The organism is Leifsonia sp. SIMBA_070 (genome assembly GCF_046534635.1).
Classification (GTDB): Bacteria; Actinomycetota; Actinomycetes; order Actinomycetales; family Microbacteriaceae; genus Leifsonia.
On sequence record NZ_JAWRYK010000001.1, the window covers coordinates 1644838 to 1759494 of the forward strand.

Sequence of the window (114657 nt, forward strand, 5' to 3'; positions counted from 1 at the left end):
AAGACGTTCGAGCGCAGGTCGACATCCCGGCTGGCGTGGCGCGCTGAGACGAACGCGATCCTCCGGCCGTCCGGCGAGAACGAAATCGATCCGTCGTCGTACGGGCCGTCCGTGAGCTGCCGCGGCTCCGCGACAGCGGGTGCCGGGGCGCTGGACCCGTCGGGCAGAGGAACAGGGGCCGGGATCGGCGCGGACCACACGTCGGGCGCCGGCACGACGAAGACGTGCGAACGCCGGTCGACCGTGTAGCCGAGCCCGTTCGCCTGATATTTCAGCGTGTCGATGCGGCGGGCGGGCTCGGCGTTCGGCTCGATCCCCTCGACCGTCCCATACCGGCCCTGCTCGGGCTCACGGCTCACGAAGGCCAGAGTCCGGCCGTCCGGCGACCAGGCGAACTCGGAGACGCCGAGCTTCCTGTCGGTGACGGCGACCGGCTCTCCCCCGGCCGCGTCGACGACGTGCAGTTGCGGCGGACGCTTCGGCTCGGCACGCAGGAAGGCCAGCAGCCGCCCGTCCGGCGAGAACTGCGGGTCGGTGTCACGGAAGCCGCGGGTCAGAAGTCTCGGCGCGGCATGCCCGCTGAGCGGGACCGTCCAGAGCTGGCCGACCGTGGCATCGGCCGCGAGCGACGGATGCATGATCGAGACCACTGCGCGGACGCCGCCCGGGTGCACCGTCGGCGTGGAGAGGCCGACGAGCAGGTCGAGATCGGTGGCCTTCACTCGGCGATCCCGGATTCGACGATCGGGGTGAAGCTCGACACGTCGCCGACGAGGCGCGTGTGATCGGCGGGGATCGGGTCGATGGCGGCGGCGGCGACCTCGGCGGCGAACTCGCTCACGTTGTAGAGCCGGCCCGCGGCCTCCTTGCGCGCGTCGATGGCGCCAGGATTGAGACGGTTCAGGAGGGTCGCTGTGATGGTCCCCTCGATCATGTCTCCCGAGACGACGACGAACTCGACGCCCTTCTCTGCGAGGGTCGGGAGGAGGGCGCGCAGCGCGTCCTCTCCGGCCCGCTTGCTGAGTGCGACCGCCTCGTACTCGGGCATGGTCGGCGTGGTCTGGATGAAGTGCGCCTGGTGACTGGTGACGAAGACGACCCGAGAGCCCGGCCTGAGCAGCGGAAGCGCCGCCGTCAGGGTGTCGACCTGCGCGTCGCGGTTGAGCTGCATGGCGTAGTCCTCGGCCATGCCGGACTCCATCCCGCCCGACGCATTGAGGACGAGGATGTCGAGTCCGCCCCACGCGTCCGCCACTGACCGGAACATGGCCTCGATGGACGCGCGGTCGGTCAGATCGGCGCCGATCGCCATCGCCGTTCCGCCCTCGTCGACGATGGCGTCGACGAGCTTCGCCGCGCGCGCCTCCTTGTTGCGGTAGTTGATCACCACGCGGGCGCCGGCCTCAGCGAGGTACCGGGCGGTGTCCGCGCCGATACCGCGCGACGAACCGGTGACGAGCGCGCGCTTGCCCGTCAGCGAACCAGGGGGAAGGGGGTTTGCCACGAAAACTCCTCGGCGTCGATGTCTGCATCCTGAGACTACCAAGTGGGCTCGGACCGGCGTCGTTCCAGGCTGGTACCGTCATATCAAGAGAAGTGAAAGGGGGACGTCATGGACATCACGTCCTTCGCCTGGATCGCCTGGCTCGTCCTCATCCTGGTCTTCGTGATCATCGAAATGCTGACGCTCGACTTCGTCTTCCTGATGATCGCCGTCGGCAGCCTGGGAGGCCTCCTCTCCGGCTTGTTCGGAGCGCCCTGGTGGCTGCAGCTCATCATCGCGGCCGTCCTCTCGGTCGTCCTGATCTTCTTCATCCGCCCGCCGCTCCTCCACGCGCTGAAGCGCGGCGGCGACCCGGCGAAGAGCAACGTCGACCGGCTGATCGGAATGGGCGGCGTCGTCGTCTCGACCGTGAGCCGCACATCCGGCCTGGTCAAACTGCAGGTCGGCGAGACCTGGACCGCCCGCCTCGCCTCCCCCTCCGACTCTCCCCCGGAACTCGTTCCGGGCGAGCACGTCGTCGTCGTCTCGATCGAGGGGGCGACCGCCGTCGTGGCCCCCGCACCGGTCTCCGCAGGTACCGACGGCCTCAGCGAGAGGATCGTTCCGTGAACGACGCCACCCAGCTCATCGTCACCATCGTGGTGACGGTGATCATCCTGATCATCGTCATCTTCGTGCTGGTGACGCTGTTCCGATCGATCCGTATCATCCCGCAGGCGCGCGCCGGCGTGGTGGAGCGACTGGGCCGGTATCACAAGACCCTCAACCCGGGTCTGAACGTCGTGGTGCCGTTCATCGACAAGGTGCGGCCTCTCATCGACATGCGCGAGCAGGTGGTCTCCTTCCCGCCCCAGCCCGTCATCACCGAGGACAACCTGGTCGTCTCGATCGACACGGTCGTCTACTTCCAGGTGACGGATGCGCGTGCTGCCACGTACGAGATCGCCAACTACCTCGGCGCGGTCGAGCAGCTGACCACCACCACGCTGCGCAACGTGGTCGGCGGCCTCAACCTGGAGCAGGCGCTGACCAGCCGCGACAACATCAACGGCCAGCTCCGGCTCGTCCTCGACGAGGCGACCGGCAAGTGGGGCATCCGCGTCTCGCGGGTCGAGCTCAAGGCCATCGAGCCGCCCGTGTCCATCCAGGACTCGATGGAGAAGCAGATGCGCGCGGAGCGCGACCGGCGCGCGCTGATCCTGACCGCAGAGGGCACGAAGCAGTCCGAGATCCTCAACGCGGAAGGCTCTCGGCAGGCCGCGATCCTCCGGGCCGAGGGCGAGGCCAAGGCCGCGGTGCTTCGCGCCGACGGAGAGGCGAAGGCCATCGCGACCGTCTTCGGCGCCATCCACGAGGGCCAGCCCGACAACCTCCTGCTCGCCTACCAGTACCTGCAGACGCTGCCGAAGCTCGCCGATGGTGCGTCGAACAAGCTGTGGATCATCCCGAGCGAGCTCACCGAGGCCCTCAAGGGCCTCGGATCGGCGTTCGGTCCGGCCGGCGCCGCTGCTGCGGCTGCGGCAGCGGCGACCGCGGCGGGTGGCACAGCGGCGACCGCCCCGGGTGGCACAGGGGCGACCGCCCCGGGTGGCACAGCGGCGACCGCCGCCGACACAGGGTCGGCCACTCCCGCGTCGTGACGTTCCTCGACGGCCCGCGGCCGCGCATCTTCGCGCACCGCGGGCTGGCCCTGGACGCGCCCGAGAACACGCTCCTGGCCTTCCTGCGGGCGTTGTCGGCGGGTGCGACGCACCTCGAGACGGACATCCACGCCACCGCCGACGGTGTGGCCGTCATCGCGCACGATCCTGACCTGACGCGCGTCGTCGCCCGGGAAGCTCCGCTGTCCCAGTTGACGATGGCCGAGCTCCGTCGCATCGACCTCGGCCACGGCCAGGGGTTCTGTTCGCTGGCGGACGCTCTCGACGCGTTCCCACAGGCGCGGTTCAACATCGACGTGAAAGACGGCCGGGCGGCTGCCCCTGCCGTGCAGGCGATCCGCGCGGCACGCGCCGCCGACCGCGTCCTCATCACCAGTTTCTCGACGGCACGCCGCACCGCCGTCACGGAGGAGCTGCCCGGGGTGGCCTCCTCCCCCGCCGTCCCGGAATTCGTCCCCGTCCTCGTCGGCGCGAAGCTCGGTCTGCAGCCGCTCGTCCGGCGCTCGCTCCGCGGGTTCGCCGCCGTGCAGATCCCGGAGCGTCGCGGGCCGGTGCGGATCGTCACCCGCCGGACGGTGGACCGCATCCACGCCGCCGGCAGCGAGGTGCACGTCTGGACCGTGAACGACCCCGAGGCGATGACGCGGCTGCTCGACCTGGGGGTCGACGCGATCGTCACCGACCGCTGCGACCTGCTCGCCACTCTGGTCCGCTCCCGGCGCTGATCCGCACCGTGGCGCGCCGCCACTCTGTGACTCCACTGGGAGAAAGGCTGCGCCGGAAAGAGAATCCCCAGCTTGACGGTTTATAACTGTGAGGATTCGCGCGCACAGAGGAGAACCACACAATGGCAGATCGCAGCTTGCGCGGAATGAGACTCGGCGCTCAAAGCCTACAGAGCGAAGAAGGCGTCGTCTACTCTCCGCGTTCCCGTTACACATACCTGTGCCCCGTCTGCGGCAAGGACACCGAAGTGGTGTTCTCGGCCGAGGCAGAGGCCCCCGACACCTGGGAGTGCAAGCACTGCGGCCAGGAGGCGCGCCTGCTCATCGGCGACACTCCCGTCGAAGTCGACCACTCCGACGTCAAGACTCCGCGCAGCCACTGGGACATGCTGCTGGAGCGTCGCTCGCGCGCCGAGCTGGAGGAGCTCCTGGAGGAGCGCCTGCAGTACCTGCGGGCCCGTCGCGGCACCAGCGAGCGCAAGCACAGCGCCTGATCGCCATTCGGGCCGAGGCCGTTCTCACCGCACCGGTGGGAGCGGCCTTCTCGCGTCTCCTGGCGCATTCCGGCGGCCGAGGGCCGCAGCGAGCAGGCCGAACAGCCCGAGCCCGGCGACCAGGAACTCGATCCCGCGGCTGAGCAGGGTGGCCGGCGTGGTCGTCGTCCCGAGCGGCACATTCGCGACCATGTGACCGGGCTTGAACGGGGCGATCGAGCTGATCGTGCTCCCGTCCGGTCCGATGATCTGGCTGCTGCCGACGGTCGAGATATTGACCAGCGACCGGCCCGACTCGATCGCCCGCAGCCGCGCGATCGCCAGCTGCTGCTGGTTCTCGTCCGTCTCGCCGAAGTCGGCGTTGTTGGTCTGCGCCAGGATGACCTGCGCTCCCCCGCGCATCATGTCGGTCAGGAGCTGGTCGTCGACGATGTCGAAGCAGATCGAGATGCCCGCGCGCACGCCACCGACGTCCATCACGTTGTCACGCGTCCCCGGCGTGTAGTCACGGCCGATGAGGTCGATCAGGCTCGGCGCGAAGGGGCGCCAGAAGGACCGGTCCGGGACGTACTCGCCGAACGGCACCGGGTGCTTCTTGTCGTAGTAGTCGACGGCGCCCTTTCCAGCCTCCCACTGCAGCGACGTGTTGTAGAGCTTGTCGTCCCGCTGCGTGATCGTCCCGACGATGAAGGGGGCGCCGAACAGCCGGCTCAGCGAGTCGAGCGCACCGGCGGTCTCCGGGTCCCTGGTCGGGTCGGGCAGCGCCGCCCCCTCCGGCCAGACCACCATGTCGACCGTGTTGGCGCCCGTCCGCTGTGCGCGCGGGATCCGCAGCGTCTCGGTGTACTGGGTGTCGAAGACGGCTCCCTCCGGGGCGTTGTCGAAGTACCCGGCGGGACCGTTTCCCTGCACGGCTGCGATCCGCGTGGTCCCGTGCGTCGTCGCCGGCCAGGCCGGGATGGCGAGGACCAGCGCGACGGCGGTGGCGCCCAGGAGCGCACGCGACGCTGCGCGGACGTCGATGGCGAACGGGAGCTCGACGAGGAGCGCCACCAGCCATACCATGACGAAGCCGACCCCGGAGATGCCGAACCAGGCCACGAGCGGCGCGAGCGGACTCGTCGACTGCGACTCGGCGACGCGGCCCCAGGAGAAGCCGCCGTACGGCCAGGTGCCTGTGATGAACTCCCGCAGCACCCAGAGCCCGGCGAGGACCACCGGGAGCAGCCCGAGGCGTCCGAGCAGCGTCGGGAACGCCCGCGGAACCCACCGGTAGGCGAGAGTGAGCAGGATGCCCCCGACGCCCCAGAACAGGGACTCCAGCGTCGAGAGGGCGATCCACGGTACGGGGCCGAGGTACAGCGCGGTCCAGGCGATGTGGACAAGGTAGAACGACTCCCCCGCGATGAAGCCGACGAGGAACGCCGAGCCCGCGCGCCGGCCCCGCTGGGCCAGCAGCACCATGGCGATGCCGACGAAGGTCAACGGCCAGACGTCGGAGGCCGGGAAGCCCGCATCGAGCACCGGTCCGGCGCCGGCGGCGACCAGCACCGCGAGCCACAGCGGCAGCGGGGCTCTGGGGGGGATGCGCACGAAGGGAGAGCCTAAAGCATCCGCGTGTGGACGCCGCTCAGGATGCCCTCCGTGCCGTCAAGCGCGCCCACTTGCTTCCCCCGATTCGTGACGAATCTGCCTTTTGGCGCCTCCGGAGCCCCGATTCGTCACGAATCTGCCTTCGGCTTCTGCGCCCAGATTCGTCACGAATGTGCGCTATTGAGCTCGCGGAGCCCCGATTCGTCACGAATCTCGGCCCGGCCCACGGACTGCGCCGGCCCCGCACCTGGCGATACGGCGGCGCTAGGCGACGGACGAGTACGCGACGATGCCGCGGCGGATCGACTCCAGTGCCTGCCGGGCGACCCGGCCGACGTTGCCCTGTGCGACGAGCGACAGCTGGTCGAGCAGGTCGATCGTCTGCTTGGTCCAGCGGACGAAGTCACCGGCGGCCATGTCGGCCTCGGAGAGCACCGCATCCAGCCCCTGGCCTCGGGACCACATCCACATCGCGAGGGAGATCGCGGTCGACGGCGGCTCGCTCCCGGGGAGGCGGTGGTCCTGCTCGAGGTCGTCGAGCCGGCTCCACAGTTCCACGGTCTTCTCCAGCGCCGGGCGGAAGGCGCCGCGCGGGAGGGTGCGCTCGCTGGCGAGCCCCTCGTCGCGCCGCGGCTCGAAGACGAGGGCGCACGCCATTGCGGCGAGGCCGGGAGCGTCCAGATCCTTCCAGACATTGCGACGCAGGCACTCCGCGACGAGCAGGTCCCGCTCGCCGTAGATCCGCTTGAGCGTGCGGCCGTGCACCGTGAGGGCGGTCTCGCCCTCCTCGTCGGCGAGGTAGCCGAGTTCGAGCAGCACGTCCGAGACGCGGTCGAACACCTTCGCGACCGCGCCCGTGCGCGACTGGATCTGCGACCGCAGCTTGTCGGTGTCGCGCTTCAGCTTCCACCAGCGCTCCGCCCAGCGCGCGTGCTGCTCCCGCTCGGTGCAGCGGTGGCACGGGTGGTCCTTCATCCGCTTGCGGAGCGCGGCGAGCTGACGCTGCCGCTTCTCGCGGTCGCTGTTGGAGGCGGTCTCCATCCGGGAGCCCTTGCGCTCGAGGTCGGTCAGCTCGCGGCGGATCGCGAAGTACTCCCTGAAGTCGCCGAGGTGGCACGTCATGGCCTCCTCGTACCCGGCCAGAGACTGCTCCTGCTGCATGGCCTTGCGGGCGAGGTCGACCACGGCGCGGTCGGCCTGGAACTGCGCGAACGACGACTCCAGGATCTCGCGCGTCCGCGTGCGCCCGAACTGGTCGATCAGGTTGACCGCCATGTTGTACGTCGGGCGGAAGCTCGAATTCAGCGGATAGCTGCGGCGGGAGGCCAGGGATGCCACGGACTGCGGGTCCAGTCCGTCCTCCCACTGGATCACCGAGTGCCCCTCCACGTCGATGCCACGACGCCCGGCCCGCCCGGTCAGCTGGGTGTACTCCCCCGGCGTGATCGGCACGCGCGCCTCGCCGTTGAACTTCTCCAACTTCTCGAGCACCACCGTGCGTGCCGGCATGTTGATGCCCAGCGCGAGCGTCTCGGTCGCGAAGACCGCCTTCACCAGCTTGCGGCGGAACAGCTCCTCCACGACCTCCTTGAAGGCGGGCAGCAGCCCCGCATGGTGAGCGGCGACGCCGCGCTCCAGCCCTTCCAGCCACTCCCAGTAGCCCAGCACCGCGAGGTCCTCGTCGAGGAGGGTGCGGCAGCGCTCCTCCACGATGTTCCGGATCTCGTCGCGCTCGGCTTTGTCGGTCAGCCGCACACCGGCACGAAGCACCTGCTTCACCGCCGCATCGCAGCCGTTGCGGCTGAAGATGAAGAAGATGGCAGGCAGGAGGTTGCGGTCGTCGAGCAGGCCGACCAGCTCGGCGCGGTTCATCCGGAAGCCGTCTGGCCGGCCTCCCTTGGAGTGGTAGCGCCCGACATCCTTCATCTGCCGGCTGCTCAGCACCCGCCCGCCGTAGCGGGCCATCTGCACCAGCTCCGGATTCACCCGGTTGGTCGCCGCCAGCCCCGACGAGTCGAAGAGGTCGATCAGCTTGGAGCGCATCAGGATGTGCTGCTCCAGCGGCACCGGCCGCTCCTCCGACACCACGACGTCCGTGTCTCCCCGAACGGCCTGCAGCCAGTCGCCGAACTCCTCGGCGTTCGAGACGGTGGCGCTCAGGGACACCATCCGCACCTCCGACGGGAGGTGGATGATGACCTCCTCCCACACGGCGCCGCGGAACCGGTCGGCGAGGTAGTGCACCTCGTCCATGACGACGTACGCGAGGTCGGTCAGGAGGTCGGAGTCGGCGTAGAGCATGTTCCGCAGCACCTCGGTCGTCATGACGACGATCCGCGCACGCGAGTTGATGTTCGTGTCGCCGGTGAGCAGGCCGACCGACTCCGGCCCGTACGCCTCGACGAACTCCTGGAACTTCTGGTTGCTCAGCGCCTTCATCGGCGTGGTGTAGAAGACTTTCGCGTTGGCCTCCCGCATCGCCAGGAAGACGGCGAATTCCGCAACGATCGTCTTGCCCGCGCCGGTCGGTGCGGCGACCAGGACGCTGCGGCCGCGCTCCAGCGACGCACACGCCTCGCGCTGGAACGGGTCCAGGTCGAAGCGGAGGCCCTCACGGAAGGTCTCGAGCAGAGGTTGGCGGGCCCGGTCGCGCGAGGCGGCGTAGCGCTCCGCCGGCGAGAGCGTCTGGTCGGTCACCGGTCCAGCCTATGCCCGCACCTGGACACCGCCGGCGGGCTTGCACAACATGCGGGTTGCGTTCAGGCGGCGAGCTCGGCCTCGATGCGCAGCTGGTTCTTCACAGCACGGCGGTCGTGGAGCCAGGCGACCCCGTACGCAGCGAAGTAGAGGGCGACCATCGGGATCGCCAGCAGGAACATCGAGAGCACATCGGCGGCCGGCGTCGCGATCGCCGTGAACAGCGCGATGAGGATGAGCGCCCAGCGCCAGGAGGCGATGATCGACTTCGCGCTCAGCACCCCGACGAAGTTGAGCAGCACCAGGAAAACCGGCAGGACGAAGGCGATCCCGACCGCGATGACCAGCTTGAGGATGAAGTCGAAGTACGTCTTGGCGCCGATGATGGCCGAGTCGGCCTCCGGGGCGAAACTGGTCAGGAGGCTGACGATGTGCGGGACCAGCAGCCAGCCGCACACTCCCCCGGCGATGAACAGCGGCACGGCGGTGAAGAAGAAGCCGAAGCCGTACTTCTTCTCCTTCCGGGTCATGGCCGGGACGAAGAACGCCCAGATCTGATAGAGCCAGACCGGGCTGGAGATGATGGCGCCGATGGTGATCGCGACCTGCATCTTCAGGTCGAACGCGCCGGTGATGCTGTCGTAGTTCAGCATCGCCTCACGGCCCTGGTCTTGAGCGATGGCGGTGATCGGTCCGCGCATCGCGTTCATCACGTAGTCGCTGAGGAACCAGCCGATGACGGAGCCGATCAGGAGGGCCAGAGCCGCTCGGTAGAGGCGTTTGCGAAGCTCGACGAAGTGCTCGGCGAGCGTCATCCGGCCTTCGCGGTTCGTGCCTCGCTTCGTGGAGGCCACCGGTCTAGGACTTCGGCTTGGATTCGGTCGTGGGATCGACCGGGGTGACCGTCGGCGTCGTGGCCGGTTTCGGCGTTGCGGCGTTCTGGGCCGTTCCGTCGGCCTGCTGGTCGGACTTGCCGTCCTTCTTCAGCTCGTCGACCTCGCCCTTGAAGATCCGCATCGACTGGCCGATGCTCTTGGCGAGGGCCGGAAGCTTCGGCGCACCGAAGAGCAGCAGGATCACGGCGAGGATGATGAGCAGATGCCATCCGGTCAGTCCTGCGAACATGAGATCAGGTCCTTCTCAAAAGGTGGGCGAAGCGAGTGGGCACCGTCGACGGGTCCACATCGACCAGTAGTCTACCGCGCCTGACCCGCGCGTCCCTGCGAGCTTGCCGCGCGAACGCCCGCTCGGTCAGGTGCTGCTCCCGTTGCGCCCGCAGTTCGTGGGCGTCGGCGAGCACCGCAGGCTCGAAGCGCTCGTGGAGCTCGTCGGCGCGGCGCGACAACACCTCCGCCTTCTCCATCAGAGCCGCCGCCTCACGCCCGGCGGCGGCCACCTTGCGGAACAGCCACCACGCGAAGAAGGCGAGCATGCCGAGAAGACCGAGCACGAGCACGGTCCAGATCAGCAGCCACGACCACCAGGGCATGCCGACAGCCTAGCCGCCCCGGCCTCCGGCGGGCGGGAGTCAGCGGTAGCGCTCGACGCCGGCGCGCGCCCAGCCGGCGACGACCTGCCGCGCCTCGGGAGGGTCGAGCACGGTCAGCACGCCGGAGAGCCCGGCGACCAGACGCTTCAGCCCGTGGAAGTGCGCGACGCGGACGCTCGTCCGGATGACGCCGTCGCGCTCGGCGCGCTCAGCACCCTCGGGGATGTAGTCCTCGATCAGCGGGATCGCGGACGCCGAGACCTCCACGGTCACCAGCTGGTCCTCCGGCGTGCCCGTGAACAGCGTCTCAGGCAGCTTGACGTCGCCCGGACGGTACGTGATCGGCTCTTCCGTCGCGACGAGGTCGTCGATCCGGTCCAGCCGGAAGGTGCGGATGGCCGTGCGCAGGTGATCCCAGCCGCGCAGGTACCAGTCCTGGTCGACGGACTCGATGCGCAGCGGGTCGACCCGCCTACGTTCGCGCTCCCCGCGCGAGCTCAGGTAGTCGAACTCCACCTGGACGCCGGCGATGACGGCGTCGCGGATCGTGGCGAGCGCCTCGTCGGTCTCCGAGCGCGCAACGGCCAGCTGGCTGGGCGCCGCCGACGCGCCGCGGGCGAGCTTGGCGGTCAGCGAGCCGATCGCATCCCGGTCGGCGTTCTCCGGCAGAGCCGTCAGGTACTGCAGCCCCGCGATCAGGGCCGCGGCCTCTCGGGCGGAGAACCGCGGGGAGTCGTCGATGGCCACCTGGTGGGTGAGGACGATCTGGTCGTTCTCCTCGAAGTCGTCCCAGGCGATGTCGAACAGGTCGCCGGGCTGGTAGGCGTTCGTCTCCCCAGGGATGCCGGACACGGCGATCAGCCGTACGGCGTCGCGCAGCTGCTCCTGCTCGATGCCGAAGTGCTCCGCCGCCTCGGCCACGCTCACCCGGTCGCGATCCATCAGGTACGGCACCAGGGCGAGCAGAAAGGCGAGCTTGTCCTGCGCCTGCATCGGCTTGCGACGCTCAGCCATCGGTCCCCTCCTCTGCCGCGCCGGCATCGCCCTGCCCAGGAGTGCCGCTGTGACCGCGGGCGCTGCTGTGCGCCGCGAGTGTGGCCTCCAACCGCTGGAGCACCTGCTCGCGGAGTTCCTGCGGGGCGATCACCAGCACTTCCGGACCGAACGACGCCAGCTGGTCGGCGAGGATGTTGATGTCGGAGAAGTTGACGGTCAGGCGGAGGGGCTCGCCGTCGGCACCCATGGGGACCGCGTCTCCGTAGCGCTTGCCGAGACGGGTCGCCGCGTCCGTGCCCGCCGTGACCTCGATCTCGGCGACGTTCGACTCCCAGATCCGCTCCAGCTCGAGCAGCGCGCGCTCGGCGAACGCCTCGCCCTCGACGCGGTACTGCTCCGGGTCGAAAGAACGGGAGGTGAGCTTCACCGGCCCGACGATCCGCGAGAGCAGGAAGGTCCGGGACCCCTGAGCGCCGTGGTCGATGCCCTGCAGGTGCCACCGGCCCTGGTGCTGCACCAGCGCGAGCGGAGCGACGGTGCGCTGCCGGGAGGTGCTCTCGCCCGGCTTGAGGTACGGGAACTGGACGATCACGTGCCGCTCGAGCGCCAGGCTCAGCGGCTCGAAGGCCGCCTCGCGCACGCGCAGGCGCGGGGCGTAGCCGACCACCGGGTCGTCGGCCTCGACGCCGAGCGACCGGAGCTTCATCAGTGCCCGGCGGGACTCGCCGGACAGCGAGCCCTCGCGCCAGACGGCGGCGGCGAGCCCGAGCAGCGTCAGCTCCTCCGGCGAGAAGCTGACATCGGCTGGAAGGTCGTATGCCCCTTTGGGAATGCGATAGCGCAGCAGCTGATTGTTGCCGGACGCCTCCGGGGATTCGACCGTCTCCAACGGGACGCCGAGCTCACGGATGTCGTCTTTGTCGCGCTCGAACTGACGCTCCAGGCTGCTGTTGTCGCCGTGCGGCTCGTACCGTTGCCGGTAGCCCTGCACCGTCGAGAGGATCTCGCTCTTGGTCAGGCCGTTCTCGGTCGCGAGCAAGGCCAGCACGAGACTGAACAGACGCTCCTCGACCGGGACGCGCGCGGGCGAGACGGGAGAACGGGACACCCGTCCATCCTAGTCCGAGGCTTAGCGGACTCCCAGGATGTCGACGACCCAGGCGGCCGCGGGCACCTGGCCCTCGGTGGGCGCCTCGATGACCACCTGCGAACCGACCTTCTTGCCGACGAGCTGGTCGAGCACGCCCTGTGGAAGCGCCTGGTTCAGCTGGCTCTGACCGGACTTGATGGACACCAGGTCGGGCGAGCCGGACTGCCAGCTGGAGTAGACGACGTTCTTGTTCTCCCAGCCGACCGCCGTGTAATGGAGGATCGCGATCGAGTCCTTCTTCACGGTCGCGCCGTCACCGGCTTTCAGCTCCTCGGTGCGCACCGACTTCGGCGCGGAACCGGAGGACGGGATGGTGATGCCGGGCTGACCGGTCGGCGCCAGCACCACGGTCGGGAAGCCCGACTGCGACGGACGCACCTCGCCGTTAGCCTGCGAGAGGTAGGCCTTCAGGATGTCGACGACGATGATGCCGGAGCTGGTCGCTCCGGTGCCTCCAGCGTCCTTCGGCGAGATGACGACGGCGACGCGCGAGCCGACGGGCGCGCACTGCAGCCCCTTGCTCAGGGATTCGTTGCCGGAGCCCAGAGCCAGCGGGTAGGTGTCGCCGCTGCCGTAGGAGGTCTGCTGGACCTCGCCGGTCGCTCCGTCGAGGATCGTGTACTGGATCTCGACGACCTGGCCGCGGTGGACCTGCTCACCCGTGCCCTCGGTGATGATGCTGCGCTCCGACTTCGTCGTGTCCAGCGGTGTCGGCACCGTGATCTTCGGCTTGGAGCCGATCTTGCCCGTCGCCTCGACGAGCTGCGACGCCTTGCCGGAGGGCAGCGCCGTTCCGCAGTCCGCATTCGGATTCGAGGAGCATCCGGTGAGGGCGACGGCCACCAGAGCGGCGGCGGCCACGATCGCGGACGTTCTTCCGATGGTCACTCTGCGCACGGGTTCTCTTTCGATCGGGGCTGGAACGGCGAATTCATGCTACTCGACGCCGGCTGTGTCCTCGTCCGCGTCGCGGGCCTTGGCGAGGTCGGCACTGGCGGAGGCTTCGCGCATCCGCTTGCGGAGGCTCTTGGGGCTCGACTCGCGCTCCCCCAGCGCTCCGGGCGTCCAAGCCTCGACGTCCGCGTCCGAGTAGTCGGACTTCGACGGACGGCGCTTCAGCTCGGGGAGCACGGTGCCCGGCGCCAGACGGCGCGCCGTGATCAGGAAGCCGGTGTGCGCGATCATGCGGTGATCCGGCCGGACCGCCAGCCCCTCCACGTGCCAGCCGCGCACCATGGTCTCGCTCGACTGCGGGTGCGTGTAGTGGCCGGAGGCGCGGATCGCCTCGGCGACGCGGGAGAGCTGCGTGACCGTCGCCACGTAGCAGATCACGACGCCGCCCGGCTTGAGGGCGTCCGTGACCACGTCCAGCGTCTCCCACGGGGCGAGCATGTCGAGGACGACGCGGTCCACCGTGCCCGGCTCGACCGCGGAGGGCAGCGCATCCTGCAGGTCGCCGACCGTCAGGGTCCAGTTCTGCGGGTCGTCGCCGAGGAACGTCGCCGCGTTGCCGCGGGCGACATCGGCGAACTCGTCACGCCGCTCGAACGAGAACAGGTGCCCCTCCGGACCGATGGCGCGGAGCAGCCAGAGCGACAGCGCGCCGGAGCCGACCCCGGCCTCCACCACCGTCGCGCCGGGGAAGATGTCGGCCAGCGCCAGGATCTGCGCGGCGTCCTTCGGGTAGACGATCGCCGCACCGCGCGGCATCGACATCACGAAGTCGGTGAGCAGCGGACGGAGCGCCAGGTGCTCGACGCCGGCGTTGTTGGCGACGACGGAGCCGTCCGGGAGGCCGATGATCGCGTCGTGCTCCAGGACACCGCGGTGACTGTGGAACAGCTTGCCCGGTTCGAGCGTGATGGTGTTCATGCGGCCCTTCGGGCCGGTCAGCTGCACGCGGTCGCCTGCGCGGAAGGGGCCGGAGCTGCGGCGCGTCTCGTTCATCGGGCGGTCGCCTCTCGACGTGCGGCGACGACGGCGATCAGGTCGTCGGCCGTTCGGCCCTCCAGCGACTCCCAGAGGGTGTGCTGGTCCGACTCCGGGAGCGGGACGATGTGCGGGACGCCGATGGTCGCCGCCCCGGACGACACGGCGGAAGCGAGCCCGACCAGCGAGTCCTCGATCGCGACGGCGTCGGTGATCTCGACGCCGAGCAGCCGTGCGGCCCGCAGGTACGGCTCGGGGGCCGGCTTCGGCTCCTCCACCTCATCTCCGCTCACGATGACGTCGAACCCGTCGAACGGGATGTGCGCGACGATCTGCTCGGCCATCCGGCGCACCGACATGGTGACCAGTGCCGTGGGGATGCCGCGCTCGCGCACGGACCGCAGGAGTTCTTTCGCCCCGGGGCGCCACGGGACGCCCTGCTCGTCCAGCTTCTGCTGCACGCGGTCGGTCAACCAGTGCACGATCTCGTCGGCCTCCATCGCCACGCCGCGCGAGCGGAGGATCTCGGCCGAGTTCCACAGGCCGAGTCCCACGAGCAGCAACCCGTCGTCGTGACTCCAGGTTCCGCCGAACGATCCGACGAGCTCCTGCTCGGACGCCATCCAGTACGGCTCGGTGTCGACGAGGGTGCCGTCCATGTCCCACAGCACAGCGGCGGGCAGCCGGGCCTCGTCGTGGTCGAGAGGGGGCTGTTCGGGGGCGGTCTGTTCGCTGCGGGGAGAAGACGCGGTCACAACGGGCAAGTCTATCGGGAGAGGCCCGGGCCTATCCTTGAGGGATGGCGCCCCGACCGGACGCCGGGAAGGACGAGGGACGACTTCGTGACTGACGGACAGAACATCCTCGGAGGCCGCATCCTCGTGGTGGCGTTCGAAGGCTGGAACGACGCCGGCGAGGCCGCCAGCGGCGCGGTGAAGACGCTCAAGGAGCAGTTGGACGTCGTCCCCCTCGCCGAGGTCGACCCGGAGCTCTACTTCGACTTCCAGTTCAACCGGCCCGTCGTGACCGACGACGACGGCCGCCGACGCCTGATCTGGCCGTCCGCGGTCGTGTACGGTCCATCGCTGCCCGGCCGCGTCCCAGAAGACCTGGCGGGCGACGCCGAGCTGACGGTGACCGGCGACAACGCGGGCAACATCTTCCTGCTGCTCGGCACCGAGCCGTCCCGCAGCTGGCGCAGCTTCACCGCCGAGATCATGGATGTGGCGCTCGCCGCCGACATCGGCGCGGTGGTGTTCCTCGGCGCCATGCTCGCCGACGTGCCGCACACGCGGCCGATCTCCGTCTTCGCCTCCAGCGACAACGCGGCGGTGCGTGCCGAGCTGGGCCTCGAGCGGTCGACGTACGAGGGGCCGGTCGGCATCCTCAGCGCTCTGGCCGAAGGGGCCGAAGACGTCGGCATCCCGACCATCATGATCTGGGCGTCCGTCCCCCACTACGTGCACAACGCTCCCAGCCCGAAAGCCGTGCTCGCGCTCATCGACAAGCTGGAGGAGCTCGTCGACGTGACCATCCCGCGCGGGACCCTCGTCGACGAAGCCGCCGCCTGGGAGGCCGGGATCGACGCTCTGGCGTCCGACGACGAAGAGATGGCCTCCTACATCCAGCAGCTGGAGCAGGCGCGCGACACCGTCGACTCGCCGGAGGCGAGCGGCGAGGCGATCGCGCAGGAGTTCGAGCGCTACCTCCGCCGCCGCGGCGACGGCCGCGACGGCGGCACCGCCGGCCGCGCGCCGGACGACCCGCGCCGCGGCTGACGCGACCCCGCCGCGCGAACGAGTGGTCCCGACACGCCGCTACGGCAGGGACCGTGACGGCATGTCGGGACGAGCAGATGGCGTCAGAGGCGGATGCCGAGCAGCGCATCGATCGCCGCCGGGACGACGGACGTGACGGCCGTGGGCCGTCCGGCCGCCCACTGGTCGACCGAGCGCAGGGCGGACGGCGTGTCCAGGTCGTTGCGGACGGCTGCGCGGAGGCGCGCGACCAGCGCTGCCTCCTCGAGCGCGGCGTCGGCATCCACCGACTCGACGAGCTCTGACGTCGCCTCCCGCCACGCACTCAGACGCAGCTCCGCCTCCTCCAGCGCGTCGTCGAACCACTCCCAGTCGCTGCGGTAGTGGTGCGCGAGCAGCGAGAGTCGGATCGCCTGCGGGTCCGCGCCACCCTCCCGCAGGCGGGAGACGAGCACCAGGTTGCCGAGCGACTTGCTCATCTTCTCGCCGTCGTAAGCGACCATTCCGGCGTGGCTGTAGACCTTCGCGAGCGGATGCCCGCTGAGCGCCGCGGCGTGGCCCGCGCTCAGCTCGTGGTGCGGGAAGACCAGGTCGGACCCTCCACCCTGGACCGTGAAGTCGCGCCCCAGGTGCATCAGCGCGATGACCGAGCACTCGATGTGCCATCCCGGCCGCCCCTCCCCCGCCTCGGACGCCCAGCTCGGCTCGCCGGGGCGCGGCGCACGCCACAGCATCGGGTCCAGCGGATCCCGTTTGCCGGGGCGGTCAGGGTCGCCACCGCGCTCGGCGGACAGCGCCAGCATGGTGCCCCGGTCGAGTCCGCTCTCTTCTCCGAGCAGCCACGGCGCGGCCTCCTGAGCGGCGGCCACATCGAAGTACACGTCCTCATCGACGCGGTACGCCAGCTCGCGGTCGAGCAGGATGCGCGTCGCACGACCGATCTGCTCGATCACCTCGGTCACGGCGACGTAGTCGTCCGGAGGGAGGATGCGCAGCGACGCCATGTCGTGGCGGAACACCTCGACCTGCTCGTCGGCCAGCACCCGCCAGTCGACACCGGTCGCTGCGGCCCGCTCGAGCAGCGGGTCGTCGACGTCGGTGATGTTCTGCGCGTAGTGGACGCGGTACCCGGCGTCCCGCCACACGCGCTGCAGAGTGTCGAACGCCAGGTAGGTCGCCGCATGCCCCAGATGGGTCGCGTCGTACGGCGTGATCCCGCAGACGTAGAGGCGGGCGACGTCGTCGGGACGCGCCTCCACCAGCTGCTGCGTGGCCGTGTCGAACAGCAGCGGCAGCTTCTCGGCGGAGTCGTGCGGCAGTGCGATCCGCGGAACCTCGACAGCCTCCCAGGCGCGCATCCCTCGAGCTCCTCGCGCTTCTTACGCCTGGAGGACGCCCGTGGCCAGCAGCACCATCAGCAAGATGCCCAGGGCGATGCGGTAGATCACGAACGGCAGGAAGCTCCGGCGGGAGATGTAGCCCATGAAGAACGCGATCACCAGGAGGCCGACCACGAAGGCGACGACGGTGGCCGCCGCCGTCTCGAGCGGTCCGAACACCTCCGGCGTGCAGGTGCCGGCGCTCGCGAGCGCCTGCGTGCACGGCTCCTTGACCGCCTTGTAGAGCTGGTAGAAGCCGCTCCCGAACACAGCGGGGAGCGCGAGCAGGAACGAGTAGCGTGCGGCCGCGCGGCGCTGGTAGCCCATGAACAGTCCGGCGGTAATGGTGCCGCCCGAGCGGGAGACGCCCGGGATCAGCGCCAGCGACTGCGCGAGGCCGAAGATGATCCCGTCGACCCAGGTCAGTTCGCGCAGCCGCTTCGTCTTCGCGCCCACCCGGTCGGCGATGCCGAGCAGGATGCCGAACACGATGAGCGTCGTGGCCACGATCCACAGGGAGCGGAACACGGTCTCGATCTGATTCTGGAAGAACAGCCCGAGGACCACGATCGGGATGCTGCCCACGATGATGAGCCAGCCCATCCGGGCGTCCGGGTCGTTGCGCGGGATACGTCCGAAGAGCGCACGGAACCACTGGGCGACGATCCGGGCGATGTCGCGCCAGAAGTAGAGAAGAACTGCCGCCTCTGTGCCGAGCTGGATGATCGCAGTGAAGCGGGCACCGGGGTCCGCTCCCGTCCCGAGCAGCTCGCCGACGATGCGGATGTGGGCCGACGAGGAGATCGGGAGGAACTCCGTGAGCCCCTGCACGAGGCCGAGGATCAGCGCGTTGATGAAGTCCAAGGGTGTGAGTCCTGATTCGAGAGGGTCGGCTCAGTACGAGCGCAACAGGTCGCGGAGCACGGTCCTCCCGAACACTAGCGCGTCGAGCGGGACCCGCTCGTCGACGCCGTGGAACATGCCGGGGAAATCGAGGTCGGCCGGGAGCCGCAGCGGGGCGAAGCCGTAGCCGGTGATGCCGAGCCTGCTGAGCGCCTTATTGTCGGTGCCGCCGGAGAGGAGGTACGGGAGCACGGGCGCCTCGGGATCGTGGCGCTGCAGCGTCCCGGTGATCGCGTCGACGAGCCCCCCGCCGAACTCCGCCTCCAGGCCGATGTCGCGGTGCATCACCTCGATCTCGACGTCGTCGCCGATCAGCTCGCGGACGCGGGCGAGCACCTCGTCCTCCTGACCGGGAAGCGTCCGGATGTCGATCAGCGCCTCCGCCGTGTCGGGGATGACGTTGTGCTTGTAGCCCGCCTCCAGCAGCGTCGGGTTCGTCGTGGTGCGGAGGGTGGCGAGGATGAAACCGGCCGCTGTCCCCGTGCGGATGACCACCTCGTCCGGGCCGATGCGCTGCGGGTCGACGTCGAGAAGCCGGCCGAGCTCTCCGATCAGGCGGGAGGTCGTGGCGGTCAGCTGGACCGGCCAGTCCTCGCGGCCGAGGGCGACAACGGCCTCCGCCAGCCTGGTGATGGCGTTCTCGCGGATGAGCCGTGAACCGTGAGCCGCGCGCCCGCGGGCGATCAGCTTGATCCAGACCAGGGACTTCTCACCGGTCTGCAGCAGGTAGGCGCGACGACCGGCGAGATCGATGGAGTAGCCTCCCACCTCGCTGATCGCCTCCGTGGCGCCGTCGAACAGCTCGGGGTGCGCGTCGACGAGGTGGTGCGACCCGCGCCGACCGCCGTCCTCCTCGTCGGCGAAGAAGGCGACGACGAGGTCGCGCTCAGGCCTCTCCCCCGCCGACAGGATGTCGCCGAGCGCGGTGAGGATCATCGCGTCCATGTTCTTCATGTCGACCGCACCGCGGCCCCAGAGCAGGCCGTCTTTGATCTCGCCGCCGAACGGGTCGACCGTCCAGTTGCGCGGGTCGGCGGGCACCACATCGAGGTGGCCGTGGACGACGAGCCCCGGCTTCGTGCGGTCGGCTCCCTCGACCCGTGCGACGACGCTGACCCGGCCGGGATCGGACTCGAACGACTGGGGCGCCAGCCCGAGCTCCGCGAGCTTCGCCTCCACGTACCCGGCAGCGTCGGCCTCCCCGTTGGAGCGCCCCTCGCCGTAGTTCGTGGTGTCGAAACGAATGAGGTCCCTGGCGATGATCGCGGTCTCGTCGAGTGCGGCCTCGGAGGCTCGGAGTTCGTCGGTCATCCCATAACGCTACCCGGCCCCGACGACGCCCGCGCCGCCACGCCCGGGGTGAGTGGACGAGTGCTGCCGGCGGGGAAAACCATGCTAATGTCTTTCTTCGGCAGCCGGACGAGTCCGGGTGCCTGCCACCTCTCCCGGTGGCGCACACCCGTCCGGGTGGCGGAAATGGCAGACGCGCTAGCTTGAGGTGCTAGTGCCCGTATAGGGCGTGGGGGTTCAAGTCCCCCCTCGGACACAACTCGAAGGCCCCGGTCGCTGCGACCGGGGTCTTCCGCGTTCGCCCAGCCGGACTATGGTGTCGCTGTGCCCCGCAGGAAACGGTCCTCCTCGAGCCTCTTCACGGTTCTGCTCGCCTTCGCCGCCAACATCCTGGTCGCCCTCGCCAAGACGGTGGCCGCAGCACTGACCGGTTCCGCCTCCCTCGTCGCCGAGGCGGCGCACTCCTGGGCCGACGCCGGGAACGAGATCTTCCTCATCCAGGCCGAGCGCTCGGCGGCGAAACCGCGGGATGCCGCACATCCGGGAGGCTATGGCCGCGAGTCCTACGTCTGGAGCCTCTTCGCCGCCGTGGGGCTGTTCACGGCGGGCGCGGTCGTCTCGATCATGCACGGTGTCTCGGCCCTCTCCTCCGACGAGAAGGACAGCGACTACCTCGTCGGATACATCGTGCTCGCGGCCGCGGCCGTCTTCGAAGGGATCTCGTTCCTGCAGTCGTACCGCCAGGCGCACGCCAAGGCGACCTCGAGCGGCACGGGCACGCTCGAGCACGTACTGCGGACCTCCAACCCCACTCTGCGCGCCGTCTTCGCGGAGGACTCGGCGGCCCTGGTGGGGCTGGTCATCGCCTTCCTCGGGCTGCTGCTGCACCAGCTGACCGGCAACGCCTTCTGGGATGCGCTCGGCTCGATCCTCGTCGGCGTCCTGCTTGCGGTCGTCGCCGTCGTCCTGATCGACCGGAACCGGCGGTTCCTGCTGGGCGAGCCCGGGTCGGACCGCGCCTGGCAGATCGCCCTCGCCACTCTGCTGCAGCACCCGGAAGTCGAGAAGGTGACCTACCTGCACATCGAGTACGTCGGCCCGGAGCAGTTCTACCTCGTGGCCGCGGTCGACCTGCACGGGAACGACCGCGAGTCCGATGTCGCTGCGGACCTCGAACAGATCGAGGCCGAGCTGGAGCGGTCGTCCTGGATCACCGAGGCCGTGCTGACACTCTCGCGTCCCGGCGCTGCGTCGCTCATCCCGGACGCGGCACCCACACCGTCCTGATTGCGGCCATTGGGGACAGACTCTGACCGCTTCGACGAGACAATGGATCCATGGCAAGCACCGGATCCCGAGCGCTGCAGCTCCTCTCGCTGCTCCAGACCAACCGCTACTGGCCCGGGCAGGAGCTCGCGCAACGCCTCGGCGTGTCCGCGCGCACCCTCCGTCGCGACGTGGAGCGCCTGCGCGACCTCGGCTATCCCGTCGACGCGACGCGCGGCGTCGCCGGCGGCTATCAGCTGGCCGCCGGCGCGTCCCTCCCCCCACTCGTCGTGGACGACGACGAAGCGGTCGCCCTGGCGGTCGGGCTGCGGACGGCCGCCCAGAGCGGCATCGCCGGCGTCGACGAGGCCTCCGTCCGCGCACTGGCAAAAATCGTGCAGGTCATGCCTCCCCGGCTACGGCGTCGCGTGGATGCGCTCCGCACGACCACCCTTTCGACCGCGCTCGGCCCGGCGCCGTCCACCGACCCCGGGATCCTGACGACGCTGGCCCAGGCGTGCAGGGACGAGGTCCGTATCGAATTCGCCTACGTGGCGCGCGACGGGCAGACCTCCGCCCGGGCGGTGGAGCCTCACCGGCTGGTCTCCATCGAGCGCCGCTGGTACCTGGTCGCCTACGACCTCACCCGGTTCGACTGGCGCAGCTTCCGCCTCGACCGCATCGCCGAGCCGCGGCCGACCGGCACACGTTTCCGCCCCCGCGTCCTCCCGGCGGAGGACGCTGCCGAGTACGTCCGCGAGTCGCTGCACAGCCACGTCGAGCCGACCGTGGTGGAGGCGATCGTCGAGGCGGCGCACGATCGCGTCGTCGAGGTGCTGGGCCGCTGGTCGACCGTCGAGGAGACGAACCAGGGCGTCTGCTCGGTCAGAATCACCGCCGACAGTGCTGAATGGGCCCTGTTCGGCCTCGCGTCGCTCGACGCGCCGTTCCGGATCATCGGGCCGGAGGAGGCGGTCCACGCCGCAGCCGACTGGGGGCGGCGCTTCACCCGGTCCGCGACCGCGATGGCGATCGAGGAGCGACCGTGAGCATCGGAACCCCCGCTCGTCTGACGGAGCGCTCACCGGACGGCCCGCTCGTCGGCGGCCCGCTCATCTAAACTGGACGGGATGACGACCGCAGCACGCACCCCGAGCCCCGCCGACATCAAGAGGTGGCGACGCTACCTGGCCGACGAACGCGCGGAGGCCTCCGTCTACCGCGACCTCGCCAGCCGCCGCGACGGCGAGGAGCGCGAGATCCTGCTCGCCCTCGCCGAGGCCGAAGGCCGCCACGAGCAGCACTGGGTCGAGCTGCTCGGCGAACAGGCCGGCCGACCGCTTCGTGGGGACGTGCGCACGCGGATGCTCGGCTGGCTGGCGCGGCGCTTCGGCTCCGTCTTCGTGCTCGCCCTCGCGCAGCGGGCGGAGGCCCGCTCACCCTATGCGTCCGACAGCGACGCGACGCCGCAGATGGCGGCAGACGAGCAGGTGCACGAGGAGGTCGTCCGCGCCCTCGCGTCCCGGGGGCGGCAGCGACTGTCCGGCACCTTCCGCGCCGCCGTCTTCGGGGCGAACGACGGCCTGGTCAGCAACCTCGCTCTCGTGCTCGGAGTCAGCGCGAGCGGTGTGGCGACGCACGTCGTCCTCCTGACCGGCATCTCCGGGCTCCTCGCCGGCGCCCTCTCGATGGGCGCGGGCGAGTACGTCAGCGTGCGGTCGCAGCGCGAACTGCTGGAGGCGTCGAGCCCGAACCCGGCGACCGGGTCGGCCCTCCCGCATCTCGACGTCGATGCGAACGAGCTGACCCTGGTCTACCGCGCACGAGGGATGGCGCCGGACGAAGCGGCCGGCCACGCCCGCGAGGTGCTCTCCAGCCTGCAGCCCGTGACCTCCCCCATCCCGCTTCCGGCGATGGACGTCGAGGACGAGCACGAGGCGATCGGGACAGGATGGAACGCCGCGCTCTCGAGCTTCTGCTTCTTCGCCTCGGGCGCGCTCATCCCGATCCTGCCGTTCCTGTTCGGCCTGACCGGGACCGCGGCGATCGTCGTCTCGGCGCTGCTCGTCGGCATCGTGCTCCTGGGCACGGGTGCCGTCGTCGGTCTGCTCTCCGGCGCGTCGCCGCTCCGGCGGGCGGTCCGGCAGCTGCTGATCGGCTACGGAGCGGCGGCCGCCACCTACGTGCTCGGACTGCTGTTCGGCGCGACGGTCGGCTGACGCCGCACCGCCCCCGGCCTCATCTGCGGCGGCCGGCGTCCGTGCCGTACGTGACCGCCCCCACCAGCGGGATGAGCAGGAACCAGAGCCAGCTGTACTGGTAGCCCCACACCATCCCGGTGATGAAGAAGAGGATCAGCGACACGAACGGGATGATGGAGACGGCGAGCAGTCCCCAGCGGCTCGACGGCTCGCGGCTCGACGGCTCGCGGCTGGAGGGTTCGCGGTAGCTGGAGCCGTTGCCTCCCGGCTGTGCGGTGTAGGGCTGCTGCGGCGCGGGGTGCGGGTCGAGCTGAAGGCCTCCCGGGAGATCCGCGAAGAGCGGAGCGAGGTCGCCGCGGGTCACCGCCGAGCGGGCCGACGCGGAACGCGTCTGCACCTCCACGTCGGTCAGCCTGCCCTGGGCGGCGTGCGCCTGGAGCGCCGCCACCGCCCGCTCGCGCTCATCGTTGCTGAGGCGCAGCGACGCGCCCGACGGGTCCGTGATGTCGGCCATGACGTCAGTATGCCAGCGAACATGCGGGTGCGCCGAGAGGCGGACCTCTATGCCCGGCTTTGCCTTCGTGACCACGCCCGCTTCGTCAGAGTGCGGCCCCGATCGAGTCCTCAGAGATGAAGAGAGATCGCCGGCCACGCGGCAGACAAGGAGCGCTTCATGTCACGTCTGAGGCACCGTTCTCGGATAGTCGGCGCCCACGCCCTGGTCGTCCTCCTGGTCAGCTCCGTGACAGCCGGTACCGCCGTGGCCGCCTGGGCGTCGCCGCACGTTCGGTCGAGCGCGGCGACGACGGAACGCAGCGCGAGCCCGCCGACGTCCGCGGTGACGACCACGGGCGTGAACCGCGCGAACGGCTCGACAGCACCAACGGACGGCGTCCCCGGGAAGGCGCTCTCGGGCGACACACTCGACTGGGTCACGGACTATGAGAACCGCACGGGTGCCGGCGCTGCCGTCGCCGTCATGGATGACATCAGCAGGGCCGGCTCGTACGTTCCCGGGTCGTTGCGGTTGCCTCCATCGGCGGATCCGCTCGGCGCAGTCGCACCGCAGTTCACCACAGGTGCCGGCTGGACGACGGGTGCGCCGCCGGCAGACTCGACGGGCATCGGTTTCACCGCCTCCGCCCTCCCGTCGGGAACCGCGCAGCTGTCGGGCACATTCACACTGCCGGCAGCCGACCCGATCACCATGAAGGGCGCCGACTCCTACGATGTCGTCGTCCGAGACCATCTGGTGTACGCCGTTGCGCATCACAGCACCGGTGAAGTGGTGTACTGCGGCCGGCTGGACGGGACGACCTGTCCCGGCTGGCCCGCGGGGAGCAACGCTCAAGGGTGGTCGGCCGCGGTCGGGACTCCGATCGGCAGCGGCCCGTTCTTCGCCGGGAAGACCGCACTCCAAGCCGGTCCCTGGCTGATGGGCGACCGCTTGTACTGGCACACCGGTGCGATCACCAACGTCAGCTCGGGGATGGCGTGCCTCGACCTCTCGACAACGCCGCCCGTCAGCTGCGGCTACTGGGACCGCACCGGCCCGGTGGTGGACAACAACGGCTATGGCGCCCAGATCAGCGGCACCGGGCTGCCGACAGCGAACGGCAACGTCTATGCCGCGGTGGTCAGCCGCGGCCAGGCGGCCCTCATCTGCACAACCCCCGCCGCCGCGATCTGCCCAGGGGTCACCCTCTACGGCAGCGGAGTGACGACCAACGCCGTCTATATGACCGCCACCTACGGCGATCACGTCTTCGCCAGCGTCCAGCTGACCGCGGCGAGCGCCTGGCAGACCTTCTGTTTCGACTCCTCGTCGTCCACCCTGTGCCAGGGGTCGTGGCCACTCACCACATCCCCCGCATCGTTCAAGGCGGGAAACACCTTCGCGCCGCTGCTCTCGACGACGGGGCGGCTGACCGGCGTGTGCACCATCACGTACGGTGGCGGTTCTTCCTCGGGGTGCTGGAGTCTCGGCGGAGTCGCGGTACCGGAGAACCCGTACGCCGGCACAGGCGCCGACTACAACACAGGAAGCATCGGCACCGGCGACGTGTTCGTGTCCGGCACGAAGGTCTACCCGTCGCGAGGAGACGAGGTGATGTGCAGGGATTTCGGAGAATACTCGGGCTTCGGTCCCGTCCCCGCCTGCGACGGCTTCACGACGGTGAGGAACGGGAGGAACTACACCGTCCGCGACGCGGCGGACATCGCACCGAACTGCCTGGTCGCGGCCGGCGATGCCGGTGAGGTGACGTTCTTCGACGCGACGACGGGCCGTACGTGCACCGGACCGTCGGAGCCGCAGACCGTCGCCGTGGACCCCTCTCAGTACTACTGCGGCAGCGGCGCCTCTGCGATGACGGGATGGGATGCGCTCTCCGTGACGGGCGCAGACGCGGCCGCGTACGCGAGCTTCACCATCACTCTCCGGGATCAGAACGACGACATCATCCCCGGATTCGACGGCATCACCGTGGACGCCGGAGCGAGAGCGTCCCTGACATCGGTGCCGGTCACCGTCACGTCGATGACGGCGACGGTGGTCCTCACCGGGGTGAGCGATTCCTCTGCGATCGCCCGGGGCCGGATCAGAATCGACTGGGCCGGGGCTCCCGTTCAGATGTGCTTCCAGACGACGGCGCCGCCCGCGTGCGATGCTGTGACACTCTCCAACTCCGCAGTCGCCGTGACGACGCCGACCACGGGCGGTAGACCGGGAATCAGCAGGTCGGGTGTCGCCTCCTTCATCGCGCAGTCGGACGAGTCCCGGTGTTCATTGACGATGAAGAAGTCGGCATCACGCAGATCGGTGGTACCTGGCGACACCATCGAGTACACGATCACGATCGAGAACACCGGCTCGGCGCCGTACGGCAGCGCGTCGTTCGTTGACGATCTCAGCGAGGTCCTCTCCTCCACCGACTTCGGCGCCGATCAGCGCGCCTCGATCGGAGCGCTCACCTACTCGGCGCCCGTCCTGTCCTGGTCGGGGAGTTTGGAGCCAGGAGGTGTGGCGACGATCACCTATTCCGTGACGGTGAAGAGTCCGGCCGGTGATGCTCGCGTGATCGCGAACACGATCGTGTCGCACTCCCCCGGCGCGAACTGCCCGCCGATGACCGGGTTTCCGTGCACGGTGGAAGTCCGCCTCCGCGCAGCAGAGGTGCTGTGGCGCAAGGTCGATGCCAGCCCGGCGGCCAACGTCCTCGCCGGATCCGAGTGGTCGCTGACCCGGGTAGACGCCTCCGGCAGGGCCGTTGGCCCCGTGACCTCCTTCGTCGATTGCACTGCCGGCTCGTCGACCTCGTGCGCGGGCCTCGACATCGACCCGATGCCCGGGGAGTTCCGAGTGGCCGGCGTCGCCCCTGGCACATATCACCTGACTGAGACCAGGGCGCCCGCCGGATTCCTCGTCGTCTCCGCACCCCACGCCGTCACCGTCGAGCAGGAATCGACGACAGTCAGGCTGCCGGATGTCGTCAACAGACAGGCGCCCGTTCCGGCTTTGCCGTTCACCGGCGGCGTCAGTGCCGAAATCCTGACCGTCACTGGACGCGGTCTCCTCGCGGCGGCCCTCGGGCTCGCCGGATGGCTGCTCGCCCGACACCCCCTACCCGGCCGTCGGAGGCGCCGGGGAGCGACGACGACCCGCTAAGTGTTCGTTGCTGTCATTAGTGCGGCGTTGTCGTGCAGAACACGTCCCTCGTTCGTCCTCATTTATGGGGACATTCCGCTCCCCGGGAATTGTCTCGCGTGCGCGTAAGGACGAAGGAGAACTGATTGTGAATCGAGGTTGGGAGACCCGCTCTCGGCGACTTCGTCGTTGGAACCTGGCTATCCGAATCGCCGCTTGCGTGGCGATCGGAGGTGTCGCTGCTGCTCTGGTGCTACCTCAGCTCTTCTCGGACGCCGCAGCGACCGCGGTCTCCACCATCGCGACGACGGGAACGAACCCTGCCAACGGCTCCACCTCGGCGTCCGACGCGACGGGCGGCCCCAAACCGGGATCGGCGAAGCCTGGAGACACCATCGACTGGGCCACCAGCTACAAGAACAACACCGCCGCCACCGCAACAGTCGACCTCAAAGACACCATCAGCGCGGCGGGAACCTATGTCGCGGGGTCGTTGACGCTGCCGCCCCTTCAGAATCCGCTCGGGTCCATCGCACCGCAATACACCACGGGCTCAACCTGGGTCGCCGGCACACCGCCGGCAAACGCGACCGGAATCGGTTTCACTGCGACCGACATCCCTCAGGGGACTCACCAATTGTCGCCCGGCTTCTCTGCACCGTCGTCCATCGAACTCAACCTCAGCGGTGGAGACGCATACAACGCGGTCGTGCGCAATCGCCTGGTCTATGCCGTCTATCACCATTCCACCGGCGCAGTCGTGTACTGCGGACAAGCGGACGGAAAGACCTGCCCCGGGTGGCCGACGAACAGCAACGTCCAGCCGTGGTCGGCAACCGTCGGTGCAGCGATCGGGACGGGGGTCTCCTTCGCAGGCAAGACGTCGGTGCAGGCGGCGGCCTTCGTGTTCAACAACAAGCTGTACTGGTACGCAGGTGTGACCGACAATTCCAGCGCAGGTTTGGCATGCCTCGATCTCTCGACCACGACGCCGAAAAGCTGCGGGTACTGGGCTCGCACCGGCAATGTCTCGGACAACAACACCCGCGCCGCACAGATCAACGGCACCGGCGTGACTGCCTCGAACGGATACACATACAGCGTCGCCGTGCACGTCGGCCAGGCCGCCCTCCTCTGCACCACACCCAATATGGATGTGTGCGGCGGTGCGTATCTGTACACGTCGGGCGTGAACACACCGGCAGCGTTCACGTCGGCCGCTTTCGGTGCCTACGTCTTCGCGAGCGTACAGCAGACGCAATCCAGTTCGTGGCAGACCTTCTGCTGGGACACGACGCGCACCGCGTTGTGCACCGGAAGCTGGCCGAAGACCACCGCACCTGCGACCTTCCCTCTTGGTCCACTGTGGATCGGGAACACGTATGCACCCGTCCTGTCCACAGCCGGCGCCCTGACCGGAGTGTGCACGATCACCTACGCCGAAGGGACGTCCTCCGCGTGCTGGAACCTCAGCGGAACGGCTCTCGCGAGCAACCCCTACGCCGGCACCGGCGCGAATTACATCGCAGGGGGAATCGGCACGGGCGATCCGTACATCATCGGCACCAAGGTCTACCTCTCCAACGGCAACGAAGTCATGTGCCGCGACTTCAAGACGTACACCGGCACGGGTACGGTACCTGCCTGCACGGGATTCACCAACGTGATGAACAAGAGCAACTACACGGTCAGAGACGCCTCAGACAACGGTCTCGTTCCCGGTTGCCTCATCGCTTCGGGCGACGGGAGCCAGATCACACTTTTCGACGCGACCACCGGCAAGGCATGCACGGCTCCCTCTGCTCCTCAATCCGTGACCGCGAAACCGGCGAGCTACTACTGCGCGGCGGGCGCTTCCGGATTCACCGGGTGGGACGTGCTCTCCATCGTCGGAGCAGCCCCCAATTCATACTCGACCTGGACGGTCACGCTCCGGGACCAGAACAACAGCATCATCTCGTCCTTCAACAACGTGACGTTCACCTCGTCTCAAGCTGCGAACTTGAAAGGCATCGCCACGACCGTGACGTCGATCACGGCGACCGTGACACTGAACGGGGTGAGCAACGCAGCGGGGGTCGCCACCGCGCAGATCAGGCTGACGTGGCAGGGCGCCCCCGTACAGATGTGCTTCAAGACGAAGGCGCCGGCGGTCGCGTGCGACGCTGCGACGCCGTTGACGTTGTCGAATTCGGCCGTCGTCGTGACGACCTCGACGGGCGCCAGCGATTCCCCTGGGGGCAACTCATCGGGAGCGGCATCGTTCGCTGTCCAAGCGGACGCGTCCCAGTGCGGATTGAAGATCAGCAAAACCTCCCCTCAACAACAGGCGCGACCTGGGGACACCATCGCCTACACGATCACTGTGCTCAACACAGGTACTCAGGCCTACGTCGGGGCCGCCTTCACCGATGACCTCACCGAGGTGCTGAAGGACGCCACCTTCACGGGCAACCAGAAAGCGACGGTCGGCACGGTCTCGTATGCAGCGCCGATCCTGTCCTGGTCTGGCAGTCTCGCCCCGGCAGCAACGGCGACGATCACGTACTCGGTCACCGTGAAGAGTCCGGACACGGGACCGCATTCGTTGCGGAACACGGTCGTGTCCTCCACGCGCGGAAGCAACTGTGCCAAAGGCTCATCCGATCCGTTGTGCACGGTGGTGGTGAGCGTGACCGTGACGGACGTGTTGTGGCACAAAGTGGATGCCACCGCGGCGAAGAACATCCTGGCGGGCGCGGAGTGGACTCTGACACCGGTGAACGCATCGGGCACGCCGACAGGACCGGCCATCGTCGTCACGGACTGCGTCGCAGAATCGGCATCCTCCTGTCCAAGTGCCGACATCGACCCTGTGGGCGGGCTGTTCCGTGTCACGAACCTGGGCCCGGGCACCTATCGCCTGGTAGAGACCCGCGCGCCCGTGGGATTCAAGGTCGACCCGACCCCGATCACGGTCACCGTGGCGCAGGCGGCAACGACCGTTTCGCTGGCCGACGTCGTGAACAACCAGCTTCCGGTCCCGACCCTCCCGTTCACCGGTGGGCTGGGCAGCGACACGCTGACGATCACCGGCGGAGGCCTCTTGGCCGTGATGATCGGGCTCGCCTCGTGGCATCTGATTCGTCGGCGTCGAACGGCATGAGAGGCTCACGCGGGATGCGATGTCATCGGTCGGCGGTTACACTCGTTCTCGAACATATGTTCGACAGACGAGGTGGGCAGCATGACCGAGATCGACGAGGCGGTCGCCGTGTGGACGACCGAAGACGGAGTCCCGACCCGGCTGGTGTGGCGGTCCACACGGTACCGCGTCTCCGACACGCCGACCGTCTGGGCAGAGGTGTGCGCGTGGTGGCGTCCCTTCGGTGAGCACCGCTACACCGTCGGCACGCTTCCCCGGGAGATCGGCGGCTGGCGATTCCAGGGCACCAGCGAGGAGGGCGAGGCGCACGTGTTCGACGTCCGCCACGACGCCGTGGACCGCTCCTGGCGCCTGGTGCGCGTGTTCGACTGAGGCGGGCGTGGCTCCCCCGCGTCCGGCCTCCGGTCGCATAGCCTCCATCGGGTGATGGACGACCGCTACGGAACGGATGTGCTGGCCGGCGACTGGAAGAACGCCGGGCGGAAGCCCGTGCCGACCGCAGAGGCGGTCACCGCCCTCGTCGTCGAGGAGGCGGGGACCGGCTTCTGCGGGGCGATCACCCGCGTGGAGGCGCAGACCGTCGAGCTCGAGGACTACTTCGGCAAGAAGCGGGTGTTCCCGCTGAGCGGATCCTTCCTCATCGAGGGCGAACCGGTCCGGCTCGTCGCCCCCTCACGAGCGCCGGCCGGCCGCACGCGTACCGCCTCGGGGTCCTTCTCGGTCGGTGAGCAGAAGGCGCGGGTCGCACGCGCCAGCCGCATCTTCGTGGAAGGGCGCCACGACGCAGAACTGGTCGAGCGCGTCTGGGGAGACGACCTGCGCGTCGAAGGAGTCGTCGTCGAATACCTGGAAGGGGTCGACGACCTGGACGCGATCGTGAAAGAGTTCCGTCCGGACCGCAGCCGCAGGATCGGCGTGCTGGTCGACCACCTGGTGACCGGCTCGAAAGAGAGCCGCATCGCCGAGCAGGTCGCCCGTGGGCCGTACGGCGCGCACGTGCTCGTGGTCGGGCATCCCTTCGTCGACATCTGGCAGGCCGTGAAGCCGGCGCGGGTGGGGCTGGAGGCGTGGCCCACCATCCCCCGATCGGTCCCCTGGAAGCACGGCATCTGCGCCGCCCTCGGGTTGCCGCACGAGACGCAGGTCGACGTCGCGCGGGCGTGGAAGCGCATCCTGGGTCAGGTGCGGTCGTTCTCCGACCTCGAGCCGGAACTGCTCGGCCGCGTCGAGCAGCTGATCGACTTCGTCACCGAGCCGTAGACTCCCGGTCCGCCCACCCAGCAGAACGAGTGCGGCCCTCCGGAACGAGTGCGGTGCGGCGCGCGGCCGCATACGTGACAGGGCGCAGCAGTCGCCGCCGCCCGCGGCGGATGAGTGGCTGATAGGTGGCGCGCCTGTCGGCCGTCCGGCGTACAGTTCGACGCAGGTATATCGAGGCAACAAGACCTAAAAATACATTTGCGACTTTCGAACATGTGTTCGAAAATGGGAGGGTGTCCCTCGTAGCCCCGCACCCCAGCGAACCGGTTGCCGACCGGTCGCAGGTGCACGACCGGGCGCAGGTGCACGAGCTGCAGACCCGCATCCGGCAGATGCAGGCCACCAAGCTCGAGAGCCGGACGCTGCAGACGCATCCCGCGCTCGGCCCGCTGCTGCCGGGCGGCGCGCTCAAGGCGGGGGCCGCCTACTCGGTGCGGGGGTCCACCACGCTGCTGATGGCGATGCTGGCCGGCCCGAGCGCCGCTGGCGCCTGGTGCGGCGTGGTCGGCATGCCCGACTTCGGCGCGGAGGCGGCCGGGAGGTTCGGCATCGACCTGGAGCGGCTCGTCCTGGTGCCGCATCCCGGCGACGACTGGCTGACCGTGACCGCAGCCGTCGTCGACGTGCTCAGCGTGGTCGTCGTCGCGCCGCCCTCCCGTGCGACCGGTGGCGACGTCGCCCGGCTCAGCGCCCGGCTGCGGCAGCGGGAGGCGACCCTCATCGTCGCCGGCGACTGGCCGCAGGTGGAGGCGACGCTCACGGTCGCGCGCAGCGGCTGGGACGGGCTCGGCGCGGGCCACGGCTACCTCTCATCGCGCCGGGTGACGGTCGAGTCGGCGCCGCGCGGCGGTTCCGGCCCGCGCCACACCGCCGACCTGTGGCTGCCCGCCGTCGATGAGAGCTTCCGCGCATCGGCTCCCACCCGGCTGGAGGCGGTGAGCTAGGTGGCCGCGAATCGTGGGTACGAGGCGGCCGTCACCCGCGCCATCGTGGTGTGGTGCCCCGACTGGCCGGTGATCGCGGCCCGGCAGGCGCTCGACCTGCCGGCCGACCTGCCGCTGGCGCTGGTCGAGAAGGGCGTGGTGTTCGCCTGCTCCGACGCCGCACGGGCCGACGGCGTGAAGCGCGGGCTGCGGATGCGCGAGGCGCAGGCCCGGTGCCCCCAGCTGGAGGTCGTCCCCTACGACCCCGGGCAGGATGCCCGCGCCTTCGAGCCGGTGCTCGCCCGGGTGGAGGAGATCACGCCAGGGGTGCAGCCGGTCCGGCCGGGCACGTTCGTGCTGCGGGCGCGCGGCCCCGCCCGCTACTACGGCGGAGAGGAGGAGGCGGCGGCCGAGCTGCTGCGCTGCCTGGAGGGGCTGGGGCTGCCGGATGCGCGCGTCGGTGTCGCCGACGGACCGTTCGCCGCCGAGCAGGCCGCCCGGTCCACAGGGCTGACCGGGGCGACGGGAGCGCGGGTGCGCGTCATCCCGGACGGCGGCTCCCCCGCGTTCCTGGCGCCGCTCCCGGTCGCCCAGCTCGGTCTCGCCGACCTCACCCCGCTGCTCCGCCGGCTGGGCCTGCACACCCTCGGCGACATCGCCGCGCTCTCCCGGGTGGACATGCGGGAGCGGTTCGGCGAGCGGGGCGAGCAGGCGCACACCCTCGCCAGCGGCCTCGACGGCACGGCGGTGGTGCCGCGCACCCCGCCGAAGCAGCTCGACCGTGCCATCGAGTTCGAGCCTCCCCTCGACCGGGTCGACCAGGTCACCTTCGCGGTGCGCGGCGCCGCGGAGCAGTTCGTCGCCGGCCTCACCAAGGCCGGGCTGGTGTGCACGTCGCTGCGGGTCGAGGTGACCGACGAGTCCGGCCGGGTCAGCGAGCGCACCTGGCTGCACCCGCGGCTGTTCTCCGCCGCGGACGTGGTGGACCGGGTGCGCTGGCAGCTGCAGGGCGCAGGCGCCATCGACTCCGGGCTGTCGTCGCCGATCGCCCGGGTCGCGCTGGAGCCCGAGTCGGTCGACGACATCGGCCACCACGAGGACGGCCTGTGGGGAGGCGGCGCGGACGAGCGCATCCACCACGGCCTCACCCGCGTGCAGAGCATGCTCGGGCACGAGGCGGTGGTGACGGCGACGATCGCGGGAGGCCGGGCGCCGGCCGAACGGCAGGTGCTGGTGCCGTGGGGCGACCGGCCGGTGGGGGTCGCCCGCGCGGACCGGCCGTGGCCGGGGTCGCTGCCTGCGCCCGCGCCGTCGACGGTGTTCGAGGTGCCGCGTCCTGTCGCAGTGCTGACCGAGGAGGGCCGGCCGGTCGAGGTGACCGACCGCGGTGACGTGACCGCGCCGCTCGCCCTGTTCTCGCCCACCGGGCAGCCGCGGGATGCGCGGCCGGTGGACTCCTGGGCGGGTCCGTGGCCGGTGCGCGAGCGGTGGTGGGATGCGTCGCTCTCCCGCGCGATGCACCGCTTCCAGCTGGTCGACGCCGACGGGACGGCGTGGCTGCTCTCCCTCGCAGGCTCCGGCTGGTTCGCGGAAGCGCGGTACGACTGATGGGTTTCGACAACCCGCCCATCCCGTGGGCCGAGTTCGAGCGCAGGCTGTCCGGCCGGCGCACCGGGCAGCAGCCCGACGAGCGGCCGTCGTCGCGGAAACGGCAGAAGTACGTCCCGCAGCCGATCCCGGAGGCGCCGGAGGGAGCCGTCCGCTACGCCGAGCTGCACGCGCACAGCAACTTCAGCTTCCTCGACGGCGCCTCCTCCCCCGAGGAGCTGCTGGAGGAGGCCACTCGGCTGAACCTGCACGCGCTGGCCCTCACCGACCACGACGGCCTGTACGGCGTCGTGCATCTGGCCGAGGCGGCGGAGGCGTACGACCGGGTGAAGACGGTGTTCGGCGCCGAGCTGTCCCTGTCGCTGACCCGGCCGCAGAACGGCGAGCCCGACCCGGAGGGCAGCCACCTGGTGGTGCTCGCCCGGCGGCAGGAGGGGTACCACCGGCTCGCCGCCGCGATCACCGCCGGCCAGCTCGCCGGCGAGGAGAAGGGCCGCCCGGTGTACCGCCTCGACGAGCTGGCCGAGCAGGCGAGCGGCGAGTGGATGGTCCTCACCGGCTGCCGGAAGGGCGACGTCCGGCTCGCGCTCGCCGAGCACGGCGAACAGGCGGCCGAGCGCGAGGTCGCGCGGCTGACCGAGCTGTTCGGCCGGGACAACGTGCTGGTGGAGCTGATCGACCAGGGCGGCCCGCGCGACTCCACCGAGAACGACGTCCTCACCAGGATCGCCGGACGGCTGGGCCTGCCCACGGTCGCGACCAACAACGTCCACTACGCGAGCCCGGCGCAGTACCCGCTGGCGACCGCCGTCTCGGCCGTGCGCGCCCGGCGCAGCCTCGACGAGCTGGACGGCTGGCTCCCCGCGTCCGGCGCCGCGCACCTCCGCAGCGGCGCCGAGATGGCCCGCCGCTTCGCCCGCTACCCCGGCGCCGTCGAGCGGACGGTCGACATCGCCGACGACCTGGCCTTCCGGCTGCGGAGCGCGCGGCCGCGGCTGCCGAAGCAGGAGGTGCCCGAGGGGCACACGCCGATGAGCTGGCTGCGCGAGCTCACCTGGCGCGGCGCCGTGGAGCGCTACCCCGACCTCGACCGCAACCCTGCCAAGCGGGAACGCATCGAACGCGAGCTGGACGTGATCGAGGCGAAGGACTTCCCGGGGTACTTCCTCATCGTCCACGACATCGTGCAGTTCGCCCGCAGCCGCGGCATCCTCTGCCAGGGCCGCGGGTCGGCGGCGAACTCGGCGGTCGTCTACCTGCTCGGCATCACGGCCGTCGACTCGATCAAGTACGACCTCCCGTTCGAGCGCTTCCTCTCCAGCATGCGCGAGGAGGAGCCCGACATCGACGTCGACTTCGACTCGGATCGGCGCGAGGAGGTCATCCAGTACGTCTACGCCAAGTACGGCAGGCACAACGCCGCGCAGGTCGCCAACGTGATCACGTACCGGCCGAAGAACGCGGTGCGCGACATGGCGAAGGCGCTCGGCTACTCCACCGGCCAGCAGGACGCCTGGAGCAAGCAGATCGACTCCTGGGGCAGCGTGCAGACCAGCGACGACCACGACATCCCGGAAGACGTGGTGGGGATGGCGCAGCAGGTGCTGAAGTTCCCGCGCCACCTGGGTATCCATTCGGGCGGCATGGTGCTCACCGACCGCCCGGTCGGCGAGGTGTGCCCGATCGAGCACGCCCGCATGGAGGGCCGGACGGTGCTGCAGTGGGACAAGGACGACTGCGCGTGGATGGGCCTGGTCAAGTTCGACCTGCTGGGCCTCGGGATGCTGTCGGCGCTCGACTACTCGATGCGGACGATCGAGGCGTCTCTGGGCGAGAAGTGGACGCTGGAGACCATCCCGAAAGAGGAGGCCGGTGTCTACGACATGCTCTGCCGGGCCGACTCGATCGGCGTGTTCCAGGTGGAGAGCCGCGCCCAGATCGGCACGCTGCCGCGCCTCCGGCCGCGCAGCTTCTACGACCTCGTGATCGAGATCGCGCTGATCCGGCCGGGCCCCATCCAGGGCGGTGCGGTGCATCCGTACATCCGCCGCAAGCTGGGCAAGGAGCCGGTCACCTACCTGCACCCGTCCCTCGTGCCGGTGCTGGAGCGGACGCTCGGCGTCCCGCTGTTCCAGGAGCAGCTGATGCAGATGGCCGTCGCGGTCGGCGACTGCACCGCCGAGGACGCCGACCAGCTGCGGCGGGCGATGGGCTCCAAGCGCGGGGTCGAGAAGATCGACGCGCTGAAGGCGAAGCTGTACGCGGGGATGGAGCACAACGGCATCGTGGGAGCCGACGCCGACGCGATCTACGAGAAGATCGAGGCGTTCGCCAACTTCGGCTTCGCCGAGAGCCACGCGATCAGTTTCGCCCTGCTCGTCTACGTGAGCTCGTGGATGAAGCTGCACTACCCCGGCGCGTTCCTGGCCGGGCTGCTGCGGGCGCAGCCGATGGGCTTCTATTCGCCGCGCACCCTCACCGCCGACGCGCGCAGGCACGGCGTGGTCGTGCAGCGGCCGGACATCCAGCGGTCGGGTGTGTTCCCGCTGCTGGAGCCGCTGGACGCCGCGCGGCCCGGACCCACCGGCTCCGACCCGTGCCGGGAGCCGGACCAGCCGCCGATCGGGCCGTTCGACCCGGCAGTGCCGCTCGATTACGGGTCGCATCGGCTGGATGCCGGCCACGCCGTCCGGCTGGGGCTCGCTTCCGTCACCTCCATCGGCGAGAAGGTCGCCGAGCGGATCGTCGCAGAGCGGGAGGCGTACGGTCCGTACCGCGACCTCGCCGACCTCGCCCGACGCACCGGCCTCAACACCGGGCAGCTGGAGGCGCTGGCGGCCGCCGGGGCGTTCGAGGGCTTCGACCTGAGCAGGCGGCAGGCGATCTGGGAGGCCGGCAACGCCGCGCAGGAGCGCCCCGAGTTCCTGGCGGGGACCGCGATCACGGTGCAGCCTCCGCTCCTCCCGCTGCTCTCCCCCGCCGAACAGCTCGCCAGCGACCTGTGGTCGACCGGGATCTCGACGGACGACCATCCGATCCGGTTCCTGCGGCCGGCCCTGGCCGCGCGTGGCGTCCGCACGGCCGACGCGCTCGCCGCGGGCGAGTCGGGGCGGCGCATCGAGGTCGGCGGCGTGGTCACCCATCGGCAGCGACCGGCGACGGCCGCGGGGGTGACCTTCCTCAACATCGAGGACGAGACCGGGATGGTCAACGTAGTCTGCCCGGTCGGGGTGTGGAACCGCTACCGCCGGGTGGCCCGGCAGGCTCCGGCGATGATCGTCCGGGGCATCCTGGAGCGCAGCGAGGAGGGCGTCGTCAACATCGTCGCCGACCGCCTGGAGGCCCTCGACACGGGCATCCGCACCACCTCCCGCGACTTCCGCTGACCCGCGCTCCACTTCGACGACAGGGACGGGGAACGCTGGTCAGTCGTCTTCGAAGCGGAGGTGGCGCACGCTGCGGCCGTTGCGGCGCACCAGACGCAGCGCCTCCACGCCGATCCGGATGTGGTGCTCCACGAAGTCGCGCGTGACACCGAGGTCGCTCTGCGCGGTCTTCACGCCCTCCGGCGTCATCGGCTGGTCGGAGACGAGCAGAAGCGCGCCGCTCGGGATGCGGTTGGCGAACCCGGCCGCGAACACCGTCGCCGTCTCCATGTCGACCGCCATGCAGCGGGTGCGCTTCAGGTACTCCTTGAAGGTGTCGTCGTGCTCCCACACGCGCCGGTTGGTCGTGTAGACGGTGCCCGTCCAGTAGTCCTGCTTGAAGTCGCGGATGGTCGACGACACCGCCCGCTGAAGCTGGAACGCGGGAAGCGCCGGGACCTCCGGCGGCAGGTAGTCGTTGGACGTGCCCTCGCCGCGGATGGCCGCGATCGGCAGTACCAGGTCGCCCAGCCGACTCTTGCGTTTCACCCCGCCGCACTTGCCGAGGAACAGCGCCGCTTTCGGGCAGATGGCCGAGAGGAGGTCCATCACCGTCGCCGCGTTCGGGCTGCCCATGCCGAAGTCGACCATGGTGATGCCGTCCGCCGTCGCGTTCGGCATCGACCGGTCGAGCCCGCGCACCTCGGCGCCGTACCATTCGGCGAACCGCTCCACATAGTCGCCGAAGTTGGTGAGCAGGATGTACTCGCCGAACTCCTCCAACGGCGTCCCGGTGTAGCGGGGCAGCCAGTCGCGGACGATGTCTGCCTTGTCCTTCATCGAGGAGGGCGGGGGCACGACGGACGTCGTGTCCACCGTGTTCTCAGCGTCGACCATGATCCGCAGTCTGTCCTGACTGTGCCGTTCCCGCTAGCCCGCGACCGTCGTCCCGAGCAGCGAGCCGATCGCGAACGTCGCGGCCAGCGCCAGGGCGCCACCGATGACTACGCGGACGATGGCCCGCCCGCGGGCGCTCCCGCCGATCCACGAAGCGACGTAGCCGGTCACCGCCAGGGCCACCAGCACGGCGACGAACGTGACCGGGATGCGGATCTCCGGCGGCAGCAGGATGGTGAGCATCGGCAGCACCGCGCCGCACGTGAACGCGACGGCCGAGGCGAGCGCGGCGTGCCACGGGCTCACGACGTCGTCCTGGTCGATGCCGAGCTCGGCGGAGAGATGCGCCGCTAGCGCGTCGTGCGCTGTCAGCTCCACGGCCACCTGCCGGGCGGTCGCCGGAGACAAGCCGCGCTGCTCGTAGAGGCCGGTCAGCTCCTCCAGCTCCTCCTCCGGCATCTCGGCGAGCTCGCGGCGCTCCTTGGCGATCAGGGCGCGCTCACTGTCGCGCTGGCTGCTGACCGAGACGTACTCCCCCAGCGCCATCGAGATCGCACCGCCGACCAGTGCGGCGAGTCCGGCCGTGACGATCGCCGGGACGGAGCTGGTCGCTCCCGCCACACCGACGACGACAGCGGCGACGGAGACGATGCCGTCGTTCGCGCCGAGCACGCCCGCCCGCAGCCAGTTCAGCCGTTGCGCAAGGCCGCCGCGGTGCGGTTCGTCCGGATGCTGCTCAGGGATGGAGTCCGCTCCCCCGGTGATGTCGCTCATGTCCCCAGCCTAGGAACGCCCCGACCGCGGCGCCAGGAAGGTTCGGCGACCCTAATGCGCGCCGAGTCGCTTGCGCAGGTAGTCGATCCGCGCCTGCAGCTGTGTCACGCTCGCCTGTGCGACCGCCGGGCCGCCGCACACTCGGCGGAGTTCGGCGTGGATGAGACCGTGCGCCTCCCCCGTGTTCTTCGCATACAACCCGACCAGACTGTTCAGCAGCTGCCGCTGCTCCTTCAGTGTCCGGTGCAGCGGCGCGGGCGGGTGCCCCTCCGCGGTCGGCGGACGCGACGAGTGGCGCCGCGCCTGGCGCTGCTGGCGCTGCAGCAGCAATTCGTGCACCTGCTCGGGTTCCAGGATGCCGGGGAGGCCGATGAAGTCGTGCTCCTCGTCCGTGCCAGGGACGGCGAAGCTGCCGAACTCCTTGCCGTCGTAGAGCACGCGGTCGAAGTTGGCCTCGGACCCGAGCGCCTCGAACGCGAACTCCTCCGTCAGCGCCTCGGAGGCCCGCTCCTCGCGGTTCGCCTCGGCGACCATCGCGTCCTCCGGGTTCCACAGGTCGCCTTCGGCGTTCTCGTCGGTCACCCGGTCGAGCGCGTGGTCGCGCTCCAGCTCCATCGCGTTCGCCAGCGCCATCAGGGCCGGGACGTTGGGCAGGAACACCGACGCCGTCTCGCCGCGCCGGCGTGCGCGCACGAAGCGGCCGATCGCCTGCGCGAAGAACAGCGGCGTGGAGGCGCTGGTCGCGTACACGCCGACGGCGAGCCGTGGGACGTCGACGCCCTCCGACACCATCCGCACCGCGACCATCCACCGGGAGTCGCCCTTCGCGAACTCCTCGATCCGGTCGCTCGCCTCCTTCTCGTCCGACAGCACGACCGTGACCGGCTCTCCGCTGATCTGGTGCAGGATGTCGGCGTAGGCGCGCGCGGCGTAGTGATCGGTGGCGATGACGAGGCCGCCCGCGTCCGGGATGGAGTTGCGCACCTCGGTCAGGCGGCGGTCGGCCGCCGACAGCACGGCAGGGATCCACTCGCCGCGCGGATCGAGCGCGGTCCGCCAGGCCTGCGAGGTGATGTCCTTCGTGTTGCCCTCGCCGAGCCGAGCCTCCATCTCGTCGCCGGTCTTCGTCCGCCACCGCATGTGACCGGCGTAGACCATGAAGATGACAGGGCGGACGACGCCGTCCTCCAGCGCCCGGCCGTAGCCGTAGTTGTAGTCGGTGACCGACGTGCGGATGCCCTGCCGGTCCGGGAGGTAGGTCACGAACGGGATCGGCGCGGTGTCGGAGCGGAACGGCGTCCCCGTCAGCGAGAGCCGCCGGGTGGCGCGCTCGAACGCATCCCGGATGCCGTCGCCCCAGCTGAGCGCGTCGCCGCCGTGGTGCACCTCGTCGAGGATCACCAGCGTCTTGTGGGCCTCCGTGATGTCCTTGTGCAGGGAGCGTCGCATCGCGACCTGCGCATACGTGACGGCGACGCCGCGGTAGTGGCGCGCGTACCGCCCGTCCGAGTTCTTGAAGTCCGGATCGAGGTGGAGGCCGACACGGGAGGCCGCCTCCGCCCACTGCCGCTTCAGGTGCTCGGTCGGCGCAACCACCGTGACGCGCTCGATGATGCGGCGCGACATCAGCTCGGTCGCGAGCCGCAGAGCGAACGTCGTCTTGCCCGCGCCCGGCGTCGCCGCCGCGAGGAAGTCGCGCGGCTCGTGCACGAAGTAGGCGTCGAGGGCCTCCGCCTGCCAGGCGCGGAGCTTGCCCGCCGTGCCCCAGGCGGCACGCTCCGGGAAGGACGGCGAGAGGTGCTCGGCGGCGAAGCTTCCGGCGTGTACGCCGGGTCGCTCTGTGCCGTCGTCCGGCTCGATCGGCTCGGGTGCTGCTGTCGTCTCCACTTGGATCAAATCTACCCGAGAGCACCGACAGCGTCGTCCGTTGCAGAATGGAGCAATGGCCGAAGCACAGCATCCCTGGTCCCGCTACGTCGCCCTCGGGGACTCGTTCACCGAGGGCATCGGCGATCCGGAGCCCGGCAGTCCCGGCGGCCACCGCGGGTGGGCGGACCGGGTCGCGGAGGTGCTGAGCAGCCAGACCGACGACTTCGCCTACGCCAACCTCGCCGTGCGCGGCAAGCTGATCAAGCAGATCCTCGACGAGCAGGTGGATGCGGCGGTCGCGCTCCGGCCGGACCTCATCACGATCTCCGCGGGCGGCAACGACGTCATCCGCCCGGGCACCGACCCGGACCAGATCGCGCTGCTGTTCGACGAGGCCGTCTCGCGCCTGAGCGTCGACGGCGCGACGATCGTCGTGTTCACCGGCGTCGACGTCGGCTTCTCGCCGGTCTTCCGCGGCATCCGCGGCAAGGTGGCGATCTACAACGAGAACGTCCGCGCCATCGCCGCGCGCTACGACTGCATCGTGGCCGACCAGTGGGCGCTGACCGAGATCCAGGACCAGCGGATGTGGGCGCCGGACCGCCTCCACCTCGCGCCGCTGGGGCACCACACGGTCGCCCGCATGGTCCTCGCCGCGCTCAACGTCGAGAACGACCTCCAGCCGATGGAGCCGGAGCCGCTTCCGTCGCGCACCTGGCGTCAGGCCCGCTCGGAGGACCTGTCCTGGGCGCGCGAGTACCTGGTCCCGTGGGTGCTTCGCCGCATCCGGCACCAGTCGTCGGGCGACCACGTCACGCCGAAGCGCCCGGACGCCGGCCCGTTCCTCCTGCGCCGCGACTGAGCCGCCGCCCCTCACATGACGGACGCGGTGAACAGGTCGCGGTCCTCCGGTCCGAGGTTGAAGCGGTCGAGCGTCAGCGCGCCCGCGTCGTAGCTGAAGCGGTGGACGGAGCCGTTCGGGATGAGCTCCCCCGGCCCGGGCAGCGCGTGGTCGGTGACGTGCCGCACCAGCGACGAGATGACGCCCCCGTGGCTGACCACGATGATGTTCTCGCCGGGGTGCCGTTCGCCGAGTTCGCGCAGCGCCGGCAGAGCACGGGCCACGACCTCATCCCGGGTCTCCCGCCCCGGCACCGGTTCGCCGTCGGGCCAGCGCGCCAGGATCTGCTCGCCGGTGAGGCCCTCCGCCTCGCCGTAGTTGCGCTCGGCGACCTCCGGGAGCCGGTGCGGGTCACCGAGCCCGACATGGCCGGCGATGATCCGTGCCGTCTCGAGCGCCCGCGACAGCGGGCTGGCGTAGATCGCGTCGAACCGTCCCCCGGAGAGCGCACGACCGGTCGTCTCGGCCTGCGCGCGGCCCGTGTCGTTGAGCGGGATGTCGCTGGACCCCTGGATGCGCTTGGTGAGGTTCCAGTCGGTCTGTCCGTGCCGAACGAGGGAGATGAAGGTCACGCGCGTCCTTTCGCTGGGGGACGCGGCAGCGGCTCAGGAGGCTGTCAGCGGATGTCCGAGCGGCTCAGGGCAGCCGGTCGGCCAGCTCCACGAGCGTCTCCGTCGTCCCGCCGTCCAGCTTAATGGTCGCGCGGCCGTCGCCCTTGGTCTGGCCGCGGTTGACGATGACGATCGGGAGGCGGCGGCGGCGGGCCTCCTCGAGCAGGCGGATGCCGGAGTTGACCACCAGCGACGAGCCCGCGATGAGCAGCGCGTCGGCCGAGCGGACGAGGGCGCTCGCCTCGCGGTACTTCTCGGCGGGGACGAACTCGCCGAAGAAGACGACGTCCGGTTTGAGGTGACCGCCGCACACCGTGCAGTCCGGCACGACGAACGCGTCGATGTCGGTGACGATCGCGTCGCCGTCCGGCGCGATCTCGACCGCACCATCCGTGTCGAGCCAGGGGTTCGCCGCATCGATGCGCGCGGTGATCGCCTCGCGGGCGAAGATCTGACCGCAGACCAGGCAGAGCACCCGGTCCATGGCGCCGTGCAGGTCGACGACGCGGCGGGAGCCGGCCTGCTTGTGGAGGCCGTCCACGTTCTGGGTGATGACACCGTTGGTCGCGCCGGACTCCTCCAGACGCGCGAGCGCGCGGTGGCCGTCGTTGGGACGTGCCGCCGCGAACCGGCGGTAGCCCAGATGGCTTCCCGCCCAGTACCGCCTGCGGAAGCGGTCGTCGGCGAGGAACTGCTGGAACGTCATCGGCGTCCGCTGCGGCGCGCCTTCCCCGCGATAGTCGGGGATGCCCGAGTCGGTCGAGACGCCGGCGCCGGTGAGAACGGCGACCTTTCGGCCGGCGAGCAGCTCCACCGTCTGGTCGATGCCGCGCGCGAGCTCCGGCGGGAGCGCGGTCCTCAGCGTGGTCACAGGCACCTCCAGGTCGTCCATGAGTCTAAACACCCCAGTTTTCCGTTTTGTTTCGGGCGGCTGGATGTGTGGCGGTCGGGCGTGCCGGAACTGGCAGGCTGGGAGCATGCTCCTGCACCGCATCGACGACCTGGAGGCCGACGGCCTCTCCGACTACTCGCGCCTCACCGACGTGGCGCTCCGCCGCGTCACCGAGCCGGCCGGCGGGCTGTACATCGCCGAGTCGACCAAGGTCATCACGCGGGCGCTGGCGGCCGGTCACCGCCCTCGGTCGGTCCTGCTGCAGGAGCAGTGGCTCCCGGACATCGAGCCGCTGCTGGCCCCGTACCCGTACGTCCCGGTGTTCGTCGGCGACGCAGCGGTCCTGGAGCGCCTCACCGGCTACCACCTCCACCGCGGTGCTCTCGCGGCGATGCACCGGCCGGCACTGCCCGATCCCGCCGACCTGCTGCGGGATGCGCGACGCGTCGTCGTGCTGGAGGACATCGTCGATCACACCAACGTGGGGGCCATCTTCCGTGCGGTCGCCGGGCTCGGCGCGGACGCCGTGCTCGTCACGCCGCGCTGCGCCGATCCGCTGTACCGCCGCAGCGTCCGCGTCAGCATGGGGACGGTGCTCCAGGTGCCGTGGACCCGGCTGCCCGAATGGGATGCGGCGGTGCCGCTCCTGCACGACGCCGGGTTCGACATCGCCGCCCTCGCGCTCGCCGACGACGCCGTCACGCTCGACGACTACGCGGCCGACCCGCCCGAGCGCGTCGCGATGGTGTTCGGCGCGGAGGGCGACGGGCTGAGCAGGAGGGCGCTGGCCGCAGCCGACACGGTCGTCACCATCCCGATGCTGCACGGCGTCGACTCGCTGAACGTCGCCTCCGCCTCCGCCGTGGCATTGTGGGCGCTGCGCGCGCGTTCTCAGCCGGCGCAACAGTAGCGACCGCTAAAATCCGAGGGTGCCCCAGCAAGTCCCGGTCGATCCGCCGCGCCGTCTCTCGCGGTCCGTGTACCGCCGTCGCCGCGTCGTCGTCTTCAGCCTGATCATCGCTGTGCTCGTCGCCTTCTGCTACGTCGTGGGGTCGCTCGTGGCTCCGGTGCCCGCGACCGCCGCAGTGACCGCTCACGACAAGACGCTGACGCAACCGGCCGCGCAGCTGGCCTGGCCCGCCTACGGATCGTCGGCGATCGTCGCACCGGACTACCCGGGAGCGGATGTGTCCCACGGCAGCGATGCGAGCGTCCCGATCGCGAGCATCACCAAGACCATCACCGCCCTGGTCGTGCTGGAGAAGAAGCCGCTGAAGAGCGGCGAGCAGGGGCCGGATATCGCCTTCACGCAGCGTGACGTCGACATCTGGAACCAGGTCGTCGCGGCCGGGGGCTCCTGGGCGCCGGCCGTCGCGGGTACCTCCCTGACGGAGAAGCAGGCGCTGGAGGCGATGCTGCTGCCGTCGGCGAACAACTACGCGATCTCGCTGACGAACTGGGCGTTCGGCTCCTCCGACGCCTACGTCAAGGCGGCGAACGCCTGGCTGGCGCAGAAGGGCTTCACCGGCACGAAGATCGTCACGCCGGACGGGCTCGACCCGGGCAACGTCAGCACCCCCAAGGACCTGATCGGCATCGGCAAGCTCGTCCTCGCCGATCCCACTCTGGCCTCCATCGTGTCGGAGAAGAACGTCGTCCTGCCGGGCGCCGGCTCTCAGGACAACACCAACACGCTCCTCGGCTTCGAGGGCATGGACGGCATCAAGACGGGCAACACCGACGAGGCCGGCAACTGCCTCCTGTTCTCGGCGCAGGTGCCGGTCGGCACGACGAAGGTGCGCGTGCTCGGTGTCGTGCTCGGAGCACCGACCCACGACGACCTGTGGGCGGGCGTCCAGGCTCTGCTGACCAGCGTCAAGGCGGGCTTCCACCAGGTGACGCCGGTCGAGAAGGGACAGGTGTTCGGCACCTACACGACGGCGTGGGGCGCCTCCTCGAAGCTGATCGCAACGGAGTCGAAGTCGTTCGTCGTGTGGTCGGACACGCCCATCCAGGTCGACCTGCAGACCCGCCCGCTGTCGTCGGGCTTCACCGGCGACATCCTCGGGCAGGGAACATTCACGCTGAACGGCAAGACGGAGACCGTGCCGCTCGCGCTCGCGAAGGACGTCCCGGACCCCGGCTTCGGCTGGCGCCTCGCCCACCCGGGCGGCCTCGGCACCTGACGCGTCAGCGGGGCCGGGCTGCGGTTTCTGTCAGAACCTGGAGGAGGCGGCGGGCCGACTCGTCCCAGGTGTAGCGGGCGGCCTGCGCGCGACCCGCGGCGGAGTGCGCGGCCCAGACGCCGTCCTGCTCCAGCTGCCGCACGCGTGCGACGACCTGCTCGGCGGAATCCGGCTCGAAGTACAGCGCCGCCTCCCCGCCGATCTCACGGAAGATGGGGATGTCGCTGGCGAGCACCGGCGTCCCGAGCGTCATGGCCTCCAGCAGCGGGATGCCGAATCCTTCGTCGTGGGACGCCGACGCGAACGCGGTCGCCGCCGCCAGAGTCTCTGCGTACTCCTCGTCGCTCGCCCCGTTGTGGAACACCAGCCGCGCGCCCGGCGCGAGCTCGGTCAGGCGCGCGCGCTCGGCATCCGTCACCCGGCTCATCAGGTGGAGGGCGTACCCGGGCAGCAGCGCCACGGCGCGCACCAGGGTGTCGACGTTCTTGTACGGCATGAAGGAGCCCATGTAGACCAGGCTCTTGGTCTCGGGCGACGTCCGCTCAGCGCGTCCAGGAGCGAGCTCCGGCATGTCTGCCGCGTTCGGCACCACCGATACCGGCCGCTTCGTCAGCCGGTGCTCGGCGATCAGACCCTTGGTCGTCTCCGACACAGTGACCACAGCGTCCGACCGGTTCAGCAGCATCCGCTGCGGCCACCACGACAGGTGGTAGAGCCGCCACAGGCCGCGCACGAACGCCGGCAGGTCGCGCGGGGGCGTCGGGTGGCGGTAGTAGATCAAGTCGTGCACGGTGAGGACGAGCCGGTACTTCCGCCCGAATCCGCCCATCGTCTGCATCGGCGTGAAGACGATGTCCGGCTCCAGCCGGTTCACCCGGCGCGCGACCCAGGGCTCCCCCACCGACGTGGGCGACGGGATGAGCTCCCAGGGAAGGTCCGGGAGCAGCTCCAGCTGCCGGTGGTCGTTGATGAGCATGGTGACCGGATGCAGCTTCGCCAGCGCCCCGACCAGCCCGGCCGTGTAGCGGCTGATGCCGTCGTGGCGCCCGATCCGCGTGTAGCGGCAGTCGAACAGGATCCTCACGCGGCCGTCCCTCCGCTGAAGCCCGCGCCTCCGACATTCTCGCCACCGGCGCTCCCGCCTCGGAGGAAGCTCCGGATGGCGTCCGCAGCCGCAGCCGGCGTCTCGTAGTGGATGAGGTGCCCGACCTCAGGGATCACCACCAGCTCGGCGGTCGGGAACAGCATCTGCAGCCGGTACTCCGCCGCCAGCGGGGTGATGTCGTCCTTCTCGGCGGCGACGAGCAACGTCGGCTCGGGAACCCGGGCCGCGTACTGGCTCACGTCGTGCGAGACGGACGCGCGGAACGCCTCCAGCACCACCCGCCGGTCGCTGAACGCCGAGAAGTAGCGGTCGTGCTGGTCGTGGATCCAGCGGCGGAGCGACGGCTCCTTCGTCTTGGCCATGGCGATGCTCATCACGCGCACGATGACGCGGTTGCGCAGCAGCGCGAAGCCGAGCCGCTCGGGAAGAACGGACGCCAGCCAGTAGTAGAAGATCGCCAGCCGGGTGAGGATGCCGCGCGGACCGGCGAGCGCCGGCTGACCGATCGGGTTCACCAGCACGACGGCGTCGGGACGCCCTCCCTCCCCCGCGGCAGGCGACTCCACGGCTGAGCCGGCGAGCGATCCTGCGAGCGATCCGGCGACCACGATGGAGCCGAACGAGTGCCCCAGGAGCACCACGCGCCCGCCTGCGGGCAGCTCCAGCGCGGCGACGAAGGCACGCAGCCACCGGCCGTACCCGTCGATGTCGTGCGCTGCCTCCGTCATCGGAGTCGAGCCTCCGAAGCCGGGCAGATCGGGCGAGACCAGCCGGAACCCGTCCAGCTGCGCCACCACCGGCTCCAGGCCGTGATGGTCGCCGCGGAAACCGTGCACCAGCACGAGCGTCGTGTCAGCATCCACCGGTCCGTAGTCCCAGAACCGGGTGGTCGAACCGAGGAGGCCGAGGGCACCCTCGCGCACCGGAACACGGTCCAGGGCGGCGGCGTAGGGTGAGGTGACAGACATCGCCAGACAGTCTAGGCGGCGCCGCCGGACCCGGACTGGACAGGCCGGGGTCGCCACACCCTAGACTTTGCTGAGTGCAATCGCTTGCACCTCCCCCGCACCTGCACCACCCCGTTTTCGCACCCCCGTCCTGCACCGCCTCCGCCCCTGCCCCCGCCAGAGGAGAACCGTGAGTTTCACCGCGCCCATCACGCTGCCCGGGCTCGCCCTCGATCCACAGTGGTACCGCCGCTCCGTCTTCTACGAGGTCATGGTCCGGTCGTTCGTCGACAGCAACGGCGACGGCTCCGGCGACATCGCCGGGCTGACCTCCAAGCTCGACTACCTGCAGTGGCTCGGCATCGACGCGCTCTGGCTCCCGCCGTTCTTCCAGTCGCCGCTCCGCGACGGCGGGTACGACGTCGCCGACTTCAAGGCGATCCTGCCCGAGTTCGGGACGATCGACGAGTTCCGCGAGCTCGTCACGAAGGCGCACGAGCGCAACATGCGCATCATCATCGACCTGCCGATCAACCACACCTCCGACCAGCACGAGTGGTTCCAGCAGTCACGCTCCGACCCGGAAGGTCCGTACGGCGACTTCTACGTGTGGAACGACACGGACGACAAGTGGCCGGACATCCGCATCATCTTCGTCGACACCGAGGACTCCAACTGGGCGTTCGACGAGGCGCGCCGGCAGTTCTACTTCCACCGCTTCTTCTCGCACCAGCCCGACCTCAACTTCGAGAACCCGGCTGTGCACGAGGCGATGTACGACATCGTCAAGTTCTGGCTCGACCTCGGCGTCGACGGGTTCCGGCTCGACGCCATTCCCTACCTGTACGAGTCCGACGAGGGCAACGGCGAGGGCGAGCCGAAGACCCACGAGTTCATCATCAAGCTGCGCGAGTGGGTCGACCGCGAGTACCCGGGCCGCGTGATGATCGCCGAGGCCAACCAGTGGCCGCGCGAGGTCGCCGCATTCTTCGGCACCGAGGAGGAGCCGGAGTGCCACATGGCCTTCGACTTCCCGGTGATGCCTCGCATCTTCTACGCCCTGCGCTCCCAGCAGGCCGGCGAGCTCGTCCGGGTGCTGTCCGAGACCACCGACGTCCCGGACGGGGCGGCGTGGGGAGTGTTCCTGCGCAACCACGACGAGCTGACCCTCGAGATGGTCAGCGAGGAGTACCGCCAGGCGATGTACGGCTGGTACGCGTACGACCCGCGGATGCGCGCCAACATCGGCATCCGGCGCCGGCTCGCCCCGCTGCTGGACAACTCCCGTGCAGAGCTGGAGCTGGCGCACGCCCTCCTGTTCTCCCTCCCTGGAAGCCCCTTCCTCTACTACGGCGACGAGATCGGGATGGGCGACAACATCTGGCTGCCCGACCGAGACAGCTCGCGCACGCCGATGCAGTGGACTCCGGACCGCAACGCCGGTTTCTCCAGCGCCGACCCCGGCAAGCTGTTCCTCCCAATCGTGCAGTCGCTGGTGTTCCACTACAACCAGGTCAACGTGGAGGCGCAGCTCGCCCAGTCGCGGTCGCTGCTGCACTGGATCCGCAACGTCATCCACGTCCGCAAGGCGCATCCCGTGTTCGGGCTGGGCGACATCCGCGTGCTGCCGACCGACCACGAGTCGGTGCTGGCGTTCGTGCGCTCCTACGAGGGCAGCGGCACGCACTTCGGCGACCAGCCGGAGGACGTGCTGTGCGTGTTCTCGTTCGCGCACAACCCCGTGTCGGTCACGCTGGAGGCGCCGGAGCTCGCCGGCCGCGCCCTGTACGACCTGTTCGGCGGGGCGGAGTTCCCGACCATCGCCGACGACGGCCGCTTCACCCTGACCCTCGGCACGCAGAACTTCTACTGGCTCCACATCGAGCCCCGCCGCGCCTAGCCCCTCCCCTCCCATCCCGTCCCCGTTCCCGTCCCCTCCCCTCCCCTCCCCTCCCCTCCGCCGAGTGGTGACATCAACTCACCACTCGGCGCGAATTGGAGCATCTACTCACCACTCGCGTGGCGTTCCCCGGGAGCGGAGGGGGCGGGACGTAGCGTGGAGGGCATGAGCACGTGGCACCAGCGTCTCGGGGTGTTCGACCTCGAGACCACCGGGATCGACATCGAGACGGCCAGGATCGTGACAGCCCACGTCGGGCTGCTGGATGAGACCGGCGAGGTGCTCCACCGCCGCGACTGGATCGTCGACCCGGGCGTCGAGATCCCCGCCGAAGCGACAGCCGTGCACGGCATCACGACCCAGCGCGCCCGCGAGCACGGGATGGATCCGGCACGCGCCGTCGCCGCGATCGTCGCGCAGCTGCGCAGTCTGTTCGAGCGTGGCATCCCGGTGGTCGCGTACAACGCGCCCTACGACTTCACCCTCCTCGACCGGGAGGCCCGCCGCTACGACGTCGCACCGCTGGCCGCCCCCGGCCCGATCATCGACCCGCTCGTGATCGACAAGGCGGTGGACAAGTACCGCCGCGGCAAGCGCACGCTGACGATGACGGCCACCCACTACGGCGTCGACCTGCTGGCGGCGCACGACGCCGGAGCGGACGCGATCGCTGCCGGCCGCGTGGCCCAGGCGCTCGCCCGCATCCACGCCGAGGCCCTGGCCCTGGAGGCCGCAGAGCTGCACCGGCGCCAGGTCGACTGGTGCAAGGAGCAGGCGGCCGATTTCCAGGAGTACATGCGGCGCGAGCGCGACCCCGAGTTCACCACATCCGGCGCCTGGCCCATCCGCTGACGTCGGCCGTCGCTTATCCCTCCACCTGGGGGCTACTCGCCGGTCCGCATGCACCGCTAGTCTCAGCGCCATGAGCGACTCCAACCTCAATCCGCAGCCCCTCCCGCCGCAGCAGCAGCCCCAGTACTCGCAGCCCTACGGCTCGCCGGCCCAGCCCGGCTGGAACACCATGTCCATCGTCGCGTTCGTGGCGACCTTCTTCATCAGCATCCTCGGCATCATCCTGGGCTTCGTGGCCCTGTCGCAGATCAAGCGCACCGGCGAGCAGGGCCGCGGCCTCGCCCTCGCCGCCGTGATCATCGGCTTCGTCGCCCTCGCCTTCGGCGTCATCCTCACGATCATCTTCGTCGCCGTGGCGGCGAACTCCGGGATCACCTACTCGAGCAACTGACCACCCCACCGACGACGAAGGCCCCCGTCCGCTGGACGGGGGCCTTCGTGCGCGCCGGAGCGCTGCGGCTTACTTGCCGAAGTTCTTGTAGCGCGAGTTGAACTTCTCGACGCGGCCGGCCGAGTCGAGGATGCGCTGCTTGCCCGTGTAGAACGGGTGCGACTCGGAGGAGATCTCGACGTCGATCACCGGGTAGGTGTTGCCGTCCTCCCACTCGATGGTCTTGTCGCTCGAGACGGTGGAGCGGGTGAGGAACGTCGCACCCGAGGCCAGGTCGCGGAAAACCACCGGAGCGTAGTCGGGGTGGATGCCAGTCTTCATCAGGACTTCCTTGTTGCAGCTAGTAGTCGGTTCGGTCGTGTCCGCGCAGACCGCGAGGACGGGAAGCTTCAGACCCGGTGACCCGATCGAGGCCGTGACGGCAGGAACGGTTGGGGGGCCAGCTATCGAGTTTAGCAGATCGGACGCGCCGACTCAGCCTTCGACGCCCTGGCGCGCCCGGGCGGTGTAGCGGCCGTCGGACTCGGCGATCTCGACCTCGATGCCGAAGGTGGCGCTGAGATTCTCGCTGGTGATGACCTCCGCGATGGGACCCTTCGCCATGATCTCGCCATCCTTCAGCAGGAGGGCTCGGTTGAACGCCTGCGGGATCTCCTCCACGTGGTGGGTCACCATGACGATGGCCGGCGACTTCGGGTCGCTGGCGTAGCCGCCGAGCAGCTGCAGCAACTCTTCGCGGCCGCCGAGGTCGAGGCTGGCGGCCGGCTCGTCGAGCAGCAGGATCTCGGGGTCGGTCATCACGGAGCGGGCGATCTGGACGCGCTTCTGCTCGCCGTCGGAGAGGCTGCCGAAGGTGCGCTCGGCCAGGTGGTCGAGGTGCCACTCGGCGAGGACGCGGTGCGCGCGGCGCTCGTCGATCTCTTCGTACAGCTCGTTCCAGCGACCGGTGACGGCGTAGGCGGCGGTCATCACGACGTCGAGCACGCGCTCGTTGCGCGGGATCCGCCGGGCCAGCGCGCTGGAGGCGAACCCGAGCAGCGGGCGGAGCTCCGCCAGATCGGTGTGGCCCACCGACTCGCCGAGCACGACCGCCTCCCCGGAGCTGGGGTGCAGTGCCGCCGCCGCGATCTGCAGCAGCGTCGTCTTGCCTGCGCCGTTCCTGCCGAGGATGACCCACCGCTCGTCCGGTTCGACCGCCCAGTCGATACCCTTCAGGACGGGGTTGCCGTCCCGCACAACGGACACGTCGGAAAGTCGGAGAACGCTGTCGGCCATGCCCTCCAGCCTACCTGCGCCGGGCGGCCGTCAGTGACGACCGGCGAGCGATCGGTACACGTCGCGCGTCTGCTCGGCGATGGTCGTCCAGCTGAATGACGTCTCCGCCCGTTCCCGCCCGATCCGGCCCATCTCGGCTGCGCGAGCGGGGTCGCCGACGACCTCGATGAGCGCCGCGGCGAGGTCGTCGACGAAGCGCTCGGGGTCCGTCGGAGTCCCCGTGCCGTCCTGCAGCTGCTGGATGGGCACCAGCCGCCCGGTCACGCCGTCGACGATGACCTCGGGGATGCCGCCCGTCGCCGTGCCGACCACCGGCAGGCCGCACGCCATGGCCTCCAGGTTGACGATCCCGAGCGGTTCGTAGATCGACGGGCAGACGAAGACGGTGGAGGCGGTGAGCGCGATCCGCAGTTCGTCGTTGGGAAGCAGGCGGTCGATCCAGACCACTCCGTCGCGCTCCGACTGCAGCTGCTCGACCAGTCCCGTCACCTCGGCGAGGATCTCGGGCGTGTCCGGCGCCCCGGCGCAGAGGATGATCTGCACCTCCTTCGGCAGCTGCCGGACGGCGCGCAGCAGGTACGGGAGGCCCTTCTGCCGGGTGATCCGGCCGACGAAGATCACGGCGGGCCGGTCCGGGTCGATCCCCAGAGCCCGCGCACGCTCGTCGTCGCGCAGCGGCTGCCAGCGCTCCAGGTCGATCCCGTTGTAGATCGTGACGACCTTTGTCGGGTCGAGGGCAGGGTACGCGGCCAGGATGTCGCGCCGCATCCCCTCGCTCACCGCGATGACCGTGTCGGCGGCTTCGAAGGCCGTCTTCTCGATCCAGCTGGACACGCGGTAGCCGCCGCCGAGCTGTTCCGCCTTCCACGGCCGGAGGGGCTCGAGACTGTGCGCCGTGACGACATGCGGGATGCCGTGCAGCAGCTTGGCCAGGTGACCGGCGCCGTTCGCATACCAGGTGTGCGAGTGGACCACGTCCGCTCCCCCGCAGTCCTGCGCCATCTGCAGATCGACGCCCAGCGTCGCGATGGCGCCGTTCGCGTCCGCCAGCTCCGTCGGCACGCGGTACGACGCGGTGTCCGGCTCGTCACGGGGCTCGCCGAAGGCGCGGACGACCACCTCCGTGTCGCTCCGGAGCGCGCGGACCAGCTCGGTCACATGGACCCCGGCACCCCCGTAGATGTCCGGTGGGTACTCCCTGGTCAGAAGATCGACGCGCATGACCAAAACGCTAGTACAGCGAACACTTCGCCTCTACTGTGGAGGACATGGCACCAGGCAAGAAGATCTTCGGCATCGTCCTCGCGGGCGGAGAGGGCAAGCGGCTGATGCCGTTGACGGCGGACCGGGCGAAGCCCGCCGTCCCGTTCGGCGGACAGTACCGCCTCATCGACTTCGCCCTGTCGAACCTGATCAACTCGCAACTGCGCCAGATCGTCGTGCTCACCCAGTACAAGTCGCACAGCCTCGACCGCCACGTGTCGCAGACCTGGCGCCTCGACGGCATCACCAACTCCTACATCGCCTCCGTCCCCGCTCAGCAGCGGCTCGGGAAGCGCTGGTTCAGCGGGTCGGCGGACGCCATCCTGCAGAGCCTCAACCTGCTCCGCGACGAGAAGCCGGACATCGTCGTGGTGGTCGGCGCCGACCACGTCTACCGGATGGACTTCGGTCAGATGATCCAGGCGCACATCGACTCCGGCGCGCCGGCGACGGTCGCCGCGATCCGCCAGCCCATCGCGCTCGCCGACCAGTTCGGCGTCATCGAGGTCGAGCCGGAGCGCCCGACCCGCATCGGCGCGTTCCGCGAGAAGCCGCGCGACCCCATCGGGCTGCCGGACTCGCCCAACGAGGTGCTCGCGTCGATGGGCAACTACGTCTTCGACGCCGACGCGCTGATCGACGCCGTCATCCGCGACGGCGACCGGCCCGACTCCAACCACGACATGGGCGGCGACATCATCCCCGACTTCGTGTCGCGCAACGAGGCCGCGGTCTACGACTTCAACAACAACGACGTACCCGGCTCCACCGACCGCGACCGCTACTACTGGCGGGACGTCGGGACGATCGACTCGTTCTTCGAGGCCCACCAGGACCTCATCTCGGCGCTCCCGGTGTTCAACCTCTACAACAATCGCTGGCCGATCTTCAGCCAGGTGCTCAACTCCCCGCCGGCGAAGATCGTGCGCGACGGGCGCGGCGCGCTCGGCACGACCATCGACTCCATCGTCTCGCTGGGCTCGGTGATCTCGGGCGCGCACCTCGAACGCAGCGTGCTCGGGCCGTGGGCCAAGGTCGACTCGGGCGCCAAGGTGATCGACTCCGTCGTCTTCGAGCGCGCCATCATCGAGCCGAACGCGTTCGTCGGCCGGGCCATCCTCGACAAGGATGTGGTGGTCGCCGAGGGCGCGCAGATCGGCGTCGACCCCGACCGGGATCGGGCGCGCGGCTTCACCGTCACCGAGTCCGGCATCACCGTCGTCGGCAAGGGAGTGCACGTCGTCCCATGACGGATGAAGCCACCCCTCCGACAACAGAACACCGCACGCCCGCGAAGGTCCTCGTCGTCCTCGACGCGGACTCCACCCTGCTGCAGGACGAGGTCATCGAGCTGCTGGCCGAGGAGGCCGGATCGCGCACCGAGGTCGCCGATATCACCGAACGCGCCATGCGCGGCGAGCTCGACTTCGAGCGCAGCCTGCGGGAGCGCGTCCGCACGTTGAAGGGACTACCGGCGACGGTGTTCCAGCACGTCGGCGAGCGGATCCGGGTGACGGATGGCGTCCCGGAGCTGATCGCCGGCGTCCAGGCGGCCGGCGGGGTCGTCGGCGTCGTTTCGGGAGGCTTCCACGAGCTGCTCGACCCGATCGGCGAACGTCTCGGGCTGGATCATTGGCGGGCCAACCGTCTGGTCGTGCGCGGTGGGGTGCTGACCGGCGAAGTCGACGGACCGGTCATCGACGCGGCCGCGAAAGCCCAGGCGCTCCTGTTCTGGGCGGCGGCGGCCGGCGTGCACCTCACCCAGACGGTCGCCATCGGCGACGGCGCCAACGACCTGCGGATGATGGCGGAGGCCGGCCTCGCGGTCGCCTTCAACGCGAAGCCGAAGGTGCGGGCGGAGGCCGACGTGGTGATCGACCGACCGGACCTCTCGCAGGTGCTTCCGCTTCTCGGTCTGCGCGGCTGACGCGGCGGGGCGCTGGAGCGGGGCGCCGCCTCGCGGTGCGTCCTGCGCCACGCTGGCGCGCCCGCTGGCCGGCCCCGCTGGGGCGGTCTCGCCCGCTAGTGCCCCATCCCGAGGCCGCCGTCGACCGGGATGACCGCGCCCGAGATGTACCCGGCGTCGTCGCCCGCGACCCAGGTGACGACCTTCGCGACCTCGGTCGCCGACGCGAACCGCCCCGCCGGGATGCTCTTCTTGTACTCGGCCTGCTGCGTCTCCGGCAGCGCGGCCGTCATGTCGGTCTCGATGAACCCGGGCGCCACGACGTTCGCCGTGATGCCGCGGGCGCCGAGCTCACGCGTGATCGAGCGCGCCATGCCCACCAGCCCCGCCTTCGACGACGCGTAGTTGACCTGCCCTGCCCCACCGAAGAGGCCGACGACGCTGGAGATCAGCACGATCCGGCCGAAGCGCGCCTTGAGCATCCCCTTGTTCGCCCGCTTCACCACCCGGAAGGCGCCGCCGAGGTTCGTCTCGATCACCGAGTCGAACTCCTCGTCGGTCATCCGCATCAGGAGGGTGTCCTTGGTGATGCCCGCGTTCGCCACCACGACCTCCACCGGGCCGAGCTTCTCCTCCACCTCGGTGAAGGCTGCGTCGACCGAAGCCGCATCCGTCACGTCCGCCCGGACCGTCAGCGCACCCTCCGGGCCCTCGCCCGACCGCGCGGTGACCGCGACACGGTGCCCCTGGGCGACGAACTCCTCGGCGATCGCGTAGCCGATCCCCCGGTTGCCTCCGGTGACGAGGACGGTGCGTGGCGTGGTCATGCGCTTCCCTTCAGGAGATACAGCGTGCTGCGTATTCGACCCGAGCGGGCCCCAACCCCAGTTTATGGACGTACGCTGGACTCAACGCACATGAAGAAGTCCTCAGCACCGTCGATCACGACTCTCCCCCTCTCGCCTGACGAGGAGCGACGACACCGGATGATCAAATATTCGGTCGCCATGGGAGTCCGTGTGCTGTGCCTGATCCTGGCCGTGATCGTGCCGGGGTGGTGGGCGGCCGTGCCGCTCGTCGCAGCGATCTTCCTCCCCTACTTCGCCGTGGTCATCGCGAACGTCTCCGTCGAGCAGGGTCGGGTGGACGTTCAGCGTCCGGGCAGTATCGTTCCAGTGGCGCCACCTCCCCCGGCGCCGAAGGACGAGCCTCGGGAGGGCCAGTGATCGGGATGGGCGAGCCCGCGCGGCTGACGTGCTCGCGCGCCGGCTGCCGGGACACCGCATCGTGGCGGATCGAATGGCGCAACCCGCGCATCCATGCAGAGGACCGGGTGAAGGTGTGGCTCGCGTGCGACGAGCACGAGGAGTTCCTGCGCGAGTTCCTGGCGGCGCGCGACTTCCCGGTGCGCGTCGTGGCGGTGGACTCGGCCGCGGCGGTGGACGAGGCCCACGCCGCCGAGGCGGCCGACGAGACGAGGACGACCGCGTGAGCGATCAGAAGCCCGGCGGCTGGCGGTTCGCCTTCTCGCGCCGGTGGCTCGGCTACCTGGCGTTCGCGATCGTGTTCGCCATCGCGTGCGGCTTCCTCTCCAACTGGCAGCTGGCCCGCAGCAAGGAGGCTGCCGCCGCGAACGCCCTGGTCACTCAGAACTTCGACTCGAAGCCCGTCCCGCTGACGCAGGAACTTCCCGGCCTCGGCTCGTACTCCCCGAAGCAGGAGTGGCGGCGCGTCACGGTGACGGGGACGTACGAGCGCGACCAGCAGCTCCTGGTGCGCAACCGTCCGTTCAACGGCAGCCCGGGCTTCGAGGTGCTGACGCCGCTGCGCACGGCCGATGGCTCCCTCTTCATCGTGGACCGCGGGTGGGTTCCGACCGGCACCCACACCGATACGCCGGACCACGTTCCGGCCGCGCCCGCGGGCTCCGTCACCGTCGTCGCCCGTCTGAAGGCGAGCGAGCCGGCAATCGCGGGCCGCACGGCGACGGGCGACCAGGTGGGGACGATCCAGCTCTCCGTCGTCAAACAGAAGCTCGGCGGGGCGGACGTGTACACGGGAGCGTATGGGCTGCTCGACACCGAGGATCCCGCGCCCGCGACCGCCCCGACGCCGACAGTGACCTCTCCCCCGACGCAGGACGAGGGGCTCCACTGGTCGTACATGATCCAGTGGATCATCTTCGCGCTGATCGGGTTCTTCGGTCTCGGCTACGCGCTGATCACGGAGTACCGGCGCCGCAACTCGGACGACCCCGCCGAGCAAGCGCGCGCCGCCGAGCGGGAGCGCCGCCGCCGTGCGAAGCGCACCGACGCCGACGTCGAGGACGAGCTCCTCGACGCCCGCTGACCGCTGACCCCCTCGCCACCCTCTCCCGACCTCACCCTCGGGTCCCGCCCCACCGTCGAGTCCACACTTTTTGCACGTTCGCACGTGCGAGAACGTGCAAAAAGTGTGGACTCGACGGTGGGCGGAGGGGTCAGGCGAGGGAGATGAGGTCGAGGTAGTCGGGAGACCAGTGGTCCTCGACGCCGTCGGGGAGGATGAGCACCCGCTCCGGGTTCAGCGCCTCCACCGCGCCCTCGTCGTGGCTGACCAGCACGACCGCGCCCTCGTAGTGGGCCAGCGCATCCAGGATCTCCTCGCGGCTGGCCGGGTCGAGGTTGTTCGTCGGCTCGTCGAGCAGCAGCACGTTCGCACCCGACACCACGATCATCGCCAGCGCCAGACGGGTCTTCTCGCCGCCGGACAGCACTCCGGCCGGCTTGTGCGCGTCGTCACCGGTGAACAGGAACGAGCCGAGCACCTTGCGGGCCTCGGTCTCGGTGAGCGACGGCGACGACGACACCATGTTCTGGAGGACACTGCGCTCCACGTCGATCGTCTCGTGCTCCTGCGCGTAGTAGCCGACGCGGAGGCCGTGGCCCGGCTCGACCTGCCCGGTGTCCGGAGCGTCGACGCCGGCGAGCATCCGCAGCAGCGTCGTCTTGCCCGCACCGTTCAGTCCGAGCACGACGACCTTCGAACCGCGGTCGATGGCCAGGTCGACGGCCGTGAAGATCTCGAGCGACCCGTAGCTCTTGGACAGGTCGCTGGCCTGCAGCGGCGTCCGGCCGCACGGCGCCGGGGTCGGGAAGCGCAGTTTCGCCACGCGGTCGGCCTGACGCACGTCCTCCAGCCCGGCGAGCAGCTTCTCGGCGCGCGCCACCATCTGGTGCGCCGCGGCCGCCTTCGTCGCCTTCGCGCCGAACCTCGCGGCCTGCAGCTGCAGGGCGCCGGCCTTCTTCTCGGCGTTGGCGCGCTCCTTCTTGCGGCGCTCCTCGTCGGCAGCGCGCTGGCGCTGGTAGTTCTTCCAGCCCATGTTGTAGATGTCGATGACCTGGCGGTTCGCATCCAGGTAGAAGACGCGGTTGACGGTCTCGCCGACCAGCTCGACGTCGTGCGAGATGACGATGAAACCGCCGGTGTAGTTCTTGAGGAACTCGCGCAGCCAGATCACCGAGTCGGCATCCAGGTGGTTGGTCGGCTCGTCGAGGATCATCGTGCGCGCGTCGGAGAACAGGATGCGCGCCAGCTCGATGCGCCGGCGCTGACCACCCGACAGGGTCTTCAGCGGCTGGTCCAGGATGCGGTCGGGCAGGTTGAGGTTGGAGGCGATCGACGCCGCCTCCGCCTCGGCCGCGTACCCGCCGAGCAGGTGGAAGCGCTCCTCCAGCCGGCCGTACTTCTTCATGGCGGCCTCGGAGACGGCGGTGTCGGTGCTCGCCATATCGAGCGTCGCCTGCTGCATCCCGAGGACGATGGAGCCGAGCCCGCGGGCGTCGAGGATGCGCGTGCGTGCCAGGTCGTCCAGATTGCCCGAACGCGGGTCCTGCGGCAGGTAGCCGAGTTCGCCGGAGCGGTCGACCTTCCCGGCCGTCGGCAGCAGATCGCCGGCGAGCACCTTCGTCAGGGTGGTCTTCCCGGCGCCGTTGCGCCCGACCAGTCCGATCTTGTCGCCGTCGGCGACGCGGAAGGTGACGTCCTCCATCAGGAGGCGCGCACCGACGCGCAGTTCCAGCCCCTGCACGGCAAGCACAGTTGTGTCCTTTCAAGACAAACGAGTGGTCCCGACACGCCGTGACTCCGAGCCGGAGACGGCATGTCGGGACCAATCGATGAGTAGTCAGATAGCGAAGCCGAGGGCGCGCATCATGTCGCGGCCGTCATCGGTGATCCGCTCGGGGCCCCACGGCGGCATCCACACCCAGTTGATGCGGAACGCCTCCACGATGCCGTCCAGGCTCTCGGCGGTCTGCTCCTCGAGCACGTCGGTGAGCGGGCAGCCGGCACTGGTGAGGGTCATCGAGATGATGAGGGCGTTGTTCTCGTCGTCCCAGGCCAGGTCGTAGATGAGGCCCAGGTCGACGACGTTGATCCCGAGCTCGGGATCCATGACGTTCTTCAGCGCCTCCTCGACCTGGTCGAAGAGCGCGGGACTCAGCGTGGCGGCCATATGCGGATTCTACCTCTCCGGCCTCAGGAGCCGGCCAGCTCGGCCGCGTCGGCCGATGCGGACTCGGGGGCGTCGACGTAGCGGTCGTAGCCCTCCTCCTCCAGCCGGTCGGCGAGCTCCGGGCCGCCCTGCTCGGCCACCCGGCCGGCGACGAAGACGTGCACGAAGTCCGGCTTGATGTAGCGCAGGATGCGCGTGTAGTGCGTGATCAGCAGGATGCCGAGACCGGTGTTGGCCTTCGCGCGGTTCACGCCCTCGGAGACGATCTTCAGCGCGTCGACATCGAGGCCTGAGTCGGTCTCGTCGAGCACCGCGAACCTCGGCTTGAGGAGCTCGAGCTGCAGGATCTCGTTGCGCTTCTTCTCGCCGCCCGAGAAGCCTTCGTTGACGTTGCGCTCGGCGAAGGAGGAGTCCATGCGCAGCGCCCCCATCGACTCCCGGACGTCTTTCACCCAGGTGCGGATGGAGGGCGCCTCGCCCGCGATCGCGGTCTTGGCGGTGCGGAGGAAGTTGGTGTTGGTCACACCGGGGATCTCGACCGGGTACTGCATGGCGAGGAACATGCCGGCGCGGGCGCGCTGGTCGACGGTCATCGCCAGCACGTCTTCGCCGTCGAGCGTGATGGAGCCCTGCGTGACGGTGTACTTGGGGTGACCGGCGATCGTGTAGGCGAGTGTCGACTTGCCCGAGCCGTTGGGGCCCATGATCGCGTGGATCTCACCCTCGTTGATGGTGAGGTCGACGCCGTTCAGGATGGGCTTGGTGCCCTGGTCCGTCTCGACGGTGACGTGGAGGTCGCGGATCTCGAGGACTGACATGGTTACTGATTCACTTTCGGGACGCTGGGGTCGATGTAGACGTCTCCGTCGATGATCTCGACGGGGAAGACGGGGACCGGCTCGTAGGCCGGGAGGTTGAGGGGCTTGCCGGTGACGAGCGAGAACTGCGAGCCGTGCGCCCAGCACTCGAGCGTCTCGTCTTCGACGAAACCCTCCGCCAGCGAGATCTCGCCGTGCGTGCAGGTGTCGCCGATGGCGTGGACGTCGCCCGCTGAGTCCTTGACCACCGCGATCGGGACGCCGTCGAGGACCACGCGGGTGGCCTGGTTCTCGACGAGTTCCGCGAGGGCGGCGACGCGCTGGCCCGCCATCAGTTCTCGGCTCCGGCAGTCGCGGCCGGTGCCGTGACGGTCGTCGCCTGGAGTTCGTCCTCGATCTTGGCCTGCAGGCGCTCCTGGAGGGCCGGCGAGCCGATCTGCTGGACGATCTCGGAGAGGAAGCCGCGCACGACCAGGCGGCGCGCCTCCTCCTCCGGGATGCCGCGGGACTGCAGGTAGAAGAGCTGCTCGTCGTCGAAGCGGCCGGTTGCGCTCGCGTGACCGGCTCCGACGATGTCGCCCGTCTCGATCTCGAGGTTCGGGACCGAGTCCGCGCGCGCGCCGTCGGTGAGGACGAGGTTGCGGTTCTGCTCGTACGTGTCGGTGGCGACCGCCTTCGGTCCGATCAGGACGTCGCCGATCCAGACCGTGCGCGCGCCCTGGCCCTGCAGAGCGCCCTTGTAGGTGACCCGGCTGCGGGTCTCGGGGCCGTCGTGGTGCACGTAGACCTGCTGCTCGAGGTGCTGCGCCGCGTCGGCGAAGTAGGCACCCAGCAGTTCGGCGTCGGAGCGGGCGCCTGCGAGGTGGGCGGACGGGTTGAGCCGCACGACGCCGCCGCCCAGGGTGATGGCGACGTGCTTGATGCGCGCCCCCTCTCCCAGCTCGGCGAAGTGGGCGGCCACGTGCAGCGCGTCGTCGTCCCACTCCTGCAGCGAGACCACGGTGAGGTCGGCGTTCGCTGCGAGCAGGAACTCGACGTTCTCGGTCAGGTGCGCGGCTCCCGTGTTCTGCAGGATGAGCGTGGCGGTGGCCCCTTCGGCGACCTCGACGACGGTGTGCGCCGCGCGGGGGGCGCTCCCGAGGCCGGAGCGCGTGAGCGTCACCTCGCGGTGATCCCCGCTGAGGTCGGCAGAGATGCTGACCAGCAGCGCCTGCTCGAACGCGGTCCATGCGTTGGCGGATGCGCGATCCTCCGGCGTGCCTGCGGCGCCGATGCGCGAGTCTTCGCGTCCGACCCAGAGCGTGGACACGCCCTTCGCGGCGGTCACGTCGTACACGTAGGGCGACCCGTCGAGCTCACCGGTGATGAGCTCTTCGATGCGCGCGACCGGCGTGTACTTCCACATCGGTTCGCGACCGGTCACCGCCGGAAAGTCGGAGACCACCGTCGAGGTGAACCGCTCGGCGCGGCTCTGGACGGGGACGGGAGCACGCAGGTGCTTCGGGGCTAGGGCGGCCGAACCGGTCGTCGTCGTCTCGATCTGCGTCATCCGACAGAGCCTTCCATGCCCATCTCGATGAGCTTGTTGAGTTCGAGTGCGTACTCCATGGGGAGCTCACGGGCGATCGGCTCGATGAAGCCGCGGACGATCATGGCCATGGCCTCGTCCTCCGGGAGTCCACGGGACATCAGGTAGAACAGCTGCTCCTCGCTCACGCGCGACACGGTCGCCTCGTGGCCGAGCTGCACGTCGTCGACGCGGATGTCGATCGCCGGGTAGGTGTCGGAGCGCGAGATCGTATCGACCAGCAGCGCGTCGCAGCGGACGGTGTTCGCCGAGTGGTGCGCGTTCGCATCCACCCGCACCTCGCCGCGGTAACCGGCCCGGCCTCCGCCGCGCGCGATCGACTTCGAGACGATCGACGACTGGGTGTACGGCGCCATGTGGATCATCTTCGCGCCGGCGTCCTGGTGCTGGCCGGGGCCCGCGAAGGCGACGGAGAGGGTCTCGCCCTTGGCGTGCTCCCCCATCAGGTAGATCGACGGGTACTTCATCGTCACCTTGGAGCCGATGTTGCCGTCGATCCACTCCATCGTCGCGCCCTCGCCCGCGGTGGCCCGCTTGGTGACGAGGTTGTAGACGTTGTTGGACCAGTTCTGGATGGTCGTGTAGCGGACGCGGGCGTTCTTCTTCACGATGATCTCGACCACCGCGGAGTGCAGCGAGTCGGACTTGTAGATCGGAGCGGTGCAGCCCTCGATGTAGTGGACGTAGCTGCCCTCGTCCGCGATGATCAGCGTGCGCTCGAACTGACCCATGTTCTCCGTGTTGATGCGGAAGTAGGCCTGCAGCGGGATCTCGACCTGGACGCCCTTGGGGACGTAGACGAAGGAGCCGCCCGACCACACGGCCGTGTTGAGCGCGGCGAACTTGTTGTCTCCGGCCGGGATGACCGTGCCGAAGTACTCCTCGAAGAACTCCGGGTGCTCGCGGAGCGCGGTGTCGGTGTCCATGAAGATGACGCCCTGCGCCTCGAGGTCTTCACGGATCTGGTGGTAGACGACCTCCGACTCGTACTGCGCGGCGACACCGGCGACGAGACGCTGCCGCTCGGCCTCCGGGATGCCGAGCTTCTCGTACGTGTTGCGGATGTCCTCCGGGAGGTCTTCCCAGCTCTGCGCCTGCTTCTCGGTGGAGCGGACGAAGTACTTGATGTTGTCGAAGTCGATCTCCGACAGGTCGGCACCCCACGTCGGCATCGGCTTGCGCTCGAAGAGCTGCAGGGCCTTCAGGCGGCGCTGGAGCATCCATTCGGGCTCTTTCTTGAGCGCGGAGATGTCTTTCACCACCTCGGGCGAGAGTCCCCGGCGTGCGAGCGAACCCGCGGCGTCGGAATCCGCCCAGCCGAACTCGTACTGCCCCAAAGAGGCGAGCTCGGGCCGATCGATCAGGATGTCTGACATATCTACCTCGTTTCCTTCCACTCGTAACCGGATATCAGTCCGGCTCATTCCCCTCTGCGAGCACGGCTGGGCCGGTCGCGCAGAGCGTCCTGATTGTGCGGGTGGCGGTGTGTGCGTACCAACACGTGTACCTAAACTGTTCGTGGAGGCGGGCCACGATGCCCCGCCACCGGCGGAGAGCACCGCCGGCGGGCACGCACCACCGGGGCGCGTTCCTCGAACCCACCAATTCTACAGGTGCGGCGCGGTATTAGTAGAGGCGCGCCTGCGCGTTGCCCGAGTATCCGCCTCCCAGCCCCGCCGAACAGACCGAGGAAGTCCCGAAAACCCATGAAGCGCATCATCGCCTGGCTGCCGGACCGTGTGGACACTCGGCTGAAGGTGATCGCCTGGGTGTACCTGATCGGCCAGGTCGTCCTGGTCGGCACGGGCGGGCTCGTCCGGCTCACTGCGAGTGGCCTCGGCTGCCCCACGTGGCCGAAGTGCACGAGCGGCTCGCTGGTCAACACGCCCGAGATGGGCATCCACGGCGTGATCGAGTTCGGCAACCGGGTGCTGAGCGCCCTGCTCGCCGTCGTCGCCATCGTCGCGTTCCTCGCCATCCTCCGGTTGCGCAAGCAGCGTCCCGACCTGTTCTGGCTGACCCTGATCGCCGGCCTCGCCATCCCGGCGCAGGCCGTCATCGGCGGCCTCAGCGTGCTGAGCGGGCTGAACCCCTACGTCGTCGGCCTCCACTTCGTGGTGTCGATCGCCCTCGTCGCGACCTGCACCGCGTTCGTCGTGCGTGTGTACGCCGTTCCCGGCCCGCGCGTCCGTGCCGTCCCTGGCTGGTTCGCGTTGCTCGCCTACGTCACCAGCGTCGTCGTGGCGATCACCATCGTGGTCGGCATCCTGACGACCGGCAGCGGGCCGCACGCCGGTGACGCGAACGCGCCCCGCAACGGCCTAAATCCCGAGATCCTCCAGCACGTCCACGCGATCCCGGCGTACCTGACCTTCGCGCTGACCATCGTGCTGGTCGTGGCGTCGCTGCGCTACCCCTGGGCGACGCTTCGCCGCTTCACGCAGTACCTCCTCGCCGTGGAGCTGGTGCAGATCGCCGTCGGCCTCATCCAGGCGAACACCGGCCTCCCCGGCATCCTGGTGGGCATCCACATGACCCTGGCCGCCCTGCTCGCGGCGACCATGACCGCGGTCGTGTTCGCCCTCTACGAGCCTGCCGCGCAGGTCTCCGACCGGGCCGGCTCAGAATCGGACGTCGTGGCGGCGTAGCCGGCCGACGCGCGCCTCGCGCAGTTCGCCGTGGAGGCTGACGATGGTCCGCATCCCCTCGGCGAAGTCGAAGCCGGCCGCCTCGGCGAGCCGCCTGCTCCGGTCGTTGCCGGGGACGTACTCCCAGTTCAGGCGCTCGAGACCCAGGCCGTGCGGGTCGAGGGCGTACTGCGTGACAGCGCCGAGGGCCTCGCGCATGTAGCCGTGCCCGCGAGCCCAGGGACCCGACCAGCAGCCGAGGGAGGCGGAGCCCGCGGCCTCGTCCCTCCGCACCTCGATCGCTCCGAGCATCCGGCCGCCGCCGCGCGGGTGCAGCGCCCACACGGTGTACCGCTTGCTGGCGATCCCGTGCGGGCAGTAGCTGCGGACGAAGAACTCCGCGCTCTCGTGGCTGTACGGGGCCGGGAGCGGCACCCAGCGCTGCGTGTCGGCGTCCTGACATGCGTCGAGCACATCCGGGATGTCGTCGTCGCCCGGAGAGTCGAGCACCAGGCGCGAGGTCACCAGACGTGTCATCAGCAGCGGTGCCGTCATGCGCACATGCTAAGGGTGGAGCGGCCTCCACGGCACGAAAATTCTGGCGGAGGCTGGAGCCGGCCCGGTCAGAACGGCAGCAGCGGGTCGATCGCGACCGCGAGGAAGATCAGCGTCAGGTAGGCGATCGAGCCGTGGAACACCCGCATCGGCGACACCGCCGCGTGGCGGATCGCGAGGTTGTAGAGCCGGTGCGACTCGTAGATGAACCAGCCTCCGGCGACCAGCGAGATCGCCGTGTAGAGGAGCCCCATGTTCGCGACGGGGATCAGCAGCAGCGAGCAGGCGACCATCGCCCAGGCGTACAGGATTACCTGGAGGCCGACGACCGCCCGGCCCCGGACCACCGCGAGCATGGGGACGCCCGCCTCCTGGTAGTCCGAGCGGTACTTCATGGACAGCGGCCAGTAGTGCGGCGGAGTCCAGAGGAAGATGATCCCGAACAGGATGAACGGCGCCCAGTCGAGCGAGCCGGTGACCGCCGCCCAGCCGATCAGCACCGGCATGCAGCCGGCGACGCCGCCCCACACGATGTTCTGCGGGGTGCGGCGCTTGAGGATCAGCGTGTAGAAGACGACGTAGAGCAGGATGGCCGCCACCGACAGCGCGGCCGCCAGCCAGTTCGTGAAGAAACCGAGCACGAGCACGGAGGCGATGCCGAGCGCCCACGCGAAGACGAGCGCCTCGCGGTCGGACAGCTCGCCGGTCACCAGCGGCCGGTTCTTGGTCCGTCGCATGACGCGGTCGATGTCGCGGTCGATGTAGCAGTTGAACGCGCCGGCGGAGCCCGCGCTCATATAGCCGCCGACGACGGTCGCGAGGACCAGCCAGAGGTTCGGGATGCCGTTGGCCGCGAGGATCATCGTCGGGACCGTGGTGACCAGCAGCAGTTCGACGACACGCGGCTTGGTGAGGGCGAAGTACGCCTTGACCTTGCGAGCGACGCCGATGCGGCCCGGTTCGACACGGCTCTCTACGGCGACGTCCATTGCTCCTCGTGTGTGCTGTCGGCGGATGGCCGGATTACGACCCTCGGCAAGTCTACGTCACGGAGAAGAGGCGTCCGGCGGCTACCCCGTGTCCGCTTCCGGCACAACCGCCTGGGGGAACACCCCACGTTTCGTGCGTGTTACCTATACTTGGAGGTGCTCGCCAGCCGAACCCCTATTCACGGGCCCTATTTCGTAGGACCGTGACAGTCGGGTGCCGGCGCCGATGACGTCCACGGCGCGCACTACCTCAACCGGTGCGGGTTCCACAGACGACCCTCACCATTTCTACGAAGGGTCAGTTTTCACGTGGCAGCACTGCAGTGGGATCCCATTGACAACAAGGCAGTAGACACGGCTCGCGTTCTCGCAGCCGATGCGGTGGAGAAGGTGGGCAACGGCCATCCCGGCACCGCGATGAGCCTGGCCCCGGCGGCCTACCTGCTGTTCCAGAAGGTGATGCGCCGCGACCCCAGCGACCAGCACTGGCTCGGGCGCGACCGCTTCATCCTCTCGGCCGGCCACTCGTCGCTGACCCAGTACGTGCAGCTCTATCTGGGCGGCTACGGTCTCGAGCTCGACGACCTGAAGAAGCTCCGCACCTGGGGCTCCCTCACCCCCGGCCACCCGGAGTACGGACACACCGACGGCGTGGAGATCACCACCGGCCCGCTGGGCCAGGGCATCTCCTCCGCCGTCGGTTTCGCTTATGCCCAGCGTTTCGAGCGCGGGCTGTTCGACCCGGACGCCGCTCCCGGCACCAGCCCCTTCGACCACCACGTCTTCGTGATCGCCTCCGACGGCGACCTGGAGGAGGGCATCAGCTCCGAGGCGTCGTCGCTCGCCGGCCACCAGGAGCTCGGCAACCTGATCGCGATCTACGACTCCAACCAGATCTCGATCGAGGACGACACCGACATCGCCTTCACCGAAGACGTCAAGGCGCGCTACGAGGCCTACCACTGGCACGTGCAGGTCGTCGACTGGAAGAAGACCGGCGTCTACCAGGAGGACGTGCAGGAGCTCTTCGACGCGATCGAGAACGCCAAGGCCGTCACCGACAAGCCGTCGCTCATCGTCCTGAAGACGATCATCGGCTGGCCGGCCCCGAAGAAGCAGAACACGGGCAAGATCCACGGCTCCGCACTCGGCGCGGACGAGCTGCGCGCCGTCAAGGAGGTGCTCGGCTTCGACCCCGAGCAGACCTTCGAGGTCGCCGAGGAGGTCATCGACCACACCCGCAAGGCCATCGAGCGCGGTGCTGAAGAGCGCGCCGAGTGGCAGAAGGGATTCGACGCCTGGGCCGAGGCGAACCCCGAGCGCAAGCAGCTGCTCGACCGCCTGCTGAGCGGCGCCGTCCCGGACGACCTGGAGAGCGTGCTCCCCGTCTTCGAGCCCGGCAAGGACGTCTCGACCCGCGCAGCGAGCGGCAAGGTGCTCAACGCCATCGCCCCGGTCATGCCGGAGCTGTGGGGCGGTTCCGCCGACCTCGCCGAGTCGAACAACACGACGATCGAGGGCGCCGCGTCCTTCGTGCCGAGCGAGCGCTCGACCCACGAGTGGACGGGCAACCCCTACGGCCGCGTGCTCCACTTCGGCATCCGCGAGCACGCCATGGCGGCCATTCTGAACGGCATCGTGCTGCACGGCCCGACGCGCCCGTTCGGCGGCACGTTCCTGATCTTCAGCGACTACCAGCGTCCGGCGATCCGCCTGGCCGCTCTCATGAACGTCCCGACGATCTTCGTCTGGACGCACGACTCGGTCGCCCTCGGCGAGGACGGCCCGACGCACCAGCCGATCGAGCAGCTCTCGACCCTCCGCGCCATCCCGAACCTCTCGGTGGTCCGCCCCGGCGACGCCAACGAGGTCGCCTGGGCCTGGAAGACCATCCTCGAGCGCCGCAACGGCCCGGCCGGCATCGCGCTGACCCGTCAGAACCTGCCCGTGTTCGAGCGCGGAGAGGGCGACGCGGAGGGCGACACCCTCGCGTCGGCGAAGAACGTCGCGAAGGGCGCCTACATCCTGGCGGAGGCGCCGGGCGGCACGCCGGACGTGATCTTCATCGCGACCGGCTCCGAGGTGCAGATCGGTCTCGAGGCCCGCGAGGAGCTGCGCGCCGAGGGCATCAACGCGCGCGTCGTCTCGGCCCCCAGCCTCGAGTGGTTCGACGAGCAGCCCGCCGAGTACCGGGAGCACGTGCTCCCGTCCGAGATCAAGGCCCGCGTCTCGATCGAGGCCGGCCTGGCGCTCGCCTGGGACAAGATCGTCGGCGACCACGGCCGCAGCGTCTCGATCGAGCACTTCGGTGCATCCGCCGACTACAAGACGCTGTTCCGCGAGTTCGGCATGACCACCGCGCACGCCGTGTCCGCTGCGAAGGAATCGCTCGCGTCGCTCTGAGCGCGGGCCAAGGAGAGAAGAAGAAGAAGAAATGACCGACACCACCTCCACCACCCAGTCCGCCACGGCCGCCCTGTCGGCCGCCGGCGTCAGCATCTGGCTCGACGACCTCTCGCGTGAGCGCATCAACAGCGGCGGCCTGCAGAAGCTGATCGCCGAGAAGAACGTGGTCGGCGTGACCACGAATCCGACGATCTTCGCCGCGGCCCTCGCCAAGGGCGAGGCGTACGACGAGCAGGTCCGCCAGCTCGCCGCCTCCGGCGCCTCCCTCGACGAAGCCATCTTCGAGATCACCACGGACGACGTCGCCAACGCGAGCGACATCTTCCACGAGGTGTTCGAGCGCTCGAACGGCGTCGACGGCCGCGTCTCGATCGAGGTCGAGCCCGGCCTCGCCCACGACGCGCAGGCGACCATCGCCGCTGCCAAGAAGCTCTCGGAGAAGATCCAGAAGCAGAACGTCATGATCAAGATCCCCGCGACGGTCGAGGGCCTCGAGGCCATCACCGAGACCATCGCGGCGGGCATCAGCGTCAACGTGACCCTGATCTTCAGCCTCGAGCGCTACCGCGAGGTCATCAACGCCTACCTCACCGGTCTCGAGAAGGCCAAGGCCGCGGGAATCGACCTGTCCGGCATCCACTCGGTCGCCTCGTTCTTCGTCTCGCGCGTCGACACCGAGGTGGACAAGCGCCTCACCGCTGTCGGCACCGACGAGGCCGAGGGCCTGAAGAGCAAGGCCGGCATCGCCAACGCCCGCCTGGCCTACGAGGTCTACGAGCAGTCGTTCGCCACCGAGCGCGCGAAGCTCCTCATCGAGGCCGGCGCCAACGAGCAGCGTCCGCTCTGGGCCTCCACCGGCGTGAAGGACCCGAGTCTCCCCGACACCCTCTACGTCGAGGCGCTCGTCGCCCCGAACGTGGTCAACACCATGCCGGAGAAGACGCTCGACGCCACCTTCGACCACGGGAAGATCACCGGCGACACCGTCACCAGCACCTACGCCGAGTCGAACAAGGTCCTCAACGCGCTGGCCGACCTCGGCATCAGCTACGACGACGTCACCGAGACCCTCGAGCGCGAGGGCGTGGAGAAGTTCGTCGTCTCCTGGGGCGAGCTCGTCGAGACCGTGAAGAACGCCCTCGAGGGAGCGGCCAAGTGACGTTCCGCATCCACGTGACCGGTGCGGCGGCCGAGGCCGTCCGCACCGTCGTCCCGCAGCTCGTCGCCGACCGCGTGGCGTCCGGCATCACGGCTCAGGAGCCGGCCCTCTGGGGTCCGGCCGCCGAGCCGGAGGCGAGCAAGCGCCTCGGCTGGGTCGAGGCGGTCGCCATCTCGCGTCCCCTCGTGGCCGAGATCGTCGCCCTGCGCGAAGAGCTCCACGCCAAGGGCGTCAACCACATCGTCCTCGGCGGCATGGGCGGCTCCTCGCTCGCGCCGGAGGTCATCACCCGGACGGCCGAGGCCGAGCTGACCGTGCTCGACTCGACCGACCCGGGCCAGGTGCTCGCCGCGCTGCGCGACCGGCTGGAGGCCACCGCGGTCGTCATCTCGTCCAAGTCGGGCTCGACGCTCGAGACGGACAGCCAGCGCCGCGTCTACGAGAAGTGGTTTAAGGAGGCCGGCATCGACCCGCGCGAGCGGATCGTCGTCGTCACCGACCCCGGATCGCCGCTCGACCAGTCCGCCCGTGAGGCCGGCTACCGCGTCTTCAACGCAGACCCGAACGTCGGCGGCCGCTACTCGGCGCTGACCGCGTTCGGCCTGGTGCCGTCCGGGCTCGCCGGCGTCGACATCTCCGAGCTGCTCGACGAGGCGGAGGCGACCCAGATCGAGCTCGCCGTCGACAACGAGCAGAACCCGGGCCTCGTGCTCGGCGCCGCCATCGCGGGCACCAGCCCGCTGAAGGACAAGCTCGGCATCGTCTCGGACGGCACCCACATCGTGGGCTTCGCCGACTGGGCGGAGCAGCTGATCGCCGAGTCCACCGGCAAGGAGGGCACCGGCCTCCTTCCGGTCGTGCTCGACAAGCTCGCCCCCGAGCTCACCTCGAAGCCCGCCGACCTGCAGGTCGTCCGCCTCGTCGCCAACGCGGAGGCCCACCACCTGTTCCCGGCGGACCGCCACGAGGGCGAGATCCTCGTCTCCGGCAGCCTCGGAGCGCAGCTCCTGGTGTGGGAGTACGCGGTGGCCGTGGCCGGACGACTGCTCGGCATCAACCCGTTCGACCAGCCCGACGTGGAGGCCGCAAAGGTCGCCGCGCGCTCGCTGCTCGACAACCGGCCCGAGCCCGCCACGCCCGCGTTCACCGCGGGAGGCATCGAGGTCCGCACCACGGGTTCGTTCCTCGGCGAGGCGAGCACGCTCGACGCCGCCGTGGAGGCGCTGCTCGCGCAGCTCGGCCCGGACGGCTACGTCGCGGTGCAGGCCTACGTCGACCGGCTCGCCCTCCCCCAGCTCGCCGGCATCCGCGACCTGCTCGCAGCCAAGGCGAACCGGCCGGTCACCTTCGGCTGGGGTCCGCGCTTCTTGCACTCCACGGGCCAGTTCCACAAGGGCGGTCCCGCGGTCGGCGTGTTCCTGCAGATCACGGCGGCGGCGTCCGAAGACCTGGAGATCCCCGACCGTCCCTTCACCTTCGGGCAGCTCATCCAGGCTCAGGCCGCCGGCGACGCCAGCGTCCTCGGCGAGCACGGCCGCCCGGTGCTGACCCTGACGCTCACGAACCCCGAGGCGGATCTCGTCTCGCTGTTCGAAGCAGTCAACTGAGCCTTCGACCGAGGAGATCACTTGTCACCGGTGGAAATCACCCCGGAGTTCAACCCGCTGCGGTTGCCCTCCGACCGCCGCCTCAATCGCATCGCGGGGCCCAGCAGCCTCATCATCTTCGGAGTGACGGGTGACCTGTCGCGCAAGAAGCTGATGCCCGCGGTGTACGACCTGGCGAATCGCGGCCTCCTGCCGCCCGGGTTCTCCCTCGTCGGGTTCGCCCGGCGCGACTGGGAGGACCAGGACTTCGAGAAGGTCGTCTACGAAGCCGTCAAGCAGTACGCCCGCACGCCGTTCGACGACGACGTGTGGCAGCAGCTCGCGCAGGGCATCCGCTTCGTGCCGGGCGAGTTCGACGACGACGACGCGTTCCGGCGCCTCAAGGAGACCGTCGAGCAGCTGGATACCGAGCGCGGCACCATGGGCAACCACGCGTTCTACCTGTCCATCCCGCCGAAGGCGTTCCCGATCGTCACCGAGCAGCTCAAGCGGTCCGGTCTCGCCGACCAGTCCGGCGAGGGCTGGCGGCGCGTGGTGATCGAGAAGCCGTTCGGTCATGACCTGCAGTCCGCGCGCGAGCTCAACTCCGTCGTCGAGACGGTGTTCCCGCCGGACTCGGTGTTCCGCATCGACCACTACCTCGGCAAAGAGACCGTCCAGAACATCCTGGCGCTGCGCTTCGCCAACGAGCTGTACGAGCCGATCTGGAACGCCAACTACGTCGACCACGTGCAGATCACCATGGCGGAGGACATCGGCGTGGGCGGCAGGGCCGGCTACTACGACGGCATCGGGGCGGCGCGTGACGTCATCCAGAATCACCTGCTGCAGCTCCTCGCGCTGACCGCGATGGAGGAGCCGATCTCGTTCAACGCCGCGGACCTGCGCGCCGAGAAGGAGAAGGTGCTCGCGGCGGTCCGGCTGCCGAAGGACCTGTCGACCTCCACCGCCCGCGGCCAGTACGGCAGCGGCTGGCAGGGCGGCGAGAAGGTCCCCGGCTTCCTCGAGGAGGAGGGGATGAACCCCGAATCCACGACCGAGACGTACGCGGCCATCAAGCTGCAGATCGGCACCCGCCGCTGGGCGGGCGTTCCGTTCTACCTGCGCGCCGGTAAGCGTCTGGGCCGCCGTGTCACCGAGATCGCGGTCGTGTTCAAGCGCGCGCCGCAGCAGCTGTTCGCCGAGTCGCAGACCAGCGCGCTCGGTCAGAACGCGCTCGTCATCCGCGTCCAGCCCGACGAGGGCGTGACCATCCGGTTCGGCTCGAAGGTCCCGGGCGCCGGCATGCAGGTGCGCGACGTCAGCATGGACTTCGGTTACGGCCACGCCTTCACCGAGGCCAGCCCCGAGGCGTACGAGCGGCTCATCCTGGATGTGCTGCTCGGCGACCCGCCGCTGTTCCCCCGCCACGAGGAGGTCGAGCTCTCCTGGAAGATCCTCGACCCGATCGAGGACTTCTGGGCCACGCAGGGCCAGCCCGAGCAGTACCGCCCCGGAACCTGGGGCCCGAAGTCGGCCGACGAGCTCCTCGCCCGTGACGGCCGCGTTTGGAGGCGTCCATGATCGTCGATCTTCCCGCGACGACCGTCAGCAACATCTCGAAGGCGCTCGTCAAGATCCGCGAGGAGGGCGGCGCCGTCGCCCTCGGCCGGGTCCTGACGCTGATCATCGCGACCCACCTCGGGCAGGAGGAGGAGGCCATCGAGGCCGCCAACGACGCCTCCCGCGAGCACCCGATGCGCGTCATCGTGGTGTCGACCGAGGAGGAGCGGAGCCACGACGGCGACGGCCGCCTCGACGCGCAGATCCGTGTCGGCGGCGACGCCGGGGCCAGCGAGGTCATCGTGCTCCGCGCCTACGGCCCCACGGCCAGCGACGAGGAGGGGCTGGTCACCGGCCTGCTCCTGCCCGACGCTCCGGTCGTGGTCTGGTGGCCGGGGATCGCGCCCGAGAAGGCGTCGACCTCTCCCCTGGGCCGCATCGCCACGCGTCGCATCACGGACGCATCGGCGCAGCCGAATCCGCAGGACTTCCTGTTCCACCTCGGCCAGACGTACGCCCCCGGCGACACGGACTTCGCCTGGACGCGCCTCACGCTGTGGCGGGCCCAGCTCGCCGCCGTTCTCGACCAGCCGCCGTACGAGCCGATCACCGGTGTCGATGTGGCCGGCGCCGCCGACTCCCCGTCCACCCTCCTGCTCGCCGCGTGGCTGCGCCTGCAGATGCAGGTACCGGTACAGTACGACCTCGCCTCGCGCGCGATCGGCTCCGGCGGCATCCACGGTGTGAAGATGGACCGCGCGACCGGCGTCATCGAGCTCGCGCGCGAGATCCCGAACGTCGCCCGCCTATCGCAGCCGGGTCAGCCGACGCACGACCTCTCCCTGCCACGCCGCAGCCTCCGGGACTGCCTGGCGGAAGAACTGCGTAGGCTGGACCCGGACGACCTCTACGGCGAGGTGATCACGAAGGGTCTTGCACTACTGGAGACCTCCGACGAAGGAGCAGGCGCCAGGGCATGACGAACGAACGGCGGGTGCTCGTCCACCCGGACAAGGAGGCCCTGGCGGCCTCGGTGGCTGCGCGCTTCCTCACCAAGACCATCGACATCCTCGACGACCTCGGCGTCGCGAACATCGCGCTGACCGGCGGAACGATGGGCATCGCGGTCCTGGAGGCGGTCAACTCCTCCCCCGCCCGCGACACCATCGACTGGACGAAGGTGCACTTCTGGTGGGGCGACGAGCGGTTCGTTCCGCGCGACAGCCCCGACCGCAACGAGCGCCAGGCCCGTGAGGCCCTGCTCGACCACATCGCGGTCCCGCCGGAGAACGTGCACCCGTTCCCGTCGTCGGACGAGATCCCGGACATCGACGAGGCGGCACGCGTGTACGCTGCCGAGCTCGAGGCGTTCGGGGCCGAGGGGTGGCCCGTCCCGAAGTTCGACATCACGTTCCTCGGTGTCGGACCGGACGGCCACATCGCGTCGCTGTTCCCGGACCGCCCCGGAATCCGCGAGTCGGAGGCCACGGTGATCGCCGAGCGCGAGTCGCCGAAGCCGCCGCCGGAGCGCCTCAGCCTCACCCGGCCGGTGCTGAACTCGTCGGACCGCATCTGGCTGGTGCTCGCCGGCAGCGACAAGGCGAGCGCCCTCGGCCTCGCCCTGGCCGGGGCCAGCTACACCGAGGTGCCGGTCGCCGGCGCCAAGGGGCGCAAGCGCACCGTGTTCTTCGTGGACAAGGAAGCCGCCGTCGACGTGCCCGAGAACCTCATCGCGCCCAGCTACTGAGCGACTGCGGTCGTGCGTAACGACTGCGGTCGTGCGTAACGACTGCGGTCGTGCGTAACGACTGCGGCGCCGCGCGCGACCGCAGTCGTTACCCGGCACAGCAGTCGCGGCGCTAGTCGCCTGCGCGGAGGCGGTCCCGGAGGCGGGCAAGCCGCTGGGCCGGCACGCCGGTGAGGGGGCCTCTCCCCCGGATCGCGAGGCGGTCGCGGCCCGCGGCGGCGATACGCCGGTCGAAGGCGTGCGTCAGCAGGTGCAGGTAGAACGCGAGAAGGCGGCCGGTCTCGTCCTGAACCTCGGCCTCCTGCCCCCCGAGCTCCAGGTCGTCCACCCAGTGCTGGAGGCCGGCGAACGCGATGCGCAGCCGGAGGGCGGCCCGCGCGTCGGCGGGAGTGGTCGCCTCGAGGCCGTCGCAGCGGTCGAGCAGCAGCTCGGCCTGCTCGGCAGCGGCCACCGCCTCCTCCAGCAGCGCCAGGAGGCTCAGCTGGCCGACCACTTCGCCGAGCGCGCGCGAGGTGTCGGCTCGGTCATGTCCCGGCTCCCGCATGCGCGCTTCCTCCCCTGCGACGCAGTGTAGGCCGCAACCCGCCGCCGTGTCTCGTCAGGCCGGGATTCGCCCCATCACCGTCGGGATTCGCCCCGTCACCGTCGGAGATTCGGCCGTCACCGTCGGAGATTCGGCCCGCGCGCGGCCGAATCTCCACCCCCACCGCGGTGCGTCGGAGAGTTCGGGCCGGTTCTCCGACGATGGCGCCATCCATCCCGGACACGACGAAGGCCGCCCACCCGAGGGTGGACGGCCTTCACGGCGCGACGCGCTAGTTGCTGGTGGGGCGACCGCGACGGGTGCGCAGCTGGTTGAGGGCGTCTTCGAGCAGCTGCTCCGCCTCCTCTTCGCTGCGGCGCTCCTTCACGTACGCGAGGTGCGTCTTGTAGGGCTCCGTCTTCGCCACCGACGGCGGGTTCTCTTTGTCGCGACCGGCCGGAAGGCCGCTCGACGGCGAGTCGATGACGTCGGGGATCTCTTCTTCAGGGAGATTCGCCGCGAAGTAGCGGACGGTCTCATTGCCGAGCGCATCCCAATACGACACGGCGATCCGGTCCGCGTGGAAGCCGCGGTCCTGTTCGCCCATGGGGCCCGCGCCGACGCGCGAGCCACGGATTGCACTGCCTCCGGAAGCCATAGCTCTCTCTCCTACTACAGTGACGCGCTTACGCGCTGAACTTGGTGATCAGGCCGAGCACGACGATGCAGGTGATCCAGATGAGCCCGAGGATGACCGTGATCCGGTTGAGGTTGCGCTCGGCGACACCGGACGCACCGAGGTTGGAGGTGACGCCGCCGCCGAACATGTCGGACAGACCGCCACCACGGCCCTTGTGCAGGAGGATGAGCAGCGTCAGCAGCAGGCTGGTGATGCCCAGCAGCACCTGCAGGACGACCTGGAGAATGAGCACGGGGAACCTTTCGGGAAGCGACCGGGTGAAAACCCGGGGAAAGCCAACGACCAGTATAACCTGGGACGCTGCTCAGAGACCGACGTGCTTCTGGTAGCGGACGATCGCGGCGAACTCGTTGACGTCGAGGCTCGCACCGCCGACCAGCGCGCCGTCGACGTTCGGTTCGCGCATGAACCCTGCGATGTTGCCCGATTTCACCGATCCGCCGTAGAGGATGCGGGTCTTCGCCGCGACGTCGTCGCCCAGGACCTCGGCGATCACGGCGCGCAGAGCGGCCGCGACCTGCTCGGCCTGCTCGGGCGTCGCCGCCTGGCCGGATCCGATGGCCCACACCGGTTCGTACGCGACCACGAAGTCGGCGGCCGAGTCGACCTTCGACAGCGCGGCGCGAAGCTGCGCAACCGGCACAGCGCTCGCGCCGTGGACCTCGAGGTCTTCTGCCGTCTCGCCGACGCAGATGATCGGCGCGATGTTGTGCTTCAGCGCCGCGGCGACCTTGCCTGCCACCTGCTCGTCGGACTCGGCGTGCAGCGTGCGCCGCTCCGAGTGGCCGATGATCACGTAGCGGGTCTCCAGCGCCTCCAGGAAGGCCGCCGAGATCTCGCCGGTGTACGCGCCGGACTCGTGCTCGGAGACATCTTGCCCGCCGAAGGCCAGCGGCAGCTTGTCCGCCGAGATCAGCGTCTGCACGCTCCGCAGGTCGGTGAACGGCGGGAACACCGCCACCTCCACCGCGGAGAAGTCGTGGCTGGCATCCTTCAGCGTCCACGCCAGCTTCTGCACGAAGGCGATCGCCTGGAGGTGGTCCAGGTTCATCTTCCAGTTGCCGGCGATGAGCGGAACACGCCGCACCGAGGGGCTCACTGCTGCCATCCGAGGACCTCCAGTCCGGGGAGTCGCTTGCCTTCGAGGAACTCGAGGCTCGCGCCTCCGCCCGTCGAGATGTGACCGAACTGGTCGTCGCGGAAGCCGAGCGCACGCACGGCCGCTGCGGAGTCACCGCCGCCGACCACGCTGAGGCCGTCGACCTCGGTGAGCGCCTGTGCGACCGCCTTGGTGCCGGCCGCGAACGGCGCCAGCTCGAACACGCCCATCGGCCCGTTCCAGAAAACGGTGCGGGCGCCGCGGACGTACTCGGAGAACAGTTCAGCCGTCTCAGGGCCGATGTCGAGTCCGAGTCCCTTGTCGCCCCAGTCGGTGTCTTCGATCGCATCGACGGGACGCACTGCGTGCTCGGCGTCGGCACCGAATTTCGAGGCCACCACGACGTCGCGAGGCAGGACGATCTCGACCCCGAGCTCCTCGGCCTTCGCCAGATAGCCCTTCACGGTCTCGATCTGGTCGGCCTCCAGCAGGCTGGAACCGACCTTCAGGCCCTGAGCCGCGAGGAAGGTGAACAGCATCCCGCCGCCGATGAGCAGCGAGTTCACCTTGGGCAGCAGGTGCCCGATGACCCCGAGCTTGTCGGACACCTTCGATCCGCCGAGCACGACCGCATACGGGCGCTCCGGGTTCTCGGTCAGCCGGTCGAGCACCTCGAGCTCGGCCTGGATGAGCGTGCCCGCTGCGCTCGGCAGGAGCTGCGCGAGCTCGTACACGCTGGCCTGCTTTCGGTGCACGACGCCGAAGCCGTCCGAGACGAAGGCGTCACCGAACGCGGCGAGCTTCTCGGCGAAGGCCTTCCGCTCGCCCTCGTCCTTCGAGGTCTCCCCCGGGTTGAACCGGAGGTTCTCGAGCAGCGCGACGTCGCCGTCCTTCAAGCCGTCGACGGCCTGCGCGGCACCCGAGCCGACCGTGTCCTGCGCGAAGGTCACCGGCTGGCCCAGCAGCTCGGAGAGCCGCTGGGCCACCGGGGCCAGGCTGTACTTGGCGTCGGGCGCACCGTCGGGGCGCCCGAGGTGGGAGATGACGACCACCTTCGCGCCCTGATGGATCAGAGCGTTCAGCGTGGGAATCGACGCTCGCACGCGGCCGTCGTCCGTGATCTTCGAGCCCTCGAGGGGCACGTTGAGATCGCAGCGGACGACGACCACTTTGCCGGCGAGCGAACCGAGTGCGTCGAGTGTGCGGAGCGTCACGTCGGTTCCCGGCGCTTAGAGGCGCTCGGCCACGTACTCGGTCAGGTCGACCAGACGGTTGGAGTAGCCCCACTCGTTGTCGTACCAGCTCGAGAGCTTGACCTGGTCGCCGAGGACGCGCAGCAGGCCGGAGTCGAAGATCGACGAGTGCGGGTCGGAGACGATGTCGCTGGAGACGATCTCGTCTTCGGTGTACTTCAGGATGCCCTTGAGGGGACCCTCGGCGGCCTTCTTGTAGGCGGCCTTGATCTCGTCGACCGTGACCGGGCGCGAGGCGGTGACCGTCAGGTCGGTGATCGAGCCAGTGGGAACCGGCACGCGGAGGGCGAAGCCGTCGAGCTTGCCCTTCAGCTCCGGGAGGACCAGGCCGATCGCCTTGGCGGCGCCGGTGGAGGTCGGAACGATGTTGATCGCGGCGGCACGGGCGCGGCGCAGATCGGAGTGCGGGCCGTCCTGCAGGTTCTGGTCGGCGGTGTAGGCGTGGACCGTGGTCATCAGACCGCGCTCGATGCCGAACTCGTCGTTGAACACCTTCGCCAGCGGGGCGAGGCAGTTCGTGGTGCAGGAGGCGTTGGAGATGATGTTGTGGGCAGCCGCGTCGTACAGGTGCTCGTTGACGCCCATGACGAACGTCGCGTCCTCACCGGTGGCGGGGGCCGAGATGATGACCTTCTTGGCGCCGGCCTCGATGTGCTTGCGCGCGTCGTCGGCCTTGGTGAAACGGCCGGTCGACTCGATGACGATGTCGACGCCCAGGTCGCCCCAGCCGAGGTTGGCCGGGTCGCGCTCCGCGAGGACCTTGATCGGGTTGCCGTTGACGACGATGTTGTCGCCGTCGAGCTCCACGGTGGCGTCGAGCCGGCCCGTGATGGAGTCGTACTTCAGCAGGTGCGCGAGCGTCTTGTTGTCGGTGAGGTCGTTCACCGCGACGATCTCGAGGTCGCTGCCCTTGGCCAGGGCCGCGCGCAGGTAGTTGCGACCAATGCGACCGAACCCGTTGATTCCGATCTTTACGGACACAGATGACTCCAGTTACTCGATGGGCGCCGGACGGCGCACTTTGGTGGGTGGTTGTTGCGGACGTCGGCGTCCCGGGAGGCTCCCTCCCGGGACGCCATCCTGCCTACGACAGTAGCAGCAGACCCGCGGTCTTCTCGCGCGCCCGGACGAAGCGGGCGTCGACGTCGCCCCAGTTGGTGATGTTCCAGAACGCCTTGACGTAGTCGGCCTTCACGTTGACGTAGTCGAGGTAGAAGGCGTGCTCCCACATGTCGAGCATGAGGAGCGGCACGGTCGCCGCGGCGAGGTTGCCCTGGTGGTCGTACAACTGCTCGATGATGAGCTTCTGGCCGAGCGAGTCCCAGGCGAGGATCGACCAGCCGGAGCCCTGGATGCCCAGCGCCGAGGCGGTGAAGTGGGCGCGGAACTTGTCGAAGGAGCCGAAGAACTCGTCGATGGCCGCACCGAGCTCGCCGGCCGGCTTGTCGCCGCCGTCCGGAGAGAGGTTGTTCCAGAACACGGTGTGGTTGACGTGGCCGGCGAGGTTGAACGCCAGGTCCTTCTCGAGCTTGTTGACGTAGGTCAGGTCGTCGGCGTCGCGGGCTTCCGCGAGCTTCGCGAGCGCGGTGTTGGCGCCGTCCACGTACGTCTTGTGGTGCTTGTCGTGGTGCAGCTCCATGATCCGGCCGCTGATGTTCGGCTCAAGAGCCGAGTAGTCGTACGGAAGGTCCGGCAGCGTGTAGTCAGCCATTACTCATCTCCACTGTTGTTGTGATTCGAGCGACTCGTCGAGTCCATCAAGAGCAACCCGGTCGACCCGCGGATGCTTCCAGCGGGCCCAAGTCCCCTCCCGAAGTTACACCTCGTCGAGATCGGCCGGGAGGCTCGCTTCCGTCCCGGGGATGCCCAGGTCGCTCGCACGCTTGTCGGCCATCGCGAGCAGCCGACGGATGCGTCCGGCGACCGCGTCCTTGGTCATCGGCGGGTCGGCGTAGTGGCCGAGCTCGTCGAGACTGGCGTCGCGGTGGGCGAGGCGGAGCTCGCCCGCGTAACGCAGGTGCTCCGGGACCTCCGGGCCGAGGATCTCGAGCGCGCGGTCCACGCGTGCGCACGCGGCGACCGCGGCCTGGGCCGAACGGCGCAGGTTCGCGTCGTCGAAGTTGACCAGGCGGTTCGCGTTGGCGCGAACCTCGCGCCGCTGCCGCAGCTCGTTCCAGTTGGCGACCGTCTGCGCGGCGCCCATCGCGACCAGCATCGCGCTGATCGCCTCGCCGTCGCGGATCACGACACGATGCACGCCGCGGACCTCGCGAGCCTTTGCCTGGATACCGATGCGGCCGCCCGCTCCGACCAGCGCCATGGCCGCCTCATTGCCCGGGCAGGTGACCTCCAGCGCCGCTGAGCGGCCCGGGTCGGTCAGCGATCCGCTGGCGAGGAATGCACCCCGCCAGACGGCGGCGAGCTCGTCGCGCGAGCCGGTGGTGAGCCGGTTCGGCAGCCCACGGATCGGACGGCGGCGTGCATCGAGGAGGCCGGTCTGGCGGGCGAGCGTCTCGCCGCCGTCCAGCACACGGACCAGGTACTGGCTGGTGCGCCGCATCCCCGAGGCGGAGATCACCGACACCTCGCTGCGAACGCCGTAGAGCTCCGCCAGGTCTTTGCGCACCCGCCGCGCCAGCTCGGGCGTGTCGAGCTCGCTTTCCACCGCTATCCGGCCGCCGATGAGGTGCAGGCCGCCCGAGAACCGGAGGATGGTGGCCAGCTCTGCAGCCCGGACGGTGGTCTTGCTGACCTCGACCTTCGTGAGCTCGTCCTTGACGTCGGAGGTGAGAGCCAATCGGATTCCTTACTGTCTCAAGGCGGGGGTGGTGCCGTGGATGGGAGGGCCGGGATCATTCACGGCCGAGGTCGCGGTGTTTGGTGTTCACCGCCAGACCGGGGAAACTGCGCAACCGCGCCGCGAGCTCTTCCGCAATCGCGACGGACCGGTGTTTTCCGCCAGTGCAGCCTATCGCGATCAGCGCGTGACGTTTGTTCTCGCGCTGGTAGCCCGCCATGATCGGCCGCAGCGCCGAGACGTAGCCGTGGATGAAATCGTCGGCGCCATCCTGCTGCAGGACATAGTCGCGCACGACCTCTTCGAGGCCGGTGTGGGGCCGGAGCTCGGGGACCCAGAACGGATTCGGGAGGAACCGGGCGTCGGCGACCATGTCGGCGTCGGCCGGCAGCCCGTACTTGAACCCGAAGCTCATCACGGTCACCTGCACGTCGGCAGCGTCCTCCGCCGCGAAGGTGTCGGTGATGTTGGTGGCGAGCTGGTGGATGTTCAGGTCGGAGGTGTCGACGATGATGTCGCTCGCCTCCCGGATCTCACGGAGCCGTGTGCGCTCGGCCGAGATGCCGTCCAGGATGGTGCCGTCGCCCTGCAGCGGGTGCGGCCGGCGCACCTGCTCGAAGCGGCGCACGAGCACAGCGTCGGAGGCCTCGAGGAACAGCACGCGGATCTTCGTGCCCTCGCGGAGGCTCTGGATCAGGTCGCGCAGGTCGACGAAGAAGTTGCGCCCGCGTACGTCGACCACCGCCGCGATGCGCGGGAGGCCGGACTCGGCCCGGTTGGCCAGCTCGATCAGCGGGCGCAGCATCTGCGGCGGGAGGTTGTCGACGACATACCAGTCGAGGTCCTCCAGGGCATTCGCGACGGTCGAGCGGCCCGCGCCCGACATCCCGGTGACGATGAGCACTTCCTGCTGCTCGGCGCTTGCGACTGTGTCGCCGTCGGTGGCCATCGACCGGTCTCCTCCGCTGCTCCCCTGGTGTGCCCCCAGCCTAGCGACTGAGGTCGGCCGCCCGCCCGTCTTCCGGCTGCGCATCGGTGGAGGTGGTGTCGCTGCGCGCACTGTCGGCCAGCCGCTCGAACACGGCGGTGGCGAGCCGGGGACCGACGCCGCGCACCTCGGCGATCTGCTCGGGCGTGGCCTTGCGCAGCTGGGCCACCGATCCGAAGTGCTTCAGCAACTCCTTCACCCGCGACGGGCCGAGGCCCGGGATCTCACCGAGCACCGTGCCGATGTCGCGCTTGCGCCGAGCGCGCTGATAGGTGATGGCGAAGCGGTGGGCCTCGTCGCGCAGCCGTTGGATGAGGAAGAGCGCGTCGCTGTTGCGGGGCAGGATGACCGGGAAGTCGGAGTCCGGCAGCCAGATCTCCTCCAGCCGCTTCGCGATGCCCGCGAGCTGGATGCCCGTGACCCCGGACTCGTCGAGGGCGCGCTTGGCGGCGGCGACCTGCGGCTGGCCGCCGTCGACGATCAGAAGGTTCGGCGGGTACGAGAACTTGCGGCGGCGGCGCTCGGCAGCGTCCACCACCTCCTCTGCTCCTGCCGCGCCTTCGGCGTCGAGCGCGGTCTCCTCGTCGACGGCCTCCTGGGCGGCCTCTGCTGCGGCCTGCGCGGCGCTGGCCCCCGTGGCGGTGGCGGAGATCGCGTCTCCGCTCGCCGACGGGTCCTTCAGGTATGCCAACCGGCGGGAGATCACCTGGTAGATGGATTCGGTGTCGTCGGTCGATTCGGGGATGCTGAAGCGGCGGTACTGGTCCTTGCGCGGCAGCCCGTCCTCGAAGACGACCATCGACGCGACGATGTTCGTCCCGCTGAGGTGCGAGACGTCGTAGCACTCCATCCGGAGCGGAGCGTCGTCCATCCCCAGGGCGTCCTGGATGTCGTTGAGCGCCTTCGAGCGGGCCACGAAATCGGAGCTGCGCCGGGTCTTGTAGAGCACCAGCGCGTTCTTGGCGTTCATCTCGACGGTCTGCGCGAGGGCAGCCTTCTCACCGCGCTGCGCGGTGCGGAGTTCGACCCGGCCGGTGAGCCGGCCACGCGGGGCCGACGGGTCGGGCGTCTCGCGGCGGCGCTGGGTCAACCACTGCTCGAGCTCGGCCGTGTCGTCGGGCAGCTCGGGGACGAGGATCTCGCGCGGTGGCGCGTCCGGGCCGTCGTAGGCGTTCTGGACGACTGTCTCGACCAGCTCGCCCAGCCCGACGTCGAGCTCTTTGTCGACCACCCAGCTGCGGACACCGCGCACGCGGCCGCCCCGGACGATGAACTGCGTGACCGCAGCGGCCAGCTCGTCGTGCGCGATGCCGAACACGTCGGCGTCCACGTTGTCGGTCAGCACGACGGCGCTCTTGCCGAGCACGCCCTCCAGCGCCTGGATGGCGTCGCGGTGCCGGGCTGCCGCCTCGTAGTCCATGGTGCTGGCGGCCTGCTTCATCTTCTCGGTGAGGTCGCGCAGGTAGCCGCTGTCGTTGCCCGCCATGAAGGAGGCGAAGTCGATGGCGAGCGACTTGTGGTCCTCCGGCGTGATGCGCCCGACGCACGGCGCAGCGCACTTGCCGATGTCGCCGAGGAGGCACGGACGGCCGGTGAGCTCTGCGCGGCGGTAGACCCCGTCCGAGCAGCTGCGCATGGGGAACGCCTTGAGCATCAGGTCGACCGTCTCGCGGATCGCCCAGACCTTCGTGTACGGGCCGAAGTAGCGCGCGTCCTTGATGTTGCGGTTGCGGGTGATCATCACCCGGGGCACGCGGTCGCCGAGGGTCACCGCAAGGTAGGGGTAGGTCTTGTCGTCGCGGAACTTGACGTTGAACGGCGGGTTGAACTCTTTGATCCAGGTGTACTCGAGCTGCAGCGCCTCGTACTCGGTGCCGACGACCGTCCATTCCACGCTCGACGCGGTCGTCACCATGCGGCGCGTCCGCTCGTGGAGGCTGCGCAGCGGCTGGAAGTAGTTGCTCAGCCGCGCACGCAGGTTCTTCGCCTTGCCTACGTAGAGCACGCGCCGGTTCTTGTCGCGGAAGCGGTACACGCCCGGCTGGGTCGGGATCTCGCCGGCCTTCGGCCGGTAGCTGACGGTGTCTGCCACGGCGCTACGCGGCGCCCCGGGCGGAATCGCTCTGCAGGATCTCTTTCAGGAAGAACCCGGTGTGGCTGCCCGGCGTCTCGGCGACCTGCTCCGGCGTCCCGGTGGCGATCACCTCGCCGCCGCCCGCGCCGCCCTCCGGACCCATGTCGATGATCCAGTCCGCGGACTTGATCACGTCGAGGTTGTGCTCGATCACGACGACGGTGTTGCCCTTGTCGAGGAGGCCGTTCAGCACCAGCAGGAGCTTGCGGACGTCTTCGAAGTGCAGACCGGTGGTCGGCTCGTCGAGCACGTAGACGCTGCGGCCGTTGGAGCGGCGCTGCAGCTCGGTGGCGAGCTTGACGCGCTGCGCCTCACCGCCGGAGAGGGTCGTCGCGCTCTGTCCGAGCCGGACGTAGCCGAGGCCCACGTCGACCAGGGTCTGCAGGTAGCGGTGGATGGCCGAGATCGGCTTGAAGAACTCGGCCGCCTCGCTGATCGGCATGTCGAGCACCTCGGCGATGTTCTTGCCCTTGTAGTGGACGGAGAGAGTGTCGCGGTTGTACCGGGCTCCCCCGCACACCTCGCACGCGACGTAGACGTCGGGCAGGAAGTTCATCTCGATCTTGATCGTGCCGTCGCCCGAGCAGGCCTCGCAGCGGCCTCCCTTGACGTTGAAGCTGAACCGGCCGGGCAGGTACCCGCGGGTCTTCGCCTCCGGGGTCTCGGCGAACAGGGTCCGGATGCGGTCGAACACTCCGGTGTAGGTGGCGGGGTTCGACCGCGGGGTGCGGCCGATCGGCGCCTGGTCGACGTGCACGACCTTGTCGAGGTTCTCGAGCCCGGACACCGTGCGGTGCTTGCCCGGCACCTTGCGGGCGCCGTTGAGCTTGTTGGCCATCACCCGGTAGAGGATGTCGTTGACGAGCGAGGACTTGCCCGACCCGGAGACACCGGTCACCGCGACGAACGTGCCGAGCGGGAAGTCGACCGTCACCTTCTTGAGGTTGTTGGCCTCCGCATCGACCACGCGGATCATCCGCTTCTTGTCGATCTTGCGGCGCTTCGCCGGGATGGCGATCTCGCGCCGCCCCGCCAGGTAGTCGCCGGTCAAGGAGTCGGAGTTCTTCAGCAGATCGTCGTACGAGCCGGAGTGCACGACGTGACCGCCGTTGACCCCGGCGCCCGGACCGATGTCGACGACCCAGTCGGCGGTCCGGATCGTGTCTTCGTCGTGCTCGACCACGATGAGGGTGTTGCCGAGATCGCGGAGAGCGACGAGCGTGTCGATCAGCCGGCGGTTGTCCCGCTGATGGAGGCCGATGCTCGGCTCGTCGAGCACGTACAGCACGCCGGTGAGGCCGGAGCCGATCTGGGTGGCGAGACGGATGCGCTGCGCCTCACCGCCGGAGAGCGTGCCGGCGGCGCGGGCGAGGTCGAGGTAGCTGAGTCCCACCTGGATGAGGAAGTCCAGACGCACCGTGATCTCGCGCAGCACCTGCGCGCCGATCTTCTGCTCGCGCTCGGTCAGGTGAAGCTTCTCCATGAACGAGCGGGCGTCGCTGAGGCTGAGCTGGGAGGCGTCGGCGATGCTCTTGCCGTGCACCAGCACGGCCAGCACCTCGGGCTTGAGGCGCTTTCCGCCGCAGACCGGGCACGGGACCTCGCGGAGGTACTCCGCCCACCGGGCACGCTGCGTGTCGGTCTCGGCCTGCAGGTACTGCCGCTCGATGTACGGGACGACGCCCTCGAAGCCGGAGGTGTACGACATCTCGCGGCCGTAGCGGTTCTTCCACCGGACCTTGACTTCGAAGTTGTCGCCGTGGAGGACCGCATCCTTGACGTTGTCCGGGAGCTTCTTCCATGGGGTCTTCAGCGAGAACTTCAGGTCGCGGGCGAGGCCGTCGAGCAGCTTCTCGTAGTAGTTGAAGAGTCCCTTGCCCTGCGTCGTCCACGGCACGATGACGCCCTCGGCGATGCTGAGGGTGTCGTCGCCCAGCAGCAGCTCGTCGTCGACCGACATGCGGGTGCCGAGGCCGGAGCACTCCGGGCAGGCGCCGAACGGGGCGTTGAACGAGAAGGTGCGCGGCTCGATCTCGGTGAGCTGGATGGGGTGGCCGTTCGGGCAGGACAGCTTCTCGCTGAAGTTCTGCCAGGCGGCCGCACCCTCGCGGTCGACGTAGTTGACCTGGACCAGGCCGTCGGTCAGGCGCAGGGCGGTCTCGAGGGAGTCGGTGAGACGGCCGAGGATGTCCGGTCCGGCGACCAGGCGGTCGACGACGACGGAGATGTCGTGCTTGTACTGCTTCTTGAGCGTCGGCGGGTCGGAGAGCTGGATCTGCTCTCCGTCGACCAGTGCGCGGGAGTAGCCGCTCGCCGCCAGCTCCTTGAAGAGGTCGACGAACTCCCCCTTCTTCTGCGAGACGACGGGGCTGACGACCATGTACCGGGTGCCCGGCTCGAGCTCCATCAGCTGGTCGGCGATCTGCTGGACGGTCTGGCGCTGGATGCGCTCACCGCAGATCGGACAGTGCGGCACGCCGATGCGCGCCCACAGCAGACGCATGTAGTCGTAGATCTCGGTGATCGTGCCGACGGTCGAGCGCGGGTTGCGGTTGGTCGACTTCTGGTCGATCGACACCGCGGGGCTGAGACCCTCGATGAAGTCGACGTCGGGCCGGTCGACCTGCCCGAGGAACTGGCGCGCATACGCCGACAGCGACTCGACGTACCGGCGCTGCCCCTCGGCGAAGATCGTGTCGAACGCGAGCGACGACTTGCCGGACCCGGAGAGCCCCGTGAAGACGACCATCGAGTCTCGCGGGATCTCGAGGTCGACGTTGTGGAGGTTGTGCACCCGCGCGCCACGCACGCTGAGGTGCGACCCGGTCACCCGGCTGATGCTGCCGAAGTCGCTCCTGCTCCGGTCGTCACTCACTCGATCGCTGTTCACTCGCCCGCTGCTCACTCGCTCTATTCTCCGCCATCCATGCTGGGATTTCGGGGGCTGTTCGCCCACCGCGCACCACGCCCGAGGCTTCGAACGTCTGTTCGATTCTACCTGTTCCGGCCAGGTATCCCCCGCAGGCGCGAGTCTACGGGCGACCTCCGACATTGGAACCTTCAGCGGTACGGGATCGGGTGGGTGGAGGTCGGTGGGTCCTGTTCTCAGGAGATCCGCGCTCCTGTTTTCAGGAGATCCGTCCTCCTGTTTTCAGGAGATTTCATGCCGGAGGGTGCTCTGCCTCCTGAAAAGAGGACCTGGGAGAAGGTGCCGGGCCGGTTCTCCTGAAAACAGGAGAACGAATCTCCTGATTTGAGGAGACGTGTGCGGCACCGTCAGCGGCGCAGGAGGGGCGGCACGAGCAGCGCGACCAGAGCGGCCAGCGCGACGCCGGACAGGATGGCCATCGCCGGCACGGATGCCCGCGCACCCGGCAGCACCAGCAGCACGGCCGCGGCCTGCACCGGGACCTGGAGGAGCACGAAGCGGCGCAGCGATGGCAGCAGCACCGCCGGCTGCAGTCGCGCAGCGGGCGGGACGGCCAGCATCCACGACCCGACCACGTGCAGCGCGTGCACACCCGCGATCAGGGCGACCAACCGCAGTGTGAGCGTTCCGGGCTCCACGAGCGACGACAGCACGAGAACGCCCGCGAGCACCCAGGTGACCATCCAGCGCGGTCGCCACACCGCGATCCCGATGAGGAGCGCCGCGATCGCCGTCCACGGGCCATCCGGCACGCCTACCAGGACGAGCGGCAGCGCGATCACGGCGAACAGAGCGCGCAACGACCAGCCCGGCAGCGTCCCGGCCAAGATCTCCCGGCCGACATCGCGAACCTCACCGACGTCGCGAACCTCACCGACGTCGCGAACGTCGCCGACGTCGCGAACGTCGCCGACGTCGCCGGCCCCGCGAGCCTCGCGCATCCCGCCACCCTCGCCGCTCATCGGCGCCGCCCTCCGGCGGTGAGCGCTCGCAGCCCTGCCTCCCGCGACGACGCATCCGGCCAGCGCAGCAGCTCCACTCCGCCCGCCTGCAACTGGTCGAGACGGAGGGTGCGCTCCAGTTCGATGGTGCGGAGGGCCAGCCGCTCCCGCGCGGCAAGGTCACCGGCATCGCGGGCCGGCAGCACATCCACGGCGATCACGCGGTGGCCCGCAGCACGCCAGGTCAGAGCCAGTGTCGCCGGCTGATCATCCAGGAAGGTGCCCAGCACGAACACCAGGGCGCCCGGCGACAGTCGCGGCGAGCGGACGCGCTGGAAGGCGGACCCCGTCGCCGTCGTCAGCTCGATCGCCCGGAGCACACGCTCCCGATGCCGGGCACCGGCCCGGGGCGGGAGGACGCGGCGGGACTCGCCCAGGTCGTCGAACCCGATCCTGTCGCCCACGGCGGCGTACGCGACGGCGAGCGACGATGCCGCCTCCCGGGCGATGTCGAGCGACGACACCGCCGGCCGGGGGTACGCCCGCGACCAATCGGCGACGACGCCGGTGACGTCGTCGCGGGCATCCACCACCAGATGGACGGCCGCGTCCGACGTGGCCGTCGTGCGACGGACGTACAGCTCTCCCTCGCGGCCGGCGCGCGCGGTGGCCCGCCAGTCGATGCGCCGCAGACGGTCGCCTGGATGGAACAGGTCGATGTCGCGGAACTCGCCCCCGTCGCCGGGCCGCGTCGACACGTGCTGCCCCGTCAGCCCGAGCAGCCGGGCGGGAAGAGGGAGGCTGCGCACGGGCGCCTGGCGCGGCCGCACCACCCGCTCCACGACGGCCTGCTCCCCGGGTTCGGACACCCACACGGCGTCGGCTCCGATGGCGCGCGCCTCCACCGCGGCGAGCCGCTGCGGTCCGGTGTGCACGAGAGGGACGAGCCCGGTCGCGCGGTCGGCGGCGCGCGGCGTGACCACCGCATCCATCGGCGCCGAACCGCCCAGGGCCAGCCGCAGCTGCAGCGCGTCCGGACGCTCGGTCGCGCCGGAGCGCAGATGCACGGTCACCGCCGCGATGCCGTCCGCCGCCGTGCCCGCCTCTTCGCCATAGCTCGCGGAGGAGGTGATCACCACATCCGCGGACGGGCGGCGGTCCCAGGCGAGCGCCGCTGCCAGGAGGAGTGGCGCGCCGACCAGTGCGGGCTCGACGCGCGACATCACGAACGCCGCGACGACGGCGATCACGCCGACGACGACGGCTCCGGCCAGGGCGGGGCTGAGCGTCCATCCGGTCGGGGTGCGCGTCTCCCTCGCGTCGCGGTCGGTCATCGTCACGTCGCGGTCGGTCATCGGCGCGCCGCGTCCGCCTGCCGCGCTCCGCCCGCCCGCTGGGCCGCCCCGACCGCCGGAGGACCGGCCACGGTGTTGACGACCTCGGTCACGACCTGCTCGGCCCGGACGCCGCCCGTCCAGGCCTGCACCGTGAGCGTGAGGCGGTGCGCGAGCACAGGGACGGCGACGGATTTCACGTCGTCCGGGATGACGAAGTCGCGGCCGTCGAGCACCGCCAGCGCCCGCGCGACGAGCAGCAGGCCCTGCGAGCCGCGGGGGGACGCTCCCACCTCGACGGAGCGGTGCCGACGTGTGGCGGCGGCCAGGCGGACGCAGTAGTCGGCGATGTCCGGGTCGACATCCACGGCCTCCACGCCCGCCTGCATCGCAGCGAGCGTTTCGGCGTCGATGACCGGCTCGACGGTCGCCACCTCGTGCCGGCGCGACACGCGCGCGAGCAGCACCCGCGATTCCCCCGCCTCGTCCGGATAGCCGACGCTCAACCGCACCATGAAGCGGTCGAGCTGCGCCTCGGGCAACGCGTAGGTGCCTTCCGACTCGATCGGGTTCGCGGTCGCGACGACGTGGAACGGCGTGGGGAGCGGGAAGCTGCTGCCCTCGACCGAGACCTGGCCCTCGGCCATCGCCTCCAGCAGCGCGGACTGCGTCTTCGGGGACGTGCGGTTGATCTCGTCGGCCAGGAACAGGCCGGTGAAGACAGGCCCCGGCCGGAACTCGAACTCCGCGGTGCGCGGCACGTAGACGAACGAGCCGGTGATGTCCGACGGGAGCAGGTCGGGCGTGCACTGCAGCCGTCGGAAGTCGAGTCCGACCGCGGCCGCGATGCTGCGCGCCGCAAGCGTTTTACCGAGACCGGGCACGTCCTCGAACAGGACGTGCCCGCCGGCGAGGATGGTCGCGAAGGCGACCCGCAGCGGCTCGCGCATCCCCACGACCACCGTTCCGACCCGGGCGAGGACGTCGGCGCCGAGCCGCGCGATCTCGGCGACCGTCAGCGAGGACGCCGCCGGCTCGGTGTGGACGTCGCCGTTCAGCGATGAGGCGGGGCCCTGCTCGACGGGGAGGCGGGGATCAGCGGGCACGGGGCGGCTCCTTGGCTTCGGCGGCGTTGGTGGCGGTGGCGGTGGCGGAGAGGACTGCCGACGCCGGTTCGACTTCGTCCGGTGCGTGCGGCGAGGCGACCCGGGCGTCGAGCTGCTCGAGCCGGGTCACTGCCGCGGCGACCTCTGCCGTGCGCGGCGGCGCGACGGCCGAGCCGCGACGGAGGAGCTGCAGCGCGTCGGCGCCGAGGAGCTGCTCGAGCTGCGCGTCCGCGGCGCGGTCCTCCAGGTCGAGTCCGTGCAGCGCCAGAGCGCGTTCGGCGATGGACCGCACCCGGCGCACGCCCTCCGGCGACGCACGGCCGCCCCGCGCGCCGAGCGACCAGCCCAGCTGGACGACGTCACGGCGCGCGCCCGGCCTCGGCGGAGGCGGGAGGGTCGCCCAGACCACGTCGGCGGCCTCGCCGAGGGCGGAGAGGCAGGCCGTCAGTGCGAGGGCGGCGGCACCCAGCCCTATCGCGTGGGCCGAATCCATCCCCAGGTACCAGGCGGCGACGGCAAAGGCGATGCCGAGGATCGCAGACAGGATGAGGCGGCGCAGCATCCGGGGCGGCAGGCGGCGGGGGCTCATGGTCGACCACCGGGAGCGATCTTCGCCGCCGGGCCGCTGCTCCAGGAGGCGCGCAGGGCGTCGACGGCGTCGCGGGCGGCCGCCACGTCGTCCGCTGTGACCGGTGCGGTGCTGAACCGTGCCCGAAGGTAGAGTCCGAGGAACCGCCGGGCAGCATCCCGGTCGGTGGCCACGCGGGCCACAACGCGTGCGGCGAACTCGGCAGGTGTCTCGGCGGGGAGGCGACGGACGCCCGAGTCGGCGGCGCCCTCCTCCAGCCCCAGCCAGGCGCGCTCGATGGCGTCGCGCGGCTCCCGGGGTTCGGTCAGCAGGTCGGAAGCACGGTCGAGTCCGCGACGCACCTGCTCGGGCTCGGGGCCGGCGTCCGGCTCCTGGGGAGCGTCGGCGAGCTCCGAGCCGGTGACGCTGAGAAGAGCGGGGAGTTCCGGGCTCGGGCTGCGTCGGCGCCGCAGACGCCAGAGGATCGCCAGGGCGATGACGACGGCGAGCACGATCAGGACGACGAGCAGCCAGGAGACGTCGATCCGCAGTTGCTCGCCCAGCTGCTGCGGCTCAGGGGTGCCGGTGGTTCCCTGGTCAGGTCGCCCGGTGACGACCGGACCCGGCGGGAGGAACACTCGCGGACCGGTGAAAGCGGGCGCGCCCTGGAACGCGACCGCTACGACGGTGAGCGCGACGAGCACCGCGCAGGCGACGAAGGTCCACCGTCGCCGTCCTGTCCTCGTCGAAGCCACCCTGCCACCGTAACGCGTGGTCAGCCCAGGTGTCCGGCCTTCTCCATCTGACGCAGGTCGCGCTTCAGGTCCGACAGCTCGTCGCGCAGCCGCGCGGCCAGCTCGAACTTGAGCTCACCGGCCGCCGCCAGCATCTGCTGGTTGAGGTCGGCGATGAGTCCCTCGAGCTCGGCGGCGCCCTGCGCGGCGATGCCTCCGTTGCGGAGGTTGGGCGTGGGGCTCTTGCGCTTCTGCTCGCGCCCCGCCAGGATGCGTGCCGTGTCGGCCTCCTCGCGGGCGAGGACCTCCGTGATGTCGGCGATCCGCTTCCGCAGCGGCTGCGGGTCGATGCCGTTCACCCGGTTGTACTCGATCTGCTTCTCGCGCCGACGATCCGTCTCTTCGATCGCGTTCTTCATCGAGTCGGTCAGGACGTCGGCGTACATGTGCACCTGACCGGACACGTTTCGCGCCGCACGCCCGATCGTCTGGATCAGCGAGGTCGACGAGCGGAGGAAGCCCTCCTTATCGGCGTCGAGGATCGCGACCAGCGACACCTCAGGAAGGTCGAGACCTTCTCGCAGCAGGTTGATGCCCACGAGCACGTCGTACACGCCCGCGCGCAACTCGGTCAGGAGCTCGACGCGCCGCAGCGTGTCGACGTCGGAGTGCAGATAGCGCACCTTCACGCCGGCCTCGGCGAGGAAGTCGGTCAACTCCTCGGCCATCTTCTTGGTCAGGGTCGTCACCAGGATGCGCTCGTCGCGCTCGACCCGCTGGCGGATCTCTTCCAGCAGGTCGTCGATCTGGCCCTTGGTCGGCTTCACGACGATCTCCGGGTCGATCAGACCCGTCGGGCGGATGATCTGCTCCACCACGCCGTCTGCGATGCCCATCTCGTACTTGCCCGGCGTCGCGGACAGGTACACCGTCTGACCCACGCGATCCTTGAACTCGTTCCACTTCAGCGGACGGTTGTCGAGAGCGCTCGGGAGGCGGAAGCCGTGCTCCACCAGCGTGCGCTTGCGCGACGCGTCGCCTTCGTACATCGCGCCGATCTGCGGCACCGTGACGTGGGACTCGTCGATCACCACGAGGAAGTCGTCCGGGAAGTAGTCGAGGAGGCAGTTCGGCGCCTCGCCCGGTGCACGGCCGTCGATGTGACGCGAGTAGTTCTCGATGCCGGAGCAGAAGCCGATCTGCTCCATCATCTCCAGGTCGAACTGCGTGCGCATGCGCAGCCGCTGCGCCTCGAGCAGCTTGCCCTCGCGCTCCAGCTCCTGCAGGCGCTCCCCCAACTCCTCCTGGATCGTGCCGATGGCGCGCTGCATCGTCGCGGGGCTGGCGGCGTAGTGCGTGGCCGGGAACACCGACACCGCATCCATTTTGTTGATGACGGTGCCGGTCAGCGGGTGCAGGGAGTACAGCGCCTCGATCTCGTCGCCGAACAACTCGATGCGGATGGCGTTCTCTTCGTAGACCGGGATGATCTCGATCGTGTCGCCACGGACCCGGAACTTACCGCGCGAGAAGTCGACGTCGTTGCGCTCGTACTGCATGTTGACGAACCGGCGGATGAGCGCGTCGCGGCCGACCTGCTGGCCGACCTGGAGCGCGACCATGGCCTCCAGATACTCCTCGGCCGCACCGAGGCCGTAGATGCAGGACACCGTCGAGACGACCACCACGTCGCGACGGCTGAGCAGCGAATTGGTGGTCGAGTGGCGCAACCGCTCCACCTCGGCGTTGATCGAGCTGTCTTTCTCGATGAAGGTGTCGGTCTGCGGAACGTAGGCCTCTGGCTGGTAGTAGTCGTAGTACGAGACGAAGTACTCGACCGCGTTGTTCGGCATCAGCTCACGGAACTCGTTGGCCAGCTGCGCTGCGAGCGTCTTGTTGTGGGCGAGGACCAGCGTCGGCCGCTGGACCTGCTCGATCAGCCACGCCGTGGTCGCGGACTTGCCCGTACCGGTCGCACCCAGCAGCACGACGTCGGTCTCGCCGGCGTTGATGCGCCCCGCCAGTTCCGCAATCGCCTGCGGCTGGTCGCCGCTCGGGCTGTACTCGCTGACGACCTCGAACGGACGGACGGCGCGTGTGGGAAGCATGCTTCCAGTCTAGGAAGGACCACCGACACTCCGGCCGGCTCTCGCTGACAGCGGAACACCCGCTCAGGGCTGCGCCCGCAGTTCCTCCCAGAGCGCGTCGACCTGCTCCAGCGTGTGCTCGAGGGTGCCGCCGGTGTCGATGACCACGTCGGCGACGGCGAGCCGTTCGGCGTCCGTCGCCTGCGACCGGATGCGGCGTTCGGCCTCTGCCGCATCCATCCCCCGCAGTGCGACCAGCCGGTCGATGCGGAGGTCGGCGTGGGCGTGAGCCACGACGATGCGATCGAAGGGGTACTCGTTGGCCGACTCCACCAGCAGCGGGACGTCGTAGACGACGATGGCATCCGGGTCGGCCTGAGCCGCCGCCTCGAACCGGGCTGTCGACGCGCGGAGCACGGCGGGATGCGTGATCGCGTTGAGGTCCTGCAACGCCTCCGGGTCGCCGAACACGATGGCGCCGAGGGCCGGCCGGTCGAGGCTCCCGTCCGGCGCGATGACCGCGTCGCCGAAGCGACGGGCGACCTCCGCGAGGGCGGGGGTGCCGGGTTCGACGACCTCCCGGGCGATGCGGTCGGCGTCCACCACCACGGCGCCGTGCGAGGCGAGCCGGGAGGCGATGGTCGATTTGCCGGAGGCGATCCCGCCGGTGAGTCCGATCAGCTGCACCCGCCCAGCCTAGCCGCGGCCCGGGAACGCCGAAGCGGCCGGCCCCGAAGGGCCGGCCGCTTCTGAGTGACGATGCTCAGGAGTTGGAGCTGAGCTTCTCGCGCAGAGCCGCGAGCGACTCGTCGTCGGCGAGGGTTCCGCCGGCTCCGGCGTCGGAGGAGTACGAGGACGTACCGCTGTCGGCGGCAGCCTCCTCGAGGCCCTTCGCGACCTGGCGCTTGTGCGCCTCCCAGCGCGCCTGGGCGGCAGCGTACTGCTGCTCCCACTCGTCGCGCTGCGTCTCGAAGCCTTCCTTCCACTCGTTGGTCTCCGGGTCGAAGCCCTCAGGGTACTTGTAGTTGCCCTGGTCGTCGTACTCAGTGACCATGCCGTAGAGCGCCGGGTCGAACTCGGTGCCCTCGGGGTCCACGCCCTCGTTCGCCTGCTTCAGCGAGAGGGAGATGCGGCGACGCTCGAGGTCGATGTCGATGACCTTGACGAACACCTCGTCGCCCACCGAGACGACCTGCTCGGCCAGCTCGACGTGCTTGCCGGACAGCTCGGAGATGTGGACGAGGCCCTCGATGCCGTCCGCGACGCGGACGAACGCACCGAACGGAACCAGCTTCGTGACCTTGCCCGGTGCGACCTGACCGATCGCGTGGGTGCGGGCGAAGACCTGCCACGGGTCCTCCTGCGTCGCCTTGAGCGACAGCGAGACGCGCTCGCGGTCGAGGTCGACCTCGAGGATCTCGACGGTGACCTCCTGGCCCACCTCGACGACCTCGGAGGCGTGCTCGATGTGCTTCCAGGAGAGCTCCGACACGTGGACGAGACCGTCGACGCCGCCGAGGTCGACGAACGCACCGAAGTTGACGATCGACGAGACGACGCCCTTGCGGACCTGGCCCTTGTGCAGGTTGTTGAGGAACGTGGTGCGGGACTCCGACTGGGTCTGCTCCAGCAGTGCGCGGCGCGAGAGCACCACGTTGTTGCGGTTCTTGTCGAGCTCGAGGATCTTGGCCTCGATCTCCTGACCCAGGTACGGGGTGAGGTCGCGGACGCGGCGCAGCTCGATGAGCGACGCGGGCAGGAAGCCGCGCAGGCCGATGTCGACGATCAGGCCGCCCTTGACGACCTCGATCACCGTACCGGTGACGACGCCGTCGGCCTCCTTGATCTTCTCCACATCGCCCCAGGCGCGCTCGTACTGGGCGCGCTTCTTGGACAGGATGAGGCGACCCTCTTTGTCCTCCTTCTGGAGAACGAGAGCCTCGACGGTGTCGCCGACCTCGACGACCTCGGTGGGGTCGACGTCGTGCTTGATGGAGAGTTCGCGCGAGGGGATGACGCCCTCGGTCTTGTAGCCGACGTCGAGGAGGACCTCGTCGCGGTCGATCTTGACGACGGTGCCTTCGATCAGGTCTCCGTCGTTGAAGAACTTCAGCGTCTTTTCGACCGCGGCAAGAAAGTCCTCAGCAGATCCGATGTCGTTGACGGCGACCTGCTTGGGTGCCTTGTCGGTCGTTGCGGTTGTCATGTAGTGGGTGCTCCGTTATGGACAGGATTCAGGCCGGACGCGTAGTTTCTTCTGGAGTTGTCCGCGAACGGCAGGCGGATAGAGATGTCACAAGAGTGACGCTCCAGTCTACCGGGCTGCGGACGCGCGCAGCAACCCGCGGCCGGACCCGTATGGACCGGGCCGACCGGCGGGCCTCCGCGCGCTCAGTCGAGCAGCGCCGCCTTCAGAGTGTCGAGCCCGACACCGCCGATGTCGAGGGCCTTCTTGTGGAACGCCTTGATGTCGAAGGACGCGCCTTCGCGGCGGGCGTACTCGTCGCGCAGCTGCTCCCAGATGCGCTGCCCGATCTTGTACGACGGCGCCTGTCCCGGCCAGCCCAGGTACCGGTTGACCTCGAAGCGGACGAACCCGTCGTTCATGTTGACGTTCTCGCGCAGGAAGGGGAAGGCGTCCTCACCGGTCCAGGCGCGAGATCCGTCCGGTAGCGGCTTCTCGAGGTGGACGCCGATGTCGAGCACGACACGCGCAGCGCGCATCCGCTGCCCGTCGAGCATGCCGAGACGGTCGGCCGGGTCGTCGAGGTAGCCGAGCTGCTCCATCAAGCGCTCGGCGTACAGCGCCCAGCCTTCGGCATGTCCCGAGGTGCCGGCGATGCGCCGCCACGAGTTGAGCTGCGCCTTGTTGTACGTCGCCTGTGCGATCTGCAGGTGGTGACCCGGGACACCCTCGTGGTACACGGTGGTCAGCTCGCGCCAGGTGTCGAACTCGGTCACGCCCTCCGGCACGCTCCACCACATCCGGCCCGCGCGCGCGAAGTCGTCGCTCGGGCCCGTGTAGTAGATGCCGCCCTCCTGGGTCGGCGCGATCATGCACTCCAGCCGGCGGATCTCGGCCGGGATGTCGAAGTGCGACTTGCCCAGCTCTTCGACGGCGCGGTCGCTCGTCTCCTGCATCCACCGCTGCAGCGCGTCGGTGCCGTGGAGCTTACGGCTGGGGTCGCCGTCGAGGAACTCGATGGCCTCGAGCACACTCGCGCCCGGCTTGATCTCGTTGGCGATCGACTCCTGCTCCGAGCGCATCCGGGCGAGCTCTTCGATGCCCCACTCGTAGGTCTCGTCGAGGTCGACGGTCGCACCGAGGAAGCCGCGCGAAGCGAGCGCGTACAGCTCGCGCCCGACCGCGTCCTTCTCGGGAGCGTGCTGGGCGAGCTCGTTCTCGAGGAAGTCCCCAAGAGCCGCGTAGGCCTGGGCCGACTCCCGCGCGCCGGCGGCCAGGTCGGACTTCAGCGACTCGGGCAGTACACCGTTGAGCGGTCGCGCGCCCCCGGTGAACTCGGCGAAGAAGCCGCTGTCGGACGCCTGCTTGCGCGCCTGGGCGAGAACTTCGCGCACCTGGCGGATCGCCGGGACGTTGCCGCCGGTGATCCCACTGCGCAGCGTCTCGATGTACCCGTCCATCGCGGCAGGGAGGTTGTGCAGCCGCTTGGCGACGTTGGCCCAGTCGTCTTCTGTGTCCGTCGGCACCAGGTCGAAGACCTCGCGCAACTCCTGCGCCGGCGAGGCGATGACATTGAGGTCGCGCTGCGCGAAGCGCGCCTCGTGCTTCTCGACGGTGAGCTGCAGCTCCCTGGCGAGATCCATCTTGGTGATCCGGTCGATGTCGTCGACTGGCTCCGCTGCTTCGATGCGGGCGAGGGCCTCCTTCACCTTGGCCGTCGCGTGCTCGGCGCCGGCGGGCGAGTAGTCGGCGTACTCACCTTCGCGGCCGGGCCGGCCGAGCCACACGTGGTACTCGGGGTAGAGCTCGAGCTGGGTGTCCACCCACTCCTCGGCGATCGTGTCGACCGGGGTGGGTTCGCGCTTCTGATCGTTGGTCATGCTTCGACCCTACTCAGTGCGCGGCGGCGTCCCAGTTCGCGCCGCGGCCCACCTGCACATCCAGCGGAACGCGGAGGTCCGCAGCCCCGGCCATCCGCGAGCGGACGATCGCCTCCAGAGCCTCCCACTCGCCGAAAGCGACCTCGAAGATGAGCTCGTCGTGCACCTGCAGCAGCATGCGCGAGTCGAGTCGCTGGTCGATGATGTCGCCCGCGATCCCGAGCATCGCCACCTTCATGATGTCGGCGGCGGAGCCCTGGATCGGCGCGTTGAGAGCCTGACGTTCCGCGTTCTCGCGGAGGACGCGGTTCGTCGATGTCAGGTCGGCGAACGGCCGGCGACGCCCGAAGATGGTCTCGGTGAAGCCGTCGACGCGCGCCTGCTCGACCACGTTGCGGAGATAGTCGCGGACCGCGCCGAACCGCTCGAAGTAGTCGCTCATCAGCTGCCGCGCTTCGGAGGTCTCGATCCGAAGCTGCTTGGACAGGCCGAACGCGCTCAGTCCGTAGGCGAGGCCGTAGGACATCGCCTTCACCTTCGTGCGCATCGCCGGCGTGACCTCGGCGGGCTCGACCCGGAAGACGCGCGACCCGACGAAGCGGTGCAGGTCCTCCCCCGCGTTGAAGGCCTCGATCAGGCCCGGGTCTTCGGAGAGGTGCGCCATGATCCGCATCTCGATCTGCGAGTAGTCGGCGGTCAGCAGGGTTTCGAAGCCCTCGCCCTGCGTGAACGCCGAGCGGATCTCGCGTCCCTCCTCCGTGCGGATCGGGATGTTCTGGAGGTTCGGATCATTGGACGAGATGCGGCCCGTGCTCGTTCCCGTCTGGTCGTAGGTGGTGTGGATGCGCCCGTCGCTCTCGACCGACCGCTCGAGCGTCTCCACGATCTGCTTCAGCTTGGTCGCGTCGCGGTGCTGCAGCAGGAGGCCGAGGAACGGATGCGGGTTCTTCTCCTGCAGGTCGGCGAGCGAGCCGGCGTCGGTGGAGTAGCCGGTCTTGGTGGCGCGCGTCTTCGGCATCCCGAGCTCGTCGAACAGCACCTGCTGCAGCTGCTTCGGCGACCCGAGGTTGATCTCGTGCCCGATCTGGGCGTACGCCTGGGCGGCGTAGTCGTTGGCCTTGTCGGTCAGCTGGCCGCGGAGGCGGGCGAGGACCTCCGAATCGATTGCTACTCCGCTGAGCTCCATCTCGGCCAGGACCGCGACAAGGGGCAGCTCGATGTCGTCGAGGACGGCGCGGGTGCCCTCGTCGAGCGCGATCATCTGCCCCTCGGCGACGCGGCGGATGTACCAGGCCTCGGTCGCGGGGCTGACCGCGTCGTTGATCGGGACGAGCTGGTTGGGGTCGGAGACCGGAAGCGTCTCACCGAGCACCTCGTACACCTGCTCGGCGAGCGACTGCGGGGCGGCTCCCGGCTTCACCAGCCAGGAGGCGATCCGCGTGTCGAAGGCGAGACCGTCGACCACGAAGCCCGCGCGGCTGAGCGCCTTGAACTGCGGCTTCGCGTGGAAGAAGTGCTTCGGCGCGCTACTCGCCAGCCACTCCTCCAGCGCGGTGTAATCGGGGCGACCCGGAACCCACGGCACGTACACGCTGTCGTCGGCCGTCGCGAGACCGAAGCCGGTGATCCCGGCCGGGCCCGTCTCGAGCTGCACGGCGATCGCCGCACCGTCGGCGGACGCCTTCGCCAGCCAGTTCGCCAGCTCTTCGTCGACCATGGTGCGGACGGCCGGCGCGCTCAGCGAGCCGGCGTCGCCCACCTCGGCGACGGACATGGCGCCGTCGAGCATCCCCTCTTCTCCGGCGATCTTCATCAGCCGGTCCAGCAGCGTCTTGAACTGCAGCCGGGCGAAGATGTCGCGCACGGCGCTCTCGTTGAGCGGCTTGCGCTCCAGGTCGTCCGGCCCGATCGGCAGCTCCACGTCGTCGCGCAGCTGGTTGAGGCGGCGGTTGCGCAGCGCGTTCTCTTTCTGGTCGCGGAGGTTCTGGCCGACGACGCCCGTGATCTCGTCGGCGTGCGCCACGATGTTCTCGACCGTGCCGTACTGCTGCACCCACTTGACCGCGGTCTTCTCGCCGACCTTGTCGACGCCGATCAGGTTGTCGCTGGTCTCGCCCACGAGCGCCGCGATCTCCGGGTACTGGTGCGGCTCGATGCCGTACTTCTCGCGGACCGCCGCGGGGTCGTAGATCTTCAGCTCGGACACGCCGCGGACGTTCGGATAGAGCAGCGTCACGTCGTCGTTGACGAGCTGGATGGTGTCGCGGTCGCCCGAGACGAGCAGCACCTTGAAGCCGCGCTCGACGCCCTGCCGGGCGAGGGTGGCGAGGATGTCGTCGGCCTCGTAGTCCTCTTTCGCGATGGTCGTCACGTTCATCGCGTGCAGCGCCTCTTCGAGCAGCGGCACCTGGCCGGCGAACTCGGACGGGGTCTCGCCGCGGGTGCCCTTGTACTCGGGATACTCGCGCGTGCGGAAGGAGTAGCGGGAGATGTCGAACGCCACGGCGAGGTGCGTCGGCTTCTGCTGCTGGAGCAGGTTGATGAACATGGCGATGAAGCCGTGGATCGCGTTGGTGTGCTGCCCTTCGCGGTTCACGAAACTGTCGACGGGGAGTGCGTAAAAGGCCCGGAATGCCAGCGAATGGCCGTCGATGACGAGAAGGGTAGGCTTTTCGGAGTCTGACACCAGGCAAGCCTACAAGGGGCCGGTGACAGTCCAGACGACCGTCAGGAGAGGCCGAGGATGACCGACGACGCACTCACGTACGTGCAGCAGAGAGGGCTCGGCCGGCTGGCCGAGAAGATGGGCATCGAGATGCTCGAGTTCACCGTCGAGCGGGCCGTCGCGCGCATGCCGGTGGAGGGCAACACGCAGCCCGCGGACCTCCTGCACGGCGGCGCGTACGTCGTCCTCGGCGAGTCGCTCGGCTCCATGTCGGCGAACCTCTACGCCGGCGAGGGCCGCCTGGCGGTCGGGATCGAGATCAACGCGTCGCACACGCGTTCGGCGACGAGCGGCTACGTGACCGGCGTGTGCACGCCCATCCACCTCGGCCGGACGCTGACCACCCACGAGATCGCGGTCACCGACGACAAGGGGCGCCGCTGCTCCACGATCCGCATCACGAACCTGATCAAGGAGCTGTAGGCCGCCCCGATTCGTCACGAATGCGGCGAACGCGCGCCTTTCGCCGATTCGTCACGAATGCGGCGAATGTGCGGCGCTTTCGCCCGATTCGTCACGAATGTGGCGAATGTGCGGCGCTTTCGCCCGATTCGTCACGAATCTGCAGGGAGGACGCGGAGCTACTTCTTCGGGGCGAGCTGCTCGATGATCGCCTGGGCGACGTCGTGCATGGTGAGGCGGCGATCCATCGAGGCCTTCTGGATCCAGCGGAACGCCTCCGGCTCGGACAGGCCCATCTTCTCGTTGAGGAGGCCCTTCGCGCGGTCGACCAGCTTGCGGGTCTCGAACCGCTGTACCATGTCGGAGACCTCGGCCTCGAGCGCGATGATCTGCTGGTACCGGGCCAGGGCGATCTCGATCGCCGGCAGCAGGTCGTTCGGCGTAAACGGCTTCACCACGTAGGCGAGCGCGCCGGCCTCGGTGGCCCGTTCGACGAGCTCCTTCTGGCTGAACGCGGTCAGCAGCACGACCGGGGCGATGTGGTCCTTCGAGAGACGCTCCGCAGCGGAGATGCCGTCGAGCTGGGGCATCTTGACGTCCATGATGACGAGGTCGGGGCGCAGCTCGGTCGCGAGTGCGACCGCCGTCTCGCCGTCTCCGGCCTCACCGACGACCTCGAAACCGTTGTCGCGCAGGATCTCGACGATGTCGAGGCGGATGAGCGATTCGTCCTCCGCCACGACGACGCGACGGGGTGCGGTGGGGGTGGTCTCCTGGTCAGTCACGACAAAAGCCTACGGTATTGTTCAGGTGTTGTTGTGCGCCGCCGTGGCGGAATGGCAGACGCGGAGCACTCAAAATGCTTTGTCCGGAAGGGCGTGTGGGTTCGAGTCCCACCGGCGGCACGACTTCTCAGATGCGGGCGCCTCAGATGCGGGCGCCGACGACGGTGGCCGCGAAGCGGCGGGCCCGCTCGGCCAGGCCGGCGATCCGCTCCTCCACCACCAGGTCGGCGTCGAACCCGACGTACGACGGCGGAGGCGTGCGGCGCACGTTGGCGCTGCACTCGAACGCGCCGCACACGAGCGTGCCCACAGTGTCCCCATTGCGGCCGGCTTGACCGGCCCGACGGGCGGACCAGAACCAGACGTCGTTGGTGAGGTGCACATCCTGGCACCAGCCGCACATCGACGGCACATGTGACCGCATGGAGGCCTCTGAAGCGCGCAGCACGATTCCCACCGGCCCGTCGCCGGTGGGGATCACGACGTAGCCGCGCTGCGGAAGGCGCGGGTCGCGCCAGCCGAGGTACTCGCGCCGCGCCCAGTCCACCTCGTGGAGGCCCGGTGGCATCGGAAGCTCCTCGGCTTCGCTGCGGGAGCAGTTGACGAACGACTCGCGGATCTGCTGCGGGGTCAGGATCTCCATGCGCACCTCCTGCCTCCATGCTCGCACAGGATCGCAGCGGCACCCTCTCGGCGTGTCGCCGCTTGACCCTGCCCCCGGGGTCAGGGGTTACCGTGCTCGCATGACCACGATCGAGAGCGTCACCGACGCCAGCTTCCAGGAGGACGTGCTCGCCGCCCCGGGCACCACCATCGTCGAGTTCTGGGCGGAATGGTGCGGTCCGTGCCGGGCGCTGTCCCCGATCCTCCAGCAGTTGCAGGAGGAGCACGCGGACCGCATCCGCATCGTCAAGATCAACGCGGACGAGAACATGGACACGACCGTCGCCTACAAGGCTCTGGCATTGCCGGTGATGAAAGTGTTCCGCGACGGGGAGGTCGTCAAGACGATCATCGGCGCGAAGCCGAAGCCCGCGATGGAGATGGAGCTCGCGCCGTTCCTCTAGCCGGCCGCCCTGGCGCTCTGCAGCTCAGGTGAGGTGGTCGAACGCCCCGCTGACCCAGCCGATGTAGCGGTCGGCCGAGCGGAGCACCGCGCCGCGCGCATCCTCCCGGACGACATTCCCCAGGTTGCCGTACAGCCGCTCGAAGGGACGGTCGCAGACCGTGTCGGCGATGCGGCGCACGACGGCGGCGGAAAGCGGGATGTCGTTCGGGTAGCTGCGCTGGAAGGTCACCCACCGCTGCGACGGCCCAGGGAAGATCGTGTCGCCGCTGAGCACGACGCCGCGGTCCCAATGGACGACGGCGCTCCCAGGGAAGTGTCCCCCGATCGTCCTCAGCACGACGCCCGGCAGCACCTCGGACTCGCCCGTCCAGGACTGGATCGCCGCATCCTCCCGCTGCACCCAGTGGCGGTCGGCGGCGTTGACCAGCACAGGGGGGTCGCCGAGCATCCGCGACCAGCTCACCTGGGCGCCGAACATGTGCGGGTGGCTGGTGGCGATGACCGCGACGCCGCCCAGGTCCTGCACCGCTGCCGCGGCCGCCTCGTCGACGTAGCCGGTGGGATCCCACAGGAGGTTGCCGTCGGGCGTGCGCAGCAGGAGGCTCTGCTGGCCGATGCCGACCTTCGGCTCGCTCCTCAGGCCATAGAGGTCGGGCTCCAGCTCGGTGACCACGACGTGCTCGCCCTCGCGCTGCAGCCGCTGCAGCGTCGTCCACTCCTGCCCCGACGGCGGCACGTACTGCCGCTCGTCCTCGCAGATCGGGCACCGCTCGGGCGGATGCTCGCCCGCCGCCGTTCCTATCGGATTCGTTTCGACAGCACACGTCGCACACAGCCACTCCGCCACATCCGGGACTCTACCGGCCGTCGAGCGGTGAGTCGATGTCCGTATCCGCGCCGAGTGGTGACGTCAGGTCACCACTCGCCGCGGAATAGGCTGCGTGGTGGACCGATTGGAGTGGATGTGAAACGCATCGGGTTCCTCAGCTTCGGGCACTACCAGCCCATCCCCGGCTCTGTGTCGCGCACCGCGGCGGACGCCCTGCACCAGGCCATCGACCTCGCCGTCGCAGCCGAGGAGCTCGGAGCGGACGGCGCGTTCTTCCGCGTCCACCACTTCGCGCCGCAGCTGGCCTCCCCGTTCCCGCTGCTCGCCGCGATCGGAGCCCGCACCAGCCGCATCGAGATCGGCACCGCCGTCATCGACATGCGCTACGAGAACCCCCTCTACATGGCGGAGGATGCGGCGGCGGCCGACCTGATCGGCGGCGGCCGGCTGCAGCTCGGCGTCAGCCGGGGCTCACCCGAGACCGCGCTGCACGGCGCCGCATCGTTCGGCTACGTCCCCGCCGAGGGCGAGACGGACGCCGATATGGCGCGCCGCCACACGGAGCTGTTCCGTGCCGCGATCGCGGGAGCCGGCGTCGCGGAGGCCGACCCGGCCATGACCGGAGGGCAGCGCGGCGCCCTGGCCATCGAGCCGCAGTCCCCCGGGCTCGGTGACCGGATCTGGTGGGGCGCCGGCACCCGGGCCACCGCCGTGTGGGCGGCCGAGCAGGGCATGAACCTGATGAGCTCGACCCTGCTGACCGAAGACACCGGCGTCCCGTTCTCCGACCTGCAGGCGGAGCAGCTGCAGCAGTACCGGGACGCCTGGGCGGCCGCAGGCTGGGAGCGCGAGCCCCGGGTCTCCGTCAGCCGCAGCATCCTCCCGATCACCACGGACCTCGACCGCCGGTACTTCGGCGCCTCCGCACTCGCCGACCGGCACGACCAGGTCGGCCACCTCGACGGCGGACTCGCGCGCTTCGGCAAGAGCTACGTCGGCGACCCGGAGCGGATCGTCGAGGAGCTGCGCGAGGATGCGGCAGTGGCCGACGCGGACACCCTCCTGGTGACCGTGCCCAACCAGCTGGGCGTCGAGTACAACGCGCATCTCCTGGAGACGATCGTCACCCGGATCGCCCCCGAGCTGGGCTGGCGCGACTGACGGAGGCGATGCGCACACCGAACGTCTGTACCCCGAACGCGGCATAGACGGCTCCGCGGATCCTGACATGATTGTCCTACCGCACACCCGAATCTGCGGTGACCGTTCCGTTCCGATCCAAGGGTGTGCCATGCGAGCTCCGAGTCTCCGGTCAGTGATCGCCTCCACCGCGCTCGTCGTCGCGATCGGCGGGTCCGTTCTGGTCGCCACCGCCCCCGCCGGGGCGGTGACCCAACGCCGCGACAGCACGACAGCAAGCTCGGCCATCACCGGCATGTGGGCCTGGGGCAACCCGATCGACCCCGCCGTGGACGCGCGTGGGGAGGGTCTCGCGCAGTTCGAGCCGCAGGCACTCGCCGACTTCGCCGCCGCGCACCGGCTGCGCACGGTCTTCCTGTCTGTGCCCTGGGCCGCGGACGAGGGCCCGTTCTCGACCTGGCTGACGGACGCGGTGGATGCGCTGCATGCCGCGGGCGTGACGAAGGTCGCAGCCCTGGGCGGTGACGCAGCGTGGGCCGACGACCCGAGCCTCGCCGCGACGTGGACGGCTGCAGCCCTGCGGGCCGCCCCGTTCGACGCGGTCCAGTTCGACGTCGAGCCGTGGGTGGTCTCGTCGGACGACCAGCTCCCCGCAGTGGTCACTCAGTTGCAGACCATGTACGACGCGGCCCGCGCCGCGGCAGGCTCCGTGCCGATCGGCGCGGACCTCCCCTGGTGGCTCGCCGCCAAACCGCAGCCGGGCGGAGGGACGGCCTTCGACGCGCTGCTCCCCCACCTGAAGTCGGTCGCGATCGTCGCATTCAGCGACCACGCGGCCGGATCCGACGGAATCGTGGCGCTGGCTAAACCGGCCGCGACGGCGGCCGCCGCGAAGCGCATCCCGTTCAGCATCGGCGTCGAGACGGAGACCCCGGAGGTGGCCGGCGGCCCGGGCGCGACGTTCGGGGACGACAGCGCCGCCCTGCTGGAGTCGGAGACGGCGAAGGTGCGGACCCAGCTCTCCGGCCTCCGTGGCTACGGCGGCGTGACGGTTGAGCACCTGCTCAGCTGGCAGGGGCTGCTCGCGCGCTGAGCGTGACGGTCGACGGCCGGTGACTGCGGTCGTCCGGAACGTCTGCTCCTGCGCGCCGCACAGCATTCGTTCCGGGAGGGCGCAGTCGCACGAGCAGGTCAGCTGCGGCCGTCGGCGGCGGCCTCCAGTGCGGCGATGTCGAGCTTGCGCATGGTGAGCATCGCCTGGTTGGCGCGGCGGGACCGCTCCGGATCGGGGTCGGCCTGCAGCTCCAGCAGGCGGTTGGGCACGATCTGCCAGCTCACACCCCAGCGGTCGGTCAGCCACCCGCACATGCTCTCGCGGCCTCCGTCGGCGGTGAGGGCGTCCCACAGCCGGTCGACCTCGGCCTGGTCGTCGCAGACCACGGAGAGCGAGACGGCCTCCGTGAAGCCCTCGTTCGGGCCGCCGTTCATCGCCTGGTACTCCACGCCGCCGAGCGTGAAACGGACGACGACGAGACCATCGGGCATCCCCTCGCCGAACTGTTGGACGTGCAGGATGCGGGAGTCGGGCAGGAGCGAGGTGTACAGCTCTGCGGCCTCCTCTACGCCGTGCTCGAACCACAGGAACGTGCTGACCTTCTGCATGGGACCTCCGGGCGTCGTCGCCGATGGCGCCCATGGTAGCCATGCGCGGCGGCTCTGCGCGACGGGTGTGCGCGGCGGCTCGTGCGCGGCGGAGTAGCGTTGCAGCGTGTCTCCCCGCAGCTCCGCTTCCGGCATTCCGTTCGCCAGTTACGTCGCGATCGGCGACAGTTTCACGGAAGGCGTCGGGGACGAGCTGGCCGACGGGCGTGTGCGCGGGTGGGCGGATTTCGTCGCTCTCGGGATGGCCGCGGCCTCCGAGGAGCCGTTCCGCTACGCGAACCTGGCCATCAGGGGACGGAAGCTCGGGCCGATCGTCGACGAGCAGGTGGAGCCGGCGATCGCACTGCGGCCGGACCTGGTGAGCCTCAACGGCGGAGGGAACGACATCATGCGACCGCGGGTCTCGATCGAGGGCGTGGCGCGGACCCTGATGGACGCCGCGGACCGCGTTGTGGCCTCCGGAAGCCACATGCTGCTCCTCAGCGGGGCGAACCCGAGCGCGCACCTCCCCCTCGGCGGGCTGATCCGCCGGCGGGGCGAGGAGCTCGCCGAGGCGGTCCGCGCGATGCTCCCACGCGAGGGCATCACGTTCGTCGACAACTGGGCCGACCAGAACCTGGAGGACATCCGCTACTGGTCCGCGGACCGCCTGCACCTCGGACCGCTCGGCCACGCCCGCGTCGCGAGCAACGTGCTGACGGCCTTCGGCATCCCGGTCCCGACGGAGTGGGGCGTCGAGGAGGTCGCAGCCGCACCACCGGGCGAACGGACGCGGCGGACCGCGGAATACTACCGTCGCTACGTTCTGCCCTGGATCGGCCGCAGGCTCACCGGCCGCTCCTCCGGCGACGGGCGCGCGGCGAAGATCGCCGAGCTCACCGTCGTGGATCCCGCCAGCGCGCGCCCGCTCTGAGTCAATCGTTGTCGCCTCCCGTGGTGTCGATCCGGGTGGTGCGCGAACCTCCTCCCCACTTCCACTCGGCGACTTCTGGGATGTCTTCGCCGTGCTCGCGCGTGTACTGACGCGCCCGCAGCCGTGCGTCCTGCATCTCCTGTCGCAGTTCGGCGTGGCGGGAGGCCAGACCGGGCACGTAGTCGATGACGTCCATGACCAGGTGGTACCGGTCGAGGTCGTTGAGCATCACCATGTCGAACGGGGTGGTGGTCGTGCCCTCTTCTTTGTACCCGCGGACATGCAGGTTGCCGTGGCCGTTGCGGCGGTAGGTAAGGCGGTGGATCAGCCACGGATAGCCGTGATAGGCGAAGACGACCGGCTTGTCCGAGGTGAACAGCGCGTCGTACTCGCGGTCGTTCAGGCCGTGCGGATGCTCGCCCTCGCTCTGCAGCCGCATCAGGTCGACGACGTTGACGATGCGGACCTTGAGGTCGGGCAGTCGGCGGCGCAGGATGTCGGCCGCGGCCAGTGTCTCGAGTGTCGGGATGTCTCCGGCGCACCCGAGCACGACGTCCGGTTCCTCGCCCTCGACCTCGGTTCCGGCCCAGGGGAAGATGCCGATCCCGCGCGTGCAGTGCGCGATGGCGTCCTCCATGTTCAGCCACTGCGGCGACGGCTGCTTACCCGCGACGACGACGTTGACGTAGTCGACCGACTTCAGGCAGTGGTCGTACGTGGACAGCAGCGTGTTCGCGTCGAAGGGCAGGTAGACGCGGACGACGTCGGCCTTCTTGTTGACGACGTGGTCGATGAAGCCAGGGTCCTGATGGGACGCGCCGTTGTGGTCCTGCCGCCAGACGTGCGAGCTGAGCAGGTAGTTGAGGGAGGCGACCGGGCGGCGCCACGACACCTCGCTCGCCGACTTGAGCCACTTCGCGTGCTGGTTGAACATCGAGTCGACGATGTGGATGAAGGCCTCGTACGACGTGAAGACGCCGTGCCGCCCGGTCAGCAGGTAGCCCTCCAGCCAGCCCTGGCACTGGTGCTCGCTCAGCACCTCCATCGCCCTGCCCTGGAGCGCAAGATGGTTGTCGTCGTCGATGGGCAGGTACTCGGCGTTCCACTGCTTGCTCGTCGCCTCGTACACGGCCTGGAGCCGGTTGGAGGCGAGCTCGTCCGGAGCGAACAGCCGGAAGTCGGTGGGATTCGCGATCATCACGTCTCGGAACCAGTCGCCCAGCACGCGCGTCGCTTCCGCGACGGTGTCGCCCGGCACGGCGACATCGACCGCATAGTCCCGGAAGTCGGGCAGTCGCAGGTCGCGACGCAGCAGCCCGCCGTTCGCGACCGGGTTGGCGCTCATCCGCCGGTCGCCCTCCGGCGCCAGAGAGGTGATGAGGTCGATTGCGCGACCCCGTTCATCGAAGAGCTCCTCCGGCCGGTAGGACTTCAGCCAGTCCTCGAGGATGCGGGTGTGCTCCTCCGTGTCGCGGGCGCTGGCGAGCGGGACCTGGTGGGCGCGCCAGTTGTTCTCGGTCGGGTGGCCGTCGATCTCGGCCGGGCAGGTCCACCCTTTGGGCGTGCGAAGGATGAGCATCGGCCACGAGGGGCGCCCGTCCAGTTCACCGGCCGCGGCGGCCTGCTTGATCGCTGCGATGCGGTCGAGGATTTCGTCGAGCGTCGCCGCCATCCGCTTGTGCACCTCGCGCGGATCCTCCCCGTCGAAGCCGCCCGAGACGATGAACGGCTCGTGGCCGTAGCCGCGCATGAGGTCGAGCAGTTCGGACTCCGGAATGCGCGCCAGCACCGTCGGGTTGGCGATCTTGTAGCCGTTCAGGTGCAGGATCGGCAGCACGACGCCGTCCTGCGCGGGGTTGAGGAACTTGTTCGAGTGCCAGGCGGTCGCGAGCGGGCCGGTCTCCGCCTCGCCGTCGCCGACGACCGCGGCGACGAGAAGATCGGGGTGGTCGAACGCGGCGCCGTAGGCATGCGAGAGCGCGTAGCCGAGCTCACCGCCTTCGTGGATCGATCCAGGGGTCTGCGGGGCGGCGTGACTCGGGATGCCGCCCGGGAAGGAGAACTGCCGGAACAGCCGGCGCAGGCCGTCTTCGCTGCGGTCGATCGCGCTGTAGAGCTCGCTGTAGGTGCCGTCGAGATAGGCGCTCGCGACGACTCCCGGACCGCCGTGGCCGGGCCCCGCCACGAAGAGCGTGTCGAGGTCCCGTTCCCGGATCACCCTGTTGAGGTGGGCGTAGATGAAGTTGAGGCCGGGAGTGGTTCCCCAGTGCCCGAGCAGTCGTGGCTTGATGTCGTCGCGCGACAGCGGGCGCCGCAGCAGCGGATTGTCGAGCAGGTAGATCTGCCCGACCGAGAGGTAGTTGGCTGCGCGCCACCAGGCGTCGATGCGGTCGAGCATCTCTTCGCTCAGCTCCGGCCCGCCCTGCTCGCGCTCCGCCGTCGCGGTCGTCTCGGTCATCAGCACTCCCTGCTCTCGTCATGTCGGCTCCGTGTTCCCGCCCACGCCGTTGCGGGGCGGAGGAGCCGGATGTGGGGCCACACTACGGCGGGGTGCGCAGACGCAACAGGACCGCCGGAGGAATCTGTGGAGAACATCCGGCTGTGCAGAACCCGGCCTCTGGCGGGGCGGGAAGGTGCGCACTAGCGTCGAGGACATGAACGACACGAAGGTCCGCCCGGTGGACGAAACGGTATGGGGAGACCTCGAGACGGTCTTCGGCACCCGGGGCGATGCGGCGGGGTGCTGGTGCCAGTGGTTCAAGCTGCCGCGCGCCCAGTCGGACGCGCTGACGCGCGAGCAGCAGCGCGACCGGTTGCACGAGCAGGTCACCACGGGACGACCGGGTGTGCTCGCCTGGGTCGACGGCGAACCGGCCGGGTGGGCTGCCGTCGAGCCGTTCTCGGCCTACCCGAACCTCGCCCGCTCCCCCATCACCCGGCGCCGGGACGACGACCCGGCCGACCCCTGGGCGGTCACCTGTTTCGTCGTGCGGATGGAGTTCCGCCGCAGGGGTCTCGCCCGCGCGCTGCTGCGCGGAGCGGTCGAACACGCTCTCAGCAACGACGCGACGGTGATCGAGGGCTATCCGGTCGACCCGGAGGTGCGACCCTCGCTCTCGGCGGCCGAGCGCTACCACGGCACGGTGTCGCTCTTCCGTGACGGCGGTTTCGAACTCATCCGGCGGCCGAGCGCCACGCGCGCGATCATGCGCCGGACGGTCTGATCTCTTGCCGCCGGTACACTCAGACAGTGAGCTCCACCCGTCGCGACCGCCTCATCGGGGCGGGAACACAGGTGGCGACGGAGGTCAGCATCAACTTCGGCTCGGCGCTCGCCGGACTGCTCATCCCGGTCGTGGGCTCCGTGGTCGTCGTCGCCGCCCGTCAGGTGGTCACCGCGGCAGCCGTGCTGCCGTTCTACCGGCCGAGACGCGCCGAGCTGACCTGGCGGCGGCTGTGGCCTGCTCTCGCACTCGGCGTGGTGCTCGCCGCGATGAACCTCAGCTTCTACGAAGCCGTCGGGAGGCTGGGGCTCGGAATCGCCGCGACCATCGAGTTCCTCGGCCCGTTCGCTCTCGCCCTGGCGGGGTCGCGCCGCCTCCTCGATGCGGCGTGCGCGGTCGCCGCAGCAGGCGGAGTCCTCCTGCTCACGGCGACGGAGGGCGCGGTCGACCCGATCGGCGTGGCGCTGGCGCTCACGGCGGCTGCCGCCTGGGCGGCGTACATCCTGCTCACCCGGCAGGTGGCGATGCGTCTGCCGGGCCTCGAGGGGCTGAGCGTCGCGAGCATCGTCTCCACGGCGCTGACCGTCCCGATCGCGCTCGTCGTCGTCGACTACAGCCGGGTCGACCTGCGGGTGCTGCTCCTCCTGCTCGCGCTCGGCGTGCTGTCGTCGGCGGTCCCGTACAGCCTCGACACCTTCATCCTTCGCCGGCTGACCCCACGGCTCTACGCCGTCATCACGAGTTTCGGTCCGGTCGTCGCAACGATCTTCGGGGTGATCGTGCTCGGGGAGCGGTTCTCGTTGCTCCAGCTGTTCGGCATCCTCATCGTGTGCGCGGCCGCCGGCATCACCATCGCCACGCAGCGCGACCGTCCGGTGTCCGACCTGGAGCAGACGGCGGAAGCGGTCCCCTGACGCCGCGCCGTGAACCGAGCGCCGAGCCCACCGGCCAACCTACCGACGATCAGGACAGGATGTCCTTGGTCGTGAAGCGCCCGACGGCCAGCGCCCCGAACACGGCGATGTAGCCGAGCTGCAGAAGGGCATTCGAGTTGAACGAATCCCACGCGATCGGATCACGAAGGAAGTCGCCGAAGCCCAGCCAGTAGTGACTGAACAGCCACGGGTGCAGCGCGTCGAGCTGCGGCAACTGGTCGAGTACCTGGGACATCACGGCGAGCACGGCGGTGGCGGCCATCGCTCCGACCGGGACGTCCGTCAACGTGGAGAGGAACAGCCCGATGGCGCACAGCCCGAGCAGCGAGACCACGATGTAGAGCGCGATGAGCGCCAGCCGCAGGTAGGCCTCACCGAGGCTCACCTGGATGCCCGAGAGCAGCGTGACGGGGCCGATCGGGAACAGCAGCGTGCCGATCAGGGCGCCCGCCAGGCCGACGACCAGCGCCGCCGCGATGCAGAACACGGCGCATCCGGCATACTTCACGGCGAGCAGACGGAGGCGGCCGGCGGGCGCGATGACGAGGTAGCGGAGGGTGCCGTGGCTGGCCTCGCCCGCGATCGTGTCGCCCGCCACCACGCCGATGGTGAGCGGGAGGAAGAGCGGAACGCACACCACGAGCGCCGTGAACGCGACGAAGAGTCCGTTGCTGCTGATGTCGGTGAGGAAGGCTGGTCCGCGCGAGCTGCCGCCGGTGATCCGCACCGCGACCGCGATGAGGATGGGCACGGCGGCGAGAGCCGCGAGCATCGCCCAGGTGCGCCACCGGCGGAACATGACCGAGATCTCCGAGCCGAGGAGGGCCCAGCCGGCAGACGGCCGCTCGCGCCGCGCTGCGGCCGCGCGGACACGGGCGTCGCCTGCGTGCGGCGCGGCCGGCGCCGCTGTCGTCTCACTGCTCGACATCGAAGCCCTCCCCCGTCAGCTCGACGAACCGCTCCTCCAGGCTGGACGATCGCACGGCGAACCCGCGCAGCCGGACGCCGTCGCCGACGAGGGCGGCGGCGAGCACCTCGGCGGGTGGCGCGCTCTCCGGAAGGGCAGCCTCCACACCGGAGGCGGTCGTGATCGCGTCCACTCCCAGTCGCCCCAGCACTGCAACTGCGAGGGGCGCATCCGGTGTCTCGACGGCGACGACCGGTCCGGAGCCACGGCGCAGCTCGTCGATCGAGCCCTGCGCCACCAGGCGCCCCGCGCGCATGATCGCGGCGTGCGTGCAGACCTGCTCGATCTCGGCGAGCAGATGGCTGGAGACGAACACCGTCGTGCCTTCGTCCGCAAGCGAGCGGACCAGCGAGCGCACCTCGCGCGTCCCCTGCGGGTCGAGGCCGTTCGTCGGCTCGTCCAGGACCAGGAGGTCGCGATCGGTCAACAGTGCGCCGGCGATCCCGAGCCGCTGCTTCATGCCGAGCGAGTACGCACGGACGTGCTTGCTCGCGGCATGCCCGAGACCGACCCGGTCGAGGGCGGCCTCCACGCGCGCCGTCCGCGTACTGCCGGGAGCGTACCGGTCGGCGGTGTCACGGCGGATCAGGTTCGCGGTTCCGGACAGGTACGGCGCGAACGCCGGCCCCTCCACGAGCGCACCGACCCGGGGAAGGATGCGCGAACCGCGGTCGGGCATCCTCTCCCCCAGCACACGGATGTCACCGGCCGACGGGGAGATCAGGCCGAGCAGCATCCTGATCGTGGTGGTCTTTCCGGAGCCGTTGGGCCCGAGGAAGCCGAACACCGAGCCGCGCGGCACGTGCAGGTCGAGGCCGTCGACGACCGCCCGCGACCGGAAGCGCTTGGTGAGCCCGCTGGTCGCGATCGCCGCGTCGGTCACTGGCCGGCCGCGCTCGCCGCCGCCTGGAGGGCGGACACGGGCACGGAGCCGGCGAGGACCCGTCCGTCGGACGTCACCAGCACCGACACCAGCGACGAGCTGAGCGCCCGTCCGCCGTCGACGGGCTGGGTCAGCTCCGTGAACAGCGGGTTGCCTGCGAGCGAGGCCGGGGCCGCACCGGCGGGAAGTGCCACGATGGTCGCCCAGCCCTCGCCCGAGACGGTCGGTCGAGCCTGCTGACCGGCGGCGTGCGAGGCGTCTCCGCGCGACGGCAGGTTCTGCTCGGAGACCGTCGCGCCCTTCGGCGGTGCGAACGCGAAGACCGAGGAGTCCGGCTTCTCCGGCGTGAACGACGAGAACCCGGCACTGAAGGCGGGCGAACTCGCGCCGCGCGCCGTAACGGAGACCTGAAGCGGGATGCCCGTGGCACCGTCGACGGCGATGGCGACCGAGCCGACCAGCGTGGAGCCGGCCTTCGGGGTGAGCACGAGGTCGTAGGCGTCGCGGCCGGCGACCTTGACGTCGTCGCCGAGGGCGACCTTCGTCGAGGGGTCGACCGAATCGAGGAAACGCTGCGCGAGCTGCGACGGCGTCAGCGAGGTCGCATCCGGCGCGGCCGTGTGCTCCTGCCCGGCCGGGAGGGTGGCGTGCGTGACGTCGTTGCCCGATGACTGGTACAGCCACAGGTCGGAGCCGTTGCGGATCGCATCACGTTCGGCCAGCTTGTCGAGCAGCTGAACGCGAACATGCGTCGGACCGTCGACCCACACCTTCGCGGTGTGGTCGGCGAGGGCGAGCTCCAGGAGATTCTGGGCACTGTCGTCGGCCGACGACGAGGACGACGAGGAGGTCGACGGGAGGCTCGGCAGCCCGAGGTCGGAGGTCTGCTCCACGGTGCCCGAGAAGGCGCGGGTGTCGCTCGCGGCGACCAGCCGCAGCACATCCGACGGCGACTTCACGGGGAGATCGGTCGCTCCTGCGGCCAGCGGTGTGACGATCACGGCGGCCGCGATCGCCACGGGGACGACGACGGCCGGCGCCCAGCGCATCCAACGGTGTTCCATAGCCCGAGGATACGCGCGCCGGGGCCCCTCCGACCCTGCGGATTGCATGGGAGAACCGGAGTTCATCCCCCGGTCTGATGCGGTGTCATACCGGAGAGGGACAGGACTGGGGCGGGCTTCCGTCGGTGTGAATCGTTCGATTCTCCGACGCACCGCGGTGCGGACGGGACGAACGCCGCGCCGCCCCCGCACACGCGGAAGGCCCCGCACGAGGCGGGGCCTTCCGGACCGGTGCTAGAGGACGTCGCCGACCTTGTGCACGCGGATGTCGTTGGTGGTGCCGGGGATTCCGGGAGGGGACCCGGAGATGATGATCACCTTGTCGCCGTCGACGGCGCGGCCGGTCGACTTCAGCGCCTCGTCCACCTGCGCGACCATCTGGTCGGTGTGGGTGACGCGGCCGACGACGAACGACTCGACGCCCCAGAACAGCGACATGCGGCGGCGGACCGACTCCTCCGGCGTGAACGCCAGGATCGGGATCCTGCTGCGCAGGCGCGACATGCGGCGGGCGGACT

At 69.6% G+C, this 114657-nt stretch carries 105 protein-coding genes and 2 tRNA genes (2 of these 107 cut by a window edge); 42 read left to right on the top strand and 65 right to left on the bottom strand.

The window, feature by feature from the left end:
• Both SB754_RS07715 and SB754_RS07720 read right to left on the bottom strand, forming a co-directional pair.
• Positions 1-722 carry the 5' end (the start) of a S9 family peptidase gene (locus SB754_RS07715; protein ID WP_410781749.1) on the bottom strand. 1273 nt of this gene lie to the left of the window's left edge, so 722 of the gene's 1995 nt are visible here — the first part of the coding sequence; it begins with the start codon at positions 720-722; the stop codon falls past the left edge of the window.
• Positions 719-1504 (bottom strand): SDR family oxidoreductase, encoded by a 786-nt coding sequence (locus tag SB754_RS07720; RefSeq protein WP_410781750.1) that lies wholly within the window; start codon positions 1502-1504, stop codon positions 719-721. Before SB754_RS07720 ends, SB754_RS07715 begins: the two co-directional genes overlap by 4 nt.
• 108 nt (positions 1505-1612) lie before the next feature.
• On the opposite strand from SB754_RS07720, the gene SB754_RS07725 reads away from it, so the two are divergent.
• The 4 genes from SB754_RS07725 (at position 1613) to SB754_RS07740 (ending at position 4384) form a co-directional block, all read left to right on the top strand.
• Entirely contained in the window at positions 1613-2113 is a 501-nt protein-coding gene (locus SB754_RS07725) for an NfeD family protein (RefSeq protein ID WP_410781751.1), read from the top strand.
• A complete protein-coding gene (locus tag SB754_RS07730) occupies positions 2110-3144 on the top strand; it encodes an SPFH domain-containing protein (protein WP_410781752.1) in 1035 nt (344 codons plus the stop codon). The genes SB754_RS07725 and SB754_RS07730 overlap by 4 nt, the downstream gene beginning before the upstream one ends.
• Positions 3141-3890 (top strand): glycerophosphodiester phosphodiesterase family protein, encoded by a 750-nt coding sequence (locus SB754_RS07735; RefSeq protein ID WP_410781753.1) that lies wholly within the window; start codon positions 3141-3143, stop codon positions 3888-3890. The genes SB754_RS07730 and SB754_RS07735 overlap by 4 nt, the downstream gene beginning before the upstream one ends.
• A gap of 122 nt (positions 3891-4012) precedes the next feature.
• Positions 4013-4384: an RNA polymerase-binding protein RbpA gene (locus tag SB754_RS07740; protein WP_410781754.1), complete on the top strand. Its 372-nt coding sequence runs from the start codon at positions 4013-4015 to the stop codon at positions 4382-4384.
• 24 nt (positions 4385-4408) lie between these two features.
• Here the strand turns inward: SB754_RS07740 and lnt are convergent, their stop codons facing one another.
• The 10 genes from lnt to SB754_RS07790 all read right to left on the bottom strand — a co-directional run bounded on the left by lnt (position 4409) and on the right by SB754_RS07790 (position 14993).
• Positions 4409-5977, bottom strand: coding sequence for an apolipoprotein N-acyltransferase (gene lnt, locus SB754_RS07745; RefSeq protein ID WP_410781755.1), 1569 nt, complete (start codon positions 5975-5977; stop codon positions 4409-4411).
• Between the two features lie 264 nt (positions 5978-6241).
• The gene (locus SB754_RS07750) at positions 6242-8674 is read right to left on the bottom strand and encodes a DEAD/DEAH box helicase (protein WP_410781756.1); all 2433 of its coding nucleotides are present in this window, start codon (positions 8672-8674) and stop codon (positions 6242-6244) included.
• A 62-nt stretch (positions 8675-8736) separates the two neighbouring features.
• Positions 8737-9489: a twin-arginine translocase subunit TatC gene (tatC, locus tag SB754_RS07755; protein ID WP_410783283.1), complete on the bottom strand. Its 753-nt coding sequence runs from the start codon at positions 9487-9489 to the stop codon at positions 8737-8739.
• Between the two features lie 43 nt (positions 9490-9532).
• A complete protein-coding gene (tatA, locus tag SB754_RS07760) occupies positions 9533-9799 on the bottom strand; it encodes a Sec-independent protein translocase subunit TatA (RefSeq protein ID WP_410781757.1) in 267 nt (88 codons plus the stop codon).
• Between the two features lie 4 nt (positions 9800-9803).
• Positions 9804-10163, bottom strand: coding sequence for a hypothetical protein (locus tag SB754_RS07765; RefSeq protein WP_410781758.1), 360 nt, complete (start codon positions 10161-10163; stop codon positions 9804-9806).
• Between the two features lie 39 nt (positions 10164-10202).
• A complete protein-coding gene (locus SB754_RS07770) occupies positions 10203-11177 on the bottom strand; it encodes a helix-turn-helix transcriptional regulator (protein ID WP_410781759.1) in 975 nt (324 codons plus the stop codon).
• On the bottom strand, positions 11170-12267 hold the full coding sequence (locus SB754_RS07775) for a helix-turn-helix transcriptional regulator (protein ID WP_410781760.1): 1098 nt from the start codon (positions 12265-12267) through the stop codon (positions 11170-11172). The genes SB754_RS07770 and SB754_RS07775 overlap by 8 nt, the downstream gene beginning before the upstream one ends.
• Positions 12268-12288: 21 nt before the next feature.
• Entirely contained in the window at positions 12289-13206 is a 918-nt protein-coding gene (locus SB754_RS07780; protein ID WP_410781761.1) for an FKBP-type peptidyl-prolyl cis-trans isomerase, read from the bottom strand.
• A 39-nt stretch (positions 13207-13245) separates the two neighbouring features.
• A complete protein-coding gene (locus tag SB754_RS07785; RefSeq protein ID WP_410781762.1) occupies positions 13246-14256 on the bottom strand; it encodes a tRNA (adenine-N1)-methyltransferase in 1011 nt (336 codons plus the stop codon).
• Positions 14253-14993 (bottom strand): HAD family hydrolase, encoded by a 741-nt coding sequence (locus SB754_RS07790; RefSeq protein WP_410781763.1) that lies wholly within the window; start codon positions 14991-14993, stop codon positions 14253-14255. The genes SB754_RS07785 and SB754_RS07790 overlap by 4 nt, the downstream gene beginning before the upstream one ends.
• 87 nt (positions 14994-15080) lie before the next feature.
• Here SB754_RS07790 and SB754_RS07795 point away from each other — a divergent pair, with 87 nt between their 5' ends.
• Positions 15081-16016 carry a proteasome assembly chaperone family protein gene (locus SB754_RS07795; RefSeq protein WP_410781764.1) on the top strand — a complete coding sequence of 312 codons (936 nt, stop codon included), beginning with the start codon at positions 15081-15083 and terminating at the stop codon, positions 16014-16016.
• 83 nt (positions 16017-16099) lie between these two features.
• Here the strand turns inward: SB754_RS07795 and mshC are convergent, their stop codons facing one another.
• Genes mshC through SB754_RS07810 form a run of 3 tightly spaced genes read right to left on the bottom strand, consistent with a single transcriptional unit; the run spans position 16100 to position 19588 of the window.
• Positions 16100-17353, bottom strand: coding sequence for a cysteine--1-D-myo-inosityl 2-amino-2-deoxy-alpha-D-glucopyranoside ligase (mshC, locus tag SB754_RS07800; RefSeq protein WP_410781765.1), 1254 nt, complete (start codon positions 17351-17353; stop codon positions 16100-16102).
• A gap of 21 nt (positions 17354-17374) precedes the next feature.
• On the bottom strand, positions 17375-18238 hold the full coding sequence (locus tag SB754_RS07805; RefSeq protein WP_410781766.1) for an undecaprenyl-diphosphate phosphatase: 864 nt from the start codon (positions 18236-18238) through the stop codon (positions 17375-17377).
• Between the two features lie 30 nt (positions 18239-18268).
• Positions 18269-19588 carry a M20/M25/M40 family metallo-hydrolase gene (locus SB754_RS07810; protein WP_410781767.1) on the bottom strand — a complete coding sequence of 440 codons (1320 nt, stop codon included), beginning with the start codon at positions 19586-19588 and terminating at the stop codon, positions 18269-18271.
• Positions 19589-19738: 150 nt separating this feature from the next.
• Here SB754_RS07810 and SB754_RS07815 point away from each other — a divergent pair.
• The 4 genes from SB754_RS07815 to SB754_RS07830 all read left to right on the top strand — a co-directional run bounded on the left by SB754_RS07815 (position 19739) and on the right by SB754_RS07830 (position 23052).
• Positions 19739-19823: transfer RNA gene (locus SB754_RS07815), tRNA-Leu, on the top strand.
• Positions 19824-19891: 68 nt separating this feature from the next.
• Entirely contained in the window at positions 19892-20854 is a 963-nt protein-coding gene (locus SB754_RS07820; protein ID WP_410781768.1) for a cation diffusion facilitator family transporter, read from the top strand.
• A gap of 50 nt (positions 20855-20904) precedes the next feature.
• Positions 20905-21882: a helix-turn-helix transcriptional regulator gene (locus SB754_RS07825; protein WP_410781769.1), complete on the top strand. Its 978-nt coding sequence runs from the start codon at positions 20905-20907 to the stop codon at positions 21880-21882.
• An 81-nt stretch (positions 21883-21963) separates the two neighbouring features.
• On the top strand, positions 21964-23052 hold the full coding sequence (locus SB754_RS07830) for a VIT1/CCC1 transporter family protein (RefSeq protein WP_410781770.1): 1089 nt from the start codon (positions 21964-21966) through the stop codon (positions 23050-23052).
• 19 nt (positions 23053-23071) lie between these two features.
• Here SB754_RS07830 and SB754_RS07835 read toward each other — a convergent pair whose 3' ends face one another.
• Positions 23072-23548 (bottom strand): DUF1707 domain-containing protein, encoded by a 477-nt coding sequence (locus SB754_RS07835; protein ID WP_410781771.1) that lies wholly within the window; start codon positions 23546-23548, stop codon positions 23072-23074.
• A 159-nt stretch (positions 23549-23707) separates the two neighbouring features.
• Between SB754_RS07835 and SB754_RS07840 the strand changes: the two genes are divergently transcribed.
• From SB754_RS07840 to SB754_RS07870, 7 genes are all read left to right on the top strand, one after another.
• Positions 23708-26701 (top strand): SpaA isopeptide-forming pilin-related protein, encoded by a 2994-nt coding sequence (locus SB754_RS07840; protein ID WP_410781772.1) that lies wholly within the window; start codon positions 23708-23710, stop codon positions 26699-26701.
• 199 nt (positions 26702-26900) lie between these two features.
• A complete protein-coding gene (locus tag SB754_RS07845; RefSeq protein WP_410781773.1) occupies positions 26901-29825 on the top strand; it encodes a SpaA isopeptide-forming pilin-related protein in 2925 nt (974 codons plus the stop codon).
• An 81-nt stretch (positions 29826-29906) separates the two neighbouring features.
• Positions 29907-30197, top strand: coding sequence for a DUF6504 family protein (locus tag SB754_RS07850; RefSeq protein ID WP_410781774.1), 291 nt, complete (start codon positions 29907-29909; stop codon positions 30195-30197).
• Between the two features lie 54 nt (positions 30198-30251).
• Positions 30252-31085: a DUF3097 domain-containing protein gene (locus tag SB754_RS07855; protein ID WP_410783284.1), complete on the top strand. Its 834-nt coding sequence runs from the start codon at positions 30252-30254 to the stop codon at positions 31083-31085.
• A gap of 233 nt (positions 31086-31318) precedes the next feature.
• Positions 31319-32029, top strand: a complete 711-nt coding sequence (locus SB754_RS07860) for a hypothetical protein (protein ID WP_410781775.1) — start codon at positions 31319-31321, stop codon at positions 32027-32029.
• A complete protein-coding gene (locus tag SB754_RS07865) occupies positions 32030-33616 on the top strand; it encodes a DNA polymerase Y family protein (protein WP_410781776.1) in 1587 nt (528 codons plus the stop codon).
• On the top strand, positions 33616-37002 hold the full coding sequence (locus SB754_RS07870) for an error-prone DNA polymerase (RefSeq protein WP_410781777.1): 3387 nt from the start codon (positions 33616-33618) through the stop codon (positions 37000-37002). Before SB754_RS07865 ends, SB754_RS07870 begins: the two co-directional genes overlap by 1 nt.
• A gap of 39 nt (positions 37003-37041) precedes the next feature.
• Here the strand turns inward: SB754_RS07870 and SB754_RS07875 are convergent, their stop codons facing one another.
• The 3 genes from SB754_RS07875 to SB754_RS07885 are packed head-to-tail and all read right to left on the bottom strand — an operon-like array spanning position 37042 to position 40512.
• Complete coding sequence (locus tag SB754_RS07875) at positions 37042-37878, bottom strand: AMP nucleosidase (RefSeq protein WP_410781778.1); 837 nt, start codon at positions 37876-37878, stop codon at positions 37042-37044.
• Between the two features lie 33 nt (positions 37879-37911).
• Positions 37912-38652 (bottom strand): VIT family protein, encoded by a 741-nt coding sequence (locus tag SB754_RS07880; RefSeq protein WP_410781779.1) that lies wholly within the window; start codon positions 38650-38652, stop codon positions 37912-37914.
• Positions 38653-38703: 51 nt separating this feature from the next.
• Positions 38704-40512, bottom strand: coding sequence for a DEAD/DEAH box helicase (locus SB754_RS07885; RefSeq protein ID WP_410783285.1), 1809 nt, complete (start codon positions 40510-40512; stop codon positions 38704-38706).
• Between the two features lie 82 nt (positions 40513-40594).
• Between SB754_RS07885 and SB754_RS07890 the strand changes: the two genes are divergently transcribed.
• Positions 40595-41383, top strand: coding sequence for an SGNH/GDSL hydrolase family protein (locus SB754_RS07890; RefSeq protein WP_410781780.1), 789 nt, complete (start codon positions 40595-40597; stop codon positions 41381-41383).
• Positions 41384-41394: 11 nt separating this feature from the next.
• Here the strand turns inward: SB754_RS07890 and SB754_RS07895 are convergent, their stop codons facing one another.
• On the bottom strand, positions 41395-41994 hold the full coding sequence (locus SB754_RS07895) for a histidine phosphatase family protein (RefSeq protein ID WP_410781781.1): 600 nt from the start codon (positions 41992-41994) through the stop codon (positions 41395-41397).
• Between the two features lie 64 nt (positions 41995-42058).
• Positions 42059-42904, bottom strand: a complete 846-nt coding sequence (locus tag SB754_RS07900) for a Sir2 family NAD-dependent protein deacetylase (protein WP_410781782.1) — start codon at positions 42902-42904, stop codon at positions 42059-42061.
• A 106-nt stretch (positions 42905-43010) separates the two neighbouring features.
• On the opposite strand from SB754_RS07900, the gene SB754_RS07905 reads away from it, so the two are divergent.
• Positions 43011-43835: a TrmH family RNA methyltransferase gene (locus SB754_RS07905; RefSeq protein ID WP_410781783.1), complete on the top strand. Its 825-nt coding sequence runs from the start codon at positions 43011-43013 to the stop codon at positions 43833-43835.
• A gap of 19 nt (positions 43836-43854) precedes the next feature.
• Positions 43855-45111: a D-alanyl-D-alanine carboxypeptidase family protein gene (locus tag SB754_RS07910; RefSeq protein WP_410781784.1), complete on the top strand. Its 1257-nt coding sequence runs from the start codon at positions 43855-43857 to the stop codon at positions 45109-45111.
• A 4-nt stretch (positions 45112-45115) separates the two neighbouring features.
• Here SB754_RS07910 and SB754_RS07915 read toward each other — a convergent pair whose 3' ends face one another.
• Together SB754_RS07915 and SB754_RS07920 are read right to left on the bottom strand one after the other, a co-directional pair.
• Positions 45116-46195, bottom strand: a complete 1080-nt coding sequence (locus tag SB754_RS07915) for a glycosyltransferase family 4 protein (RefSeq protein ID WP_410781785.1) — start codon at positions 46193-46195, stop codon at positions 45116-45118.
• A complete protein-coding gene (locus tag SB754_RS07920) occupies positions 46192-47184 on the bottom strand; it encodes an alpha/beta fold hydrolase (RefSeq protein WP_410781786.1) in 993 nt (330 codons plus the stop codon). Before SB754_RS07920 ends, SB754_RS07915 begins: the two co-directional genes overlap by 4 nt.
• A gap of 169 nt (positions 47185-47353) precedes the next feature.
• Between SB754_RS07920 and treS the strand changes: the two genes are divergently transcribed.
• The 3 genes from treS to SB754_RS07935 all read left to right on the top strand — a co-directional run bounded on the left by treS (position 47354) and on the right by SB754_RS07935 (position 50306).
• The gene (treS, locus tag SB754_RS07925) at positions 47354-49063 is read left to right on the top strand and encodes a maltose alpha-D-glucosyltransferase (protein WP_410781787.1); all 1710 of its coding nucleotides are present in this window, start codon (positions 47354-47356) and stop codon (positions 49061-49063) included.
• A 165-nt stretch (positions 49064-49228) separates the two neighbouring features.
• Positions 49229-49915, top strand: a complete 687-nt coding sequence (locus SB754_RS07930; protein ID WP_410781788.1) for an exonuclease domain-containing protein — start codon at positions 49229-49231, stop codon at positions 49913-49915.
• A 70-nt stretch (positions 49916-49985) separates the two neighbouring features.
• Positions 49986-50306 carry a DUF4190 domain-containing protein gene (locus tag SB754_RS07935; protein ID WP_410781789.1) on the top strand — a complete coding sequence of 107 codons (321 nt, stop codon included), beginning with the start codon at positions 49986-49988 and terminating at the stop codon, positions 50304-50306.
• A gap of 69 nt (positions 50307-50375) precedes the next feature.
• Here the strand turns inward: SB754_RS07935 and SB754_RS07940 are convergent, their stop codons facing one another.
• From SB754_RS07940 to glgA, 3 genes are all read right to left on the bottom strand, one after another.
• On the bottom strand, positions 50376-50627 hold the full coding sequence (locus tag SB754_RS07940; RefSeq protein ID WP_115696813.1) for a type B 50S ribosomal protein L31: 252 nt from the start codon (positions 50625-50627) through the stop codon (positions 50376-50378).
• 153 nt (positions 50628-50780) lie between these two features.
• Positions 50781-51581 (bottom strand): ABC transporter ATP-binding protein, encoded by an 801-nt coding sequence (locus SB754_RS07945; protein ID WP_410781790.1) that lies wholly within the window; start codon positions 51579-51581, stop codon positions 50781-50783.
• A gap of 30 nt (positions 51582-51611) precedes the next feature.
• Positions 51612-52802, bottom strand: coding sequence for a glycogen synthase (gene glgA / locus SB754_RS07950; protein WP_410781791.1), 1191 nt, complete (start codon positions 52800-52802; stop codon positions 51612-51614).
• A gap of 47 nt (positions 52803-52849) precedes the next feature.
• Between glgA and SB754_RS07955 the strand changes: the two genes are divergently transcribed.
• Together SB754_RS07955 and serB are read left to right on the top strand one after the other, a co-directional pair.
• Positions 52850-54094: a glucose-1-phosphate adenylyltransferase gene (locus SB754_RS07955; RefSeq protein ID WP_410781792.1), complete on the top strand. Its 1245-nt coding sequence runs from the start codon at positions 52850-52852 to the stop codon at positions 54092-54094.
• Positions 54091-54771: a phosphoserine phosphatase SerB gene (serB, locus tag SB754_RS07960; RefSeq protein ID WP_410781793.1), complete on the top strand. Its 681-nt coding sequence runs from the start codon at positions 54091-54093 to the stop codon at positions 54769-54771. The genes SB754_RS07955 and serB overlap by 4 nt, the downstream gene beginning before the upstream one ends.
• 95 nt (positions 54772-54866) lie before the next feature.
• Here serB and fabG read toward each other — a convergent pair whose 3' ends face one another.
• The gene (gene fabG / locus SB754_RS07965; RefSeq protein ID WP_410781794.1) at positions 54867-55577 is read right to left on the bottom strand and encodes a 3-oxoacyl-ACP reductase FabG; all 711 of its coding nucleotides are present in this window, start codon (positions 55575-55577) and stop codon (positions 54867-54869) included.
• Positions 55578-55667: 90 nt separating this feature from the next.
• Here fabG and SB754_RS07970 point away from each other — a divergent pair, with 90 nt between their 5' ends.
• The 3 genes from SB754_RS07970 to SB754_RS07980 are packed head-to-tail and all read left to right on the top strand — an operon-like array spanning position 55668 to position 57099.
• Positions 55668-55976, top strand: a complete 309-nt coding sequence (locus SB754_RS07970; protein ID WP_410781795.1) for a DUF3099 domain-containing protein — start codon at positions 55668-55670, stop codon at positions 55974-55976.
• Positions 55977-55981: 5 nt separating this feature from the next.
• Complete coding sequence (locus SB754_RS07975) at positions 55982-56242, top strand: hypothetical protein (RefSeq protein WP_410781796.1); 261 nt, start codon at positions 55982-55984, stop codon at positions 56240-56242.
• Positions 56239-57099, top strand: a complete 861-nt coding sequence (locus SB754_RS07980) for an SURF1 family protein (RefSeq protein ID WP_410781797.1) — start codon at positions 56239-56241, stop codon at positions 57097-57099. The genes SB754_RS07975 and SB754_RS07980 overlap by 4 nt, the downstream gene beginning before the upstream one ends.
• 130 nt (positions 57100-57229) lie before the next feature.
• Here the strand turns inward: SB754_RS07980 and abc-f are convergent, their stop codons facing one another.
• The 6 genes from abc-f to sufB form a co-directional block, all read right to left on the bottom strand.
• On the bottom strand, positions 57230-58828 hold the full coding sequence (abc-f, locus tag SB754_RS07985; protein WP_410781798.1) for a ribosomal protection-like ABC-F family protein: 1599 nt from the start codon (positions 58826-58828) through the stop codon (positions 57230-57232).
• An 87-nt stretch (positions 58829-58915) separates the two neighbouring features.
• Positions 58916-59245, bottom strand: coding sequence for a metal-sulfur cluster assembly factor (locus tag SB754_RS07990; RefSeq protein WP_410781799.1), 330 nt, complete (start codon positions 59243-59245; stop codon positions 58916-58918).
• 23 nt (positions 59246-59268) lie between these two features.
• Positions 59269-60063 (bottom strand): Fe-S cluster assembly ATPase SufC, encoded by a 795-nt coding sequence (gene sufC / locus SB754_RS07995; protein ID WP_410781800.1) that lies wholly within the window; start codon positions 60061-60063, stop codon positions 59269-59271.
• A 2-nt stretch (positions 60064-60065) separates the two neighbouring features.
• Positions 60066-60395 (bottom strand): non-heme iron oxygenase ferredoxin subunit, encoded by a 330-nt coding sequence (locus tag SB754_RS08000; RefSeq protein ID WP_410781801.1) that lies wholly within the window; start codon positions 60393-60395, stop codon positions 60066-60068.
• Entirely contained in the window at positions 60395-61612 is a 1218-nt protein-coding gene (sufD, locus tag SB754_RS08005; protein WP_410781802.1) for a Fe-S cluster assembly protein SufD, read from the bottom strand. Before sufD ends, SB754_RS08000 begins: the two co-directional genes overlap by 1 nt.
• Positions 61609-63027: a Fe-S cluster assembly protein SufB gene (sufB, locus tag SB754_RS08010; protein WP_410781803.1), complete on the bottom strand. Its 1419-nt coding sequence runs from the start codon at positions 63025-63027 to the stop codon at positions 61609-61611. The genes sufD and sufB overlap by 4 nt, the downstream gene beginning before the upstream one ends.
• Positions 63028-63357: 330 nt before the next feature.
• On the opposite strand from sufB, the gene SB754_RS08015 reads away from it, so the two are divergent.
• Positions 63358-64299: a COX15/CtaA family protein gene (locus SB754_RS08015; protein WP_410781804.1), complete on the top strand. Its 942-nt coding sequence runs from the start codon at positions 63358-63360 to the stop codon at positions 64297-64299.
• Here SB754_RS08015 and SB754_RS08020 read toward each other — a convergent pair.
• Positions 64273-64833, bottom strand: coding sequence for a GNAT family N-acetyltransferase (locus SB754_RS08020; protein ID WP_410781805.1), 561 nt, complete (start codon positions 64831-64833; stop codon positions 64273-64275). The two genes, SB754_RS08015 and SB754_RS08020, sit on opposite strands and share 27 nt — an antisense overlap.
• Before the next feature lie 68 nt (positions 64834-64901).
• A complete protein-coding gene (locus tag SB754_RS08025) occupies positions 64902-65822 on the bottom strand; it encodes a heme o synthase (protein WP_410781806.1) in 921 nt (306 codons plus the stop codon).
• Positions 65823-66131: 309 nt separating this feature from the next.
• Between SB754_RS08025 and tkt the strand changes: the two genes are divergently transcribed.
• The 6 genes from tkt to pgl are packed head-to-tail and all read left to right on the top strand — an operon-like array spanning position 66132 to position 74283.
• A complete protein-coding gene (gene tkt, locus SB754_RS08030) occupies positions 66132-68225 on the top strand; it encodes a transketolase (protein WP_410781807.1) in 2094 nt (697 codons plus the stop codon).
• A gap of 31 nt (positions 68226-68256) precedes the next feature.
• The gene (tal, locus tag SB754_RS08035) at positions 68257-69387 is read left to right on the top strand and encodes a transaldolase (RefSeq protein ID WP_410781808.1); all 1131 of its coding nucleotides are present in this window, start codon (positions 68257-68259) and stop codon (positions 69385-69387) included.
• Positions 69384-70994: a glucose-6-phosphate isomerase gene (locus SB754_RS08040; protein ID WP_410781809.1), complete on the top strand. Its 1611-nt coding sequence runs from the start codon at positions 69384-69386 to the stop codon at positions 70992-70994. The genes tal and SB754_RS08040 overlap by 4 nt, the downstream gene beginning before the upstream one ends.
• Before the next feature lie 21 nt (positions 70995-71015).
• On the top strand, positions 71016-72557 hold the full coding sequence (zwf, locus tag SB754_RS08045) for a glucose-6-phosphate dehydrogenase (protein ID WP_410781810.1): 1542 nt from the start codon (positions 71016-71018) through the stop codon (positions 72555-72557).
• Positions 72554-73516 (top strand): glucose-6-phosphate dehydrogenase assembly protein OpcA, encoded by a 963-nt coding sequence (locus SB754_RS08050; RefSeq protein WP_410781811.1) that lies wholly within the window; start codon positions 72554-72556, stop codon positions 73514-73516. The genes zwf and SB754_RS08050 overlap by 4 nt, the downstream gene beginning before the upstream one ends.
• On the top strand, positions 73513-74283 hold the full coding sequence (gene pgl / locus SB754_RS08055; protein ID WP_410781812.1) for a 6-phosphogluconolactonase: 771 nt from the start codon (positions 73513-73515) through the stop codon (positions 74281-74283). Before SB754_RS08050 ends, pgl begins: the two co-directional genes overlap by 4 nt.
• A gap of 112 nt (positions 74284-74395) precedes the next feature.
• Here the strand turns inward: pgl and SB754_RS08060 are convergent, their stop codons facing one another.
• The 21 genes from SB754_RS08060 to polA form a co-directional block, all read right to left on the bottom strand.
• Positions 74396-74827, bottom strand: coding sequence for a hypothetical protein (locus tag SB754_RS08060; RefSeq protein WP_410781813.1), 432 nt, complete (start codon positions 74825-74827; stop codon positions 74396-74398).
• A 271-nt stretch (positions 74828-75098) separates the two neighbouring features.
• A complete protein-coding gene (locus SB754_RS08065) occupies positions 75099-75464 on the bottom strand; it encodes an RNA polymerase-binding protein RbpA (RefSeq protein WP_410781814.1) in 366 nt (121 codons plus the stop codon).
• 28 nt (positions 75465-75492) lie between these two features.
• Positions 75493-75738 carry a preprotein translocase subunit SecG gene (gene secG / locus SB754_RS08070; protein ID WP_018191139.1) on the bottom strand — a complete coding sequence of 82 codons (246 nt, stop codon included), beginning with the start codon at positions 75736-75738 and terminating at the stop codon, positions 75493-75495.
• A 72-nt stretch (positions 75739-75810) separates the two neighbouring features.
• Positions 75811-76614, bottom strand: coding sequence for a triose-phosphate isomerase (tpiA, locus tag SB754_RS08075; RefSeq protein WP_410781815.1), 804 nt, complete (start codon positions 76612-76614; stop codon positions 75811-75813).
• A complete protein-coding gene (locus tag SB754_RS08080) occupies positions 76602-77819 on the bottom strand; it encodes a phosphoglycerate kinase (protein ID WP_410781816.1) in 1218 nt (405 codons plus the stop codon). Before SB754_RS08080 ends, tpiA begins: the two co-directional genes overlap by 13 nt.
• Positions 77820-77834: 15 nt before the next feature.
• Positions 77835-78839: a type I glyceraldehyde-3-phosphate dehydrogenase gene (gene gap, locus SB754_RS08085; RefSeq protein ID WP_410781817.1), complete on the bottom strand. Its 1005-nt coding sequence runs from the start codon at positions 78837-78839 to the stop codon at positions 77835-77837.
• Between the two features lie 103 nt (positions 78840-78942).
• Complete coding sequence (locus SB754_RS08090) at positions 78943-79569, bottom strand: superoxide dismutase (protein ID WP_410781818.1); 627 nt, start codon at positions 79567-79569, stop codon at positions 78943-78945.
• Between the two features lie 105 nt (positions 79570-79674).
• Entirely contained in the window at positions 79675-80655 is a 981-nt protein-coding gene (whiA, locus tag SB754_RS08095) for a DNA-binding protein WhiA (protein WP_410781819.1), read from the bottom strand.
• Between the two features lie 55 nt (positions 80656-80710).
• Positions 80711-81604 (bottom strand): RNase adapter RapZ, encoded by an 894-nt coding sequence (gene rapZ / locus SB754_RS08100; protein ID WP_410781820.1) that lies wholly within the window; start codon positions 81602-81604, stop codon positions 80711-80713.
• A gap of 40 nt (positions 81605-81644) precedes the next feature.
• Positions 81645-83735, bottom strand: coding sequence for an excinuclease ABC subunit UvrC (uvrC, locus tag SB754_RS08105; protein ID WP_410781821.1), 2091 nt, complete (start codon positions 83733-83735; stop codon positions 81645-81647).
• A gap of 4 nt (positions 83736-83739) precedes the next feature.
• The gene (gene uvrA, locus SB754_RS08110) at positions 83740-86652 is read right to left on the bottom strand and encodes an excinuclease ABC subunit UvrA (protein WP_410781822.1); all 2913 of its coding nucleotides are present in this window, start codon (positions 86650-86652) and stop codon (positions 83740-83742) included.
• A gap of 401 nt (positions 86653-87053) precedes the next feature.
• Positions 87054-87668, bottom strand: coding sequence for a hypothetical protein (locus SB754_RS08115; protein WP_410781823.1), 615 nt, complete (start codon positions 87666-87668; stop codon positions 87054-87056).
• Positions 87665-89002: a DUF58 domain-containing protein gene (locus SB754_RS08120; RefSeq protein WP_410781824.1), complete on the bottom strand. Its 1338-nt coding sequence runs from the start codon at positions 89000-89002 to the stop codon at positions 87665-87667. Before SB754_RS08120 ends, SB754_RS08115 begins: the two co-directional genes overlap by 4 nt.
• Positions 88999-90039, bottom strand: coding sequence for an AAA family ATPase (locus SB754_RS08125; protein WP_410783286.1), 1041 nt, complete (start codon positions 90037-90039; stop codon positions 88999-89001). Before SB754_RS08125 ends, SB754_RS08120 begins: the two co-directional genes overlap by 4 nt.
• Positions 90040-90076: 37 nt before the next feature.
• Complete coding sequence (locus SB754_RS08130) at positions 90077-90676, bottom strand: hypothetical protein (RefSeq protein WP_410781825.1); 600 nt, start codon at positions 90674-90676, stop codon at positions 90077-90079.
• On the bottom strand, positions 90673-91410 hold the full coding sequence (locus tag SB754_RS08135; RefSeq protein WP_410781826.1) for a DUF4129 domain-containing protein: 738 nt from the start codon (positions 91408-91410) through the stop codon (positions 90673-90675). Before SB754_RS08135 ends, SB754_RS08130 begins: the two co-directional genes overlap by 4 nt.
• 20 nt (positions 91411-91430) lie before the next feature.
• The gene (gene uvrB / locus SB754_RS08140; protein ID WP_410781827.1) at positions 91431-93497 is read right to left on the bottom strand and encodes an excinuclease ABC subunit UvrB; all 2067 of its coding nucleotides are present in this window, start codon (positions 93495-93497) and stop codon (positions 91431-91433) included.
• 63 nt (positions 93498-93560) lie between these two features.
• Positions 93561-94163, bottom strand: coding sequence for a dephospho-CoA kinase (gene coaE / locus SB754_RS08145; RefSeq protein ID WP_410781828.1), 603 nt, complete (start codon positions 94161-94163; stop codon positions 93561-93563).
• A gap of 76 nt (positions 94164-94239) precedes the next feature.
• Positions 94240-95682, bottom strand: a complete 1443-nt coding sequence (rpsA, locus tag SB754_RS08150) for a 30S ribosomal protein S1 (RefSeq protein WP_410781829.1) — start codon at positions 95680-95682, stop codon at positions 94240-94242.
• 185 nt (positions 95683-95867) lie between these two features.
• On the bottom strand, positions 95868-97541 hold the full coding sequence (locus SB754_RS08155) for a DUF885 domain-containing protein (RefSeq protein WP_410781830.1): 1674 nt from the start codon (positions 97539-97541) through the stop codon (positions 95868-95870).
• Positions 97542-97554: 13 nt separating this feature from the next.
• Entirely contained in the window at positions 97555-100227 is a 2673-nt protein-coding gene (gene polA / locus SB754_RS08160; RefSeq protein WP_410781831.1) for a DNA polymerase I, read from the bottom strand.
• Between the two features lie 57 nt (positions 100228-100284).
• Between polA and SB754_RS08165 the strand changes: the two genes are divergently transcribed.
• The gene (locus SB754_RS08165) at positions 100285-100689 is read left to right on the top strand and encodes a hotdog fold thioesterase (protein ID WP_410781832.1); all 405 of its coding nucleotides are present in this window, start codon (positions 100285-100287) and stop codon (positions 100687-100689) included.
• 158 nt (positions 100690-100847) lie between these two features.
• Here SB754_RS08165 and SB754_RS08170 read toward each other — a convergent pair whose 3' ends face one another.
• Entirely contained in the window at positions 100848-101453 is a 606-nt protein-coding gene (locus tag SB754_RS08170; protein ID WP_374010458.1) for an ANTAR domain-containing response regulator, read from the bottom strand.
• Positions 101454-101490: 37 nt separating this feature from the next.
• On the opposite strand from SB754_RS08170, the gene SB754_RS08175 reads away from it, so the two are divergent.
• A tRNA-Leu gene (locus SB754_RS08175) sits at positions 101491-101573 on the top strand.
• Between the two features lie 22 nt (positions 101574-101595).
• Here the strand turns inward: SB754_RS08175 and SB754_RS08180 are convergent.
• Complete coding sequence (locus SB754_RS08180; protein WP_410781833.1) at positions 101596-102096, bottom strand: FBP domain-containing protein; 501 nt, start codon at positions 102094-102096, stop codon at positions 101596-101598.
• A gap of 100 nt (positions 102097-102196) precedes the next feature.
• On the opposite strand from SB754_RS08180, the gene SB754_RS08185 reads away from it, so the two are divergent.
• Positions 102197-102520, top strand: a complete 324-nt coding sequence (locus tag SB754_RS08185; RefSeq protein WP_410781834.1) for a thioredoxin family protein — start codon at positions 102197-102199, stop codon at positions 102518-102520.
• Between the two features lie 24 nt (positions 102521-102544).
• Here the strand turns inward: SB754_RS08185 and SB754_RS08190 are convergent, their stop codons facing one another.
• A complete protein-coding gene (locus SB754_RS08190) occupies positions 102545-103369 on the bottom strand; it encodes a hydrolase (RefSeq protein WP_410781835.1) in 825 nt (274 codons plus the stop codon).
• Positions 103370-103480: 111 nt separating this feature from the next.
• Here SB754_RS08190 and SB754_RS08195 point away from each other — a divergent pair, with 111 nt between their 5' ends.
• Together SB754_RS08195 and SB754_RS08200 are read left to right on the top strand one after the other, a co-directional pair.
• The gene (locus tag SB754_RS08195) at positions 103481-104512 is read left to right on the top strand and encodes an LLM class flavin-dependent oxidoreductase (protein ID WP_410781836.1); all 1032 of its coding nucleotides are present in this window, start codon (positions 103481-103483) and stop codon (positions 104510-104512) included.
• Positions 104513-104666: 154 nt separating this feature from the next.
• Positions 104667-105584, top strand: coding sequence for a hypothetical protein (locus tag SB754_RS08200; protein ID WP_410781837.1), 918 nt, complete (start codon positions 104667-104669; stop codon positions 105582-105584).
• A gap of 98 nt (positions 105585-105682) precedes the next feature.
• Here SB754_RS08200 and SB754_RS08205 read toward each other — a convergent pair whose 3' ends face one another.
• Complete coding sequence (locus SB754_RS08205; protein ID WP_410781838.1) at positions 105683-106153, bottom strand: VOC family protein; 471 nt, start codon at positions 106151-106153, stop codon at positions 105683-105685.
• 106 nt (positions 106154-106259) lie between these two features.
• Here SB754_RS08205 and SB754_RS08210 point away from each other — a divergent pair, with 106 nt between their 5' ends.
• Positions 106260-107066: an SGNH/GDSL hydrolase family protein gene (locus SB754_RS08210; RefSeq protein WP_410781839.1), complete on the top strand. Its 807-nt coding sequence runs from the start codon at positions 106260-106262 to the stop codon at positions 107064-107066.
• 1 nt (position 107067) lies between these two features.
• Here the strand turns inward: SB754_RS08210 and SB754_RS08215 are convergent, their stop codons facing one another.
• Positions 107068-109524 carry a phosphoketolase gene (locus SB754_RS08215; RefSeq protein WP_410781840.1) on the bottom strand — a complete coding sequence of 819 codons (2457 nt, stop codon included), beginning with the start codon at positions 109522-109524 and terminating at the stop codon, positions 107068-107070.
• A gap of 196 nt (positions 109525-109720) precedes the next feature.
• Between SB754_RS08215 and SB754_RS08220 the strand changes: the two genes are divergently transcribed.
• Positions 109721-110290 (top strand): GNAT family N-acetyltransferase, encoded by a 570-nt coding sequence (locus tag SB754_RS08220; protein ID WP_410781841.1) that lies wholly within the window; start codon positions 109721-109723, stop codon positions 110288-110290.
• Positions 110291-110316: 26 nt separating this feature from the next.
• Positions 110317-111204 carry an EamA family transporter gene (locus SB754_RS08225; RefSeq protein WP_410781842.1) on the top strand — a complete coding sequence of 296 codons (888 nt, stop codon included), beginning with the start codon at positions 110317-110319 and terminating at the stop codon, positions 111202-111204.
• A 49-nt stretch (positions 111205-111253) separates the two neighbouring features.
• Here SB754_RS08225 and SB754_RS08230 read toward each other — a convergent pair whose 3' ends face one another.
• The 4 genes from SB754_RS08230 to pyk form a co-directional block, all read right to left on the bottom strand.
• Positions 111254-112153, bottom strand: a complete 900-nt coding sequence (locus SB754_RS08230) for an ABC transporter permease (protein WP_410781843.1) — start codon at positions 112151-112153, stop codon at positions 111254-111256.
• Positions 112140-113075 carry an ATP-binding cassette domain-containing protein gene (locus SB754_RS08235; RefSeq protein WP_410781844.1) on the bottom strand — a complete coding sequence of 312 codons (936 nt, stop codon included), beginning with the start codon at positions 113073-113075 and terminating at the stop codon, positions 112140-112142. The genes SB754_RS08230 and SB754_RS08235 overlap by 14 nt, the downstream gene beginning before the upstream one ends.
• The gene (locus tag SB754_RS08240) at positions 113072-114139 is read right to left on the bottom strand and encodes a LolA family protein (RefSeq protein ID WP_410781845.1); all 1068 of its coding nucleotides are present in this window, start codon (positions 114137-114139) and stop codon (positions 113072-113074) included. The genes SB754_RS08235 and SB754_RS08240 overlap by 4 nt, the downstream gene beginning before the upstream one ends.
• 234 nt (positions 114140-114373) lie before the next feature.
• On the bottom strand, positions 114374-114657 hold the final stretch of the coding sequence (gene pyk, locus SB754_RS08245; RefSeq protein ID WP_410781846.1) for a pyruvate kinase. Its footprint extends 1132 nt past the window's final position; the window shows 284 of its 1416 coding nt (coding positions 1133-1416); its start codon lies beyond the right edge, outside the window — the gene reads right to left on this strand; the stop codon is at positions 114374-114376.

Bases quoted from the DNA above. Each gene is read 5' to 3' on its own strand.
- SB754_RS08060 (WP_410781813.1), bottom strand. From the start codon at position 74,827: ATGCGGGAGCCGGGACATGACCGAGCCGACACCTCGCGCGCGCTCGGC.
- SB754_RS07970 (WP_410781795.1), top strand. From the start codon at position 55,668: ATGAAGAAGTCCTCAGCACCGTCGATCACGACTCTCCCCCTCTCGCCT.
- tpiA (WP_410781815.1), bottom strand. From the start codon at position 76,614: ATGGCAGCAGTGAGCCCCTCGGTGCGGCGTGTTCCGCTCATCGCCGGC.
- SB754_RS07855 (WP_410783284.1), top strand. From the start codon at position 30,252: ATGGACGACCGCTACGGAACGGATGTGCTGGCCGGCGACTGGAAGAAC.
- SB754_RS08115 (WP_410781823.1), bottom strand. From the start codon at position 87,668: ATGAGCGGCGAGGGTGGCGGGATGCGCGAGGCTCGCGGGGCCGGCGAC.
- SB754_RS07870 (WP_410781777.1), top strand. From the start codon at position 33,616: ATGGGTTTCGACAACCCGCCCATCCCGTGGGCCGAGTTCGAGCGCAGG.
- SB754_RS08050 (WP_410781811.1), top strand. From the start codon at position 72,554: ATGATCGTCGATCTTCCCGCGACGACCGTCAGCAACATCTCGAAGGCG.
- SB754_RS07875 (WP_410781778.1), bottom strand. From the start codon at position 37,878: ATGGTCGACGCTGAGAACACGGTGGACACGACGTCCGTCGTGCCCCCG.
- SB754_RS07725 (WP_410781751.1), top strand. From the start codon at position 1,613: ATGGACATCACGTCCTTCGCCTGGATCGCCTGGCTCGTCCTCATCCTG.
- SB754_RS08130 (WP_410781825.1), bottom strand. From the start codon at position 90,676: ATGAGCCCCCGCCGCCTGCCGCCCCGGATGCTGCGCCGCCTCATCCTG.
- SB754_RS07945 (WP_410781790.1), bottom strand. From the start codon at position 51,581: ATGGCCGACAGCGTTCTCCGACTTTCCGACGTGTCCGTTGTGCGGGAC.
- SB754_RS08120 (WP_410781824.1), bottom strand. From the start codon at position 89,002: ATGACCGACCGCGACGTGACGATGACCGACCGCGACGCGAGGGAGACG.
- SB754_RS08000 (WP_410781801.1), bottom strand. From the start codon at position 60,395: ATGGCGGGCCAGCGCGTCGCCGCCCTCGCGGAACTCGTCGAGAACCAG.
- SB754_RS08215 (WP_410781840.1), bottom strand. From the start codon at position 109,524: ATGACCGAGACGACCGCGACGGCGGAGCGCGAGCAGGGCGGGCCGGAG.
- SB754_RS07835 (WP_410781771.1), bottom strand. From the start codon at position 23,548: ATGGCCGACATCACGGACCCGTCGGGCGCGTCGCTGCGCCTCAGCAAC.
- SB754_RS07840 (WP_410781772.1), top strand. From the start codon at position 23,708: ATGTCACGTCTGAGGCACCGTTCTCGGATAGTCGGCGCCCACGCCCTG.
- SB754_RS08020 (WP_410781805.1), bottom strand. From the start codon at position 64,833: ATGACGGCACCGCTGCTGATGACACGTCTGGTGACCTCGCGCCTGGTG.
- rapZ (WP_410781820.1), bottom strand. From the start codon at position 81,604: ATGGCCACCGACGGCGACACAGTCGCAAGCGCCGAGCAGCAGGAAGTG.
- SB754_RS07935 (WP_410781789.1), top strand. From the start codon at position 49,986: ATGAGCGACTCCAACCTCAATCCGCAGCCCCTCCCGCCGCAGCAGCAG.
- SB754_RS07920 (WP_410781786.1), bottom strand. From the start codon at position 47,184: ATGTCTGTCACCTCACCCTACGCCGCCGCCCTGGACCGTGTTCCGGTG.
- SB754_RS07740 (WP_410781754.1), top strand. From the start codon at position 4,013: ATGGCAGATCGCAGCTTGCGCGGAATGAGACTCGGCGCTCAAAGCCTA.
- SB754_RS08155 (WP_410781830.1), bottom strand. From the start codon at position 97,541: ATGACCAACGATCAGAAGCGCGAACCCACCCCGGTCGACACGATCGCC.
- SB754_RS07825 (WP_410781769.1), top strand. From the start codon at position 20,905: ATGGCAAGCACCGGATCCCGAGCGCTGCAGCTCCTCTCGCTGCTCCAG.
- mshC (WP_410781765.1), bottom strand. From the start codon at position 17,353: ATGCGCGCCTGGGAGGCTGTCGAGGTTCCGCGGATCGCACTGCCGCAC.
- pgl (WP_410781812.1), top strand. From the start codon at position 73,513: ATGACGAACGAACGGCGGGTGCTCGTCCACCCGGACAAGGAGGCCCTG.
- rpsA (WP_410781829.1), bottom strand. From the start codon at position 95,682: ATGACAACCGCAACGACCGACAAGGCACCCAAGCAGGTCGCCGTCAAC.
- tatA (WP_410781757.1), bottom strand. From the start codon at position 9,799: ATGTTCGCAGGACTGACCGGATGGCATCTGCTCATCATCCTCGCCGTG.
- SB754_RS08165 (WP_410781832.1), top strand. From the start codon at position 100,285: ATGACCGACGACGCACTCACGTACGTGCAGCAGAGAGGGCTCGGCCGG.
- serB (WP_410781793.1), top strand. From the start codon at position 54,091: ATGACGGATGAAGCCACCCCTCCGACAACAGAACACCGCACGCCCGCG.
- SB754_RS07810 (WP_410781767.1), bottom strand. From the start codon at position 19,588: ATGACCGACGAACTCCGAGCCTCCGAGGCCGCACTCGACGAGACCGCG.
- SB754_RS07880 (WP_410781779.1), bottom strand. From the start codon at position 38,652: ATGAGCGACATCACCGGGGGAGCGGACTCCATCCCTGAGCAGCATCCG.
- SB754_RS08015 (WP_410781804.1), top strand. From the start codon at position 63,358: ATGAAGCGCATCATCGCCTGGCTGCCGGACCGTGTGGACACTCGGCTG.
- sufB (WP_410781803.1), bottom strand. From the start codon at position 63,027: ATGTCAGACATCCTGATCGATCGGCCCGAGCTCGCCTCTTTGGGGCAG.
- SB754_RS07765 (WP_410781758.1), bottom strand. From the start codon at position 10,163: ATGCCCTGGTGGTCGTGGCTGCTGATCTGGACCGTGCTCGTGCTCGGT.
- fabG (WP_410781794.1), bottom strand. From the start codon at position 55,577: ATGACCACGCCACGCACCGTCCTCGTCACCGGAGGCAACCGGGGGATC.
- SB754_RS08090 (WP_410781818.1), bottom strand. From the start codon at position 79,569: ATGGCTGACTACACGCTGCCGGACCTTCCGTACGACTACTCGGCTCTT.
- glgA (WP_410781791.1), bottom strand. From the start codon at position 52,802: ATGCGCGTCGATCTTCTGACCAGGGAGTACCCACCGGACATCTACGGG.
- SB754_RS07940 (WP_115696813.1), bottom strand. From the start codon at position 50,627: ATGAAGACTGGCATCCACCCCGACTACGCTCCGGTGGTTTTCCGCGAC.
- SB754_RS07770 (WP_410781759.1), bottom strand. From the start codon at position 11,177: ATGGCTGAGCGTCGCAAGCCGATGCAGGCGCAGGACAAGCTCGCCTTT.
- SB754_RS07990 (WP_410781799.1), bottom strand. From the start codon at position 59,245: ATGGCCGCCACGCTGAGTCCCGCGCTCTTCGACCAGGTCGAGGAGGCG.
- SB754_RS08025 (WP_410781806.1), bottom strand. From the start codon at position 65,822: ATGGACGTCGCCGTAGAGAGCCGTGTCGAACCGGGCCGCATCGGCGTC.
- SB754_RS07890 (WP_410781780.1), top strand. From the start codon at position 40,595: ATGGCCGAAGCACAGCATCCCTGGTCCCGCTACGTCGCCCTCGGGGAC.
- SB754_RS08185 (WP_410781834.1), top strand. From the start codon at position 102,197: ATGACCACGATCGAGAGCGTCACCGACGCCAGCTTCCAGGAGGACGTG.
- SB754_RS08065 (WP_410781814.1), bottom strand. From the start codon at position 75,464: ATGGCTTCCGGAGGCAGTGCAATCCGTGGCTCGCGCGTCGGCGCGGGC.
- tal (WP_410781808.1), top strand. From the start codon at position 68,257: ATGACCGACACCACCTCCACCACCCAGTCCGCCACGGCCGCCCTGTCG.
- SB754_RS07955 (WP_410781792.1), top strand. From the start codon at position 52,850: ATGGCACCAGGCAAGAAGATCTTCGGCATCGTCCTCGCGGGCGGAGAG.
- SB754_RS08180 (WP_410781833.1), bottom strand. From the start codon at position 102,096: ATGGAGATCCTGACCCCGCAGCAGATCCGCGAGTCGTTCGTCAACTGC.
- SB754_RS07905 (WP_410781783.1), top strand. From the start codon at position 43,011: ATGCTCCTGCACCGCATCGACGACCTGGAGGCCGACGGCCTCTCCGAC.
- SB754_RS07975 (WP_410781796.1), top strand. From the start codon at position 55,982: ATGGGCGAGCCCGCGCGGCTGACGTGCTCGCGCGCCGGCTGCCGGGAC.
- sufD (WP_410781802.1), bottom strand. From the start codon at position 61,612: ATGACGCAGATCGAGACGACGACGACCGGTTCGGCCGCCCTAGCCCCG.
- SB754_RS08240 (WP_410781845.1), bottom strand. From the start codon at position 114,139: ATGGAACACCGTTGGATGCGCTGGGCGCCGGCCGTCGTCGTCCCCGTG.
- SB754_RS08230 (WP_410781843.1), bottom strand. From the start codon at position 112,153: ATGTCGAGCAGTGAGACGACAGCGGCGCCGGCCGCGCCGCACGCAGGC.
- tatC (WP_410783283.1), bottom strand. From the start codon at position 9,489: ATGACGCTCGCCGAGCACTTCGTCGAGCTTCGCAAACGCCTCTACCGA.
- SB754_RS08220 (WP_410781841.1), top strand. From the start codon at position 109,721: ATGAACGACACGAAGGTCCGCCCGGTGGACGAAACGGTATGGGGAGAC.
- SB754_RS07830 (WP_410781770.1), top strand. From the start codon at position 21,964: ATGACGACCGCAGCACGCACCCCGAGCCCCGCCGACATCAAGAGGTGG.
- SB754_RS07930 (WP_410781788.1), top strand. From the start codon at position 49,229: ATGAGCACGTGGCACCAGCGTCTCGGGGTGTTCGACCTCGAGACCACC.
- SB754_RS07785 (WP_410781762.1), bottom strand. From the start codon at position 14,256: ATGAACGAGACGCGCCGCAGCTCCGGCCCCTTCCGCGCAGGCGACCGC.
- uvrB (WP_410781827.1), bottom strand. From the start codon at position 93,497: ATGCTTCCCACACGCGCCGTCCGTCCGTTCGAGGTCGTCAGCGAGTAC.
- SB754_RS07850 (WP_410781774.1), top strand. From the start codon at position 29,907: ATGACCGAGATCGACGAGGCGGTCGCCGTGTGGACGACCGAAGACGGA.
- SB754_RS08205 (WP_410781838.1), bottom strand. From the start codon at position 106,153: ATGCAGAAGGTCAGCACGTTCCTGTGGTTCGAGCACGGCGTAGAGGAG.
- sufC (WP_410781800.1), bottom strand. From the start codon at position 60,063: ATGTCAGTCCTCGAGATCCGCGACCTCCACGTCACCGTCGAGACGGAC.